The sequence below is a fragment of the Burkholderia sp. AU44665 genome (assembly GCF_030504405.1).
GTDB classification, from domain to species: Bacteria; Pseudomonadota; Gammaproteobacteria; order Burkholderiales; family Burkholderiaceae; genus Burkholderia; species Burkholderia semiarida.
Genome location: NZ_JAUJRI010000009.1, coordinates 1 through 113,464, shown reverse-complemented (window position 1 = coordinate 113,464; position 113,464 = coordinate 1). Strand labels below are relative to the sequence as shown.

Annotated in this window: 104 protein-coding genes and 3 pseudogenes (1 of these 107 cut by a window edge); 50 read left to right on the top strand and 57 right to left on the bottom strand. The window is 66.4% G+C overall.

The features are described 5' to 3' along the window. Both QZM15_RS19920 and QZM15_RS19915 read right to left on the bottom strand, forming a co-directional pair. On the bottom strand, positions 1-758 hold the 5' portion of the coding sequence (locus tag QZM15_RS19920; RefSeq protein ID WP_226224436.1) for an SDR family oxidoreductase. 208 nt of this gene lie to the left of the window's left edge; 758 of the gene's 966 nt are visible here — the first part of the coding sequence; the start codon lies at positions 756-758; its stop codon lies off the left edge, out of view. Between the two features lie 328 nt (positions 759-1,086). Further along, positions 1,087-1,500 (bottom strand): DoxX family protein, encoded by a 414-nt coding sequence (locus QZM15_RS19915; RefSeq protein WP_226224438.1) that lies wholly within the window; start codon positions 1,498-1,500, stop codon positions 1,087-1,089. 378 nt (positions 1,501-1,878) lie between these two features. On the opposite strand from QZM15_RS19915, the gene QZM15_RS19910 reads away from it, so the two are divergent. Then, positions 1,879-2,025 carry a hypothetical protein gene (locus tag QZM15_RS19910; protein WP_180278281.1) on the top strand — a complete coding sequence of 49 codons (147 nt, stop codon included), beginning with the start codon at positions 1,879-1,881 and terminating at the stop codon, positions 2,023-2,025. Between the two features lie 195 nt (positions 2,026-2,220). Here the strand turns inward: QZM15_RS19910 and QZM15_RS19905 are convergent, their stop codons facing one another. The 3 genes from QZM15_RS19905 to rbsK are packed head-to-tail and all read right to left on the bottom strand — an operon-like array spanning position 2,221 to position 5,518. Continuing rightward, a complete protein-coding gene (locus QZM15_RS19905; protein ID WP_059638963.1) occupies positions 2,221-3,168 on the bottom strand; it encodes a dihydrodipicolinate synthase family protein in 948 nt (315 codons plus the stop codon). A gap of 43 nt (positions 3,169-3,211) precedes the next feature. After that, positions 3,212-4,531, bottom strand: a complete 1,320-nt coding sequence (locus QZM15_RS19900; protein ID WP_226224440.1) for an MFS transporter — start codon at positions 4,529-4,531, stop codon at positions 3,212-3,214. A gap of 60 nt (positions 4,532-4,591) precedes the next feature. Continuing rightward, complete coding sequence (rbsK, locus tag QZM15_RS19895) at positions 4,592-5,518, bottom strand: ribokinase (protein WP_099318272.1); 927 nt, start codon at positions 5,516-5,518, stop codon at positions 4,592-4,594. 242 nt (positions 5,519-5,760) lie between these two features. Here rbsK and QZM15_RS19890 point away from each other — a divergent pair, with 242 nt between their 5' ends. Beyond that, positions 5,761-6,825: a LacI family DNA-binding transcriptional regulator gene (locus QZM15_RS19890; protein WP_060967228.1), complete on the top strand. Its 1,065-nt coding sequence runs from the start codon at positions 5,761-5,763 to the stop codon at positions 6,823-6,825. Positions 6,826-6,839: 14 nt separating this feature from the next. Here QZM15_RS19890 and QZM15_RS19885 read toward each other — a convergent pair. The 3 genes and pseudogenes from QZM15_RS19885 to QZM15_RS19875 form a co-directional block, all read right to left on the bottom strand. Beyond that, positions 6,840-7,039, bottom strand: a pseudogene (locus tag QZM15_RS19885) (hypothetical protein); the annotation flags it as partial. A 12-nt stretch (positions 7,040-7,051) separates the two neighbouring features. Further along, on the bottom strand, positions 7,052-8,176 hold the full coding sequence (locus tag QZM15_RS19880; protein WP_226224442.1) for a Fic family protein: 1,125 nt from the start codon (positions 8,174-8,176) through the stop codon (positions 7,052-7,054). A 90-nt stretch (positions 8,177-8,266) separates the two neighbouring features. After that, positions 8,267-9,184, bottom strand: coding sequence for a LysR family transcriptional regulator (locus tag QZM15_RS19875; protein ID WP_059579382.1), 918 nt, complete (start codon positions 9,182-9,184; stop codon positions 8,267-8,269). 129 nt (positions 9,185-9,313) lie between these two features. Between QZM15_RS19875 and QZM15_RS19870 the strand changes: the two genes are divergently transcribed. Together QZM15_RS19870 and wrbA are read left to right on the top strand one after the other, a co-directional pair. Further along, positions 9,314-10,039 carry a pirin family protein gene (locus tag QZM15_RS19870; RefSeq protein ID WP_059579385.1) on the top strand — a complete coding sequence of 242 codons (726 nt, stop codon included), beginning with the start codon at positions 9,314-9,316 and terminating at the stop codon, positions 10,037-10,039. A 62-nt stretch (positions 10,040-10,101) separates the two neighbouring features. Then, positions 10,102-10,704, top strand: a complete 603-nt coding sequence (wrbA, locus tag QZM15_RS19865; RefSeq protein ID WP_059579387.1) for an NAD(P)H:quinone oxidoreductase — start codon at positions 10,102-10,104, stop codon at positions 10,702-10,704. Between the two features lie 90 nt (positions 10,705-10,794). On the opposite strand, the gene QZM15_RS19860 is transcribed toward wrbA, so the two are convergent. From QZM15_RS19860 to QZM15_RS19835, 6 genes are all read right to left on the bottom strand, one after another. After that, the gene (locus QZM15_RS19860; RefSeq protein WP_059579389.1) at positions 10,795-11,091 is read right to left on the bottom strand and encodes a hypothetical protein; all 297 of its coding nucleotides are present in this window, start codon (positions 11,089-11,091) and stop codon (positions 10,795-10,797) included. Positions 11,092-11,316: 225 nt separating this feature from the next. Continuing rightward, the gene (locus QZM15_RS19855) at positions 11,317-12,051 is read right to left on the bottom strand and encodes an LrgB family protein (RefSeq protein ID WP_226224443.1); all 735 of its coding nucleotides are present in this window, start codon (positions 12,049-12,051) and stop codon (positions 11,317-11,319) included. Then, positions 12,048-12,419 carry a CidA/LrgA family protein gene (locus QZM15_RS19850; protein ID WP_089490138.1) on the bottom strand — a complete coding sequence of 124 codons (372 nt, stop codon included), beginning with the start codon at positions 12,417-12,419 and terminating at the stop codon, positions 12,048-12,050. The genes QZM15_RS19855 and QZM15_RS19850 overlap by 4 nt, the downstream gene beginning before the upstream one ends. Before the next feature lie 256 nt (positions 12,420-12,675). Next, entirely contained in the window at positions 12,676-13,710 is a 1,035-nt protein-coding gene (locus QZM15_RS19845) for an alpha/beta hydrolase (RefSeq protein ID WP_302107106.1), read from the bottom strand. A gap of 57 nt (positions 13,711-13,767) precedes the next feature. After that, positions 13,768-14,193, bottom strand: a complete 426-nt coding sequence (locus QZM15_RS19840) for an organic hydroperoxide resistance protein (protein WP_059579400.1) — start codon at positions 14,191-14,193, stop codon at positions 13,768-13,770. Positions 14,194-14,417: 224 nt separating this feature from the next. Then, a complete protein-coding gene (locus tag QZM15_RS19835; RefSeq protein WP_104013067.1) occupies positions 14,418-14,984 on the bottom strand; it encodes a TetR/AcrR family transcriptional regulator in 567 nt (188 codons plus the stop codon). A 284-nt stretch (positions 14,985-15,268) separates the two neighbouring features. Here QZM15_RS19835 and QZM15_RS19830 point away from each other — a divergent pair, with 284 nt between their 5' ends. Next, the gene (locus tag QZM15_RS19830; RefSeq protein WP_302107105.1) at positions 15,269-17,122 is read left to right on the top strand and encodes an ABC transporter ATP-binding protein; all 1,854 of its coding nucleotides are present in this window, start codon (positions 15,269-15,271) and stop codon (positions 17,120-17,122) included. 87 nt (positions 17,123-17,209) lie between these two features. On the opposite strand, the gene QZM15_RS19825 is transcribed toward QZM15_RS19830, so the two are convergent. The 10 genes and pseudogenes from QZM15_RS19825 to QZM15_RS19780 all read right to left on the bottom strand — a co-directional run bounded on the left by QZM15_RS19825 (position 17,210) and on the right by QZM15_RS19780 (position 25,124). Continuing rightward, complete coding sequence (locus tag QZM15_RS19825) at positions 17,210-18,574, bottom strand: NAD(P)/FAD-dependent oxidoreductase (RefSeq protein WP_226224444.1); 1,365 nt, start codon at positions 18,572-18,574, stop codon at positions 17,210-17,212. 59 nt (positions 18,575-18,633) lie between these two features. Next, positions 18,634-18,732, bottom strand: a pseudogene (locus QZM15_RS19820) (alpha/beta hydrolase); the annotation flags it as partial. Between the two features lie 13 nt (positions 18,733-18,745). Further along, positions 18,746-19,753, bottom strand: a complete 1,008-nt coding sequence (locus QZM15_RS19815; RefSeq protein WP_059579634.1) for a zinc-binding alcohol dehydrogenase family protein — start codon at positions 19,751-19,753, stop codon at positions 18,746-18,748. 32 nt (positions 19,754-19,785) lie between these two features. Next, positions 19,786-20,640, bottom strand: coding sequence for an alpha/beta fold hydrolase (locus QZM15_RS19810; protein WP_059579412.1), 855 nt, complete (start codon positions 20,638-20,640; stop codon positions 19,786-19,788). A gap of 45 nt (positions 20,641-20,685) precedes the next feature. Then, a complete protein-coding gene (locus tag QZM15_RS19805) occupies positions 20,686-21,405 on the bottom strand; it encodes a hypothetical protein (protein ID WP_059579415.1) in 720 nt (239 codons plus the stop codon). Beyond that, positions 21,402-22,448, bottom strand: coding sequence for an alcohol dehydrogenase catalytic domain-containing protein (locus tag QZM15_RS19800; RefSeq protein ID WP_302107104.1), 1,047 nt, complete (start codon positions 22,446-22,448; stop codon positions 21,402-21,404). The genes QZM15_RS19805 and QZM15_RS19800 overlap by 4 nt, the downstream gene beginning before the upstream one ends. 10 nt (positions 22,449-22,458) lie before the next feature. Next, positions 22,459-23,178: a hypothetical protein gene (locus QZM15_RS19795; RefSeq protein ID WP_060310004.1), complete on the bottom strand. Its 720-nt coding sequence runs from the start codon at positions 23,176-23,178 to the stop codon at positions 22,459-22,461. A gap of 54 nt (positions 23,179-23,232) precedes the next feature. After that, a complete protein-coding gene (locus QZM15_RS19790; protein WP_099318279.1) occupies positions 23,233-24,087 on the bottom strand; it encodes an alpha/beta fold hydrolase in 855 nt (284 codons plus the stop codon). A 104-nt stretch (positions 24,088-24,191) separates the two neighbouring features. Beyond that, a complete protein-coding gene (locus QZM15_RS19785) occupies positions 24,192-24,518 on the bottom strand; it encodes a response regulator transcription factor (RefSeq protein ID WP_230951164.1) in 327 nt (108 codons plus the stop codon). 180 nt (positions 24,519-24,698) lie between these two features. Further along, the gene (locus QZM15_RS19780) at positions 24,699-25,124 is read right to left on the bottom strand and encodes a DUF3331 domain-containing protein (RefSeq protein ID WP_059579427.1); all 426 of its coding nucleotides are present in this window, start codon (positions 25,122-25,124) and stop codon (positions 24,699-24,701) included. A 364-nt stretch (positions 25,125-25,488) separates the two neighbouring features. Between QZM15_RS19780 and QZM15_RS19775 the strand changes: the two genes are divergently transcribed. Then, positions 25,489-26,730 (top strand): sensor histidine kinase, encoded by a 1,242-nt coding sequence (locus QZM15_RS19775; RefSeq protein ID WP_226224446.1) that lies wholly within the window; start codon positions 25,489-25,491, stop codon positions 26,728-26,730. Positions 26,731-26,748: 18 nt separating this feature from the next. Here QZM15_RS19775 and QZM15_RS19770 read toward each other — a convergent pair whose 3' ends face one another. The 3 genes and pseudogenes from QZM15_RS19770 to QZM15_RS19760 all read right to left on the bottom strand — a co-directional run. After that, positions 26,749-27,384, bottom strand: coding sequence for a response regulator transcription factor (locus QZM15_RS19770; RefSeq protein ID WP_059579432.1), 636 nt, complete (start codon positions 27,382-27,384; stop codon positions 26,749-26,751). A gap of 481 nt (positions 27,385-27,865) precedes the next feature. Continuing rightward, the gene (locus tag QZM15_RS19765) at positions 27,866-28,819 is read right to left on the bottom strand and encodes a GlxA family transcriptional regulator (protein ID WP_059579434.1); all 954 of its coding nucleotides are present in this window, start codon (positions 28,817-28,819) and stop codon (positions 27,866-27,868) included. A 205-nt stretch (positions 28,820-29,024) separates the two neighbouring features. Next, positions 29,025-29,117, bottom strand: a pseudogene (locus QZM15_RS19760) (aldehyde dehydrogenase family protein); the annotation flags it as partial. Positions 29,118-29,131: 14 nt separating this feature from the next. Here QZM15_RS19760 and QZM15_RS19755 point away from each other — a divergent pair. Beyond that, positions 29,132-29,308: a LuxR C-terminal-related transcriptional regulator gene (locus tag QZM15_RS19755; RefSeq protein ID WP_180278283.1), complete on the top strand. Its 177-nt coding sequence runs from the start codon at positions 29,132-29,134 to the stop codon at positions 29,306-29,308. 147 nt (positions 29,309-29,455) lie between these two features. Beyond that, complete coding sequence (locus QZM15_RS19750; RefSeq protein ID WP_060310010.1) at positions 29,456-30,628, top strand: porin; 1,173 nt, start codon at positions 29,456-29,458, stop codon at positions 30,626-30,628. A gap of 290 nt (positions 30,629-30,918) precedes the next feature. Here the strand turns inward: QZM15_RS19750 and QZM15_RS19745 are convergent, their stop codons facing one another. From QZM15_RS19745 to QZM15_RS19735, 3 genes are all read right to left on the bottom strand, one after another. Then, positions 30,919-31,383 (bottom strand): hypothetical protein, encoded by a 465-nt coding sequence (locus tag QZM15_RS19745; RefSeq protein ID WP_124861522.1) that lies wholly within the window; start codon positions 31,381-31,383, stop codon positions 30,919-30,921. 226 nt (positions 31,384-31,609) lie between these two features. Further along, on the bottom strand, positions 31,610-32,077 hold the full coding sequence (locus QZM15_RS19740) for a sodium:proline symporter (protein ID WP_302107103.1): 468 nt from the start codon (positions 32,075-32,077) through the stop codon (positions 31,610-31,612). A gap of 61 nt (positions 32,078-32,138) precedes the next feature. Then, complete coding sequence (locus QZM15_RS19735) at positions 32,139-32,801, bottom strand: hypothetical protein (protein WP_059579449.1); 663 nt, start codon at positions 32,799-32,801, stop codon at positions 32,139-32,141. A 397-nt stretch (positions 32,802-33,198) separates the two neighbouring features. Here QZM15_RS19735 and QZM15_RS19730 point away from each other — a divergent pair, with 397 nt between their 5' ends. Further along, positions 33,199-33,801, top strand: a complete 603-nt coding sequence (locus tag QZM15_RS19730; RefSeq protein WP_226224448.1) for a hypothetical protein — start codon at positions 33,199-33,201, stop codon at positions 33,799-33,801. Between the two features lie 45 nt (positions 33,802-33,846). Here QZM15_RS19730 and QZM15_RS19725 read toward each other — a convergent pair whose 3' ends face one another. Beyond that, positions 33,847-34,809, bottom strand: coding sequence for a LysR substrate-binding domain-containing protein (locus QZM15_RS19725; RefSeq protein WP_226233220.1), 963 nt, complete (start codon positions 34,807-34,809; stop codon positions 33,847-33,849). Positions 34,810-34,866: 57 nt separating this feature from the next. Between QZM15_RS19725 and QZM15_RS19720 the strand changes: the two genes are divergently transcribed. The 3 genes from QZM15_RS19720 to QZM15_RS19710 all read left to right on the top strand — a co-directional run bounded on the left by QZM15_RS19720 (position 34,867) and on the right by QZM15_RS19710 (position 37,952). Further along, positions 34,867-35,766 carry a DMT family transporter gene (locus tag QZM15_RS19720; RefSeq protein ID WP_226224449.1) on the top strand — a complete coding sequence of 300 codons (900 nt, stop codon included), beginning with the start codon at positions 34,867-34,869 and terminating at the stop codon, positions 35,764-35,766. A gap of 641 nt (positions 35,767-36,407) precedes the next feature. Beyond that, entirely contained in the window at positions 36,408-37,562 is a 1,155-nt protein-coding gene (locus QZM15_RS19715; RefSeq protein ID WP_059579457.1) for a branched-chain amino acid ABC transporter substrate-binding protein, read from the top strand. 87 nt (positions 37,563-37,649) lie between these two features. Further along, entirely contained in the window at positions 37,650-37,952 is a 303-nt protein-coding gene (locus QZM15_RS19710) for a hypothetical protein (protein ID WP_059579460.1), read from the top strand. Between the two features lie 93 nt (positions 37,953-38,045). On the opposite strand, the gene QZM15_RS19705 is transcribed toward QZM15_RS19710, so the two are convergent. Continuing rightward, positions 38,046-41,093 (bottom strand): FAD-binding and (Fe-S)-binding domain-containing protein, encoded by a 3,048-nt coding sequence (locus QZM15_RS19705; RefSeq protein WP_302107102.1) that lies wholly within the window; start codon positions 41,091-41,093, stop codon positions 38,046-38,048. Positions 41,094-41,246: 153 nt separating this feature from the next. On the opposite strand from QZM15_RS19705, the gene QZM15_RS19700 reads away from it, so the two are divergent. Next, a complete protein-coding gene (locus tag QZM15_RS19700) occupies positions 41,247-42,137 on the top strand; it encodes a LysR substrate-binding domain-containing protein (RefSeq protein ID WP_060310015.1) in 891 nt (296 codons plus the stop codon). Positions 42,138-42,157: 20 nt separating this feature from the next. Here the strand turns inward: QZM15_RS19700 and QZM15_RS19695 are convergent, their stop codons facing one another. After that, on the bottom strand, positions 42,158-43,009 hold the full coding sequence (locus tag QZM15_RS19695) for a LysR substrate-binding domain-containing protein (RefSeq protein ID WP_089465986.1): 852 nt from the start codon (positions 43,007-43,009) through the stop codon (positions 42,158-42,160). 111 nt (positions 43,010-43,120) lie between these two features. Between QZM15_RS19695 and QZM15_RS19690 the strand changes: the two genes are divergently transcribed. Further along, positions 43,121-43,768 carry a LysE family translocator gene (locus tag QZM15_RS19690; protein ID WP_089466027.1) on the top strand — a complete coding sequence of 216 codons (648 nt, stop codon included), beginning with the start codon at positions 43,121-43,123 and terminating at the stop codon, positions 43,766-43,768. 60 nt (positions 43,769-43,828) lie between these two features. Here the strand turns inward: QZM15_RS19690 and sfnG are convergent, their stop codons facing one another. Both sfnG and msuE read right to left on the bottom strand, forming a co-directional pair. Beyond that, positions 43,829-44,932, bottom strand: coding sequence for a dimethylsulfone monooxygenase SfnG (gene sfnG, locus QZM15_RS19685; protein WP_302107101.1), 1,104 nt, complete (start codon positions 44,930-44,932; stop codon positions 43,829-43,831). Positions 44,933-44,969: 37 nt separating this feature from the next. Continuing rightward, positions 44,970-45,530, bottom strand: coding sequence for an FMN reductase (msuE, locus tag QZM15_RS19680; RefSeq protein WP_302107100.1), 561 nt, complete (start codon positions 45,528-45,530; stop codon positions 44,970-44,972). A gap of 453 nt (positions 45,531-45,983) precedes the next feature. Between msuE and QZM15_RS19675 the strand changes: the two genes are divergently transcribed. Both QZM15_RS19675 and dhaL read left to right on the top strand, forming a co-directional pair. Further along, positions 45,984-47,111 (top strand): sigma-54-dependent Fis family transcriptional regulator, encoded by a 1,128-nt coding sequence (locus QZM15_RS19675; RefSeq protein ID WP_302107099.1) that lies wholly within the window; start codon positions 45,984-45,986, stop codon positions 47,109-47,111. A gap of 244 nt (positions 47,112-47,355) precedes the next feature. Further along, complete coding sequence (gene dhaL / locus QZM15_RS19670; RefSeq protein WP_302107098.1) at positions 47,356-49,056, top strand: dihydroxyacetone kinase subunit DhaL; 1,701 nt, start codon at positions 47,356-47,358, stop codon at positions 49,054-49,056. A 19-nt stretch (positions 49,057-49,075) separates the two neighbouring features. Here dhaL and QZM15_RS19665 read toward each other — a convergent pair whose 3' ends face one another. Continuing rightward, on the bottom strand, positions 49,076-49,363 hold the full coding sequence (locus QZM15_RS19665; RefSeq protein ID WP_059579480.1) for a DUF1330 domain-containing protein: 288 nt from the start codon (positions 49,361-49,363) through the stop codon (positions 49,076-49,078). Positions 49,364-49,625: 262 nt separating this feature from the next. Between QZM15_RS19665 and QZM15_RS19660 the strand changes: the two genes are divergently transcribed. After that, positions 49,626-51,011 carry an MFS transporter gene (locus tag QZM15_RS19660; protein ID WP_302107097.1) on the top strand — a complete coding sequence of 462 codons (1,386 nt, stop codon included), beginning with the start codon at positions 49,626-49,628 and terminating at the stop codon, positions 51,009-51,011. A 296-nt stretch (positions 51,012-51,307) separates the two neighbouring features. Beyond that, positions 51,308-52,240 carry an MBL fold metallo-hydrolase gene (locus QZM15_RS19655; protein ID WP_302107096.1) on the top strand — a complete coding sequence of 311 codons (933 nt, stop codon included), beginning with the start codon at positions 51,308-51,310 and terminating at the stop codon, positions 52,238-52,240. 153 nt (positions 52,241-52,393) lie between these two features. Here QZM15_RS19655 and QZM15_RS19650 read toward each other — a convergent pair whose 3' ends face one another. From QZM15_RS19650 to QZM15_RS19615, 8 genes are all read right to left on the bottom strand, one after another. Next, a complete protein-coding gene (locus tag QZM15_RS19650; protein WP_302107095.1) occupies positions 52,394-53,788 on the bottom strand; it encodes an aspartate aminotransferase family protein in 1,395 nt (464 codons plus the stop codon). A 20-nt stretch (positions 53,789-53,808) separates the two neighbouring features. Then, positions 53,809-55,287 carry an NAD-dependent succinate-semialdehyde dehydrogenase gene (locus tag QZM15_RS19645; RefSeq protein WP_302107094.1) on the bottom strand — a complete coding sequence of 493 codons (1,479 nt, stop codon included), beginning with the start codon at positions 55,285-55,287 and terminating at the stop codon, positions 53,809-53,811. Between the two features lie 121 nt (positions 55,288-55,408). Beyond that, on the bottom strand, positions 55,409-55,879 hold the full coding sequence (locus tag QZM15_RS19640; protein WP_226224457.1) for an Lrp/AsnC family transcriptional regulator: 471 nt from the start codon (positions 55,877-55,879) through the stop codon (positions 55,409-55,411). A gap of 13 nt (positions 55,880-55,892) precedes the next feature. Beyond that, positions 55,893-56,918, bottom strand: a complete 1,026-nt coding sequence (gene doeB / locus QZM15_RS19635; RefSeq protein WP_059641092.1) for a N(2)-acetyl-L-2,4-diaminobutanoate deacetylase DoeB — start codon at positions 56,916-56,918, stop codon at positions 55,893-55,895. Between the two features lie 4 nt (positions 56,919-56,922). Further along, positions 56,923-58,131, bottom strand: coding sequence for an ectoine hydrolase DoeA (doeA, locus tag QZM15_RS19630; protein ID WP_302107093.1), 1,209 nt, complete (start codon positions 58,129-58,131; stop codon positions 56,923-56,925). A 10-nt stretch (positions 58,132-58,141) separates the two neighbouring features. Continuing rightward, positions 58,142-59,146 (bottom strand): cyclodeaminase, encoded by a 1,005-nt coding sequence (locus QZM15_RS19625; protein WP_226224458.1) that lies wholly within the window; start codon positions 59,144-59,146, stop codon positions 58,142-58,144. 1 nt (position 59,147) lies between these two features. After that, on the bottom strand, positions 59,148-60,119 hold the full coding sequence (gene eutB, locus QZM15_RS19620) for a hydroxyectoine utilization dehydratase EutB (RefSeq protein ID WP_302107092.1): 972 nt from the start codon (positions 60,117-60,119) through the stop codon (positions 59,148-59,150). Positions 60,120-60,226: 107 nt separating this feature from the next. Further along, a complete protein-coding gene (locus QZM15_RS19615; RefSeq protein WP_226224462.1) occupies positions 60,227-61,639 on the bottom strand; it encodes a PLP-dependent aminotransferase family protein in 1,413 nt (470 codons plus the stop codon). 422 nt (positions 61,640-62,061) lie between these two features. Between QZM15_RS19615 and QZM15_RS19610 the strand changes: the two genes are divergently transcribed. The 6 genes from QZM15_RS19610 (at position 62,062) to QZM15_RS19585 (ending at position 67,955) form a co-directional block, all read left to right on the top strand. Next, positions 62,062-62,541, top strand: coding sequence for a MarR family winged helix-turn-helix transcriptional regulator (locus QZM15_RS19610; RefSeq protein WP_059641102.1), 480 nt, complete (start codon positions 62,062-62,064; stop codon positions 62,539-62,541). Continuing rightward, positions 62,538-64,661 carry an FUSC family protein gene (locus QZM15_RS19605; protein ID WP_226224463.1) on the top strand — a complete coding sequence of 708 codons (2,124 nt, stop codon included), beginning with the start codon at positions 62,538-62,540 and terminating at the stop codon, positions 64,659-64,661. The genes QZM15_RS19610 and QZM15_RS19605 overlap by 4 nt, the downstream gene beginning before the upstream one ends. A 34-nt stretch (positions 64,662-64,695) precedes the next feature. Further along, entirely contained in the window at positions 64,696-64,908 is a 213-nt protein-coding gene (locus tag QZM15_RS19600; RefSeq protein WP_060967252.1) for a DUF1656 domain-containing protein, read from the top strand. Between the two features lies 1 nt (position 64,909). Beyond that, the gene (locus QZM15_RS19595) at positions 64,910-65,860 is read left to right on the top strand and encodes an HlyD family secretion protein (protein WP_124659390.1); all 951 of its coding nucleotides are present in this window, start codon (positions 64,910-64,912) and stop codon (positions 65,858-65,860) included. Next, positions 65,857-67,344 (top strand): efflux transporter outer membrane subunit, encoded by a 1,488-nt coding sequence (locus tag QZM15_RS19590; RefSeq protein ID WP_302107091.1) that lies wholly within the window; start codon positions 65,857-65,859, stop codon positions 67,342-67,344. Before QZM15_RS19595 ends, QZM15_RS19590 begins: the two co-directional genes overlap by 4 nt. Before the next feature lie 185 nt (positions 67,345-67,529). Continuing rightward, the gene (locus tag QZM15_RS19585; RefSeq protein WP_302107090.1) at positions 67,530-67,955 is read left to right on the top strand and encodes a molybdopterin-binding protein; all 426 of its coding nucleotides are present in this window, start codon (positions 67,530-67,532) and stop codon (positions 67,953-67,955) included. Between the two features lie 244 nt (positions 67,956-68,199). On the opposite strand, the gene QZM15_RS19580 is transcribed toward QZM15_RS19585, so the two are convergent. Next, positions 68,200-69,261, bottom strand: a complete 1,062-nt coding sequence (locus tag QZM15_RS19580) for a DMT family transporter (protein WP_302107089.1) — start codon at positions 69,259-69,261, stop codon at positions 68,200-68,202. A gap of 481 nt (positions 69,262-69,742) precedes the next feature. Continuing rightward, on the bottom strand, positions 69,743-70,420 hold the full coding sequence (locus QZM15_RS19575; protein WP_302107154.1) for a ProQ/FinO family protein: 678 nt from the start codon (positions 70,418-70,420) through the stop codon (positions 69,743-69,745). Positions 70,421-71,041: 621 nt separating this feature from the next. Here QZM15_RS19575 and QZM15_RS19570 point away from each other — a divergent pair. Continuing rightward, on the top strand, positions 71,042-71,626 hold the full coding sequence (locus QZM15_RS19570) for a DUF2889 domain-containing protein (protein ID WP_226224469.1): 585 nt from the start codon (positions 71,042-71,044) through the stop codon (positions 71,624-71,626). 107 nt (positions 71,627-71,733) lie between these two features. Here the strand turns inward: QZM15_RS19570 and QZM15_RS19565 are convergent, their stop codons facing one another. Both QZM15_RS19565 and QZM15_RS19560 read right to left on the bottom strand, forming a co-directional pair. Beyond that, positions 71,734-72,225: an NAD(P)H-dependent oxidoreductase gene (locus tag QZM15_RS19565; RefSeq protein WP_302107088.1), complete on the bottom strand. Its 492-nt coding sequence runs from the start codon at positions 72,223-72,225 to the stop codon at positions 71,734-71,736. Between the two features lie 189 nt (positions 72,226-72,414). Next, positions 72,415-73,068 (bottom strand): TetR/AcrR family transcriptional regulator, encoded by a 654-nt coding sequence (locus QZM15_RS19560; protein ID WP_302107087.1) that lies wholly within the window; start codon positions 73,066-73,068, stop codon positions 72,415-72,417. An 83-nt stretch (positions 73,069-73,151) separates the two neighbouring features. Between QZM15_RS19560 and QZM15_RS19555 the strand changes: the two genes are divergently transcribed. The 4 genes from QZM15_RS19555 (at position 73,152) to QZM15_RS19540 (ending at position 78,771) form a co-directional block, all read left to right on the top strand. Beyond that, on the top strand, positions 73,152-74,276 hold the full coding sequence (locus QZM15_RS19555; RefSeq protein WP_302107086.1) for an MBL fold metallo-hydrolase: 1,125 nt from the start codon (positions 73,152-73,154) through the stop codon (positions 74,274-74,276). Positions 74,277-74,414: 138 nt separating this feature from the next. Beyond that, a complete protein-coding gene (locus QZM15_RS19550) occupies positions 74,415-75,431 on the top strand; it encodes an AraC family transcriptional regulator (RefSeq protein WP_302107085.1) in 1,017 nt (338 codons plus the stop codon). A gap of 1,620 nt (positions 75,432-77,051) precedes the next feature. After that, entirely contained in the window at positions 77,052-77,747 is a 696-nt protein-coding gene (locus tag QZM15_RS19545) for a ParA family protein (RefSeq protein ID WP_006497839.1), read from the top strand. Further along, a complete protein-coding gene (locus QZM15_RS19540) occupies positions 77,740-78,771 on the top strand; it encodes a ParB/RepB/Spo0J family partition protein (protein ID WP_302107084.1) in 1,032 nt (343 codons plus the stop codon). The genes QZM15_RS19545 and QZM15_RS19540 overlap by 8 nt, the downstream gene beginning before the upstream one ends. Positions 78,772-78,867: 96 nt before the next feature. On the opposite strand, the gene QZM15_RS19535 is transcribed toward QZM15_RS19540, so the two are convergent. Next, positions 78,868-80,184 carry a replication initiation protein gene (locus tag QZM15_RS19535; protein ID WP_059579547.1) on the bottom strand — a complete coding sequence of 439 codons (1,317 nt, stop codon included), beginning with the start codon at positions 80,182-80,184 and terminating at the stop codon, positions 78,868-78,870. Positions 80,185-80,311: 127 nt separating this feature from the next. Continuing rightward, on the bottom strand, positions 80,312-80,545 hold the full coding sequence (locus QZM15_RS19530; RefSeq protein WP_144029779.1) for a hypothetical protein: 234 nt from the start codon (positions 80,543-80,545) through the stop codon (positions 80,312-80,314). Positions 80,546-82,614: 2,069 nt separating this feature from the next. Here QZM15_RS19530 and QZM15_RS19525 point away from each other — a divergent pair. After that, positions 82,615-82,929 (top strand): hypothetical protein, encoded by a 315-nt coding sequence (locus tag QZM15_RS19525; protein WP_059579550.1) that lies wholly within the window; start codon positions 82,615-82,617, stop codon positions 82,927-82,929. 153 nt (positions 82,930-83,082) lie between these two features. Here the strand turns inward: QZM15_RS19525 and gcvA are convergent, their stop codons facing one another. Then, complete coding sequence (gene gcvA, locus QZM15_RS19520) at positions 83,083-83,988, bottom strand: transcriptional regulator GcvA (RefSeq protein WP_302107083.1); 906 nt, start codon at positions 83,986-83,988, stop codon at positions 83,083-83,085. Between the two features lie 140 nt (positions 83,989-84,128). Between gcvA and QZM15_RS19515 the strand changes: the two genes are divergently transcribed. After that, positions 84,129-85,427, top strand: a complete 1,299-nt coding sequence (locus QZM15_RS19515) for an adenylosuccinate synthase (protein WP_302107082.1) — start codon at positions 84,129-84,131, stop codon at positions 85,425-85,427. Between the two features lie 305 nt (positions 85,428-85,732). Further along, positions 85,733-86,683 (top strand): LysR family transcriptional regulator, encoded by a 951-nt coding sequence (locus QZM15_RS19510; protein ID WP_302107081.1) that lies wholly within the window; start codon positions 85,733-85,735, stop codon positions 86,681-86,683. A 69-nt stretch (positions 86,684-86,752) separates the two neighbouring features. On the opposite strand, the gene QZM15_RS19505 is transcribed toward QZM15_RS19510, so the two are convergent. Further along, a complete protein-coding gene (locus tag QZM15_RS19505; protein ID WP_302107153.1) occupies positions 86,753-87,733 on the bottom strand; it encodes an AraC family transcriptional regulator in 981 nt (326 codons plus the stop codon). 594 nt (positions 87,734-88,327) lie between these two features. Between QZM15_RS19505 and QZM15_RS19500 the strand changes: the two genes are divergently transcribed. The 4 genes from QZM15_RS19500 (at position 88,328) to QZM15_RS19485 (ending at position 95,411) form a co-directional block, all read left to right on the top strand. Then, entirely contained in the window at positions 88,328-89,209 is an 882-nt protein-coding gene (locus QZM15_RS19500) for a LysR family transcriptional regulator (protein ID WP_059579561.1), read from the top strand. A gap of 224 nt (positions 89,210-89,433) precedes the next feature. Next, the gene (locus QZM15_RS19495) at positions 89,434-90,672 is read left to right on the top strand and encodes an efflux RND transporter periplasmic adaptor subunit (protein WP_302107080.1); all 1,239 of its coding nucleotides are present in this window, start codon (positions 89,434-89,436) and stop codon (positions 90,670-90,672) included. A 15-nt stretch (positions 90,673-90,687) separates the two neighbouring features. Further along, entirely contained in the window at positions 90,688-93,879 is a 3,192-nt protein-coding gene (locus QZM15_RS19490; RefSeq protein ID WP_059579568.1) for an efflux RND transporter permease subunit, read from the top strand. A 2-nt stretch (positions 93,880-93,881) separates the two neighbouring features. After that, positions 93,882-95,411, top strand: a complete 1,530-nt coding sequence (locus QZM15_RS19485; protein WP_302107079.1) for an efflux transporter outer membrane subunit — start codon at positions 93,882-93,884, stop codon at positions 95,409-95,411. 132 nt (positions 95,412-95,543) lie between these two features. Here the strand turns inward: QZM15_RS19485 and QZM15_RS19480 are convergent, their stop codons facing one another. Together QZM15_RS19480 and QZM15_RS19475 are read right to left on the bottom strand one after the other, a co-directional pair. Continuing rightward, positions 95,544-96,257, bottom strand: a complete 714-nt coding sequence (locus QZM15_RS19480) for a dienelactone hydrolase family protein (protein WP_302107078.1) — start codon at positions 96,255-96,257, stop codon at positions 95,544-95,546. Positions 96,258-96,542: 285 nt separating this feature from the next. Beyond that, complete coding sequence (locus QZM15_RS19475) at positions 96,543-96,854, bottom strand: DUF4148 domain-containing protein (RefSeq protein ID WP_302107077.1); 312 nt, start codon at positions 96,852-96,854, stop codon at positions 96,543-96,545. On the opposite strand from QZM15_RS19475, the gene QZM15_RS19470 reads away from it, so the two are divergent. Further along, entirely contained in the window at positions 96,841-97,107 is a 267-nt protein-coding gene (locus QZM15_RS19470; RefSeq protein ID WP_302107076.1) for a hypothetical protein, read from the top strand. The two genes, QZM15_RS19475 and QZM15_RS19470, sit on opposite strands and share 14 nt — an antisense overlap. A gap of 33 nt (positions 97,108-97,140) precedes the next feature. On the opposite strand, the gene QZM15_RS19465 is transcribed toward QZM15_RS19470, so the two are convergent. Continuing rightward, complete coding sequence (locus QZM15_RS19465; RefSeq protein WP_059638648.1) at positions 97,141-98,106, bottom strand: GlxA family transcriptional regulator; 966 nt, start codon at positions 98,104-98,106, stop codon at positions 97,141-97,143. Between the two features lie 172 nt (positions 98,107-98,278). Here QZM15_RS19465 and QZM15_RS19460 point away from each other — a divergent pair, with 172 nt between their 5' ends. The 3 genes from QZM15_RS19460 (at position 98,279) to QZM15_RS19450 (ending at position 100,195) form a co-directional block, all read left to right on the top strand. Further along, positions 98,279-98,920 carry an HD domain-containing protein gene (locus QZM15_RS19460; RefSeq protein ID WP_059579583.1) on the top strand — a complete coding sequence of 214 codons (642 nt, stop codon included), beginning with the start codon at positions 98,279-98,281 and terminating at the stop codon, positions 98,918-98,920. 343 nt (positions 98,921-99,263) lie between these two features. Continuing rightward, positions 99,264-99,719 (top strand): antitoxin Xre/MbcA/ParS toxin-binding domain-containing protein, encoded by a 456-nt coding sequence (locus QZM15_RS19455; RefSeq protein ID WP_006480981.1) that lies wholly within the window; start codon positions 99,264-99,266, stop codon positions 99,717-99,719. Continuing rightward, a complete protein-coding gene (locus tag QZM15_RS19450) occupies positions 99,716-100,195 on the top strand; it encodes an RES family NAD+ phosphorylase (protein WP_302107075.1) in 480 nt (159 codons plus the stop codon). The genes QZM15_RS19455 and QZM15_RS19450 overlap by 4 nt, the downstream gene beginning before the upstream one ends. Positions 100,196-100,234: 39 nt before the next feature. On the opposite strand, the gene QZM15_RS19445 is transcribed toward QZM15_RS19450, so the two are convergent. Both QZM15_RS19445 and QZM15_RS19440 read right to left on the bottom strand, forming a co-directional pair. Continuing rightward, positions 100,235-101,170, bottom strand: a complete 936-nt coding sequence (locus tag QZM15_RS19445; protein WP_302107074.1) for a tyrosine-type recombinase/integrase — start codon at positions 101,168-101,170, stop codon at positions 100,235-100,237. Between the two features lie 75 nt (positions 101,171-101,245). After that, entirely contained in the window at positions 101,246-101,704 is a 459-nt protein-coding gene (locus QZM15_RS19440; RefSeq protein WP_302107073.1) for a hypothetical protein, read from the bottom strand. A gap of 73 nt (positions 101,705-101,777) precedes the next feature. Between QZM15_RS19440 and QZM15_RS19435 the strand changes: the two genes are divergently transcribed. From QZM15_RS19435 to QZM15_RS19390, 10 genes are all read left to right on the top strand, one after another. Then, positions 101,778-103,763 (top strand): gamma-glutamyltransferase family protein, encoded by a 1,986-nt coding sequence (locus QZM15_RS19435; RefSeq protein ID WP_302107072.1) that lies wholly within the window; start codon positions 101,778-101,780, stop codon positions 103,761-103,763. Positions 103,764-104,135: 372 nt separating this feature from the next. Continuing rightward, positions 104,136-104,678, top strand: a complete 543-nt coding sequence (locus QZM15_RS19430) for a hypothetical protein (protein ID WP_099318304.1) — start codon at positions 104,136-104,138, stop codon at positions 104,676-104,678. Between the two features lie 321 nt (positions 104,679-104,999). Further along, entirely contained in the window at positions 105,000-105,185 is a 186-nt protein-coding gene (locus tag QZM15_RS19425; protein WP_144029781.1) for a hypothetical protein, read from the top strand. 689 nt (positions 105,186-105,874) lie between these two features. Next, positions 105,875-107,044, top strand: a complete 1,170-nt coding sequence (locus QZM15_RS19420; protein WP_302107152.1) for an ornithine cyclodeaminase family protein — start codon at positions 105,875-105,877, stop codon at positions 107,042-107,044. Next, entirely contained in the window at positions 107,038-108,420 is a 1,383-nt protein-coding gene (locus QZM15_RS19415; RefSeq protein WP_302107071.1) for an alanine racemase, read from the top strand. The genes QZM15_RS19420 and QZM15_RS19415 overlap by 7 nt, the downstream gene beginning before the upstream one ends. Positions 108,421-108,473: 53 nt before the next feature. Then, a complete protein-coding gene (locus QZM15_RS19410; protein WP_302107070.1) occupies positions 108,474-109,460 on the top strand; it encodes a cysteine synthase family protein in 987 nt (328 codons plus the stop codon). Continuing rightward, positions 109,457-110,833, top strand: coding sequence for an MATE family efflux transporter (locus QZM15_RS19405; RefSeq protein WP_302107069.1), 1,377 nt, complete (start codon positions 109,457-109,459; stop codon positions 110,831-110,833). Before QZM15_RS19410 ends, QZM15_RS19405 begins: the two co-directional genes overlap by 4 nt. Positions 110,834-111,846: 1,013 nt before the next feature. Continuing rightward, on the top strand, positions 111,847-112,623 hold the full coding sequence (locus QZM15_RS19400; RefSeq protein WP_256940240.1) for a LuxR C-terminal-related transcriptional regulator: 777 nt from the start codon (positions 111,847-111,849) through the stop codon (positions 112,621-112,623). 12 nt (positions 112,624-112,635) lie between these two features. Then, a complete protein-coding gene (locus tag QZM15_RS19395) occupies positions 112,636-112,884 on the top strand; it encodes a hypothetical protein (protein WP_060009226.1) in 249 nt (82 codons plus the stop codon). A gap of 108 nt (positions 112,885-112,992) precedes the next feature. Beyond that, on the top strand, positions 112,993-113,464 hold a 472-nt coding region (locus QZM15_RS19390), incomplete at its 3' end, for a DUF3683 domain-containing protein (protein ID WP_302107151.1).

Below are 113,464 nucleotides of genomic sequence, written 5' to 3'. Positions count from 1 at the left end.
ATCGGCTCCTCGCTCGACCAATGGCGGATGCCCGTGACGGACTTCCCCGCGAGATGGCGCAGCGTCAGGTCGCGGATGACCTGCGCGACGTCGGGCGTCCAGGTCGGATAACGGATCGCCCATGCGTCCATGCCGACCGCGTCCGCGCCCGGTCGCGCGGACGCGACGACGGCCGGCACGAGGCTCGTGACGGCCGATTCGCTCCAGTCGGCGATCGGGCCGAAGAGCAACGGCAGGCGCAGCACGCACGACAGCGGCGAGGCCGCGAGGAGCGCGGCCTCGCCCTCCAGTTTGGTGCGACCGTAGATGTTCAGCGGGTTCGGGGTGGCGTCCTCGCCGTACGGGGCGGCGTTGCCGTCGAACACGTAGTCGGTCGAGATGCCGAGCGTCCATGCGCCGAATCGCGCGGCGAGCGCGCCGATGCGGGCCGGCGCCGCGACGTTGATGGCGCGGGCCGCGGCCGGGTCGCGTTCGCAGACGTCGGGGCGGCGTTCGGCGGCGCAAATGACGACGGCAGCGGGCCGGCACGTTTCGAACAGGCGCTCGAGAGCCGGCTCGTCGAGGACGTCGAGTTCGGCGATGTTTTCCGGCGGCAATGCGAGCAGTTTTGCGCCGGCGCCTTGCGGGTGCCGGATGGTTGCGAGCAGCGTCAGCGACGGTTCGCGGAACAAGGACGCGGCCACCGCGCGGCCGAGCAGGCCGGACGCGCCGATGACGAGGATGGTGGGACGGTCGATCGGTGAAATCTGGTTTGGCATGGGTGGCGCTCGATCACGGAAACGAATGGATTATCGGGCCTATTGGACAGTATGAACGGCTCGCATCCGGTCGGAACATGATCGCCCGCTTCTTCGCCCCGCTTCTTCGCCTCTTTCTTCATCCATTTCCCGCCCGCCAACGGCTTCGTGCAATGCGTGATCCGCGATGCGGATTCCGGCCGCGAGCGCATGCGCTGCCCGCGGTGCCTGGGCACGACTCCGGTTCCGTCGTCGGCACGCGCGCCGCCCCTGCATCGCCCGCAAAAACGAAGCCCGGCACGCTTGCACGTACCGGGCTTGTGATACCGAACGGAAACTTCGTCCTGCCTTACTTCCGATCGACCGAATACCGGCCCGGCCCGCTCAACGCGAGCAACAGCAGCCCGCCAATGATGCTCACGTTCTTGTAGAAATTGATCATCGCCATGTACTGCTCCATCCCCTGCAGCGCCCAGTAGCGATGGCCGATCAGCGCGGTCGCGAGCGTATAGGCGGCGAATGCCAGCGCGAGCGGACGCGTATAGAAGCCGATCGCGATCAGCACGCCGCCCACCAGTTCGACCGCCACCGCGATCGCGGCCGCGAGTTCGGGCGCCGGATTCCCCGTCGACGCCATGTACGCGACCGTGCCCGAAAAGTCGTGCAGCTTCTGCCAGCCGAACAGCACGAACAGGATCATCATCAGCACGCGAGCCGCCAGCAGCAGCTCGTCCTTCTTCGACTCCAGTGAAACGTAACGCATGGCAATCACCCTTGAATTGACGGTTTGATGCATCCGCTGCCGCTGCGCGTCGAATCGGCGCGCGATGCCGGCAACGGACCACTCTTCGCGCAGTCGCGCGGCAAGCCAGGTGGCCCGCCGCCGAAGAATCCATCCGGTGACGCCGCGACTGACGGCGCGCCGGATCGGTTCTGGCGAAGCACGGGTGCAGTCTACTGTCCCACGAAAATTCATCAATCCGCCGAAACACGATTCGCTGTCTCGAAATAGTGGACAATCGCGGGAGAGCGGCCCATCCGGTGACGGCCGGCCAGTGCGGATGGCGGACGATTCGCTCCAGACCAGTCTTGCCAACTGATACCGGCAAGGAGAACACCTCTCGCCGAGCGATACGTTCGCTTGCTGCTTGGCCTGTTCAATCCCGAGAACGGGATGATCGACGTGCGGACGACCGCACTGGCCGACGATCTGAAGCGTGTCGCGCAGCAGCAGTCGAATCTGTCCGACTATGCCGCGCAACTGACCCGGCAGTTCGTGACGTCGTGAACGACTGCGAATGGCAGCCGCATCGCGAAGCGGCAGGCATTGCCGCCAGCGACGGGAAGGGAATCGCGATGATGGCGCCGCGACTGCGACGCCTCGCGCAAGACGGGTCGTTCGGGCACGCAGCGGATGTGCCGCATGCACGGCACGGCATGCGATGCGATCACGCGCCGCGCTGCTGGCGGCGCGCGTCCTCCGTTATGACGCCGCGATCCGCCGGCGGAAATGTTCGGTGCCGGCCACGATCTTGTCGAGTACCGCGTCGAGCGCCCAGAAGCGTTCGCGCACGTCGTAGTCGATCGCACGGCATTTGATCGACCCGAACGTGCCGATCCGCTGGTGATAGAGCTTCGCGAGCGCCGGGTAGCCCAGCGCCTCCGATACCGCCGAGACGACCAGGAACGTCGAGAGTTCGTCGGCCAGCGCCGGATTCGATTCGCCTTGCGTGCGCAGCCACTGGTAGAGATCGGGATGGAAGTTCGTGAACACGCCGTTGAAACCGGCCGACCCGGCCTTCATCGCGTCCCACGCGATCGCGGCGTTCGCGTTCAGGATCTTCAGCGGCGACCCCGCGGCCAGCGCGACGCGCCGCTTCACCGTCGCGAGATCGCAGCTCACGTCCTTGAGCATCACGAATCGGCCCGTATCGATGCACGCGCGCAACTCGTCATCCGACAGAAGCCGCCGATAAGGCGCCGGACATTCGTACAGGCCGAGCGGAAGATCCGACGGCAGCCGCGCGAGCAGCCGGCGCAGATGGTCGAGCAACGCGGCGCTGCCCTTGCGTTGCGGATCGAGCCGGTTGGTCACGAGCACGACGCCCTGCGCGCCCGATTCGGCCGCCGCGCACAGTTCGGCAACCTGAGCGTCGAGGTCGTCGCTGATGTGGCCCGACGCGACGACCGGCACGCGGCCGGCCACGCGATCGACCACGAAACGCGCGAGCGCCGCGCGTTCGGCCAGGCTCAGGAACTGCATCTCGCTCGATTGCGCGACCGCGAACAACGCATCCGAGCCGTGCGCCAGATACCATTCGATGAGCCGCTCGAGCCCGGCGTAGTCGATCGCGCCGGCGTCGTCGAACGGCGTCAGCATCACCGGCACGATCCCCTCGATCGTCACGTTCGATTGCTGCGGGTAGTGCATCTGTTTCTCCTTGCTTCAATGAATGCGGATGCAGGCTGCAAGCTCAAGCCGGCAACGGTCCGGGCGCGGCGTTCGCGGCCTGTTCGGGAATCGGCTTGCGCACGAGCAGCAGGTACGCCATCGCGCCGGCGAACGCGATCGCCGCCGCGGTGAGCAGCGCGGGCACGAACGACCACTTCTGCGCGATGACGCCGGTCAGGATCGGGGCCAGCGCGCCGCCGATGAAGCCGCCGAAATTCTGGATCGCGCCGAGCGACGCGATGCGGCTGGGCGGCGCGGCTGCCGTCGCGAGCGCCCACGAGCACGCCGACGCCGCGTTGGCGAGAAAGATCACCACCGAAATGCATGCGAGCGCAACCGTATTGCTCTGCACGAGCGCGGCCGGAATCGTGAACGCGACCATCCCGAGCATCGCGGCCACCACCGCGTTGCGCCGGCTCACGACCGGCGACCGGCTGCGGCGGGTGACGAGATCCGACAGCCAGCCGGCGACCAGCGAACCGACGAACCCGCACAGGAACGGCACCGACGCGGCAAACCCCGTGCGGATCAGGCTCATGTGCCGCTCCATCGTCAGGTAGCCCGGCAGCCAGGTCAGGTAGACCCAGTTCAGGTATACGGAGCCGAAGAAGCCGATCAGCATCCCCCACGTCGTGCCGTGCGAGAACAGGCTGCGCCATTCGGCGAAGGTCAGTTTCGGCGCGGCGACCGCGCTCTGCGCATCGGCATCGAGATAAGCGCGTTCGGCGGCGGACAGTTGCGCGCGCACCGGATCGCGATACAGCGCGAACCACACGACGGCGACGACGAGACCGAGCGCGCCGGTCACGATGAACGCCCAGCGCCAGTGAAACGACGCAACGAGCACCGACAGCAGCAACGGCGCAAGCGCGGTACCGAGCGGCGACGCGGCATTGAAAATGCCCGTCGGCGTGCCGCGCGCGCGCAGCGGAAACCAGTTGCTCACCACGCGCGCGGCCGACGGGAATTGCGGCGCCTCGCCGATGCCGAGCACGATGCGCGCGACGATGAACCAGCCGAAGGTGGATACGATGCCGCCCGCCGCCTGCGCGAACGACCAGACGATCAGCCCGATGCCGAGCAGCCGGCGCGGGCCGATGCGGTCGACCAGCCCGCCGACCGGGAACTGGCACAGCGCATAGCTCCACGAGAAGGCCGACAGCAGCAGCCCCATCTGCGCGAGCGACAGGCCGAGATCGCCGCGGATCGCGGAACTCGCTACGGCCAGCGTGCCGCGATCGAGATAGTTGACGATCCCGCTCGCCATCAACAGCGCGAGCGCGATGCGTTGACCGCGCCGAATCCGTGGCGGCGCGTGCGGAACAGCTTGATTGTCGTTCATGTCGATTGTCTCCATGTCACTGTCAGCGGCCGGGTTCGGCCATTCCGTCGGATGCGGAATTCAGGTCTCTATACGGTCGACTTCGTCGCGCGTCGGAATCGATGTCTGTGCGCCGCGGCGCGTGACGCTGATCGCGGCCGCACGCTGGGCGAAGCCGATCGCGTCGTCCATCGATGCGCCGCCGGCCCGCGCGACCGCGAACCCGCCGACGAACGTGTCGCCGGCCGCGGTCGTGTCGACGGCCGCCACCGCGAGCGCACGATGGCGGCCGCTCCCTGCGCTGCCGCGCCAGCAGACACCGCGCGCGCCGAGCGTGACCAGCACGTTGCCGACGCCCTTCGCGCGCAGCGCATCTGCGGCGCGCGCTGCCGACGCGTCGTCGCCGACCGCGATGCCGGTCAGCGACTCGGCCTCGGTTTCGTTGACGACGAGATAGTCGACCCGCGCGAGCAACGCATCGAAGAGCGGCTGCGCGGGCGCCGGATTGAGCAGCACCGGCGTGTGGCGCGCGCTTGCGCACGCAATCGCGCGCGCCACGCTGGCGACCGGCACTTCGAGCTGGCACACGAGCAACGCGGCGGCGGCGATCGCGTCGCACGCCGCGTCGATCCGGTCGGCATCGACGCACGCATTCGCGCCGGGCACGACGACGATGCTGTTCGCGCCGCCGTCGTCGACGGTGATCGTCGCCACGCCGGTCGCCGTGTCGGCGATCCGGTGCAAGTGCGTCACGTCGATGCGCTCCGCCGCCAGCGCCCCGTGCAGGCGCGCACCGAACGCGTCGTCGCCGACGCAGCCGATCATCGCGACCGATCCGCCCAAGCGCGCGGCCGCCACCGCCTGGTTCGCGCCCTTGCCGCCGTGAACGGTCTCGAACGTCGTGCCGAGCAGCGTCTCGCCCGGCACCGGCAGGCGCGGCGCGCGCGTGACGAGATCGATGTTGACGCTGCCGACGACGGCGATACGTGGTGTCCGTAAGCCGTTCATTGCTGAATGTAATCGCTTACATTTGCGGTCGACAAAATGACCGAAATGGTCATCGTCTCGGAAAATTTCGCCATACGGATCGAACAAGTGTCTGACATAATAGGGAAGCAGCAGCACGATAGCGCTTACATTCTCGCAGGGTTGGTCGGGAATGCAAGCGGGAGCATCACGAATCGAGGGTAAACAATGACGCTTTTGACGGCACACGGCAGCGGCACGGCCGCCCTCCCCGGAGACGGCCGATGAGCACGCCCCGCGCACGCCGCGGCAGCGGCCGCTCGGTGCTCGGCGACGTCGCGAAACTGGCCGGCGTATCGACCGCGACCGTCTCTCGCGTGTACAACGATCCCGGCAAGGTATCGGCCGACGTGCAGCAACGCGTGCGCGACGCGGCGCTCGCACTGAACTGGATCCCGAATGCGGCCGGCCGCGCACTGGCGTCCACGCGCACCCACATCACGGGCGCGATCATTCCGACCCTCGACGACCAGGTGTTCGCGTCGCAGGTTGCCGGCATGCAGACGGTCATGGCCGAGCACGGCATCACGCTGTTCCTCGGCTGCTCGAACTACGACCCCGCGCAGGCGCTCGAGCAGGTGCGCGCGATGCTGTCGCGCGGCGTGGAAGCCGTGTCGCTGGTCGGCGAAGCGTATCCGCCGGAACTGTTCGAACTCCTTGCGATGCATCGCGTGCCGTACGTCGTCACGTATGCGTACCGTGACGACAGCCCGCACTGCTGCATCGGCTTCGACAACCGTGCGGCATTCGCGCGGCTCACCACGCACCTGCTCGACCTCGGCCATCGCGATTTCGCGATCATCATGCAGCCGTCGACGGACAACGACCGTGTCCAGGCCCGCCTGCGCGGCATTCACGACACGCTGGCCGCGCACGGGCTCGCGGTGCGTCCCGTCCATCAGCACGAAGGCGCGGCCACGATCGCGTTCGGGCGGGCGAGCCTGCGTGCCATTGCCGGCAGCGATGCGGCGACGCGGCCGACGGCCGTGATCTGCGGCAACGACGCGCTCGCGCTCGGCGCGTTGCTCGAGGCGCAGGCGCTCGGCATCGACGTGCCTGGGCAGTTGTCGATCACGGGGTTCGACGACGTCGCGCTCGCGCGCGAAATCCAGCCGCCGCTGACGACGATGTGGGTGGATACCGACGCGATCGGGCGCCAGGCTGCGCGTGCATTGCTCGACGCGCTCGAGAACGGCGCCACGGGGCCCGGCCATGCGGTCCAGCCCGAGTTGCGCATACGGGAATCCGCGGCGGCGCCGGCGCGTGCGGCGCGCCGAAGCAAGAAATAGCGGGCAGCGCCGGCTTACTGCATCACGTCGATCGGCAGCGTCTTGTCGAGATTGTCGTGCCACGCGTTGATCGTCTTCGGCACGGTTTTCTTCCACGCCGGCACGTTCGAGTAGTAACGCATCCGGACGTTTTCTTGGCGTCGAACACCAGCAGCCCGATCCACAGATCGGTGCCGCGGCGCATCACGATCGCCGCGTTCGTCGTCGCGATGCCGCCGCGGCAACGTCAGCCGTCGAACGGCACCAGTTCGTAACTCGTGCTCCGGCCGCCGGACGCCGAGCGACGCAGCATGTGCTGCTCGACGAGCTCCGTGATATCGCGCAGCGCCGTGTCTTGCGAGCATTTCGCGATGGCGGCCCACTTGGTGGTCGTCAGCTTGCCTTCGAAGCCGTCGAGCAGGCGATTCATGACCTTGACCTGGCGTTCGTTCATCGCGACGCCCGCGCATCGCTGCCAGAAGCGCGCCTTGATCAGCACCGCATCGAGCGTCGTGTGCGCATGATCGATGGCCCGGCCCAGCGTGTTCAGAAACCACGCGAGCCACTCCGTGACGTCGAGCGAGCCGCGCTGCGTGCGCTCCAGCACGTCGTAATACGCGTTGCGCTCGCGCTGGATCTGCGCGGACAGGCTGTAGAAACGCTGCGGGCTTCGATCGGCGCGCGCCAGAACCAGATCCCCGAGCGCGCGCGCGATACGACCGTTGCCGTCGTCGAACGGGTGGAGCGTGACGAACCACAGGTGGGCCAGGCCGGCCCGGATCAGCAACGGCTCGGCCGGCGGCGCATTGAGCCACGCGAGAAAGCGCCCGATCTCGTGCGGCAGGCGTGCGGCAGGCGGCGCCTCGAAATGCACGCGCTGCCGGCCGATCGGCCCGGAGACCACCTGCATCGGCCCGCTCGCATCCGAGCGCCAGCCGCCGACCGTGATCCGCGACAGCCCGGAATAGCCGGTCGGAAACAGCGCGGCATGCCACCCGAACAGCCGCGCTTCGGTGACCGGTGCGGCCGAATGAGTCGTCGCATCCAGCACCATGTCGACGACGCCTTCGACGTGGCGATCGACCGGCGCGAGCGCGCCGATGTCGACACCGAGCCGGCGCGCAATCGACGACCGCACCGATGCGACATTCAGGTTCTCGCCCTCGATCGCGCTGGTCTTGACGACGTCCTCCGTCAGCGCGGCCAGGCTCGCCTCGTCGCGCAACGTCAGGCCGACATCCGCCAGTCGGCCGATCAGCATGCCTTGCGCACGGCTGACGTCGGCGAGCGGCGCGGCGAGGGCCGGAAGGTCGAAGCGCCATGCCGGCCAGTCGGCCGATTCCCAGATAAAGGTGTAATCTCCGCTCATCATGCGGAGATTATCCACTCATTCGCCGCACGACTCAACAATCTCCGCAAATCATGCGGAGATTAATCGCCCCATTCACCGCAAGGCGGCCGGCTACCGTACCGGGCCCGCCCCGCTCGCCCCCGTCGGCGCCGGCTCCCCGAGCCGTTCCGCAAGAAACCCGATGAACGTGCGCAGCGTGACGAACCCTTCCCGATGCTGCGGAAACACCGCATTGAGGGTGATCGGCGACGGCGCATACGCGTCGAGCACCGGCACCAGCGCACCACTGTCGAGCGCCCCGCCGACGATGAAATCCGGCAGCAGCGCGATGCCGAGCCCGGCGATCGCCGCGTCGCGCACCACTTCGCCGTTGTTCGCGACGAGCGGACCCTGCACGTCGAATGTGCGCGCCGCGCCGTCGACGCGGAATTCCCAGCCGACCCGCCGCTCGCGCCCGTACAGCACGCATGTGTGGCCCGCCAGATCGGCCGGCGTCTGCGGTGTGCCCTGCCGCTTCAGGTAGGCGGGGCTCGCGCACGCGATCATCCGCCACGCGCCGAGCGGACGCGCGATCAGCGTCGAATCCTCGAGCGAGCCGATCCGCAGCACGAGGTCGAAGCCCTCGCCGATCAGGTCGACGCGCCGGTCGGTCAGGTCGATGTTCAGCCGCACGGCCGGGTGCGCGGCCAGGAATTCGGCGATCAGCGGCGACACGTGCGTGATCCCGAACGACAGCGGCGCGCTGATCTTCAGCGAACCGTGCAGCTCGGTGCTGCGTACCGACATCGCCTGCTCGGCGTCGGCGATCTCCGCGAGGATGCGCTGCGCGCGCGCGTAGAACTCCTGCCCCGATTCGGTCACCGCGAGATTGCGGGTATTGCGATGCAGCAGCCGCACGCCGAGCGACGCCTCCAGCGCCATCGTGCGCCGGCTGACGAACTGCTTGGACAGCATCAACTGATCGGCCGCCGCCGTGAAGCTGCCTGCGTCCACCGTCGCGACGAAGATCCTCAGGTCGTTGAGTTCCATATTGTCCACTCCATAGCGACAGTCATTATCTCTACAGCGATTTATTTGTCAAATCGATTGACCTAAGATTCATCTCAACGAACAGCCGAGCCCACTTCCGAGGTCCGGCGACTTCAAGGACAAAAAATCATGATCGACATCCGTGCAGCAAACCAACGTGGCCGTGCGGAGCATGGCTGGCTCAGCTCCCGTCATACGTTTTCGTTCGCGAATTACTACGATCCGAAGCAAGTCGGCTTCTCCGATCTGCTCGTGATCAACGACGACCGCGTCGCCCCGGGCCGCGGCTTCGGCACGCACCCGCACCGCGACATGGAAATCCTGTCGTACGTGCTCGACGGCGCGCTCGAACACAAGGACTCGATGGGCACCGGCTCGGTGATCGTGCCGGGCGACGTGCAGCTGATGAGCGCGGGCACCGGCGTGCGCCACAGCGAGTTCAACCACTCGCAGGACACACCGGTCCACTTCCTGCAGATCTGGGTCGGGCCGGCCGAAAAGGGCGCCGAGCCGCGCTATCAGCAGACGAATGTCGCGGCCGACGACAAGCGCGGCAAGCTCGCCCTCGTCGTGTCGCCGAACGGCGACGCCGGTTCGCTGAAGATCCGGCAGGACACGCGGATTTACGCGGGCCTGTTCGACGGCGACGAAAGCGCGACGCTGGAACTCGATCCGAACCGCTTTGCTTACGTGCACGTGGCGCGCGGCAGCGTGACGGTCAACGGCGTGACGCTCGGCGAAGGCGACGGCGCGCGCATCCGCGGCGAACACGCGCTGACGATCGCCGACGGCAAGGACGCCGAAGTGCTCGTGTTCGACCTGCGTCCGGTCGAAGTGACGGCCGAATGGGCGTGACGCCCGTTCGGGAAACCGGGCCCCGCCGAAACGCGGGGCTCTTTTAATCGGAGATTCGCAACATGGCCAAGGTTCTCGTTCTTTACTACTCGTCCTACGGGCACGTCGAAACGATGGCGCAGCACGTCGTGGAGGGCGCGAAATCGGTGCCCGGCGTCGAGGTCACGCTCAAGCGCGTGCCGGAAACGATCCCCGCCGACCAGGCCCGCGCGATCGGCGTGAAGGTCGATCAGGCCGCGCCGGTCGCCACGGTGGACGAACTCGCCGACTACGACGCGATCATCTTCGGCACGCCGACCCGCTTCGGCAACATGGCCGGCCAGATGCGCACGTTCCTCGACCAGACGGGCGGCCTGTGGATGAAAGGCGCGCTCGTCGGCAAGATCGGCAGCGTGTTCGCGTCGACCGGCACGCAGCACGGCGGCCAGGAAACGACGATCACGTCGTTCCACACGACGCTGCTGCATCACGGGATGGTGATCGTGGGCGTGCCGTATGCGTGCAGCGGGCTCGTCAACATGAACGAAATCACCGGCGGCACACCGTACGGCGCGACGACGCTCGCCGGCGCGGACGGCAGCCGCCAGCCGAGCGCGAACGAACTCGACATCGCGCGCTACCAGGGCAAGCACGTGGCGGAACTCGCGAGCAAGCTCGCGTCGTAACGCGGCGGGCTCGCGCCTCCCGAGTCGCGCCCACGAACGAACGGCGCCGGTTCGACCGGCGCCGTTCGTGCTGTGCGACGCTGTCGACCGTTACTGGCCCGAAGCCGGCGCGGCCGGCGCCGCGGGCGCCTTCTGCACCGCGTTCTGCGGATAGTTGCTCTGGTCGCCGGTCAACCGGTAGCCGCTGCCGGTGCCGATCGCCTTCAGGTCCGACGCGTGCCGCGCGCGGGCCGCCTTGCGCGCCGCCTTCTTCTGCGCCTTGTCGAGCTGCTTCTGCGTCGGCGCGGGCGCAGCGTCCTGCGCGTATGCCGCCGGCGCGGCGGTCAACAACAGACCGAACGACGCCGCTGCTGCTACTGCCACCGAAACCACGCGAGACTGCTTCATGACCGATCTCCTTGTCGATTGTTGAGTGCGGGTCGGACACCGGCGCGCACGCGACGGCCTGCGACAACGGCACCGATGCAACGTTAGCCGATCGCCGCGCAAATGTCCGTGTGCGTTCCTGAATTCTCCTGATAACGTCAACGATACATGCGTACCGAATGCGCCGCGCGTTCGGCCTGTCGTGCGCGCCATCAGGGAAACCGATAGCCCGTGGCCCGCCGGCGCTCAGATCCAGCGCGACAGCACCGGCAACAGGATCGGCACGACGAATGCCGTCAGCACGCCGTTCAGCCCCATCCCGAGCCCGGCGAACGCGCCGGCTTCCTCGCTGACCTGGAACGCGCGCGCGGTGCCGATCCCGTGCGACGCGACGCCGAGCGCGAAACCGCGCACGGCCGGCTCGTCGACCCGCAGCAGATTGAGGATGCCGCGCGCGCACACCGCGCCGAAGATCCCGGTCGAGATCACGAGCACGGCGGTGAGCGACGGAATGCCGCCGATCTCGGCGGCAACGGCCATCGCGATCGGCGTCGTCGCCGATTTCGGCGCGAGCGACGCGATCGTCTGGTGCGACGCCCCGAACAGCGCGGCGATGCCGACCGCCGACACGATCGCGGTCAGCGAACCCGCGAGCAGGCCGACGAGCAGCGGCAGCGCGGTGCGCCGCAGCTTCGACCACTGGCGGTACAGCGGCAGTGCGAGCGCGACGGTTGCGGGGCCAAGCAGGAAATGGACGAACTGCGCGCCTTCGAAATACGTGGAATACGGCGTATGCGTGAGCGTCAGCAGCACGACGATCATCGCGACCGCGATCAGCACCGGATTTGCGAGCGGATTGAAACGCGCCCGCGCATACACGGCCTGCGCGAACAGATACGCGACCAGCGTGATGGTCAGGCCGAGCAGCGGGCTCGCGGCGAGATACACCCAGATCGCGCCGAGTTTCGGGAAGGCCGTCATTGCGCGCCCTCCGCGGTGCCGCCCGCTCGGCGCTGGCGCCGCAGCAGCGCGCGCGTGACCAGCGCCGTCACCGCGATCGCGAGCGTGGTGCTCACGGCCAGCGCGACGACGACTGCGGCCGCGTCGCCGCGCACGCGGTCGGCCGACACCATGATGCCGACGCCGGCCGGCACGAACAGCAGCGACAGGTGACGCAGCAGCTCGAGCGCGGTCGGCTCGATCGCGTCGGCCGCCTGCGGGCGCAGCATCACGAAGCCGAACAGCAGCAGCATGCCGATCACGGGGCCCGGCACCGGCAGGCCAAACAGATAGGACACGCCTTCCCCGAGACACTGGAAGATCAGCAAGACCGCGAACGCCTGCAACATGAACCGCTTCTCCCGAACGTGGCCGCGCTAGCGTACGGCTGCACGGCCGATGGGCCGGCGGCTTGCGACGCCGGCATGAACGATACGCGCGATCGTACCAACAATGCCGGCGGCCCGGCGCGGTCGTGCGATGGCGCGCTCGCCATGCAGCCGTTTCGCACGACGCGCTGCCGGTATGGGCGACACCCCCCATGCAAAAAACGGCGGGCACCTGCCCGCCGTCCTGTCGCTCAGCTTCGAACGCCTGCCGATCGCGTTACTTCAACCGCGTCGCGATTTCGTTGGCCATCGCCTTCGTCGCGGCTTTCGTCGGCGCATCGTCGGCCAGCGCGTTCAGCAAACCGAAATCGTGAATCGTGCCGTCGTAGCGCGTGGTCGTCGCGTCCACGCCGGCCGCGTCGAGCTTGCGGCCGTACGCCTCGCCTTCGTCACGCAACACGTCGAACTGCGCGACCTGGATCAGCGCGGGCGGCAGCCCCTTCAACTGCGCGACGCTCGCGCGCAGCGGCGACGCGTAGATCTCGTTGCGTTGCGCTTCGTTCTTCGTATAGGCGTCCCAGAACCACTTCATCATCGGCCGCGTCAGGAAGTGGCCCTGCTGGTACGCGTTGTACGAGCCCGTGTTGAAGTTGTGGTCCGTGACCGGCCACATCAGCCCCTGAAAGCGGATCGCGGGGCCGCCCTTGTCCTTCGCCATCAGCGCGACGACGGCCGACATGTTCCCGCCGACGCTGTTGCCGACCACCGCGAGGCGGCTGCCGTCGACGCCGATCTCCGCGCCGTGCGCGGCCACCCATTTCGTCGCCGCATACGCCTGGTTGATCGCGACCGGGTAACGCGCTTCCGGCGACGGCGTGTAGTTCACGAACACCGCGACGGCGCCCGACTGCACGACGAGATCGCGCACGAGGCGCTCGTGCGTCGGGAAATCGCCGAGCACCCAGCCGCCGCCGTGGATGAACACGAATACCGGCGGCGTGCCCGTCACGCCTTGCGGGCGCACGATCGTGACGGGCACCGACACGCCGTCCTGCTCGATCGTGCGGTTCGACACGTCGATGCCGGACAGATCGACCTTCACGCCGTTCTGCGCGTCGACCAGCACCTGGCGCGCCTTCGCGGGGCTCAGCGTTTCGAGCCCCGGGCCCTTCTGGCCGTTCAGCGCGGCGAGGAACGCGCTCGTCTTCGCATCGGGACCGACGGCATCGGCGCCCGCGGCGAACGCGGCAGGTGCGGTGGACAGTGCGGCTGCCACGGCGGCAGCGATCAACCGCGGCTTGACGATCTTCATGGTGCAACTCCTTGGTCGAATCTTCGAATGGCGATGGATGGTTGGCACTGCGATTGATCAGACGAGCGTGAGCGTGACGTCGATGTTGCCGCGCGTCGCGTTCGAGTACGGGCAGACGACGTGCGCGCGGTCGATCAGCGTTTGCGCGACATCACGATCGAGGCCCGGCAGCGAGATCTTCAGTTCGACTTCGATGCCGAAGCCGTTCGGGATCGCGCCGATGCCGACGCTGCCTTCGATCGACGCGTCCGCGGGGATCGCGATCTTGTCGCGCGCCGCGACGAACTTCATCGCGCCGATGAAACACGCGCTGTAGCCGGCGGCGAACAGTTGCTCGGGGTTCGCGCCCGCACCGCCCGCGCCGCCGAGCTCGCGCGGCGTTGTCAGCTTCAGGTCGAGGCCGCTTTCGGGCACCGTCGCACGGCCGTCGCGGCCGCCGGTGGCTTTTGCATGGGCGCGGTACAGCACTTTTTCGATCGACATGACAGACTCCTTTTCCATAAATGAATGAAACAGCCTTCGAACCGGGGGTCCGCGTGCCGGCGGCTTCTCCGCCGGCATCGCGCTTATTTATCTACTCATAGATAGATAAACATCCCCAAAAAATGCAGGCGGAAGATCCACCTGCGCCAATCATCTATCTACTACATGATAGATAACGTGATCCAATAAAAGGCGGCGAACCGCCCGACTGCTTGCGCCGTCCGTCAGGACCGCGTTTTCCAGACGGCCTCGACGTCCTCGAGACGCGCCCGCGTGTGAAACAGCCGGCTGGCCAGCACGCTGCCCTGGAACGCCGCGTACAGCGTGCGCGCCGCGGTTTCTGGCTCGCCGCTGAACTGCAGCGTGCCTTCCTTCGCGCCTTGGGCCAACAATGCCGTGAGCCAGCGCTCGTTGGCAGTGAAGAACGCCTGCACGGCCTGCCGCACGTTCTCCGGCAACGTTTCGATGTCGGACGCGAGCATCCCGCACAGGCAGATCAGGTTGCCGTCGCCGAGCGTGCGACCAAACATCTTCGTGTACAAGCTCAGCTTCACGTCGGCCGGCAATGCCGGATCGATCGCCCGCACGGCCGCGAGGACTTCGTCGCTGTAGGCCGCCACCGCTTCCAGCACCAGATCGTCCTTCGACGGGAAGTAGTAGTGGATGCTCGACGTCTTCACGCCCACCAGGTCGGACAGGTCTCGATAGCTGAAGCCGTTGTAACCGCGCTGCATCATCAGCGTGATCGCGTGGTCGAGAATCTGTTCGCGGACGGTCGGCTTCGTTTCCATGGGTCGAACTTTATCTACTCATAGATAGATAGTCAAGCATTTTTTTAAGGGCGTGATGGCCCCTCCTTCGAGCCCGACGCGCAAGTCCGGCGCCGTTCGCCTGGCCGGCGCGGCTTACAACCGGCCTGCAGCACGGTCGAATCGATGCGACACTTGAAACCGGGCCACGCGATCGCAACGTCCATCCCCGGGACGGACGTGTCGGCGCACGATGACCGCATCGCATCCGGCCCCGCCATCATCGGCCCACCCGCTGCGTCGGGCCGCACAAGGAGAACAAGTCGATGTATTCGTGGTTCGAAAGGCGCCTGCCGACTTTCCCGCTCGAGGATCCCGTCACGCCGCCGAAGGGATTTTTCTCGTTCGTCTGGGCGTGCACGAAAGGCGCGCGCGGCTGGATCCTGCTGATCGCGCTGACGTCGGCCGCATTGGCCGCGTACGAAGCCGCGCTGTTCGCGATGATGGGGCACGTCGTCGACTGGCTGTCGTCGTCGACACCGGCCGACTTCGGCGGCCGCCACTTCGGCACGCTCGCCGGTTTCGCGGCGATCCTCGCCGGCAGCGCGCTGCTGATCGCGCTGCATACGATGGTCAAGCACCAGATGCTCGCGATCAACTTCCCGATGCGGCTGCGCTGGCTGTTTCACCGGCTGATGCTCGACCAGAGCCTGTCGTTCTACGCGAACGAATTCGCAGGCCGCGTGACGACCAAGATCATGCAGACCGCGCTCGCGGTGCGCGACGCGCTGTTCATGTCGGTCGACGTCGTGATCGGCGTCACCGCGTACCTGATCGGCATCCTCGTGCTCGCCGCGAGCTTCGACTGGCGGCTGATGATTCCGCTCGCGCTGTGGGCGCTCGGCTACGGCGCGGCGTGCGCGTATTTCGTGCCGCGCCTCGGTGCGGTCGGCAGCCGGCAGGCCGACGCGCGCGCGCTGATGACGGGCCGCATCACCGACGCGTATTCGAACATCACGACCGTGAAGCTGTTCTCGCATACGCGGCGCGAAGCCGACCATGCGCGGCGCGCGATGGAAGCGTTCAAGGCGACCGGCGATGCGCAGATGCGGCTCGTCAGCGCATTCGAGATCGTCAACCACCTGCTGTCGACGCTGCTGCTGATCGGCTCGGCCGGGCTCGCGCTGTATCTGTGGCTGCACGGCGAGGCGAGCGCGGGCGTCGTCGCGGCCGTGATCGCGATGGCGCTGCGCCTGTCGAGCTATTCGCACTGGATCATGTGGGAAATGACCGAGCTGTTCGAGAACGTCGGCACGATCCAGGACGGCATCAACACGCTGACGAAGGTGCGCAGCGTGGTCGACGCGCCCGATGCGAAGCCGCTTACGGTACAGCGCGGCGAGATCGTGTTCGACAACGTGCAGTTCGCGCACGAGGACAACGATCGCCCGGTATTCGACGGGCTGAACCTGACGATTCGGCCGGGTGAGCGGATCGGCCTGATCGGCCGCTCGGGCGCCGGCAAGTCGACGCTCGTGAACCTGCTGCTGCGCTTTTACGACGTGAACGGCGGCACGATCCGGATCGACGGGCAGGACATCGCGCATGTGACGCAGGACAGCCTGCGCGGCGCGATCGGCATGGTCACGCAGGATACGTCGCTGCTGCACCGGACGATGCGCGAGAACCTGCTGTACGGCCGGCCCGACGCGACCGAGCAGGAGATGCACGACGCGGCCGTGCGGGCCGAAGCGTCCGAGTTCATCGAGCGGCTGCGCGATCGGCACGGACGCAGCGGCTACGACGTCGAAGTCGGCGAGCGCGGCGTGAAGCTGTCGGGGGGCCAGCGGCAGCGCGTCGCGATCGCGCGCGTGATGCTCAAGGACGCGCCGATTCTCGTACTTGACGAAGCGACCAGCGCGCTCGATTCCGAGGTCGAAGTCGCGATCCAGCGCAGCCTCGACAGCCTGATGAGCGGCAAGACGGTGATCGCGATCGCGCACCGGCTGTCGACGATCGCCGCGATGGACCGGCTGATCGTGCTCGACGAAGGGCGCATCGTCGAGGAAGGCACGCACCAGCAATTGCTGCAGGCGGGCGGCATCTATGCGGCGCTGTGGGCGCACCAGAGCGGCGGGTTTCTCGGGGAGACGGCGGACGCGGAAAGCGTCGCGCAGTAGGTCGGCCGCCCTGGCGACATGGCGGCGCTTCGATCATCGCTCGTCGGACGAACCGAGGGCACAATGCGTACCCCCGTCGCTCCAGGGTCAATGCAACGTCGCGAACAGCAGGTTCAGCCCTTCCGAAATAATCGGATGACCGATGATCGCATCGCGCACCGCCGTGTACGGCAGGCCGCCGAGCATCGCCATCTGGACTGCGGTCGTCACATCGCCGGCGCCCGTGCCGACCATCGTGAACCCGAGAATCGCGCCGGTGCCCGGATGCACGAGCGCCTTCATGAACCCGCGCGTGTTGCCGTCGGTGCGCGCCCGCGGCACGGAAGCCATCGGCAGCTTCGCGACCCGGACGTCGATCTTTCGGGCATTCGCGTCCGCTTCGTTCAAGCCGATTCGGCCGAGTTCCGGGTCGATGAACAATGCATAAGGGATGAGACGTTCCGCGGTGCTCGCCGGCCGGCCTTCGATACCGGCTTTCAGCACACGGTAGTCGTCGAACGACGCATGCGTGAACATCGGCGTGCCGGCGACTTCGCCGATCGCCCACGTGCGCTCCGCCGTCGTCGCGAGCCGATGGTCGACCTTGATGAACCCGCGCTCGTTCGTCTCGACGCCGGCCAGCTCGAGCCCGATGCCGGCCGTCTGCGGCGTGCGCCCGGTCGCCACGAGCACGTGCGTACCTTCGATGGCACGGCCGTCGGCCAGCCGCACCGTGACGCGCTCGCCGCTTTTGCCCTCGACGCCGACGAGCCGCGCGGCGAGTTCGAGGCGAATGCCATCGTCGGTCAGCGCCCGCTGAATGACCGTGCTGACGTCCTCGTCTTCGCGCATCGCAACGCGCGGCGTATCGCTGACGAGCGTGACCGCGCTGCCGAGCCGCCGAAACGCTTGCGCCATCTCGAGCCCGATATAACCGCCGCCGATGACGACCAGATGCCCGGGAAGCGTCGTCAACCGCAATGCCTCCACGTGCGTGAGCGGCCGCGCATCGCGCAGCCCCGGCACGTCCGGGCTCGACGCGACCGTACCCGTGTTGATGTAGACGTTCTCGCCCTCGTAGATCGTTTCGGCCCCGTCAGCGCCGCGCACCGCGATGGTTCGCGGCGCGACGAACCGCCCCGTCCCGATCACGAGTTCGAGACCCGACTGCTCGAATGCGCGGCGATTGACGTCGACCATCCCGTTCACGACCGAGGCGACATACGCGGAAACGCCCGCCATGTCGGCCGTCACGTCTTCCTGTTGCGCCGCATCCCGCCACGCATGCATCGCGCGTGCACGGTGTATCAGTGCCTTGCTCGGGATGCACGCGACGTTGATGCACGAGCCGCCGATCATCCCGCGCTCGATCACCGCGACGCGCTTGCCTTGCCGGGCCATCTCCATCGCAAGCGATTTTCCGCCCTTGCCGCCGCCCAGAAACAGGTATTCGACCCGTTTGACCTCTGCCATGCTGCTCTCCAGGTTCCGTTTGTCCCGCTCGAAGTGTGTGAGTCGCGCGCGTTTCCGCGTCACGACTGCAGAAAGGCGAGCAGATCCGCATTGACGCGATCGGCATCGACGACGCACATGCCATGCGATGCGCGTTCATACACCTTCTGCGTCGCATGTAGCGGTGCTCGCTCAGAAGCCTTCGAGCACGATCTTGCCCTTCGCGCGCCCGCCTTCCAGCAGCGCGTGCGCGCGCCGCAGGTTCGCCGCGTCGATCCTGCCGAGGTGCTCACCGACGGTGCTCTTGAGCACGCCGTCGTCGATCAGCGTCGCCACGCGGGCGAGCAGCGCGTGCTGACGGTCCATGTCGGGCGTGCGGAACATCGAGCGCGTGAACATGAATTCCCAATGCAGTGAGATGGCCTTGCGCTTGAGCGGCATCGCATCGAGCGTGTCCGGATCGTCGATCAGCGCGAGCTGGCCCTGCGGCTTCAGGACATCGACGATCTGCGCGTAGTACGTGTCGGTATGCGTGAGGCTGATCACGTGGTCCACGTGGTCGATGCCAAGCGACTTCAGTTGCGGTTGCAACGGCTGGCCGTGATCGATCACGTGGTGTGCGCCAAGCTCGGCGACCCACGCGTGCGTGGCCGGCCGCGATGCCGTGCCGATCACCGTCAGCGCGGTCAACCGGCGCGCGAGTTGCACGAGAATGGATCCGACGCCGCCGCCCGCGCCGATCACCAGCACGCTCTGCCCGGCGCCGCCGCGCTCGGCGATCTTCAGCCGGTCGAACAGCAGTTCCCACGCGGTAATCGCAGTCAACGGCAGGGCCGCAGCGTCGGCAGCGCCCAGTGTCGTCGGGCGGCGGCTTGCAATCCGCTCGTCGACGAGACCATATTCCGCGTAGCTGCCGGGCCGCGTGATGTCGCCCGCATACCAGACCTTGTCGCCCGGCGCGAACAGCTCGACGTCGCTGCCGACCGCCTCGACCGTTCCCGCCGCGTCCCAGCCGAGAACGCGCGGGCCGCTCGGCTGCACGCCGAGCCGCAGCTTCGAATCGACCGGGTTGACGGCGATCGCGTCGATCCGCACGAGCAGATCGCGCGCGCCGGGTGTCGGCACCGGCAGCTCCGCGTCGTACAGCGACGCCGGATCGTCGATCGGTACGCCGGCCTTTGCATAAACGATGGCTTTCATCATTGGCTCCTTGAAGAGGGTGAGCGACGCGGTCACGCGCCGCGCAGGAATTCCGCGACGTGCGCGACATACGCGCTCGCATGCTGGAACAGCGCGCCGTGGCCTGAATTCGGATAGACGATCAGCGTCGCATCCGGCAGCCCCTGCGCGAGCACGAAGCTGTTCGCGGTGGGGATCATGCGGTCGTCGTTGCCGTTGGTCACGAGGGCCGGCTGCTTGATCCGGCCCAGCTTGCCTGCCACGTCCCCGCTCCAGTTCGCCCACGCGATCATCGCCTGCAGCTGGGCGGACGCGACTTCGGGGCCCGCCGGCAAATCCGGCTCGGCGGTGCGCGCGGCGAGGCGGTCGACGAATGCGGCGGCGGCCGTCTGGCCGGCGGGCGTTGCCGGGAAAAACAGCCGCTTGAGCTTTTCGCTCATCGGCATCTCGCCGTCCGTGTAGATCGCGAGCAGTTCGGGCCGATCCATCCCCGCCCCTTCGCCGCCTTCGGGCGCGGTGCCGGACAGGATCATCCGCTCGACCTGCTCCGGTCGCGCGATCGCGATGTCCTGCGCGAGAAAGCCGCCGAGCGAAAATCCGAGGATATGCAGCCGGTCGATCGACAGGGCGTCGACGAAGTGCAGCACGTGCTGCGCCATGTGCGCGATCGACGTCGGAACCTGTCCGCCGGAGCGGCCGACGCCGGCGTTGTCGAACAGGATGATTTCGCGATCGCGCGCCAGCACGTCGACGATCGCCGGATCCCAGTTGTCCAGCGTGCCGGTGAAATGCTGAAGACACAGCAGCGGCCGCCCGCCCTTTTCGTTGCCGAAGCGGCGATACGCGTAGCGCACGCCGGCTGCATCGATGTAGCGGGTCGTAGCGGCGGATGATGCAAATTGCGTCATGATGGGTTCCCTCGATGGGCGCGCGACGCGCGCCGTGGTTCACGCTCAGCTCAGCGCGATGTCATGCAGGTCGATCGATACGACGAGCGGTTCCGGCACGGCCTGCCCGTCGGCTGCACGCGGGTAGATGCGCCGCTTCGTCGGGAAGCGGATCCCCGAAACGGTCACATAGTCGCTGACGTAATGCGCGCCCGGTGTGTTGCCCGCGATTTCGACGTCGTAGTCGAGGCGGCGCACGAGGCCGTCCGGCCCGACGTAGATCGTCTGCGCCTTGCTGAACACTTCGAGCGTGTCCGGGTAGTGCACGCGAATCCGGCGCCACGCTTGCCCGTGTTCGTTCCAGATGCCGTCTTCTTCGCAGCGCACACCGTCCCATGCAAGCACGAACGGCGCGTTCAGGTACGTCCACATCGCGCATCCGGCGAAAAACGCCAGTTGAAGCTCGTCCCACGGCGTCTCGAGCGTATGCCCGTCGAACGACCGGCGCGGCTCTTCGCGCGCCGCGAGCACATGGCCGGCCGAATCGAGCAGCGCAATGCGCTCGCCGGTGAATTCGCTGCGCGCGGCTGACGCACCGAACGGCGCGTGCGACGCCCATTGGCGATCCGTCGCGACGGTGACCGTGGTGTCGTCGAGCACGCCGGCGTGACCTTTGAGGCCCCACAGCGCACCGCCTTGTACGAGGCGCGCGCGCACCTGCCGAAACTTGCGCCACTGCACAAGCCCGCCGTGGGCGTCGATGATGGATTGGGCGATCGCGTTCATGCGGAAGCTCCCGTGGGTGCGGAATTCATGGTCAGTACCGCGCGGAACCGGACGTCCGCGCGCATCATGCGGTCGTACGCCGCTTGCGCGTGCTCGAGCGGGAACGTTTCGATCATCGGCCGCACGTTCTGCAGCCGCGCGAACGCGAGCGTCTCTTCGTTGTCCGCCACCGTTCGCGTCAACGCGCCGACGACGGAGCGGCCACCGAACACGAGGTCGACCGCATTCACGGCGATCGGCTCGCCCGGCACGGCAACGACGATCAGCTTGCCGCGTGCGGACAGCCCCGCGACGGTGTCGGCCATGCCCGAGCCGGTCGGCGCCGTGCCGAGCACGACCTTCGCCCCGCCGAGCGCGCGCAGCGCGGCGGCGACGTCCTCGGTCCGCGCATCGATGTAGCGATGCGCGCCGAGCTGCGCAGCAAGCACGGCCTTGTCGGCTCCGCGCGCAATCGCGACGGTGTGAAAACCCATCTTGTTCGCGAATTGCACGGCGAGATGGCCGAGCCCGCCGAGGCCATGGATGGCGACCACGTCGCCGGCCCGCGCGCCGGCATTGCGCAGCGCGTTGAACGTCGTCAGCCCCGCGCACAACAGCGGCGCGGCCTCGGCCGCATCGAGATCGTCCGGCACGCGCACGAGCCCGCGGGCTTCGGCCAGCATGATTTCCGCGTAGCCGCCGTCCGTCGTCATCCCGGTGATGACCGGGTTCTCGCAGTTCACGATGTCGCCGTGCCGGCACGACGGGCACGTGCGGTCTTCGCCGGCGAGAAAGCCGACACCGACGCGCTCGCCGAGCCGCCAGCCGGACACCCCTTCGCCCAGCGCGTCGATTCGGCCGACGACTTCATGCCCCGGTACGCGCGGCGGCGCGCCATCCGGCGCTTCGCGCTCCACGGTTGCACTGTCGGAATGGCATACCCCGCAGGCTTCGACGCGAATGCGCACCTGCCCCTGTGCCGGCGCGGGAATCGGGCGCTCGACCAGTTCCAGTCGCCCGGGCGCCTTGACTACCGCCGCGCGGTAAGTCGCTTGATTCGTCATGATTGCCTCGTTATTCGAAACGGAAGTTCGACAGATCGACACCCACGATCAACGGAGCGGGCAGCGCTACGTTCGCGTCGGTACGCGGATAAATCCGGAAGCGCGTCGGCATCCGGATGCCTTGCACGTCGACGTAGTCGCTGATGTACCGCGCAGCCGCGTTGCGCCCCTGGATGTCGACCTCGTAGTCGTGCCGGCGCAGCAGCCCGTCCGCGTCGAAGTAGAACGTCTGCACGGCGCTATGCGTCGCGATCTCCGGCGCGAACTCGACACGCAGCCGCCGCCACGGCAGCCCGTCGACGGTCCACGGCGCGATTTCGCGGCTGCGAACGCCGTCGTGGCGCAGCAGGAACGGCGACGTCAGATACGTCCACATCGTGTAGCCGGCGAAGTACGCCAGCTGTGCGTTGGACCACGGCGTCTCCATTTCGTAGCCGTCGAACGATGCGCGAGGAGCGTCGAGCGTATCGACGACGGTCCCGTCGTCGCGCCGGATCTCGACGCGCGAAGGCGTGTAGACCGAGTGGTCCGTCGTCGGAGCGAACGGGGCATGCGATACACGCTGCTCGTGCAACTGCACGGTCACGCGCGAATCGGTGAGCACGCCGTCGCGCTGCTTCAGCGCCCAGATCGCGCCCGTGTGATGCAACTGCGCCGATACGCTGCGAAAGCGCTTGAAGCGCTCCATTCCACCTGCCGCGCGAATCGCCAAATCAACCAGATCTTCCATTTGTCATCCTAAACAATAAAAAACGACTTCTTCATTCCTTCATTGCGTGCGCGATCAGCCTGCGTGCACGCCGACGAACGCCGCGATGTGTCTGGCGCAAGCCACTGGATACTCGAGTTGCGGCCCGTGCCCGGTCCGCGGCAGCGTCACGAGATGCAGCGTCGGAAGCTGGCCGTTGAGCGCATACCAGTTCTCCACCGGGAACACGATGTCGTGATCGCCGCCAACATGAAGCACCGGAATCGACGTCGAGCGCAGCGCATCGAGCACGGCATCGACCGGGAAGGCCGGGTTTCGCGGGCCGTCGCCGACCTGCTCGCCGGCCCACGCAACCGGCACCGCCGGGCCCAGGTCGACCTTGCGCCGCGCGACGCGCGCGGCCGCTTGTTCGGCCGCCGTGCGGCTCGCGGCGGAGGCCGGCTCGAAGAACAGCGTGACGAAATCCTCGAAGTCGTTTTCGCGCTTCGCCATCGTGTAGAACAACGGTTCGCCGGCCTTGACCAATTGGCCCGGCGGTGTGGTCGCGATCAGCACCGCGTGCGTGACGAGCTGCGGCGCTTTCGCGAGCACGATCTGCGCGGCCATCCCGCCGACCGACCAGCCGCCGATCACCGCCTTGCCGAGCTGGAGCGCGACGATCAGGTCGATCGCGTCCTTGGCGAGCGACGCGGGATGATAGGTTCGCTCGCCGCCCGACTGCCCGAGGCCGCTGTAGTCGAAGATCGTGACCTGGAAGCCCTGCTCGGCGAGACTGTCGAGGAACAGCGGATCCCACGTGTCCATGGTTCCGCGAAAGCGCACGCACAGCACGAGCGGCGTGCCACTGCCGAACGTGCGATACGCGAGGCGTCGACCATCGACGTCGACGAACTGCGTTCTGGCGCCGAGGCTCGGACTATCGTTTTCCATCAGTTCTCCCGTCGTTCGAAACAAACCACGTAATGGACATGCCGGTCGCGATGACGCGGCCCGAACGCACCGCTGCCGCGCCCGTATGCCGCACTGCCGCCCATTCAGCCCCCTGCGAGCGCGCGCATCACCCACTGCACGAGTTCGCGCGGATCGAACGGCTTCTCCAGCACGCACAATGCGCCGAGCCGTCTCGCTTCGAGCGCCCGGCGCGCGCTCGGGTGCGCGGTCACGAAGATGATCGGCACGTCGCAACACCCTGCGCGCAGCACGGCGAGCAACTCGATGCCCGACATCCCGGCCATCTGGATATCGCACACGATGCAGTGCGACGTCCCGTTCGCGCCGTGTTCGAGAAACGCCTCGGCCGACGCGTACAGCCTCACGCGCACGCCCATCGAGCGCACGAGCGATTCCAGCGACTGTCTCATCGCCAATTCATCGTCGATGATGCAAACCGTCTTGTCGTGCACAGAGTGTCTCGCGTGACGCCACGCTCGCTGGCAGGGCCGGGAACGCAACCGGATTTCGGACAGCGTACCGACCGCCCCCTGTGCCGGCAATCATGCCGAGGTATGGTGCGGTCGATACCGACCGTACCCGCTCGCGCGTCACCAGCCGTCCGCGCTAGCGGACGACGCGGGTGCGACTGCCGCGGCATGGATCATCCTGTCCCAGTTGCACGGAACGGTGCGGCCGCGCCCCCTCGGCCGATACACGCGATCGCCCGGCTTGATCGGCGCACCGGTCAGCACGCAGCGTGACGCGGTTCTCGCGGTCACGCAATGCCACAGCTGTTCGCCGAAATGCCCGTACCTCGGGTCGCTCCAGCGCACGCTGACAGCGGTATCCGACAGAATCTCGACGATCCTGATCCGCGACGCCGCCGGCGCGGCGGCCTCGCGCGCGCCGTCATTGCGCTTGCCGCGCACGCGCCGCCGATGCGAGCCCGGCGCGCCCGCCGTTCTCGACGGATCCAGCAGGCCCATCAGCGCGCGTTCGAATACATCGTCGTATGCACACGTTGGCTGCGTCATCTCTACCGTTCCCCTCGCATTGAACGCGCATGCGCGGCTTGCGCAATCGGCCCGTCGCATCGACGCATCGCGAACATCGCCTCTTCGCTATCTCCGCGCCGCGCGCTTCACTCACGTTGGAATCGAGTCTAGAGGAACGGTTTTCTGCGATCCATCAGACCGTGGTCGATGCCCTCCCATACCAAAGTCTGACCGTCGCGCCGGCCTGCATGCGCCCGCGGTCACGGTCAGCAACACGCAGCGATCTGCTTTATAGTTGCAAGTACATCGAAGTCGGACGCGCACGTCGTTCGTCGTCCCGATGCTTCACTTCCGGTCATCCGGTTTCGCGCCGCGCGCGAGCCTCAGCGAGCACCACGTCCCCATGTCCACGTCCGCAGCCCCGACGATCGCCCCGCCTGCCGACCCTCATCCCGCGGAAAGCGAGCTCTTCCTGTCGGCGCCGATACCGATCCTGATCGAAGACTGGTCGCGCGTTTATCGCGCGGTGAAGGAACTCAAGATGGCCGGGGTCTCCGATATCGACCGCTATTTCGACGAGCATCCGCAGGCCGTCGCCCGGTTGCGCGCGCTGCATGCGTTCGTGGCGGCCAACGACGCGGTGGTGCAACTCTTCGACGCGGAGTCGAAGGAACATTTCCTGCAGCACGCGGAGATCCTGTTGCCGGCCGACCGGCTCAGCAACAGCGCGGTGCTGCGCGCGATCTACGAAAATCGGATCGCCTGCCAGGGCGAGCGCACGCTGGTGACGTTCAAGGGGCGCCGCGTACCGATCGTATGGCGCTGCTCGCTGCCGAAGCACGAGGACGGCTACCGGCGCCTGCATTTCTATGCGTTCGACGTGACCGAACAGAAGGAGAACAGCGACCGGCTCGCGGTATTGCGCGCGGAAGCCGCACGCGCGGCCCGCGTGTCGCTATTTGCGGAGATGTCGGCCTCGATCCTGCATGAGGTCAGCCAGCCGCTGTCGGCCGTCGGTTCGTCGGCCGAAGCGGCGTTGCGCTGGCTCGAGCGCGACGAGCCCGACGTCGCCGAAGCCGCTGCCGCGATCACGCAGGCCGCCCGGTGGGCACGCGACGCGACGGAGATCTGCCGCAAGATTCGCGGCTTCATCGGCAAGGCGCCGGCGAAGTGCGTCGACTTCGCGGCCGCCGACGCCGTGCACGCTGCCCTGTTCCTGATCGGGCCGGAAGCCGCTGCACGCAACGTTCGTGTCGACAGCGACATCGATGCCGACGCACACCTGTTCGCCGATCCCGTGCAGGTCCAGCAGGTGCTCGCGAACCTGATGATGAACGGCATCCAGGCGATCGAAAGCGGCCCGTCGCACGCGCGCACGCTGACGGTCTCGGCCAGGCTGAGCGGCGCCGAAGTCGTGTTCGACGTATGCGACACGGGGCCGGGTATCGAACAGCAGTCGATCGATCAGCTTTTCGAGCCGTTTTTCACGAGCAAATCCGACGGCATGGGAATGGGCCTCACGGTCGCACGCTCGATCGTCGACGCCCACCACGGGCGCATCTGGGCACGCGGCGAACCGGGCGCCGGCTGCTGCTTCTCGTTCGCGCTGCCGGCCCGCCCGCGCACGACCGACCCGGCCGCATGACGCTCGCCGCGCGCGGCGTCATGTCGCCAGTTGCACGCCGATCGCCTCGGACTTGCGCACGAGATCCGCAAGCGACGATGCATTCATCTTGCGCATCACCGATGCGCGATGCTGCTTGATAGTGATCAGGCTCAATCCGAGATGCGACGCGATCTGCTTGTTCAGCGCGCCGCTGACGACGTACGCAAGCACTTCGCGCTCGCGGCGCGTGAGCAGCTCGAACGACTGCCGCAACTCGTCGTGCGTGTCGTTGCGGACTCGCCGTGCCGCATCCAGCGACAGTGCGAGGTTCACGGCGTCGATCAACTCGTGGTCGGTGAACGGCTTCACGAGAAAATCGACCGCACCGCCCTTCAGCGCCTTGCGACACACTTCGACGTCCGCGAACCCGGTTATGACGACGATCGGGATCGATGGCCGGTCCGACGCCTGCTGAAACATCAGCCCGCTCTCCCCGCGCAGCCGCACATCGAGCAACAGGCAGCTCGCGACATTCTCCCTGTGCGTCGCGCGCAGCTCGGCGGTACTCGCGAAGGTCACGACGCGCAGGCCCAGCGATCGCAACAACGTATCGAGCGATGCGCGTATGGCCGGATCGTCGTCGACGACGTATACAACAGCCGTCGAATCGTCTTTCATCGCTGCATCTGACATATCCTGCGCCCCAACCGTCCGTTCAGTTTCATCATCGCGAACCACGTGTCGCCCGATACGGTGCCGACGACGAGCGCCGACCCGGCCACCCGCTAGGCCGGTCGCGCCCCGCACAGCGCTTCGCTGATCCGCGCCACTTCGGCGGTTGCGACGTACGCGTCATGCGGCGCATCGGCACGGCGTGCCTACCCATGCCGGGCACGCTTCGCGCGTGCGGCAACGCAATCGGCGACCGGGCGCGTCCGTGCGGCACACACGGCCGGTTCCAGCCTGGCGACATGACGCGGGCTACCGAGGACGGTTCACAAAACCGTGGGCGGACGAGCGTGCGGTCCGCTGTTGACGAGTCGTCGGTTCGGCTTGCCCGAGCAGGTACCGCCCGAAGAACATTCTATTGACGATGGGCGCGCGTGGAGGGACGCAGTTCCCTCCTTTCGTGCCATGATGTTGCAGCGCGGGATCCGGTATCGGCCAGCCGCGCTCAGTCGGTGTCCGTGTGTTCCGGCTTGCGCTGCCGCCGCAAGGCCTGCGGCGGATGGCCGAACGCGCGCACGAACGACCGCCTCATCCGCTCGGTATCCGCATAACCGGTTTCCCGTGCGATCGTGTCGATGGTCCACGACGAACTCGTCACGAAATCCCGGGCCGTTTCGAGCCGAATGCGCTCGACTGCCTTTGCAGGCGTCAGGCCGGTTTCGTCCTTGAAGCGGCGCGTAAACTGCCGCTTGCTCATCCTCGCCACGTCGGCCAGCTTGTCGACCGTCAGTTCGGTGCCGAGATTCGCCCGGATGTGCGTGATGACGTCGTGGATCCGATTGCTGCGTGCCGGATGGTCGATCAGCACGGACGATTGCGGCTGCGACCCCGAGCGCCTCCAGCGCTCGAGCACCAGGTCTTTCGCAACCTGCAACGCGGCGTCCGGGCCGAGATCCTCTTCGAGCATCGCGAGCGCCATGTCCATGGCCGTGCTCATTCCGGCCGAACTCCACAGCGCGCCGTCGCGCACGAAGATGCAATCGCTCTCCACCGATACCGCAGGGTAGCGATCCCTGAACCGGTCGAGAAACGCCCAATGCGTCGTTGCACGGCGCCCGTCCAGCAGGCCCGCCTCGGCCAGCAGAAACGCACCGAGGCAAATCGACGCCATGCGTTCGACCTTGCCGGACAGATCGACCAGCAGTTCGCGCATGCGGTCCGTGAGCGGCGGCGTCGACAGCGAAGCGCCGACGAATACCGTGTGCAGCTCCGACAGCCGCGCTGGTCGAGTCGATGCGCACATCCCGAACGACGCCTCCACGGGGCCGCCATCCTCCGAGATCACGCTCACTTCATAGAGCGAGCGGCCGGCGCGGAGATTGGCGATGTCGAACACGGACAACGCGAGCAGGCTCATCACCTGAAACTGAGGGACGACGACAAGCCCAATGCGACGCATACTGACCTCACGCGAATCGACCCCGCCGGCGCATACCGGCGGGGCCACAACAAACAGAAAATCGGGCATGCTGCGGGGATCGCGGCATGCCAACCGGCACTCCGGCGATGCTACAAGATTTTCGGGACAGAAAAGAATGGCCATGCAGCGCACATGGCCGAGCGTTCGGCCCGTCCCGTCGCACGACGACTGCCAGCAGGCGCGAGCCGGCCGCGAACGCGAGCCGCGCAACGCGCGGCGCGGTCAGCGGCGATTTCTCCGACGGCTCGAGCACCACGCTGTTGCCGGCCGCGAGCGCCACGCGAGATGCACGTGTGCGCGTCGTTCGTCCAGGGCACGACGTCGGCCGCGATCGCGCAGTCGATGGGGCGCAAGACGTCCACCGTCGATACGTACGCGAAGCGCGCGTTCGCCAAGCTCGGCGTCGATTCGCGCCGGCAACTGATGACGCTCGTCCTGAGAAACGCGTCGCGGCGCCACGACACGTAGGCCCCGCGCGAGACGCCAACCCGTTGCGCACGCATCCATCGCCGCGCGCCTCATAACGATCCGACAATTTATTGGTTCCCTCGACGATGCGCGGTCCGTATCGTTCACCGATTCGTCAGACCAATTGACCAACGGGGGAATCCAATCATGAAACAGATCCGGTCATTCGCGCTGCTCGCACTGCCGGCCGCGCTCGCCACCGCCGGCGCCCACGCACAAAGCAGCGTCACGCTGTACGGCATCGCCGACGCGGGCATCGCGTACGTCCACAACGCGCAGAACGCGAACGGCAGCAACGCGTCGAGCCTCGTGAAGTTCAGCAGCGGCAACCTGTCGGGCAGCCGCTGGGGGCTGCGCGGCATCGAGGATCTCGGCAGCGGCCTGTCCGCGCTGTTCCAGCTCGAAAACGGCTTCAACATCGGCACCGGCGCGCTCGGCCAGGGCCAGCGCGAATTCGGCCGCAAGGCCGTCGTCGGCCTCGCAAGCAGCACGTACGGCACCGTGACGCTCGGCCGCCAGTACGATCCGGTCGTCGATCTCGTGCAGGGCCTCACGCAGGACAACTACTTCGGCGGCGTGTTCGCGACGCCGGGCGATCTCGACAACTACGACAACAGCCTGCGCGTCAGCAACTCGGTGAAATACACGAGCCCGCTGATCTCCGGCTTCCAGTTCGCGGCGCTGTACGGCTTCGGCGGCGTCGCGGGCGCGACCGGCAGCGGCCGCACGTACAGCTTCGGCGCGAGCTACGCGAACGGGCCGCTGTCGCTCGGCGCCGGCTACTTCTACGCGAACGGCGGCACGACGGTCGCGAACGGCGTCCGCACGTGGTCGAGCAGCTCGGACACGCTGTTCAACACCGTGATCAACCAGGGCTTCTCGAGCGCGAAGTCGATCCAGATCGTGCGCGTGGCCGGCCAGTACGTGGCCGGGCCGGCGACCTTCGGCCTCGCGTATTCGAACACGCAATACGGCGCGGACACGCTGTCGGCGTTCAGCCAGAACGCGAAGTTCAACAACGGCTCGGCGTTCTTCAACTGGCAGTTCTCGCCGGCGCTGCGCGCGGGCGTCGGCTACAACTACACGTCGCTGACGGGCCCGGCTTCCGCGCACTACAACCAGGTCAACCTCGGCGCGGATTACGCACTGTCGAAGCGCACCGACCTGTATGCGCTGTTCGGCTATCAGAAGGCGAGCGGCAACACGCTCAACGCGAGCGGGGCGACCGTGAAAGCAGCCGCGTCGGTCGGCTCGTACGGCGTGAACTCGGGCACCGATACGCAGGAACTCGCGATCGTCGGCATTCGCCACAAGTTCTGATCGTCCCGTCGCACGACGATCGTTACGGCAGGCGCGCACCGCGGTGCGCGCCTGCCGCGTTTACACTGGCCGTCTTCACGTTCGTCACGACTTCGAGCGGCGGCAGCGCCTCGAAAAATTGTCTCCGCCGACGCCCACCTTCGAAATTTTCGTCAGACGGAGAATACTGTGGCAATCGTACGGCCTCGGTTCATGGGACCGCAGCACGTTTCCGGCACTGAAGGCTCTGGACAGTCGCCGCACGCCTTCCAGGGTCGAACAGGCGTCGCAACACCGGTCCAATCATCGGTCTAATGTCGCCGCATGCCGCCGAACCCGTGACCCGCACCCACCGGGAACGCGCCATGGCGGAACCCCGCGCCCATCGGCACGCCGAAGCGGCGATGTCCGATCGGATTGAAATGATCGACGTGATCGAAATGGTGAAAACGCCGGAAGCGATCGACGAAGATGAAGCTCACACCCGCGCCGATGAACAGCGGCGGCCCCCAGTACCACGGATCGGCATACGGATAGGCTGCCACCGGGTACCAAAGCACGCTGCCGTCGCCGTCTTGCACGATCTGCCAGGTCCCGTCGTCTTGCAGACACGCGCGCCCCACGATCTGCTGCTCCGTGCCGTCGATGTTCGCCTGCGCGACGACCGCACGGCAGTTCGTGCCGTTCTCCGCTGGATCGTCGGTCATTTGCGCGAAGACGGACGCGGCAAAGCCGAGACAGACGATACCTGTCACGGATCGAAACGAGTTGCACATGATCGGCTCCTGCGTCGTTGCCCCCGACCCATTGATCCCGAGCGTCGCCAACGACGCCCGCGCACCGTTTTGCTTGCGCACGATTCGTCGCGCGGCGATCGCCTCTCGCCGCTGCTTCGCTTCGTACAGGGGTCTCCTGACGGCTAAACGACACAGCGCGGCAGGTTATTCCAGGGGTCGGGATACGGATGTCCGTCGCAGACATCCTTGGCAATCGATGCCGGGATCACCGCGTAGCGTGACGTCGGGCGACATGGTAGACAGCCGCTGCCGTGATCCCGAAGCTCAGATGAGCGACCAGCGTGATCGCGCCGCGAACCGGGATGAACCACGGAAAGATCGCCGTGAACCCGTACAGGTTCACGCCATACAGGAGGAACCCGAACGCGCCGCCCGCGAACAGCGCGGCCACGAGCGGCAAACTGCGGATCAGCCGTGCCAGCACGGCCGCATAGACGAGCGAAAGCATCGCATGCACGAGCGTCGCCACACCCATGACCAGCGGATCGAAGCCGCCGGACGCGCCGAGCACGCTTGGCCCCATCACGATCGCGGCCGTGAGCCGCGCATCGCGCAACAGGTTCCGGACGGCGTCTTCGCCGACGATGGCCCAAAGCAGCAACTCGATGACGGTCGATCCGACCGCCGCGCCGAACGCTGCCCAGAGAACCGGCACCACGCGCGCTTGTTTCAATGCTCGTCCTTATGGCGGGGAAATCGATGCATCGAGCGAAGCCGCCGTGCAAACCGGTCCGCTACGCCCCTTCGCAGTCCGACCAGTACGCAAACGGATCGCGATGTTTCGGATAGTGCTCGTCCAGCCATTTCAGCAGCGTCGCCCGCGCATTGTCCATGTCGGCCTTCAACGACGACGTCGTCAGTTCGTGCAATTCGACGGATTTTTCCCGATCGATCACGAAGCAGTTCCAGTCGGGGCCGTCGAGATCCGGATCGTCGGACGCCTTCGACGACTTGCTCCAGCCGAAACGCTTGCGCGCATCGATGTAGTAGCGCGGATGCACCTTCAAATACGACATTTCGCCGCCCTGCAGGCTGCTCTCGGCGCGCAGCACGTCGCGCTCGTCGACGATCTGCGTGACTTCCGGAAGCCGGCGCGAACGCCATCCGGCAGGCAGCGTCGCCACCGCGCGGACGCTATCGTACGTGCCCCACTCGAGGCCCCACGCTTCGGCCATGCGCTTCATGAACGCGTCGGCGCTCGGATAACCGCGCAACTGGATGCGGGTCGACAACGTGACTTCGACGCCGCGACCGCCGGATGCGCTCGACACCTCGTCGTCCGTTGCGAACGGATTGCCCGGACGCGGCGATTCGCGCTTCGCGTCCGTGGGCGCCAGGCCGGAAAAAAGTTGATCCAGCGCCGCACGCGCTTTCGACGATTTGTCTGGTCTATTCATCGGTTCCCTTTTGTGCAAATTTGAACCCGTATTGCAATAATTGGTGATCGCCCTGCCATCGGGCAAAGGCTCGATTCCGCTTCACTGTTCCGCTTCACCGCGGCGATCTCGCCGTTTTCCGCGGCTGCATTGTAACGATTCGGCGGCTGCGGCCGCGACCGAACCCCGCCGCATTCCATTCGTCCCGAAACGGTCGCCGACATAAAGCGGCATGACCACGCGAGTTTCCATGGCAAGCCGGCCGCCCGTGCCGTATACACTCGCCCCTTTCGTGGCGTCGGAAGTCCGAAGGTACGCTCGACGACATCGACACAGGGCTTCATCCGAAAACCGGCTTCCCTGCCGGCCGTGATCGCACGCGTTGGTGGCCGCGAAACGAGGCAATGCTGGAGAAACCATGATCCGATTTTTCACGCGCTGGTTTGGCAACAAGACAAGCGACCGGAACGACACACCGGACGCGCCCGAGCCGGTTTCCGATGCCGATATCCTGCGCGATCACTTCTCGCCATCGCCAGACGCGTTGGCGGCGCTTGCGAAGCTGGTCGAGCTCATCGTAAAGCCGCTCGACACCGCGACCCGTCACCGTCTCGTCGCCTACGTCGTCGATGCCGAACCCGGAGAAGACACGTCGTCGATACTCGACTGGGTACTGACACGCGACATGAGCGCCCCGGAAACGCTCGACCCTTCCAACTGGTGCCTGTGCATTTCGGTCGACTGGCGCGCATCCGACCAAATCGAATGGCAGGCAAACCAGATGCTCGATACGCTGGGCATCGCCGAGCGCTGGACCTGGGACGGCGAAGGCGACGTACCGGCCGGGCTGCTCGTGCTGGGCGCCTGGCTGGCCGATAAAGGGTACGCGTTGCTTCATCTCGACACCGGACACGACGCCTATACGGCGTTCGCCGTCAGCCAAGACGACCTCGCCGAAGCACTCGCGCTTGCCCATGCCGCGGGTGCGGAAATCTCGATGTACGACGACCTTCGGCCGTGAAAGGCATGCGTCCCGCTCGCCATTCTACGCAATCCGCCGCGCCCCCTACCCCAGCGCCCTGACCATCCGCTCCATCAACGCGAGCACCTCCGGTCGATTCTCGCCCTTCGCATGCACGAAGTGATAGCTGAGCAGCGAATCGACTTCGTGGCGGCTCACGCGCACGAGTGCGCTGCGCCGCAGATACGCATCCGCAAGCGGTGTTCGCGCAAGCGCCACGCCCAGCCCCGCTTCGGCCGCCGCCAGCACGAGGTTGTAATCCTCGAACCGGCGATCCTGCGCACGCGGCTTGAATCGAATGCCGAGCGCATCGAACCACGTGCGCCAGCCGGTCACGTCGGAATCGTGCAGCAACGGCATGTCGAGCAGCGCGGCATCGCCCGTTGCGCGGCGCATCCTGGCCAGTTGCGCGGCAAGCCGCGGATGGGCGACCGGATACAGCCGTTCCGGCATGAACGGCCGGGTTTCAAGCTGACGCCAGTTGCCGCGCCCGTACCGGATCGACAGATCGGCTTCGCCGCCGGCGATATCCACGTTGCGCAGCTCGATGCCGAGCTCGATGCGCAACGCGGGCGCTTCACGCTCGAGCGCAGGCTGCCGCTCCAGCAGCCACAGCTGCGCGAACGCGGGCACCACGCTCATCCGGACCAGCCGCGGCGTGCGCGGCGAGCGCCACTGATCGGCCGCGCCGTCGATGATCGCGAACGCCTGCTCGATCCGGCCGACGAAGCGCTGCCCGTCCGGCGTCAGGCGCACGCCGCGCGCATGCCGCTCGAACAGCGCCATCCCGAGCCAGTTTTCCACGGCGGCCACCCGCCGGCTGATCGCGCCGTGCGTGACGCCGGAGACGTCGGCGGCCGCGAGAAACGAACCCTCGCGCGCGACCGTGCAGACCGTCTCCAGGCTCGCGAGCGGCGGCCGCGGGCCCGGCATCGGGGTGGCGGCCACCGGGCGCGCATGCGCCGGACCGTCTGCCCGCCGCGCCGCCGAGCTGTGAGCCATATTCATATCCGGGTGTTGATCTGTGCGCTAGCTTAGCATCTCGCCATGCCGCACCATTACCGCATGAATACGCTTTCGTCACCGACGTCGCGCGGCGCGCGACAACCGCTCGTCGCGGCAGCGGCCGTCGCGTTCACGATCGTCTCGTGGGCGTCCGCCTTCCCGTTCATCCGGATCGGCCTGCACGGCCTCGCACCGCTGCAGCTCGCGGCCGCGCGCTTCGCGACCGCCGCGTTGCTCGTGATCGCGTGGCTCGCGTGGCGACGGCCGCCGCTGCCGGCAATAGGCGATGCGTGGCGCTTTCTCGCGTGCGGCCTGCTCGGCATCGCACTCTACAACGCGCTGCTCAATACCGGCGAACAGACCGTGTCGGCCGGCGCGGCGAGTTTCATCGTGAACACGCTGCCGATCTTCACCGCGTTGCTGGCCGCCGTGTTTCTGCGCGAGCGCTTCAACCGCTGGGGCTGGCTCGGGTCGCTGGTCAGCCTGGCCGGCATCGCGGTGATCGCGCAAGGGCAGCCGGGCGGCCTCGTCCTCGGCTCGGGAAGCACGCTGATTCTCGGCGCGGCGCTGTGTTCGGCCAGCTATTTCGTGTTGCAGCGGCGGCTGATTCCCGTGTACGGCGCGCTGCCGTGCACCGCATACACGCTGCTGGCGGGCGCGGCGCTGCTCGCGCCGTGGCTGCCAGGCGCGCTCGTGTCGCTGGGCGGCGGGTCGCGCGATACGGCGCTGGCTGTCGTGGTGCTCGGCGTCTTTCCCGCCGCGCTCGGTTACGCGACATGGACCTTCGCGCTCGGCTACTTCGGCGCCGCGCGCGCGGCCAACTTTCTCTACCTGACGCCGGCGGTTGCGACACTGCTGTCGATGGCGCTGACGGGCGAGCGGCCCGGCATCGCGACGGCGTGCGGCGGCCTGCTGGCGATTGCAGGCGTGACCGTCGTCGCATGGCGCGGACGGTCGTAGGTCGAGATGGCGGCGATTGCGTGGCCAACGCGACGATCCGAAAGCCGAAGCGGGCCGGTCGGGAAAAGCCCCGGTTTCTGCCGAACTGGACGAATGGCGCGGTCAATGCAATCGGCACGCATTCGTTGATGCTGGCGAACCAGACCGTTAGTTGCATAACGACGGCTGTCGCTGCCGATGAAGCATGACCATGCAACCGGATACGCGATTCGCAATTGACCAAACTGTGCAGACAAATCGACCAAACAGTTCCGGATTGACCGCACGTCAGTGTCCATGGCTTCGCCGCGACGACCGGCCGAATAATGGATACGGCCGTAAGGCCGACGACAGCGAATCGCAATCCGCAGGCCACCGCGGCGCCCGATTTCCGGTATCCGGAACCTTCGACATTCGCGCGCCGGCAAGCGCCGCAACAGCCCGCCACTCGGGGCACGGCGGCACGCGGAAGCGGGTTCCGATATATTCATACGAATTGCATCGCGTCAGGCGCCGGTCCGCCCGCTCGCCCGGGCGGCAGGTCACCCGGCCGCACGCCATGCAAGCGAGCCCGTGACGGGTAGTGAAAATCGTCCGATCGCGCCGGCTGCGGCCGGCCGGTCGAGACGTCAATAGAAAGACATTCAATTCGGAGATGACAGATGGAACGAAGCACTGTCGGCATGCGCTGCAAACCCCTGATCACCGTTGCATTGGCTGCCGCCGCGTTCGCGGCCGCCTCGGGCGCGATGGCCGATCAAGTGGTGAAGATCGGCAGCGTCGAACCGACGACGGGTGGCATCTCGCACCTCGGCAAGGACAACGAGAACGGCGCGCGCCTCGCGGTCGAGGAAATCAACGCGAAGGGCCTGACGATCGGCGGCAAGAAGATCACACTGCAGCTCGACGCGCAGGATGACGCGGCCGACCCGCGCCAGGCGACGCAGGTGGCGCAGAAGCTCGTCGACGACAAGGTCGTCGCCGTCATCGGCCACCTGAACTCGGGCACGTCGATCCCGGCGTCGAAGATCTACAGCGACGCGGGCATCGTGCAGATCTCGCCGTCTGCCACGAACCCGACCTACACGCAGCAAGGCTTCAAGACCACCTACCGCGTGGTCGCGACCGATGCGCAGCAGGGCCCGGCGCTCGCGAGCTATGCACAGTCGAAGGGCGTGAAGAGCGTCGCGGTGATCGACGATTCGACCGCGTACGGCCAGGGCCTCGCGAACGAGTTCGAAAAGAAGGCGAAGGCGCTCGGCCTGAAGGTGCTGTCGCACGACGCGACCAACGACAAGGCGGTGGACTTCCGCGCGATCCTGACCAAGATCAAGGGCGAGAATCCCGACGCGATCATGTACGGCGGCATGGACGCCACCGGCGGCCCGCTCGCGAAGCAGGCGAAGCAGCTCGGCCTGCGCGCGAAGATCCTGTCCGGCGACGGCGTGTGCACGGACTCGCTCGCGCAGCTGGCCGGCCCGGCGGCCGACAACGTGCTGTGCTCGCAGGCAGGCGCTGCGCTCGAGAAGATGCCGGGCGGCGCGGACTTCCTCGCGAAGTACCAGAAACGCTTCAACCAGGGCATCAAGTTCGACGCACCGTTCGCGTATGACGCGGTCTACATCGCGGTCGACGCGATGAAGCGCGCGAACTCGACCGATCCGGCGAAGATCCTCGCGGCGATGCCGGCGACGAAGTACGACGGCGTGATCGGCACGACGACGTTCGACTCGAAGGGCGACCTGACGCACGGGATCATCTCGATCTACGGCTACAAGAGCGGCAAGAAGACCTTCCTCGACCAGGTGAAGATGTAACCCCACGCGGCGCCGGCACGACGGGAACGCCACCCGTCGACGCCGGCGCCGCGCGGGCCGAATGCCGATTCACGGAGACGAAGCATCATGTGTGCAATGGCGTATGCGGAATTCCAGCAGGAGTTGAAGAAGGCGCAGTTGACGGCGCGCGAGTTCGCCCGCCTGATCCGGATGAACGAAAGTTCGATCACCAACTATTCGAGCAAGGGCACCGTCCCTTCCCACCTCGCGGTCATCGCGAAACTGATCGGCACGCTGGCCGCGCACGAGATCGACTTCCGGCGCGTGATCCGGCAAATGCGGATCGAGCCGAAACGGCCGCGCGGCGTCGGCGTGCTTCCCGCGGCGGAAAAACCGCGGGCGCGGAAAGCGGCGAAAGCCGACGCCTGACCCGCGCCGGCGGCAGTCGACAGCGGCACGGGGTTGCCGCTCGACGCGCGATCGACGCCGCCTAGGCGGCGCGCGCCCCGCACCGCCCTGTTGTCACCCCACGGCCCGCACATGGTCGAGCAGCGCCTGCAACGGATGGCGCACCTGCTTCGACGATAGGCGTTTCACCTGGCTGCGGCACGAATACCCGGTCGCCAGCGCCTCGCCTTCCTGCTCCGGCCCGTCGACGTGCGCGGCCCAAGACTGCGCATAGATCGTCTTCGACGTCGCGAGATTGCGCGCCTCGTGCCCGTACGTGCCCGACATCCCGCAACACCCGGCCGCCTGAACCTGCAAGCGCAGCCCGCGACGCGCGAACACCTGCACCCATTGCTTGCCGCTGTCCGGCGCATTGGTCTTCTCGGTGCAGTGCGGCAGCAGCCGATATGAAACCGTCGCCCCGCCCGCACCGGCTTCCGGCAGCACATCGAGCAGCCATTCCTGCGGCAGCGCGACCTTCGGCACGTCGGTGAGCGCCGTCACCTTCCGGTACTCCTGCCGATACGTCAGCGTCATCGCCGGATCGAGGCCGACCAGCGCGACGCCCGAGCGCGCGAGCGCGGCCAGTTGCGTCGCGTTGCGGACCGCCGCCTTTTCGAATGCGTGAAGAAACCCCTGCACGTGCAGCGCCTTGCCATTCGGCGCGAGTGGCGCGAGCCACACCTGGAAGCCCAGGCGCGCCGCCAGCTCGATCAGCGTCGCCAGTTGCTCGGTATCGAAGTAGCGCGTGAACGTGTCCTGCACGATGACGACGCTGCGCGCGCGCTGCGCGTCGCTCAGCGCGGCGAGCGCATGCGGATCGGCCGGCTTCACGCGCCATGCGCGGATCACGGCCGCGAGATCGAAACGGCTCAGCAGCGGGCTGTCGACCATGCCGATCCGACGCTCGAGCAGCGTCCGCACCCAGCCGGCGCCCATCAGCCAGTTGTACAGCGCCGGCACGCGCGCCATCCACGGCATCGTGAATTCGAGCGAGCCGATCAGGTAGTCGCGCAGCGGCCGCAGGTACCGCTGGTGATACAGCTCGAGAAAGCGCGAGCGGAACTCGGGCACGTTCACCTTGACCGGACACTGTCCCGCGCACGACTTGCACGCGAGGCAACCGGCCATCGCGTCGTACACCTCGTGCGAGAAATCCGCGTCGCCATCGCGGGCGTTGCGGCCGTTGCGCCAGCGCGCGGCCAGACCGCGCAGGAACGGCTGCCGCGTGCGCGCCGCCGCGACGACGTCGACGCCCGCCTGCCCTTGCAGGCGCAACCATTCGCGCATCAGCGACGCGCGCCCCTTCGGCGACTGCACGCGTTCGCGCGTCGCCTTCCACGACGGGCACATCGCGTCGTCCGGATCGAAGTTGTAGCACGCGCCATTGCCGTTGCAATGCATCGCGGTGCCGTAGCTTTGCCACACGCGCTCGTCGATCTGCCGGTCGTGGTCGCCGCGCGTCGGCACCTCGTCGATCTTCAGCAGCCGCAGCGCGGAGTCCGGCGGCGTCGCGATCTTGCCCGGGTTGAACTGATTGTGCGGATCGAACGCGGCCTTCAGTTGCTGCAACGACGGATACAGCTCCCCGAAAAACGCCGGCGCATATTCGGAGCGCACGCCCTTGCCGTGCTCGCCCCATAAAAGGCCACCATGGCGCTGCGTGAGCTCGGCCACCGCGTCCGACACGGGCCGCACCAGCGCCGCCTGCTTCGGGTCCTTCATGTCGAGCGCCGGGCGCACGTGCAGCACGCCGGCATCGACGTGGCCGAACATCCCGTACTGCAGCCCGTGCCCGTCGAGCAGCGCGCGGAACTCGGCGATGTACGCGGCGAGGTTCTCGGGCGGCACCGCGGTGTCCTCGACGAACGGCTGCGGACGCGCCTCGCCCTGCACGTTGCCGAGCAGGCCGACCGCGCGCTTGCGCATCGCGTACACGCGCTTCACCGCATCGTCGCCGACCGCCAGCGTGTGGCCGAGCCGCACCACGCTCGTATCGGTGCGCAGATGCTCGACGAATGCACGCACGCGCGCATCGACGTCGTGTTCATCGTCGCCGCTGAATTCGATCAGGTTGATGCCGAGCGTCGGACGCGCGTCGTCCTGCGGGAAATACTCGGCCACGCTGCTCCACACGAAGTCCTTCATCGCGAGCATCAGCACTTTCGAATCGACCGTCTCGATCGACAGCGGCCGGTGTTCGAGCAGCGCGCGCGCGTCGCGCAACGCGTCCATGAAGCCCGCATAACGCACGTTGACCAGCACCGAAAACTTCGGGATCGGCAGCACGTTGAGCTTCGCCTCGACGACGAAGCCGAGCGAGCCTTCCGCGCCGCACAGCACGCTGTTCAGGTTGAAGCGGCCGTCCGCCTCGCGCAGGTGCGCGAGGTCGTAGCCGGTCAGGCAGCGGTTGAGTTTCGGAAATTTCGCGTCGATCAGCGCGGCCTTGTCGTCGCGGATGCGCCGCGCGGTGCGATACACCTTGCCGACACGGTCCTGCCGCGCGCAGCGGCGCTCCAGTTCTTCATTGTCGAGCGCGTCGCTGTGCAGCCGCTCGCCGCCCATCAGCACGAAATCGAGTTCGAGCACGTGATCGCGCGTCTTGCCGTACGTGCAGCTGCCCTGGCCGCTCGCGTCGGTGTTGATCATCCCGCCGACGGTCGCGCGGTTCGACGTCGACAGTTCCGGCGCGAAGAAGAGGCCGTGCGGCTTCAGCGCCGCATTGAGCTGATCCTTGACGACGCCGGCCTCCACGCGCACCCAGCGTTCTTCCGCGTTGATCTCGAGGATGCGGTTCATGTTCCGCGACAGATCGACGACGATGCCGTCGGTCAGCGACTGCCCGTTGGTGCCGGTGCCGCCGCCGCGCGCGGCCACCGCGACGTCGCGATGCGCGGGCTCGGCCAGCAGCCGGGCCAGCAACTGGACGTCGTCCGCATGCGCGGGGCAGACCACCGCCTGCGGCAGGCGCTGGTAGATCGAGTTGTCGGTGGCCTGCACGGTCCGGTTCGCGTGGTCCGCGCGGATTTCCCCGGCGAAGCCGGTCGCCCGCAACGCGACGAGAAAATCGCGGTAAACGTTCGCGGACGGATTGGCAGGACGGGGCAACGGGACGATCGACATGGGGCAAAAACGCAATGTGGGTGGAGCCGGCCGGCTCGCGCGCGCCAAAACATGATTTTTTGGCAAGTTTCCGCATAACCGGGAATTCCAGTATCTTTGGATATCCCGCCAGAAACAAACGAATTCTCGACCGGCGAAACTTGCATAAAACTCATGAATTACCGTCGCCTCACCCCGTCGATGTCGCTGCTGCTCGCATTCGAGGCCGCCGCGCGGCATGAAAGCTACACGCGCGCGGCCGACGAGCTGTCGCTGAGCCAGAGCGCGATCAGCCGGCAGGTGCAGACGCTCGAGGATCAGCTCGGCGTGCCGCTGTTCCGGCGCGAGGGCCGCTCGGTCAAGCTGACCGAAGTCGGCCGCCGCTATTTCGCCGAGCTGAGCGGCGCGCTCGGGCGCATTCGCGGCGCGACGCTGCAAGCGATGTCGCATCAGGCCGGCGCCGGCTCGCTGCGGCTGGCCACCCTGCCGACGTTCGGCTCGAAATGGCTGCTGCCGCACCTGCACGGCTTCTACGCCGCGCATCCGGGTGTGACCGTGCACCTTCATTCACGAATCGGCGCGATCGATTTTCTCAACGACGACCTCGACGCGGCGATCACCGTCGGCGCGGACGACTGGCCGGGCCTGCACGCGCACCGGCTGTACAACGAGTTCCTGATCGCGATCGCGCCGCCCGATACGGGGCGCGGCCGCAAGACCGACACGCGCACGCCGGCCTGGGCCGCGAAGCAGACGCTGCTGGGCGTGACGAGCAATCAGCAGGCCTGGGCCGAGTGGTTCTCGCACTATCGACTCGACCATCGCCAGATGCGCGTCGGCCCGAGCTTCGAGCTGACGTCGCACCTGATTCAGGCCGTGCGCGCGGGAATGGGGATCGGGCTGGTGCCGAAGGTGCTCGTCGAGGATGAATTGAGCCGCGGCGAACTCGTGTCGATCGGCGACGCGATTACCAGCCAGCGCAGCTATTACCTCGTCTACCCGCCGGGCAACGAAACGCTGCCGTCGCTCGTCGCCTTCCGCGAATGGCTGCTGGCGTCGTGCTGACACACGGCGCGTAGCGGCCCTCAGACGCGCCATTCGCCGAGAATCTGCTCGGCGAGGTAGTCGCACGGCGGGCGCGCGGACTGCGCGCTGCGCGCGAGCACGACTTCCATTTCGCCGAGCGGCGGCAACCCGTGGCTTTCCGACAGTTGCACGAGATGATCGGGAATACAGCAGCGCGCGAGCGGCGCGACCGCGAGCCCGGCCTCCACCATGCTCAGCAGCCCGAGGTGGCTCGGGCTTTCGTACGACATCCGGTATGGGATCTTCCGTCGATTCAGCGCTCTCACCGCGTGATCGCGCGCCATGCTGCCGCCGTGCGGGAAAAACGCCACCGGCAGCGGCCGCTCTTCCCACACGTTGCGCTTCGGCGAGCCGACCCAGACGAGCGGCTCCATCCGGATCAGCTCGCCCGTCACGCCCTTGATCCGCGTGAGGCACGCGAGATCGACCGTGTTGTCCTTCAGCATCGGCACGAGCGCGCGGCTCGGCTGGCCGATCACGCGCACCTCCACGCGCGGATGCATCGCGGCGAACTTGCCGAGCACCTGCGGCAGCAGCGACGAGATGTAATCGTCGGGCACGCCGATCGTCACGCGGCCGCGAATCTCCGGACGCACGACCGACGCCCACGCCTCGTCGCGCATCGCGAGCATCCGCCGGCCGTAGTCGGCGAGCATCCTGCCGTCGTCGGTCGCCGTGACGTTGCGCGTGTCGCGGATGAACAGCGGCTTGCCGAGCGCGTCCTCCAGCGTCCTGATCTGCATGCTCACCGCCGACGGCGACCGATGCACGGCCTGCGCGCCCTGCGCGAACGATCCGGAATCCGCGACGGCGACCACCATCGCGAGCACATCGAGGTCGAGCTTTTTCATGTCGATTCAGAAAAACTGATCAATCGATTCAGTTTATCCCGTTTTACTGTTCGCCTCCATCGCCGGAGAATGACCTGCGTCGGCACTCACTCGATGCAGGAAGCGGAAAACATGCACACGTCCGGATCGCTCTACGGGTTCCTCGTCATCGGCGGCATGCTCGCGGTCACGCCGGGGCCGAACATGGTCTACGTGATGTCGCGCTCGATCGCGCAAGGGCGCGCGGCCGGCCTCGTTTCGCTCGCCGGCGTGATGATCGGCTACCTGTTCTACATGTTCGCCGCGGCGTTCGGCATCACGACGCTGTTCATGAGCGTGCCCTATGCGGGCAGCGTGCTGGGCGCGGTCGGGGCGGCCTATCTGCTGTATCTCGCATGGCAGGCGGTGCGGCCGGGCGGCCGCTCGCCGTTCGAGGTGAAAACGCTGCCGAACGAGCAGCCGTTGCGGCTGCTCGCGATGGGCGCGACGACCAGCGTGCTGAACCCGAAGCTCGCGATGCTGTTCGTGTCGCTGCTGCCGCAGTTCATCGACTACGGGCGAGGCAGCGTGTTCGGCCAGTCGTTGTTTCTCGGCTCGCTGCTGATTGCCGCGTTCGCGTCGGCCAACGGGCTGGTGGCGATCTGCTCGAGCAGCCTCGCGAGGTTCCTGCACGGCCGTCCCGCGCTGCTGCTCGCGCAGCGCTGGGCGATGGGCGCGGTGCTCGGCGGCCTCGGCGCGGAGATGGTGATCGAGGCATCGAAGATGGCGGGCATCACGTAAGCGTCGTGCCGCCGCGCGGGCCCACACGATCGCGGGCCGCGCGCAGGCGACCGGTCGGCGTCACGCGGCCACTGCCTGCCGCTGCGCCTCCAGCTCGCGCACGAGCGGCAGCACGCGCTTGCCGAAGTACTCCACTTCCTCGATGAAATGCAGGAACCCGGCCAGCACGAGATCGACGCCGATCGCCTTCAGCGCGACGATCCGCTCGGCGATCTGCCGCGGCGTGCCGATCAGGTTCGTGCGAAAGCCGTCGTTGTACTGCACGAGATCCTCGAACGTCGATTTCGCCCAGTTGCCCTCGCCCTCGGGCGACGCCTTGCCGGCCTGCTTCACCGCATCGCCGAACGCGTGCACGGCCTCGACGTGCGCATGCCGGATGATGTCGTCGAGCACGGCCTTCGCTTCTTCCTCGGTGTCGCGCGCGATCACGAACGCATTGACGCCGATCCGCACGCGATGGTTGTTCGCGGCCGCCTTCGCGCGGATGTCGTCGATCTGCGCCTTCAGGTTCTCCGGCGTATTGCCGTTCGTGAAATACCAGTCCGACACGCTCGCCGCGTTGTCGCGCGCCGCGCGCGAACTGCCACCCTGGAAGATTTCCGGATGCGGCTTCTGCAAAGGCTTCGGGCTCAGCGTGTAATCGTTGAAGCGGTAGAAGTCGCCCTTGAACGTGAAATTGTCCTGGGTCCAGATGCCCTTGAGCGCCTGGATGAATTCCTTCGAGCGCCGATAGCGTTCGTCGTGCTCGAGCCACGGCTCGCCGATCGCGGTGAATTCGCCCTTGAACCAGCCGCTCACGACGTTGATCGCGATGCGCCCGTTCGAGATGTGGTCGATCGTCGCGAGCTGCTTCGCGACCACGGCCGGATGCCACGGCCCCGGCAGGATCGCGGCGAGCACCTTGAGCTTCGTCGTCGCATGCAGCAACGCCTGGCTGAACGACACCGACTCGTGCTGGTATTCGGCGCCGTAGCCGGCCGTGAAGCGGATCTGGCTCAGCGCGTAGTCGAAGCCGGCCGCTTCGGCCGTGCGCGCGAGCTTCTGGTTGTATTCGAGGCTCCAGTCGGTGCGCTGCTCGATCGTGCTGACGACGAGGCCGCCGCTGACGTTCGGCACCCAGTACGCGAATTTGACGCCGTCGGCGGAAGGGTCGGGAAGGCTCATGAAGGTGTCCTGGTCGAAGGGGAAACGAAAAAGCGGCTTACGCGGCCGCGGCGGAAAGTGCGTGCGGGCGCAGTTGCGGCACCGCGCGGCTCACGGCGAGCGCGATGCGCTCGCGCAACGCCGGGCTGGCGATCTGGTATTCGTCGAAATCGCTTTCGGACGCATACACGCCGATCGGCAGCGTGCGCGCCTGGAAGAAGCTGAACAGCGGGCGCAGCTGATGATCGATCACGAGCGCATGCCGCTCGCTGCCGCCGGTCGCCGCGAGCAGCACGGGCACGTCGACGAGCGCGTCGTGGCGCACGAGGTCGAACAGGTGCTTGAAGAGGCCCGTGTACGACGCGCGATACACCGGGCTCGCGACGACGAGCGCATCGGCGGTCTCGATCGCGCGGATCAGCTCATCGAGATCGGCCGGCACCTGCGCGCGCGTCAGCGCGCCGGCCAGCCGGCTGCCGATCTCGCCGAGTTCGATCAGCCGCGTATCGATCGGCAGCGCGGCGCCGAGCGCCGTGACGATCGCGTCGGTCAGCGCCAGCGTGCGCGACGGCCGCTGCAGGCTGCCCGATATCGCGACGACGTTGAGGGTGTGACTCATGCCATGCGTTCCCGTGGTGGAGCCGCGTGCAGTGCGGCGATACCGGTTCGGGTCAGCAAGGAGCGTGCCATCGGTGTGGGTGCATGGCGTAAAGGTCGTCTGCATCACGAAGTTTTTTACCATCGCCCGCCGGAACTGGCGCTCGGCCAAATGCGCGACGGTGGCAAGCGTTCCGGTTCGTGCGTCACATCGATATTCCGCAACGAGATGAATCCGGTGCAGCGGGCCTGCTGATGCGCTGCTGATCAGGCAGCAGCGCATCACGCGCGATAGCACCCGATTCGACGTTCGAGCGTCTCGGCGCCGCCGCGCTTCCGCGCCATTGCAGGTTCCGCAGCAATCGCGCTTTGGTTATCAGAAATCGATGCTTTTCGCGCGCGGCGAAACGTTCAACACTCTGCTGATCACGCAGCAGCCGCCCCGCATCGCCTCGTCATCCAACGGTTCATCGCCATGACTTCCATTTCCCCATCGCCGCGCCCGCTCAATCTTCGTGTCGTCACCGCGCCCCGCGACCTCGCCGAACATCAGGCCGAGGCGCCCGTGCTCACGCGGCCCGAACGTCACGCGCAGCCCTGTGCGCAAACGCAGGTGTTCGCCGATCCGCGTTCGCTCGCGCTGCTCGAACAGGTTCGCCGCGTCGCGCCGAGCGACGCGAACGTGCTGATCGTCGGCGAGACGGGCACCGGCAAGGAACTGATCGCGCGCCGCGTGCACGATCTCGGCGCCCGTCGCGACGGGCCGTTCGTCGCGGTGAACTGCGGCGCATTCTCCGAAACGCTCGTCGACAGCGAACTGTTCGGCCACGAGAAAGGCGCGTTTACGGGTGCGATCAACGCGAAGCCCGGCTGGTTCGAAGCCGCGCACGGCGGCACGCTGTTTCTCGACGAAATCGGCGACCTGCCGCTCGCGATGCAGGTCAAGCTGCTGCGCGTGCTGCAGGAACGCGAGGTCGTGCGGCTCGGTTCGCGCACGGGGATTCCAGTCGACGTGCGCGTGGTCGCGGCGACCAACGTCGACTTGCAGCAGGCCATCGCGGCCGGACATTTTCGCGGCGACCTGTTCTACCGGCTCAACGTCGTGCAGCTCGCGGTCCCGCCGCTGCGCGAGCGCCCGGGCGACATCCTGCCGCTCGCGCGGCACTTCTTCGACATGTACCGCGACCGGCTCGGCAGCGGCCCGCGCCGCCTCGATCCGCGCGCTGAGCGTCGGCTCGAGGCGCACGGCTGGCCGGGCAATATCCGCGAACTGGAGAACGTGATCCATCACGCGCTGCTCGTGAGCCGCCACGACGCGCTGCAGGACACCGACCTGCACATCGCGCCGCCATGCCGGCCGACCGTTGCCGCGCCAGCAGCCGATTCGCCCGCCGACGCACAGGCGGCGCTCGAACACGCGCTGCGCGACCTGTTCGACGAAGGGCACGGCAATCTCTTCGAACACATCGAGGACACGGTCATGCGTGTCGCGTTCGAATTCAGCCACCGCAACCAGATCCGGGCCGCGCAGTTGCTCGGCATCAGCCGCAACGTGCTGCGTACGCGGCTGATTCGCGCGAAGGCGATCGCCGCGCTGAAATAGCGGCATACGGCGCGCGCCGCCGTTCCGCCCCGGCGCGATCGCGTCGCGATCCGTGTCGCGACGTCCGAACCTGATGTATCGTGGCGCCAGGCGTACGCTTCGTTGCCCGCCCCGCATCCGGTCGTCGGTTATGCGATCGCCTGCGACCGGCAACCGCTCACGCACGATCCTCCGCAACACGAAAGCCGTCCGGCGCCCGTGCGCGTCCGGCCGAGCCCTGTTCACCCGTCCGGAACCCGTCGCCATGAAAAAGCTAGTAAACCGCCCGTCCGACGTCGTGCGAGAGATGCTGGAAGGCATCGCGCGGCAATCGCCGCATCTCGCGATCCTCGGCGACGAGCACGTGCTCGTCCGCCAGCCGCTGCCCGAGCCGTCGCAGCGGCCGGTCGCGATCCTGTCCGGCGGCGGCAGCGGCCACGAGCCCGCGCACGGCGGCTATGTCGGCGAAGGGATGCTGAGCGCGGCCGTGTGCGGCGAAGTGTTCACGTCGCCGTCGACCGACGCCGTGCTCGCCGCGATCCGCGCGAGCGCCGGCCCGAACGGCGCGCTGCTGATCGTGAAGAACTACACCGGCGACCGCCTCAATTTCGGGCTCGCCGCCGAGCTCGCACGCGCGGAAGGCATTCCGGTCGAAACCGTGATCGTCGCCGACGACGTCGCGCTGCGCGGCCGCGTCGAGCGCGGCCAGCGGCGCGGGATCGCCGGCACCGTGCTGATCCACAAGCTCGCGGGCGCCGCCGCCGCGCGCGGGCTGCCGCTTGCCCGCGTCGCGAGCATCGCGCGCGACGCGGCAGCCGAGCTCGGCACGATGGGCGTCGCGCTCGACGGCTGCACGATCCCGGGCGCCGACAAATCGGGCTTCAGCCTCGCCGATCACGAGATCGAGCTGGGCCTCGGCATCCACGGCGAGAAAGGCGTCGAGCGCCGTGCGCCGCTGCCGGCCGACGCGCTGGCCGACACGCTGCTGTCGAGCATCGTCGCCGATCTCGTGCTCGAGCGCGACGAGCGCGTCGCGCTGTTCGTCAACGGCCTCGGCGCGACGCCGGACATGGAACTCGCGATCGTGCTGCGCGCCGCGTTCGACAACCTGAGCCGGCGCGGCATCGTCGTCGCGCGCGCATGGGCCGGCACGTTCCTGTCCGCGCTGAACATGCCGGGCTGCTCAATCTCGGTGCTGCGGCTGAACGACGAGCGCGCGGCGCTGCTCGATGCGCCGACGCAGGCGCGTGCATGGCCGGGCGGCGGCATCGTGAACACACGGATTCGCGTGGCCGCGGCCGCGTCGCAGGACGCGCCGCTGCCGCCGCTCGACGCAGCCGGCCGCGCGTGGGCCGCGCGCCTGCAACCGGCGCTGCACGCGGTGGCGCAAACATTGATCGACCACGAGCAGACGTTGACGGATCTCGATGCGGCAGCCGGCGACGGCGATCTCGGCGCGAGCATGCGGCGCGCCGCGCAGGCGATCCTCGAACTACCCGACACCGCGTACGGCACGCCGTCCGGTGCGCTCGCGGCGCTCGGCGCCGCGTTGCGTCGCGCGATCGCCGGCAGCTCCGGCCCGTTCTATGCGACCGCGCTGCTGCGCGCGTCGCGCCGGCTGGCCGATATCGCCGAGCCGTCGCCGCGCGACTGGGCCGCGGCATTGCGCGCGGCGGTGGATTCGATCAGTGAACTCGGCGGCGCGCAGGCCGGCGACCGGACGATGCTCGATGCGCTGGTGCCGGCCGTCGACGCATTCGGCCGCGCGCTCGACGGCGATCGCGATCCCGCGAGCGCATGGGCGGCGGCCGTCGACGCGGCCGAGCGAGGCGCGCGGGAAACGGCACGCATGACGCCGCGCGCGGGACGGGCCAGCTATCTCGGCGAACGCGCGATCGGTACGCCGGATGGCGGCGCGGTGGCCGTCGCGTACTGGCTGCGCGCGCTGCTGCCGCACGTGCGGTAACGGGCGCGCGCGGCCGCGCTCAGACGCCCTCGACCAGCACCGCGCGATAGCGCGCGCCCTTGAACCGGTGCTGGACGACCTTCTGGTATTCGGGGCCGTGATACCACGCGTGCGCGGCCTCCTTCGACGGGAACTCGACGATCACGACGCCTTCCGGGCCTTCACCCTCGAGGGTTTCCTGCGGCCCATAAGCGGCGAGCACCTTCACCGGATGGCCGGCGAGGGTCGCTCCGACCTGGCTCGAGTAGAGGTCGAGCTCATGCTGGTCCTGCGTGCTTTCCCGTGTAAAGACGATGTAGGTCGCCACGATATGCGCTCCTGATGAAGGGTGAAAAAAGGGACGCCACGCGCCGCACACTCCGACGAATCCCGCATGGCTGCGCGCAGCTTACCGCCATTCGCCGGCCGGCGCTGCGGCGAGCCGGCCCTGGCCTCCGCCGGCCCCCCGCCACGGCGCGGGAAAACCCCGATCTCCACATCGTCCTATGACATCGGGCATCGCTAATTGGCGGGATTACTTTGATCCTCGTCGGCGCCCGCCCGGGCGCATGCTGATAGCGAGGACCCTCATGCGATACGTGCCATCGTGGACTTCCGTTTCCGCCGCGTCGTCGATTCCCGACGATACAACCACCCAGCGCGGCGACGAGCCGCACAGCCTGCCGCGGGTCGCGATCACGGCCGCCGCCCTCGGCAACGCGACCGAATGGTTCGATTACGGTATTTACGCGTACGGCCTCGCGTACATTTCCGCCGCGCTGTTTCCCGGCAACACGGCCAGCGCGACGCTGTTCGCGCTCGGCACGTTCGCGATCTCGTTCCTGATCCGCCCGCTCGGCGGCCTGTTCTGGGGGCCGCTCGGCGACCGGCTCGGCCGCAAGCGCGTGCTCGCGCTGACGGTCCTGACGATGTCGGGCGCAACCTTGCTCGTCGGCTTGCTGCCGAGCTACGCGACGGCCGGCTGGCTGGCGCCGGCCGCGCTGATCGTGCTGCGCATGGTGCAGGGCTTCTCGACCGGCGGCGAATACGGCGGTGCGGCGACTTTCATCGCCGAATACGCGCCCGATTCGCGGCGCGGCCTGTGCGGCAGCTTCCTCGAATTCGCGACGCTCGCCGGCTTCTCGCTCGGCGCGTTCCTGATGCTCGGCTTCGCGCTGCTGCTCGGCGATTCGGCGATGCATGCGTGGGGTTGGCGCCTGCCCTTCCTCGTCGCGGCGCCGCTCGGCCTGATCGGCTTCTACCTGCGCTCGCGCCTCGAGGAGACGCCGGTGTTCCGCGAACTCGAGGAGCAGGCGCACCGCCGCGAGAAAAGCGTCGCCGCCGCGCTGCCGATCCGGCTGCTGCTGGTGCGCTATGCGAAGCCGCTGCTGCTGCTCGGCGGGCTCGTCATCGCATTGAACGTCGTCAACTACGTGCTGCTCGCGTACATGCCGACCTACATGCACAAGGAGCTCGGCGTCAGCGAAAACATGTCGCTGCTGATTCCGCTGATCGGCATGCTCGCGATGATGGTGCTGCTGCCGTTCGCCGGCTGGCTGTCGGATCGCGTCGGCCGCAAGACGATGTGGTGGATCTCGCTCGTCGGGCTGTTCGTCGCGGTCGTGCCGATGTTCACGCTGATGACGCACGGCCCGCTCGGCGCGTTCGTCGGCTTCGCGGTGCTCGGCGTGCTCTACGTGCCGCAGCTCGCCACCATTTCCGCGATGTTCCCGGCGATGTTCCCGACCCACGTCCGGTATGCGGGCATGGCGATCGCCTACAACGTGTCGACGTCGCTGTTCGGCGGCACCGCGCCGATCGTCAACGACTGGCTGATCGGCAAGACCGGCAACGCACTGATTCCCGCGTACTACATGATGGCCGCCTGCGCGGTCGGGCTGATAGCGCTGCTGGCGGTGATCGAGACGCGCGGATGTTCGCTGCGCGGCGACACGCTCCCCGGCCAGCCGGGCTGACCCGCGCGCCGGCCGCGCCCGGCTTCCCATAAACGGCAACCATTGCATCGCCCGCCGTCCGGCAACGGACGGCGGGCGACGTGCATTTCGGGCCACCGAAGCCGCGGCCCGATTGTTGTCGTCCGGACAACACGATGTGCCCCCGCGCGGCGCTGTCGGCGTGTGTCGGCCGTCACTACAATCGTTGACACGCTCGACCGGAATCCGGGCGAACCGAAGCGCGGCCTTCACGATCGCGCCAGCGAGCCGCGCCGTGCCGCGCGGCTTCCCTCACTCGACGAACAGGACTACTGAACATGAACGCACCCATCCGCAACGTCCGACCGGTTACCGCCCGCCTGGGCAACGAATCTTCGGGCGAGCTCGTTTCGTCCCGCTACGCGGTGCGCATCGGCGACGTCGATGTCGTGCTGATCAGCGACGGCGTGCTGCCGCTGCCGACTTCCACCATGTCCACCAACGTGAGCGAAGCGGACCGCAACGCGTGGTTCGACGGCCGTTTCCTGCAACGCGACATGTTCGACTGGGCGCTCAACATCGCGCTCGTGCGCAGCGGCGATCGCCTGATCCTGATCGATTCGGGCGTGGGCGACGGTTTCGAATACTTCACGCGCGCCGGGCGCTCGGTGATGCGTCTGGAATCGGCCGGCATCGATCTGGCCGCGATCACCGATATCGTGATCACGCACATGCACATGGATCACGTCGGCGGGCTGAACGTCGACGGCGTCAAGGCGAAGCTGCGCCCCGACGTACGCATTCACGTGTCGGCCGCGGAAGTGGCGTTCTGGAAGAATCCGGACTTCAGCAAGACGGTGATGCCGGAAACCGTTCCGCCCGCGCTGCGCAAGGCGGCAGCGAGGTTCATGGAGCTCTACGGCGAACACGTCGTGCAGTTCGATCGCACCGTGGAAGTCGCCGCGGGCGTGTCGGCGCGGGTGACGGGCGGGCATACGCCGGGGCACTGCGTGGTCGACATCGCATCGAACGGAGAAAAGCTGACGTTCGCGGGCGATGCGATTTTCGAAGTCAACTTCGACAATCCCGACTGGCAAAACGGCTTCGAACACGATCCCGAAGCGGCGGTCGACGTGCGTCTCGCGCTGTTCAACGAAGCCGCGGACACCGGCTCGATGCTGGCTGCCGCGCACGTCGCGTTCCCGTCCATCGGCCATGTTGCCCGGGACGGCGACGGTTTCCGGTTCGTCCCGGTCGTGTGGGATTATTGAGTGACGGGCAATAGCCGACGCGCACCGTAGGCGATGCGACGACGGTTTTCCTGAACCGTACCTGCACCCGGACCGGCAAGAAAACACGCCGCCGCACTTGCATGCGGCGGCGTCGCCTCGCGCGCCGGAACGCGCATCAGGATCGCTGACAACTCACGCGACGGCCGAAATATTCCGCTCCGCTACCTCGTCCACCGCATCCTTCACGATCGCGACGATCTCGTCGGCTTCCGCACGCGTCATCACGAGCGGCGGCGCAAAGCCGAGAATGTCGCCGTGCGGCATCGCCCGCGCGATCACGCCGCGCTGCAACGCCGCAGCCGACACCTGCGCGCCGATCTTCAGCGCGGGATCGAACGGCGTACGTGCGTCCTTGTCGGCCATGAACTGGAGCGCGGCCAGCATCCCGACGCTGCGCACCTCGCCGACGAGCGCATGCGCGCCGAATGCGTCGCGCAGCTTCGCGCCGAAATACGCGCCGACCTCGGCCGCGTTGCCAACGAGGTTCTCGCGCTCCAGAATCGCGAGGTTCGCGAGCGCCGCGGCCGCGCATACCGGATGGCCCGAATACGTCCAGCCGTGCCCCATCGGCCCGTGTTCCTGCGAGCCGCGCGCGATCACGTCCCACACCTTCTCGCCGACGATCACGCCCGACAGCGGCGCATACGCGCTCGTCAGCCCCTTCGCGACGGTAATCAGGTCGGGCTCGATCCCGAAGTGCTGCGCGCCCATCTTCGAGCCGAGACGCCCGAACCCGCACACGACTTCATCGGAAATCAGCAGGATGTCGTGCTTGCGCAGCACGGCCTGGATCGCGGGCCAGTAGCCGGCCGGCGGTTCGATGATGCCGCCCGTGCCCATCACCGGCTCCGCGATGAACGCGGCGACCGTGTCGGCGCCTTCGCGCGCGATCAGCTTCTCGAGTTCGTCGACGCAGTACGCGACGAACTGCGCTTCGTCCATGCCGGCCGGCGCCTTGCGGTACCAGTGCGGACACACCGTATGCTTCACGCGGTCGATCGGCAGGTCGAAATGCTGGTGGAAGCTCGGCAGGCCCGTGAGGCTGCCCGTCACGATGCCCGAGCCGTGATAGCCGCGCTCGCGCGAGATGATCTTCTTCTTGTTCGGGCGGCCGAGCACGTTGTTGTAATACCAGACGATCTTGACCTGCGTCTCGTTCGCGTCGGAACCCGACATCCCGTAGTAGACCTTCTTCATCCCCGCCGGCGACCAGTCGATGATGCGCGACGACAGCTCGATGATCGCGTCCGACGCGTGGCCGACGTACGTGTGGTAATAGGCGAGCTGCTTCGCCTGTTCGTGCATCGCGTCGGCCACTTCGGTGCGGCCGTAGCCGATGTTCACGCAGTAGAGGCCGGCGAACGCGTCGATATAGCGCTTGCCCTGGTGATCCTCGATGCGGATGCCTTCGCCGCCGCGCACGATCTTGCTCGGCAGCGCGCCGGTCTCGTGGTCGTACGCGTGCGTCGACGGGTGCATGAAGTGGGCGCGGTCCTCGCGCAGCAGTGCGTCGATCGATTTTTGCATGATGTGCTCCTTTGTATGGGTCAGGCCGTCGCCGCGACGGGCAGGCCGAGATTGCCGAGGCAGAAGTACTTGGTTTCGGTGAATGGCTCAAAGCCTTCGGCGCCGCCTTCGCGCCCGAGGCCCGACGCCTTCATCCCGCCGAACGGGATCGGCGCGCCGGTGAATTTCACGCCGTTGATCGACACCATCGCGAAATCGAGCCGCCGCACGAGCTGGAAGATCGTGTCGACGCGCGTCGCGCACACGTAGGCGGCGAGGCCGTATTCGGTGTCGTTGGCCGTTTCGATTGCCTCGTCGAGCGTGTCGAACGCGCCGACGGCCGAGATCGGCGCGAAGTTTTCCTCATCGACCACGCGCATGCCGGGTGCGGCATCCGCGATCACGGTCGGCTCGTAGAACCAGCCGCCGAGCGCATGCGGCCGGCCGCCCGCGACGATGCGCGCACCGCGCGCCCGCGCATCCTCGACGCGCGCCACGGTCGCGTCGAACGCGGCCTGATGCATCAGCGGGCCGACGTCGACGCCCTGCTCGAACGCGGGCCCCGTCTTCAGCGCGCGCACCGCGTTCGCATACCGTTCGACGAACGCGTCGTACAGCGGGCGCGCGACGAGAATCCGGTTCGCCGCGCAGCAGTCCTGGCCGGACGTCTGGAACTTCGCGCCGACGGCGATCGGCACCGCCTGGTCGAGATCCGCGTCCTCGGTCACGATGAACGGCGCGTTGCCGCCCAGTTCGAGCGCGATCTTGCGAATGCCGGCCTTCGCGGCGGCTTCGGTCACGAGCCGCCCGACGCGCGTCGAGCCGGTGAAGCTCACCGCACGCACGCGCGCGTCGCCGACCAGCGTTTCCATCGCCATCTGCGGCTCGCCGAGCACGACGTTGAACACGCCGGCCGGGAAGCCGGCCTCGTCGGCGAGCTGCGCGAGCGCGAGCGCCGAGAACGGCGTTTCGTGCGCGGGCTTCACAACCACGGTGCAACCGACCGCGATCGCGGCCGCCGCCTTGCGCGTGATCATCGCGGCCGGGAAATTCCACGGCGTGATCAGCGCCGCGACGCCGACCGGCTCCATCACGGTGCCGAGATGCGCACCGTCGATATGCGTCGGAATCGTGCGGCCCGCGACGCGTTTGGCCTCGTTCGCGAACCATTCGACGAAGCTCGCCGCATAGCGGATCTCGCCGCGCGCTTCGGCCAGCGGCTTGCCCTGTTCCAGCGACAGCAGCGCGGCCAGATCGTCGACGTGACGCAGGATCAACGCATGCCAGCGCAGCAATGCCGCGCTGCGCGCCGCTTGCGATGTCCAGCGCCAGGTGCCGTACGCGCGCTGCGCGGCATCGACGGCCGCGACGATCTGCGCGCGATCGAGCATCGGCACGTGACCGATCACGGCCTGATCGGCCGGGTTCACGACGGCGACCGTCGCGGCACTGTCGCTGTGGATCCAGCGACCGTCGACGTAGCAGGTCGACTTGAACAGAACGGGGTGTCCGGGCAGCATGCTGCGTCTCCTCGTTGGTGGGCACGGACTTCATTGTGTCGCGCCGGCGCATGCGGAAATTTCGGTTTGCACGGCTGGAAATGCCGGTTTTTTCCGTATTGCCGCGCACCGGCGCGAACTTTCACAACCAGTCCGGCACGCCGCCGGAGGTGCACTTCACGACCTTCGTCACGATGTACGTGAAGTAGCGCTCGATGCCGAGGTCTTCCATCAGCAACGCATCGATGAAGCGCTGGTAATGGTCGATGTCGCGCGCGACCACGTGCAGCACGTAATCGACGCCGCCGCCCGTCGCGTAGCACTGCGCGACCTCGGGCGCCGCGGCCACGCGATCCTCGAAGCGCCGCATGTCGGGCGCGGTATGCCGCGACAGCGTGACCTCGACGACGATGCGGCTGCCGGCGCACGCGCCGATCCAGTCGACGTCCGCGCGATAGCCGCGGATCACGCCGCTTTCCTCGAGCTTGCGCACGCGCTCCCATGCCGGCGAAATCGACAGGTTCACGGCTTCCGCGAGTTTCGACTTCGTGATGCGCCCGTCGCGCTCGAGCAGGCGCAGGATCGCGAGGTCGTATCGATCGAGCTTGATCACGTCGTGCGCGTCCTCATACGGCCACCGGAATGTTGCGCTCGACGATGTCGGCCACCACCGCGATCGTGTCGCCGGGCTGCACGATGCCCGGGAAGTGCCGGGCCGCGAGCAGCCCGCGCCGCCGCGCGACGTATTCGATCGGCGTGACGCCCGTGCGATCGATGTCGTGCACGCGCGCGAGCACGTCGCCGGCGTCGACCTCGGTGCCGAGATCGCGGCACATCTCGAGCAGCCCGTGATGCTCGCTCGTCGTGAAGCACGAACCGTCCGGCATGTCGAGCAGCGTCGTCGTACGCGGCGCGTTGCCGTCGATCACGTCCTTCGCGATCACGCCCGCATGCGCGAGGAATCCATACACGCCGCGCTCGGCGATCGCGACGCTCGCGGCCGTCGACGTGCCGCCGCCGCCCAGCTCGGTCGACACGAATACCTTGCCGGCCTCCTCGGCCGCGCTGTCGTAAAGGCCGACGCTGTCGAGCTCCAGCATGCGCATCGAATACGGCGCGCCGAACGCGCGCATCGCGCGCTCGCAGCGCGCTTCCTGATCGCGGTCCGCCAGCACGTGAATCGCCGCGAACGGCACGAAGTCGAGCGTGCGGCCGCCCGCGTGAATGTCGAGCACGTGCGTCGCGAGCGGCAGCAGGTGACGCTGAAAGTAATCGGCGATCTTCTCGGTCACGGTGCCGTCCGGCCGGCCCGGGAAGCTGCGGTTCAGGTTGCCCGCGTCGATCGGCGACGTGCGGCAACCGGCGCGAAACGCCGGATAGTTCATGAACGGCACGACGATCACGCGGCCGGTCACGTCGGCCGCCTTCAGCGAACCGGCCAGCTTCGACAGCGCGACCGGCCCTTCGTACTCGTCGCCGTGATTGCCGCCGGTCAGCAACACTGTCGGCCCGTCGCCGCGCTTCACGACGGTCACCGGAATCATGATCGCGCCCCACGCGGAATCGTCGCGCGAGTAAGGCAGCTTCAGGAAGCCGTGCTGTTCGCCGTCCGCGTCGAAATCGACGGTCGGCGTAATCGGGGAAGCACGCATCGCCCTACTCCTTCACGAACAGCTTGCGCGGCACGTTGCAGAACGTCTCGACGCCGGTCTCGGTGATCAGGATGCTTTCCGTGATCTCCAGCCCCCAGTCGTCGAGCCACAGCCCCGGCATGAAATGGAACGTCATGCCGGGTTCGAGCACCGTCCGGTCCCCCGGACGCAGGCTCATCGTGCGCTCGCCCCAGTCGGGCGGATAGCTCGCGCCGATCGGGTAGCCGCAGCGGCTGTCCTTCTCGATGCCCGCACGGCGCAGCACCGCGAAGAACGCATTCGCGACGTCCTCGCACACGTTGCCCGGCTTCGCGGCCGCGAGCCCGGCCTCGATCCCTTCGACCACCGCGCGCTCGCCTTCGATGAAGTGCGCGGGCGGCTTGCCGAGGTAGACCGTGCGCGACAGCGGGCAGTGATAGCGGCGGTAGCAACCGGCGATCTCGAAGAACGTGCCGGCACCGCGCGCGAACGTCGAATCGTCCCACGTCAGGTGCGGCGCGGCGGCATCCGCGCCGGTCGGCAGCAGCGGCACGATCGCCGGATAGTCGCCGCCAAAGCCCTCCGCGCCGCCGATGCCGGTCGCATAGATCTGCGCGACCAGGTCGCTTTTCTTCATGCCGGGCTCGATCGTCTCGACGATGTGCGCATGCATCCGCTCGACGATGCGCGCGGCCACGCGCATGTACTCGATCTCGCGCGGCGACTTCACCGCGCGCTGCCAGTTCACGAGCGCGGTCGCATCGACCCAGCGCGCGGCCGGCAGATGCCGCTGCAGCGACGCGTACGCCGCCGCGCTGAAGTAGTAGTTGTCGAGCTCGACGCCGATGCGCAGCGTGCTCCAGCCGCGCGCCGCGATCACTTCGGCGGACAGGTAGTCCATCGGATGACGGGCCGTCGACTGCACGTAATGATCTGGATACCCGACGATGTTTTCGTGCGCCATGAACGCGGTGCGCTTCGCGCCGTTCGCGTCCTGGCCGCGGCCGAACCACACGGGTTCGCGGTCCAGCGCCAATAGCACGCACTGGTGCACGTAGAACGACCAGCCGTCATAGCCGGTGAGCCAGCCCATGTTGGTCGGGTCGGTGACGATCAGCAGGTCGATGCCGGCCCGCTCCATCGCCGCGCGCGTCTTCGCGATCCGCGCAGCATATTCGCTGCGATCGAACGCGAGACGCGGCGCGGCTTCGTAGGTTTCGATGACTGCGGCCATCTGTCTCCTCTCAGGTCGTGAGGTCGTTGTGGAAAATCGTGCCGACTTCCGCCGCGCGGGCGCGCTGCAGCGCAAGCACGGCAATGGCGGTGTCCTGCGCGCCGGTGCCGGTCAGATCGCAGATCGTGATGTCGTCGCGATGCGTGCGGCCGTCGCGGCGGCCGGCGATCACTTCGCCGAGTTCGGGGAACACGGCATCGGCCGGCACCACGCCGGCCGCGATCGCATGCGCGAGTTCGCCGGCCACGCGGGTCTGCTGCAACCGGTCGCAGAAGTAGTGCGCGGCGCCGAACACCGACGGCGCGAGTTCGGTCTTGTAGTCGGCGTCCGAACCCATCGCCGTCACGTGCAGCCCGGGATGCAGATCCTCCGCCTGCACGAGCGGCGCGCGGCTCGGCGTGGTCGTCACCGCGATGTCGGCGTCGGCGAGCGCCGCGTGCACCGAGCGCGCGACGATCGCGTCGATCCCGTATGCGGCACGCACGTCGGCCGCGAATCGCGTGGCACGCTCGGCATCGCGCGCCCACACCGTCACGTGCGTGATGTCGCGCACGAGCATCAGCGCGTCGAGCTGCAACCGGGCCTGCTCGCCCGCGCCGACGATCGCCGCGCGGCGCGCATCGGCGCGCGCGAGCCGGCGCGCGGCCACGGCGCCGGCCGCCGCGGTGCGCACGGCCGTCAGGTAGCCGTTGTCGAGCAGCACGGCCTCGGTCAGACCGGTGCGCGCGGACAGCACGAGCATCAGCCCGTTCAGGCTCGGCAGCCCGATCGACGGGTTGTCGAAGAAGCCGGGGCTGACCTTGATCGCGAAGCTGTCGAAGCGTGGCAGGTAAGCGGTCTTGACGTCCACTTCGGCGTGGCGCTCCGGCAGCGGGAGATTCAGGATCGGCGGCATCACGATGGCGTCGGTCGCCAGCGACGCGAACGCGGCCTCGATCTGGTCGATCGCGGCGAGATCGAGCGGCACCAGCGCGCGCAGTTGCGCCTGGCCGAGCAACGTGACGGGACGGGTCATGTCAGTTCTCCGAAACGAGCCGGCGATGGGCGGCCATGTCGATGTTCGCGCCGCTCACGACGACCACGATCGGGCCGCCGCGATCGCGGCGCGCGATCCGTTCATCCAGCAACGCGGCGAGGCCGACCGCGCCGGCGCCTTCGACGACGAGCCGTTCTTCCCGATACGCATGCGCGATGCCGCGCGCGATCGACGGCTCGTCGAGCAGCACGACGTCGTCGGCCAGCGCGCGCGTCAGGTCGAACGTGTAGCGGTTGTCGAGGCCGATGCCGCCGCCGAGCGAATCGGCCAGCGTCGGCTGCTCGGCGACGTCGACCGGGCGGCCGGCCGCGAGGCTCGCATGCATCGCGGCGCCGCGCGCCATCGATACGCCGATTGCCTCGACCGCCGGCCGGATCGCCTTCGCGGCAAACGCGACCCCGCTGAACAGGCCTCCGCCCGACAGCGGCACGACGAGCGTCGCCGTATCGGGCAGCGCCTCGAGAATCTCGACGCCGATCGTCGCCTGGCCCGCGATGATGCGCGGATCGTCGAACGGCGGCACGTACGCATAGCCTTCGTCGCATACCAGGCGCCTTGCTTCGGCCTGCGCGTCGTCCTGGCTGTCGCCGACGATCACCACGCGCGCGCCGAGCGCCGCGACCGCATCGACCTTGTTGGCCGGCACGAGCGACGACATGCAGACGGCCGCGTCGATGCCGAGCGCGCGCGCCGCGTACGCGAGCGCGCGACCGTGATTGCCCGTCGACGCGGTGACCACGCGCGTCACGCGCTGCGCCGCGAGTTCCGCGAGCGCGTTGGTCGCGCCGCGCAGCTTGAAGCTGCCGGTCGGCTGCAGCGTTTCGAGCTTCAGGTAGACCGGCGCGCCAACGCGCGCGGACAGCGCGGCGGATGCAACGAGCGGCGTACCGTCGGCGCGCCCGGCGAGGCGGCGGCGCGCGCGGTAGACGTCGGACAACGACAGGAAGGACATGGAACGCACGCCTCGCGACGAATGTGATGCGATCCAGTCTAATGTTCCAAATCGCGCTTTCGAATGTCCTGATACATTGCGCGCGACGTTGCGGCGCCGCCGCCGGTTCAGTGGAAATCGTTCAGGTGCGGATACTGTTCGAACACGCCCGCGATCGTCTCGAGCGCGGCGTTGCACGCGGCATCGGTGGTTTCGGCGCCGATGCACACGCGCACCGCGTTCGGCCGCTCCGTGCCGCCAACCAGAAACGGATCGGGCGACGTCACCGCGATCTTGCGCGTGCGCAATTCGCGCACGATCCGCTCGGCCTGCCAGTAGTCGGGCACGCGCAGCCATGCCGAAAGCGCATTGGGATGCGCGCCGAGCACATACGGCCCCAGCGCGGCCCTCACCATCGCCTGACGCACGGCGAGCCGCTGGCGCTGCAGTTCGACGAGCCGCCGCGCGGTGCCGTCGGCGATCCAGCGCGTCGCGATTTCCGCGATCGGCGACGTCGCCATCCAGCTGCTCACGCGCAGCACGCTTTCGACGCGCAACGCGAGCCGCCGCGGCATCGCGAGATAGCCGGTGCGCAAGCCCGTCAGCACCGATTTCGTCATGCTCGTGCAGTAGAAGCCGAGCTCCGGAATCAGGCTGGCGATCGGCGTGGCCGTCTTCTCGGGCAGCGGACCATACACGTCGTCCTCGATCACGTACACGCCGTAGCGCGTCGCGATACGCGCGATCGACCGCCGCCGCGACTCGGTCATCATCGACACGGTCGGGTTATTGAGGGTCGGCGTGCAGACGAGCGCGCTGATCCGCTCGCCGTCGCACATCTCCTCGAAATGTTCGGGACGGATGCCGTGCTCGTCCATCTCGAGCCCTTTCAGCGTAAAGCCGAGCACGTTCGCGGAGCCGATCACGCCGTGATCGGTCAGGCTCTCGCACAACACGGTATCGCCCGGCCCGACGATCGACGCGAGCGCGAGAAAGATCCCGTGCGCCGCGCCGTTGGTGACCAGCAGCGATTCGCGGTGCACGGGCATGTTCAGCGACGCGAGCCACGCGGCGCCGGCGTCGCGATGCGCATCGAGGCCGGCGATCGGCCGGAACGAGCGGATCCATGGCTGATCGTCGGCGCCCGCCAGCGCCGCGCACACGCTGCGCCACGCGGCATCGTGCTCCGGCGTGTGGACGATGCGGGCGATCGAGAAGTCGACCAGTTCGCGCTCGGTCGTATCGAGGATGTAGTTCGACATCGATTCGGTCACGCGCGCGGCCACGAAGCTGCCGCGGCCGACCTCGCAGCGGATCAGCCCCTGGCGCTCCAGTTCCTTGTACGCGTTGGTGACGGTCTGCACGCTGACGCCGAGGCTCGACGCGACGTCGCGCTGCGGCGCGAGCCGTGCGCCCGGCGCGAGCGCGCCGGTCTCGATGTCGCTGGCGATCGCCTTCACGAGCCGCTTGTATTTCGACTCGATGCCGTGCACGGCGCCGATCGCGTCGCGCCAGCCTGCCGATACCTCGGTCCGTCCCATCTCGATGTCTCCGTCATGGCTTCCGCATGGTCGCTCAGAAAGACACCCTGAAAATATTGTCCTAGTGCAATCGCGCGCGAAAGCAGGACGTTGCGGGTCGAAGCGGGCCGCGCAAGCGGCGTGCCCGGCATGCGCACGAGCCCGGCTCTCTTTATTGATCGGACGAATGTCGGGGGTCGGCTTCGCGGAATGCGGCACGTGCGGGCGTACTTCGCGTTGCCGGACAGTTCTCGTCCCGACTATTCAATATGGTCGCCGCGCCGGACATGCGCGGTTCGCGGGCGCCAGCCTTGCAGCTTGACCACGGCCGGCACGCCGCCTGGATTGCTTCACAGGGGCCGGCCGTGCCGCCTGTGATGTGTCATCCGGCCGGCAAAAACGATAGTTTGCTATCGAATGTTTTTGCCCCTATCATCTCGCCCATGACCAATCTGCACGACCTCCGCCTCGCCGTCAGCAGCCTGCTCGTGCTCACCGCGCGCAAGTGGCGCCGCACCAGCGACGGCGTGCTGACCGCGTACAACGTGTCCGAGGCCTGCGCGACGCCGCTCCTGATCGCCGGGCGCCTCGGCGAAGGCGTGCGGCAAGGTACGCTCGCCGAACACGTCGGCATCGAAGGGCCGTCGCTCGTGCGCCTGCTCGACCAGCTGTGCGCGGCCGGCCTCGCGCGCCGCGACGAGGATCCGCACGACCGCCGCGCGAAGACGATCTCGCTGACGGCCGCCGGCCGCGCAGTCACCGCGAAGATGGAGGAAGACCTGCGCGCGCTGCGTGCACAGGTGCTCAAAGGCGTGTCGCGCGCCGATCTCGAAGCCACGCTGCGCGTACTGAACGCATTCAACGCAGCCGACGCACCCCCTCCGGCTTCGCCCCCGTCCCACTCCGCCGATTCCGCGTCATGACCTATCCGAGCCTCCGCGACTGGCTGTTCTCGGGCAAAACATTTGCCGCATCGATGCTGGCGCTGTACCTCGGCCTGTATTTCCAGTTGCCGCGCCCGTACTGGGCGATGGCGAGCGTGTACATCGTGTCGAACCCATTCGTCGGCGCGACGCGCTCGAAAGCGCTGTACCGCGCGCTCGGCACCGCGCTCGGCGCGGCCGCCGCGATCTTCTTCGTGCCGCCGTTCGTCGAGACGCCGCTCCTGTTCAGCATCATCGTCGCGACCTGGTGCGGCACGCTGCTGTACCTCGCGATCTCCGATCGCACCGCGCGCAGCTACGTCTTCATGCTCGCCGGCTATACGATGCCGCTGGTCGCGCTGCCGACCGTCACCGACCCGTCCACGATATTCGACGTCGCGATCGCGCGCACCGAGGAAATCGTGCTCGGCATCGTCTGCGCGAGCGTGGTCGGCAGCACCGTGTTTCCGAACCGGCTCGCGCCGACGCTGATCGAGCGCACCGACGCGTGGTTCAAGGACGCCGCGTTCTACGGCCGCGAAACGCTGTCCGGGCATCTGGCCGGCAAGGCGCTGTCCGCGTGCCGGCAGCGGCTCGCCGCGACCATCACCGGCCTCGAGTTCCTGCTGAGCCAGCTGGGCTACGACCATGCGCATCCGCGCCTGCTCGCGCGGGCGCAGGCGCTCGCGGGCCGGATGCAGCTGTTCCTGCCGCTGATGTCGTCGCTCGCCGATCCGCTGGTCGCGCTGATGCGCGACCTGCACGTGCGCCCGCCCGCGCTCGACGCGCTGCTGGCCGACGCCGCGAAGTGGTTCGACGCGCCGCTGCCGGCCGTGAAGACCGGCACCGACGGCGACATGGCGCACGATCCGGTCGCGGACGACCTGCGCGCGCGCATCGCCGCGCTGCAGCCGCCCGCCAGCGCGCTGGCGAGCTGGGACGGCGCGCTGCTGTCGAATGCGCTGTGGCGGCTGCGCCAGGTCATCGACATCTGGCAGGATTGCCGCTCGCTGCGCGCGCTGATCGCGAACGAGTCGGGCGTGTGGCAGCCGCGCTACCGGCACTGGCGGCTCGGCGGCACCGAGCGCTTCTTCGATCGCGGGATGATGCTGTTCTCGACGCTGACCGTCGTGTTCGCGATCGTGTTCGCGTGCTGGCTGTGGATCTCGTCCGGCTGGCACGACGGCGCGGCCGCCGTCACGCTCGTGGCCGTGTCGTGCAGTTTCTTCGCCGCGCTCGACGAGCCAGCGCCGCTGGTGTTCAAGTTCTTCCTGTCGACCGCCGCGAGCGTCGTGTTCGCCGGCCTGTACCTGTTCGTCGTGCTGCCGCACGTGCACGATTTCGCGATGCTCGTGCTGATGTTCGCGGGCCCGTTCATCCTGATCGGCACGCTGCTGCCGCGCCCGCAGTTCAACATGGTGACGATGCTCGTCGCCGTGAACACGGCTACCTTCATCAGCATCCAGAGCGCGTACGAAGCCGATTTCTTCGTGTTCCTGAACAGCAACCTCGCGGGCGTCGCCGGGCTGCTGTTCGCGTACGTGTGGACGCGCGCGACGCGCCCGTTCGGCGCGGAACTCGCGGTGCGGCGCCTGCTGCGCTCGGGCTGGGAGGACGTCGCGCGCTCCGCGTCGACGCAGCCGCTCGACGACCAGCGCAACCACGCGTCGCGGATGCTCGATCGCGTCACGCAACTGCTGCCGCGCCTCGGCGCGTCCGACGATCACCGCCACCCGTCGATCGAAAGCTTCCGCGACCTGCGCATCGCGCTGAACGCGCTCGACCTGCGCCGCTCGCGCCGCCGGCTGTCGGGCGACGTACCCGACGCGATCGATCGCGTGCTGGCCGGCGTCACCGATCACTACGCGCGCTGCGCGGCCGCGAACGCGCGCCAGCCCGTGCCGCCCGCGCTGCTCGCGACGATCGACGACGCGCTGCGGCGTGTGGCCGGCAGCACCCTGCCGGGCGCCGCGCCGGCCGACGGCGCCGCCGCACCCGCGGTGCCGGCCGCGCACCGCCGGCTGCGCGACACGCTGCACGCGCTCGTCGGGCTGCGCCTGTCGCTGTATCCGGCCGCGGCCGCACAACCGCCGCAGGCGCCGGACGGAGCGCGCGCATGAACCGGCTTTCCACCTTGTCCTTCCGAGCGCGATCATGATCGGCGAAATCGATATCTTCGGCGTGTTCGTGCCGGCCCCGCTCGTGCTGATGCTGATCGCCTACCTGATCAACATCGTCGTGCGCGCGGCGCTCGAGCGCGTCGGCTTCTACCGCCTCGTCTGGCACCGTTCGATCTTCGACCTCGGCATCTACGTGTTCGTACTGGCCGCCGTCGTGATCGTGTCCCACCAACTCGTGGCTACCTAACGTGAAAAAATCCTGGCTCTCGGCAGGGCAAGTCCTGCTCACCCTGATCGTCGTCGTCGTGGCCGGCCTCGTGCTGTGGCGCATCATCAACTACTACATGTTCTCGCCGTGGACGCGCGACGGGCACGTGCGCGCCGACGTGATCCAGGTCGCGCCGGACGTGTCCGGCCTCATCACGTCGGTGCAGGTTGCCGACAACCAGGAGGTCAAGCGCGGCCAGGTGCTGTTCGTGATCGACCAGGCGCGCTACGCGCTCGCGGAGCGGCTCGCCGAAGCGACGCTCGCGCAGCGCCGCGCGACGCTGGCGCAGGCGAAGCGCGAATACGCGCGCAACCTGCAGCTCGGCAACCTGGTCGCGAGCGAACAGGTCGAGGAAAGCCGCACGCGCGTCGAGCAGGGCGAAGCCGGCGTCGCCGATGCGCAGGTGTCGCTCGACACCGCGAAGCTGAACCTGCAGCGCACGACGATCGTCAGTCCCGTGGCCGGCTACCTGAACGACCGCGCGCCGCGCGTCGGCGAATACGTGCCGGCCGGCCGCGCGGTGCTGTCGGTCGTCGATCGCCATTCGTTCCGCGTCGACGGCTACTTCGAGGAAACCAAGCTGCGCGGCATCCATATCGGCCAGCCGGTCGATATCATCGTGATGGGCGAGCCGCATGCGCTGCGCGGCCACGTGCAGAGCATCGTCGCCGCGATCGAGGATCGCGACCGCACGCAGGGCGCGAACCTGCTGCCGAACGTGAACCCGGCATTCAGCTGGGTGCGGCTCGCGCAGCGCGTGCCGGTGCGCGTCGTGCTCGACGAGGTGCCGGACGATTTCCGGATGATCGCGGGCCGCACTGCGACCGTGTCGATGCGCGGTGCCGACGCGCGCCGCAACGCCGACGCGAAGCCGGTGGTCGGTGCCGGCACGGCGCCGGCGGCATCCGGCGCGGCGGGAGCATCGCAATGAAGCGGCATGCCCTGCGCGTCGCGGCGACGCTCGCGCCCCTGGCGCTTGCACTCGGTGCATGCAAATCGGTCGGCCCCGACTACACGCTGCCGCAGCAGGCGTACGTCAATGCGCCGCTCGCGAATCACGCGCTCGACGACGCGAACGGCGCGCTGGTGTCGCGCGACGCGGTGCCTGGCAACTGGTGGCAACTGTACGACGACCCGGTGCTCGACGGGCTCGTGCGCGATGCGCTGAAGTCGAACACCGACCTGCGCGTCGCCGCCGCGAACCTCGCGCGCTCGCGCGCGGCCCTGGTGGCCGCGAATGAACAGGGCGGATTCTCGGGCGGGGCGGAAGCGGCCGTGCAGCGCGCGCAGGAATCGGCCGAGCAGTACCTGCTCGAAAACAAGCTGCCGGTCGTCAACGAAGGTATGGTCGGCATCAACGTGTCGTACGAGCTCGACCTGTTCGGCAAGCTGCGGCGCGGTGTCGAAGCCGCGCGCGCGGACAGCGAGGCCGTCAAGGCGGCCGGCGACCTCGCGCGCATCACGGTCGTGGCCGACGTCGTGCGCGCCTACGTCGAAGCATGCTCGGCCGGCGACGAACTGGCGATCGCGAAGCGGTCGCTCGCGCTGCAGCAGCAACGCGTCGCGCTGTCGCAGCGGCTGCGAGATGCAGGACGCGGCAACCAGACCGACGTGACGCGCGGCGTGACGCAGGTACGCACGCTCGCCGCCGACATCCCGCGCTTCGAAGGCCGCCGCAAGATCGCGCAGTACCAGCTCGCCGCGCTGCTCGCGCGCGCGCCGGCCGACCTGCCGAAAGCCGTCACCGAATGCGAGCGCCTGCCGAAGCTGCGTCAGCCGATTCCGATCGGCGACGGCGCCGCGTTGCTGCGCCGCCGCCCCGACGTACGCGAAGCCGAGCGGCAACTCGCCGCCGCGACCGCGCGGATCGGCGTGGCGACCGCCGCGCTGTACCCGTCGGTCAGCATCGGTGCATCGGCCGGCTCGGTCGGCGTCGCCGCCGACCTGTTTTCGTCCACCACGAATCGCTGGTCGTTCGGACCGCTGATCAGCTGGTCGTTCCCCGTCAACGGCCAGCGTGCGCGCGTGCGCGAAGCCGAAGCCGCGACGGGCGGCGCGCTCGCGCACTTCGACGGCGTCGTGCTGAATGCGCTGCGCGAAACGCAGTCGAGCCTCGCGACCTACGCGGCCGACGTGCAGCGCACGGACGCGCTGCGCACCGCCTACGAGTCGGCCCGCAATTCCGCCGCCGAAACGCATCGTCTCTATGCGGCCGGCCGCGAATCGTTCCTCTCCGATCTCGATGCGACGCGCACGTTGACGAGCGTGCGGGCGCAGGTCGCGGCAGCCGAAGGCCAGGTCGCGGCCGACCAGGTGCGGCTCTTCCTCGCGCTCGGCGGAGGTTGGGAGAGCGACGGCGCGACAGGCACCGGCTCCCGCGCCGCGACACCCGCGAGCGGCCCGTCAGCGCCGTAGCGCCAGCGCCGTCGGCCCCATCACGCAGGTATGACGGAACACGCGGTGGCGGCGAATTTTCGCCGGTTCGCGCCGTGGTATCCACAGCGCGCCGCGCACCGGCGTTGACGGTACACTCGCCGATGCACTTCCATTCATCTGCCGCCGCTGCCGGCCCGGCCGCGGCACCCACCCGGAGAGTCATCATGCGAACCAGCGCCCGCAACCAATTCGCCGGCCAGATCGGCGCCGTCAAACCCGGCGCCGTCAACGACGAAATCACGCTGCGCACGCAGGACGGGCTCGAGATCGTCGCCGTGATCACCCACGGCAGCGCGGCGTCGCTGGGCCTCGCGGTCGGCACGAACGCGTTCGCACTCGTCAAGGCGTCGTCGGTCATCGTGATGGTCGGCGTCGACAGCAGCAAGGTGTCGGCCCGCAATTGCGTCGCGGGCACCGTCGCGTCGGTCGCGAAGGGCGCGGTCAATTCGGAGGTCGTGATCAAGGCCACGAGCGGCGCGGAGATCATCGCGATCGTCACCAACGACAGCGTCGATCGTCTCGGCCTCGCGAGCGGCGCCGCCGCATCCGCGATCTTCAAGGCATCGAGCGTGATCGTCGGCGTCGAGTGATCGCGTGGCGATCGCGATGGCGATTCATTGTGCGCCGCGCATGCCCGTCAAACCGCGGGCGGGTTGCCGGCGCGCGTACCGCGCTTCCAACCTGATCCGGCCGCGCGCGGCTCGCGGCACGCGCATGCCGGCGCATGCTTCTGCAACATACCGGCAACCGCCATGGCCGGACCAATGACCGGCTTTCCGCGTCTCCCATAAACGGTCACCTTACGACACCCGGCGCGCGTCGCTCACGACACGGTCAATGCCGATGCCGGTGATGAATGTCCGGAAAATGCGCGTGGCTGTGCGTGATCGGCAGATGCACGTGCGGATGCGTGTGCGGTTCGTCGCCGTCATACGGAAAGTCGTGCGCGTGTTGGTGATGGTCGTCGTGCCGATGCCGATGCGTATGCTCGAGCCGCTCGTGCGCATGCGTGTGTTCGTGCCGTTCGCGCATATGCAGCCAGATGCCCAGCGCCATCAGCGCGGCCGCGATCCAGAACGTCGCGGGCGGCAGTGCCGGCCAGATCAGCAGCGACAGCACGACCCCGAACAGCGGCGCGATCGAAAAGTAAGCGCCGGTGCGCGCGCTGCCGAGATGACGCAGCGCGACGACGAACAGCACGAGGCTGATCCCGTAGCCGCCGAGCCCCGTCACCATCGCCGCCGCCGTGACCGGTATCGCGGGCAGCGTCGCGCCGGTCGCCAGCGCGATGCCGATGTTCACCGGCCCCGCGATCAGCCCTTTCAGGCACGCGATTACCATCGCGTCGTTCGCGGCCACCTTGCGGGTCAGGTTGTTGTCGATCGCCCAGCACAGGCATGCGCCGACGATCAGCAGCGCACCGACCGGCACACCGGCGCGGCCCGGTGTCCACGACAACAGCGCGCCGCCGGCGACGATCGCCACCATGCCGACGAACACCTGCGTATCCACGTTCTCGCGGAACACGACCCACGCGATCACAGCCGTCAGCACGCCTTCGAGATTGAGCAGCAACGCGCTCGTCGCCGCCGGCGTGGTCGACAGCCCGAGCATCAGCAAAGCCGGGCCGGCCACGCCGCCCGCCGCGATCGCGCCGGCCAGCCAACGCAGGTCCGCGCGCTGCAGCGGTGCGGCATCCGCGGTTGGCGCGCGACGGCCGTACCAGCCGTGCAACAGGATTCCGATGCCGAGCCCGACGCCACTGCCCAGATAGAAAAGGCCTGCGACCATGAACGGCGACATCGCGCCGATCAGCGCCTTGGCGAGCGGTGTCGCGGCGCCGAACAGCGTGGCGGCGGCGAGCGCGACGAAAATCGCGGAATGTCTCGGGTTCATGATCCGGTTTGAATTGACGTTGAAGAGCCCGGCTTGGCATCCGCCGGCATCGGTTATCTTTCGGGATGCAAGCCGCATGCACGCGCCGAGCGGCCGTAAGCGGACGATTCAATCGCAATTATGGCGCGCCATCATGTCACGACGGCCGGATGGGATCGCACGCACGGAAATCGACGTTTCCCGTCTATCAATTCGGAAACCGAAATATATGACTGAAGCTGCAATTTGCTCGGCGATGCAAACCGTCTACGCGGGGATATGAAAAAAGCGGAGCATCGCGCATGCGGCGACGTTCGACGGACGTTCGTTGTCCGGTCGTGTGGCTCGTTCAACGTGAGAGGGAATGCGTACCGGCAGATTGGACGCCGGTGGAGGGAGTCCCGGCCTGCCTCGGTCGAGGCAGGCCGGTCTGTCGTGTCATGCGCCGCATGCGGCGGGCATGTTGGCATGTGCGGTGCAACGAGCCGCGGCGCGATGCCGATTAGTCGTTGCTGGCCGTTTGCTGTTCGACCTGCGGCGCGGCGTCGTTCTGTACCTTCGCTTCCGCTTCCACTTCGGCTTGCGCCGGCTGCGGCGCGGCAGCGCCCTCGGCCTGCTGCTCGGCCTTCGGCTGCTGCGGCGCACCCTTGGCCGATTGTGCCGCGCCCTTGCCCGGACGGCGAGCCTTCAGCCGGCGCGCGCGCGCCGCGTCGTCGCGCGTCACGCGCCCGGCTTCGTTGCCCTGCAGGTCGACGCGCACCGCGTCCTCGACAAGGCACGACCAGTAGCGGTTGCCGCGGCACCACGTCGACATCGCTTCGCGCAGTTCGGCTTCGTTGAGACCGATGGCCTGCGCCTCGCGTGCGAGATCGTCCCAGATGCCGACCTTGAGCGGTACTTTGGGGGCAGGATTCTTCGGGAATGCGCGCGGAAACTTCCGCTGCAGTTTGCCGATTGCGACGATGACCGGATCGACCGGGGCCGACGGCTTCGCCGAAGCAGGCTTCGCCCGATGCTGCGCCTGGGCGGCGGCGCCCGGCTTGGCGCCGCGAGACGGCCGGTCGCCGGACTTCGGCTTCGCGCCGGCGTCCGTCGGCGCTGCCGGCCGCTTCGCGTTGCGCTCCTGCTTGGCCTTCGCTGCGAGCTGCGCCCGCAATTCGGCAAGTTGTTCAAAACCCATAAATTCAATCCACCAGGAATATAAGGTGTGGTTCGTGCGGCCCTGCCGCGCGGCTTGCAAGCTTCGCCGCCATGCGTGCGGCCGGTCTGCCGCCGGTGCGGAACACTACGGGGCCGCATCGCGCACGTCACTCTGCTTTCAGGCACCCGGCCTCGATGCCGGACAGGGCAGGAGTGGAAGTATACCGGTACGCGGGACAGCCGGCTGACTCGCCGGTCCGCATTTGCCCGATCCGGGGTGCCGGAAATGCGTCCGCGCGGTCGTGTTGCGCATTATATGGATACGTTTCCGGATGTCACGCCATTAGAGGCCACTACCGGAAATCGGGGCCGGGGCGACATGCGATGAACGGTGTTCCGCGTGACGGATGTCGAACCGCGGCGCGTTGCGTCGCCTTCGGACATCGCGCCGCACGCCGCGCCTCGTTTGCGCCGGCATCGCTGTACGACTCGTTGCGTCCGCATCGATCGTGGCGCGGACGAAGATATCGGAAAGTGCGTAGTATGGCCAAGGCAACTTCGTTGGCGGCAGGGCGCGCGTGCTTTTCACCGCGCGCCCGATCGGCCGGGCGCGATCCCGTCGCCTGCGAAAAGGCCCGGCGACACGAGATGGAGCGAATGCATGGTTTCCCAAGACGACACGCCGCACGACGGCATCACGCGCGAGGAGATTCACCATCGGCAGATCGACATGCGCGGATATCGGCGCAGCGATGGCCTGTTCGAAGTGACGGCGTGCCTCGCGGACCGCAAGACCAGCGATTTCACGCCGCCTGGCGGCACACGGACGGTCGCGGCGCTGACGCCGCTCCATGATCTGGGCGTGACACTGGTCTTCGACATCGACATGGTCGTGCGCGCCGTATCGACGTTCATCCGTTCGCATCCGTATGCGCAGTGTCCGGGCGGCGGCGACTCGCTGCAGGCGCTCATCGGGTTGAACATTGGCGCCGGCTGGAACAGCGAGGTGCGCAAGCGCCTGCCGTCCTGCGACACGTGCACGCACCTGAAGGAATTGCTCGGGCCGATCGCCACGACCGCCTATCAGACGATGGTCAGCATGCGGCGCTCGTCGCTCGATTACCGTGACAGCGAAGGAAAGCCGCTCAAGATCGACAGTTGCTACGCATACGGCGCGTCGCGCGATCTCGTGAAACGTCTTTGGCCCGAATACCATCGATCCGCGGCAACCGCAAAGGACAGTTGAAGCCTTGGCATTCGGCCGATTCGGCGTTGTTTGCGGAATCGGTATTGCGCGAATGGAGCCGATCCGACCTGTGCCGATACGGCAGATCTGCACCGTCGCATCCGTCATCAGAAAACACCCAGCACGAGCCCCGCGGCAAGACCCGCACCCAGTTCGGCGCAGCGCGCAAGCTCGTCGCCGCCGATCGTCTTCGTCGCGAGAATACGCTCCGGCGTCTGCGCATGCGTGCAGACGATCAGGCCGGGCGCGACGCTCTTCAGCCGCCACCCGGTCGCGATCCGGTCGATCTGGCGCAATGCGTTCTGCCCATCGCTTCCGGCGCAGATCATCGCCGCATACGGACGGCCATTCACGCGATCGAGCGCCGCGTAATAGCAGCGATCGAAAAAGTCCTTCATCAGCCCGGACATCGCCGCAAGATTCTCCGGCGTCGCGAACAGGTACGCGTCGGCGGCCAGCACGTCGTCTGCGCTCGTCACGTCCGCGCGCTGCAACCTGACGTCGACGCCAGGCTGCGCGCGAGCCGCATCGGCAGCCGCTTCGGCCATCTGCTGCGTGCCCCCGGTCATCGTGTGATAGACGATCAACAGCGTCTTCATGGATAGATGCTCACGTTCGGCTTCGGATGTGTCGACGATATCGCTGTTTTGGCCGGCCGCGCGGCCGTCACATGCGGGCGCCATGTTGCGTCGGTTGCCCGGATCGGCGGGTCGGCCGACGCCCCGTCGGCGCGTGCATCGACCACGATGTCGATTTGACCGCGCCTGCGGATGCTTTCGGATGCGCGTTCAGTCTTGCGTGCGACGCGACACGGCGCCGTCGTCCGGTCGCGCGTAGTACGCGAGGAACATGTCGGCAGCCGACTCCGCGACTTTCTGTTGCTCGTGCGCCGTCAGCGGCGGCTGCCCCATCGTGATCTGCGGCCAGAACGCGAACGCCTTCACGGCGCCATGCAACTGATGCGCGGCGAACACCGGATCGGTCACCGCCAGACGGCCGGCCGCAGCCGCCGCCCGCACCCACACCGTGACGTCTTCCTCACGCTCGCCGAGGCGTTCGACCATGTCGCGCGCCCGTTCCGGCGAATGGATGGCCGCGCCGATCGCGACGCGCGCGAGGGCGAGAAAGGCCTCGTCGTTCATCAATCGCAATTTGCGTTCGAGGAGTGCGAGCAGTTGCGCGCGCAACGGCACGTCGGCGCGATAGGTCGGCGAATTGCCGGTCCGGGTCGCATCCCATAGCTTGTTCAGGATCGCAGCGAACAGCGTCTCCTTGCCCGGAAAGTGGTTGTAGACGGTGCGTTTCGACACGCCCGCGCGTGCAGCGATGCGATCCATGCTCGTCGCATCGTAGCCCGCCGCAAGAAATTCCTCGATTGCCGCATCGACGATCGCCGCGCGCTTGCGGTCGGTCAGACGCTGAGGAGGAGTACTGGTATCCATACGGAAATTTTACACCGGGCAGTTTACTTATCTCGAAAATAAACTACACTGCTCAGTGTACTTTATTCTCCGGATGAACCGACATGGCATCGCCTCTCGTTTTGATTCACCGCGTGCTGGGTTTCGCGGCCGCCCGGCGTGGCCGGACGCTGTCCGGCGGTTCGCCGCAGCACAATGGCGAGCGCTTTGCCAACGTCGCGCCGCGCCCTGCTGAAGGATTGGGCAAGACGCTGGGGATCGCGTGGAACATGCTGGTCAACAAGCCGCGCCACACCGTGCCCGCCGGCGCGCTGCCCGTCGATTCGCTGACCCGCGCCGAACTCGACGCGGCGCCCGATCGCAGCCTGTACCGCCTCGGCCATTCGACGCTGTTGCTGAAGCTGCGCGGCGGATTCTGGTTGACCGATCCGGTGTTTGCGGAGCGCGCATCGCCGTTCCGGCGCATCGGTCCGAAGCGCTTTCATGCACCGCCGATCGCGCTGGAAGATCTTCCGCCGCTGCGCGGCGTGATCCTGTCGCACGATCACTACGATCACCTCGACCGCGACACGGTGCTCGCGCTGGCCGCAACCACCGGCGTGTTCGTGACGACGCTCGGTGTCGGCGATCGGCTGATCGAATGGGGTATCGACGCGACAAAGGTCCGCCAGCTCGACTGGTGGCAAAGCATCGACGTAGCAGGCCTGACGCTGACGGCGGCCCCCGCCCAGCACTTCTCCGGGCGCAGCCTGTTCGACGGCAACAGTACGCTGTGGGCGTCGTGGGTGATGGTCGACGACGATCTGCGCCTGTTCTTCAGCGGCGATACCGGCTATTTCGACGGCTTCCGCGAGATCGGCGAGCGCCTGGGGCCGTTCGACGTCACGCTGATCGAAACGGGCGCCTATGATGCGCAATGGCCGTACGTGCACATGCAACCGGAAGAAACCGTGCAGGCGCACATCGATTTGCGCGGACGCTGGCTGATCCCGGTCCACAACGGCACGTTCGACCTCGCGATGCATCGCTGGCAGGAACCGTTCGAGCGTGTCACGGCGCTGGCGCTCGTGCGCGGCATCGAGCTGTCGACACCGAGGATGGGCGAACGCGTCGATCTCGATGCCCCGCATCGTGGCGAACGCTGGTGGCGCACGGTCGACGAGCGCGCGGCAGCGCCGGCGGCGAAATCTCGACGCTGGCAGCTTTGCGCGTCGGAGGCGACGAAGTAGTTCGCCAGGCCAGTCGCGGCACGTACCTTCCGGAAGCGGGCCGTCGGACCTATCCGCGATTCCGGGCGGTGCACTCGTTGCCAGCCGCCCCTGCACGTCGACTGCCAGCCCGTCGACCCGATTACCTCAATAGAGAAGATGCATCCGGTACCCCTCCGATACCTGCCCGCCCAACGAGACGACGCCGCCACCATCGCGGCGCTCGACCAGGCAAGCCACCGTTCAACCGGCCGCAGCCGCGAGAACGAACTGCGACAGATGCTCGCGGAGCGCGTCGCGAGATGGACCGATGGTGTCGATCATCTCAACACGGCCATTCCCAATCTGAGCTTTCATCGACGGGAAGCGCCGACGCAGCCGATGGAGTGCATGGTCGAGCCGAGCTTCGGCCTCGTCGTTCAGGGCGCGAAGCGGGTCATGCAGTGCGGGGATGCGTACCTTTACGACGCCGATCGCTTTCTGATTACATCTCTCGATCTGCCCGGTTCGACACAAATCATCGAGGCCAGCCCCGACAAACCGTTTCTGGGGCTCGGCCTGAAGCTGGATTTCCGCGTGATGGCCGAGCTGATGATGCAAGTCGCGCCGGTTCACGACGATGTATCAGCAGGCCGCGGACTCGTCGTCGGCGACATGACTGAACCGCTGTACGACGCGCTCAACCGGTTAGTCGCGCTGCTGGACGACCCGAACGCCATTGCCGTTCTCGCACCGTACATCGAGCGGGAAATCTACTATCGGCTGCTGACGAGTGACCAAGGCGCCCGCCTGCGCCAGATCGCCTCCACCGGCAGCCAGTGCAACCGCGTGTCACGCGCGATCCGGTGGTTGCGTGCTCACTATGACGAGTCGTTGCGCGTCGATGATCTCGCGGCACAGGTTCAGATGAGCAGTTCGACCTTCCACCACCACTTCCGTCAACTCACCGGCATGAGTCCGCTGCAGTATCAGAAATGGATACGGCTCAACGAGGCTCGCCGGCTGATGCTGGCGGAGCGGCTCGATGCTGCGTCGGCAGCATTCAGGGTCGGGTATGCGAGCCCGACTCAATTCAACCGCGAATACAGTCGGCTGTTCGGTAATTCTCCCCGAAGGGATATCGACAGCCTGCGAGGTAGAACGGATGTCGCTTTGTCTATCGTCGCGAGTTATTGAGCGCGAGGGGTGGCGGTCGATATGTGCCGACTTTGATGGCATCCACAACGTGCGGGATTAGATTCTCGCATACGACGTCGATTGGGCTCACGCTGTTCCGAAGACTACGTTGCACCGACCATGCTCGGGACTCCTCCCGCACATTTCCGACGCCGGCTTCTTCTCGTAATGCTCCTTGACTCCGTAAATCGGGGGCCCGCACATGCGTTGTCACGTGACAACTGACGCAAAATATCGGTGCACCTTGCGCCGAATGGGCGGCACGTGACTCAGCGGGCGGGACTCGCCCGCATAGCGAGGACCTACGGTGCATAGCTCATGCCGGATCGTATCAAACACTACAAATTACGTATAAACAATGACGAATTTGACGGCGATCTTTCCTGCGTCCGAGATGGGTGCTCGAAAAAGGTATGCGCCCCTATTTCCGAGGATCAACGCACTCATTTTCCGTGAAACAACGTGAAGAAGGTAGCGCAAGTCGTTGCCACATAAGGGTTTCCAGCCAGCGTCGATTTTCGCAGAATGTTTCACGGCCTGACCCGTTTGGACTCGTCCCAGGCATTCGACGCACGAATTCGGCATGAATTGCGGTGCATACGTCCGGTGATTCCAGATGGGTTGAGCCCTTCAGTGGGGGCGCATGCCTCGAAGCACGCCCCGCCCTATCGGCGACTACCAGAGGCCATGCAAAGCTGCATGTCTCTTGATAAATGGGGACACATCAAGCTCGCTATGATATCTGGGTACGCCTCAGCAGTCGCTCGCCGGTATTGCGCTAGTACGTGCGTATACGTGCGACATAAGGAGCCGGGGGGCCAGCCGATCAAGTCGGGGTCGCCACCTCCGACTGTCCCGTTGAAATGGCAACGGGACTCTTTACTTCCCACGGTTTCCTGTGGCTCGAACTTCCGGGCTCTGCTTCCGGTTGTCACGTGACAACTCACCTTCCGCTTCACGGTTTCGTTGACGCACCGAAATCTATGGTCCACGCCTGTCTTCCCGAGCAATATGTCTCTTAGGCCGCGTAGCATCGTCCAATGTCAACTGTCCCTTGACGATGCCAAGGTATCTTCGAGGCCGTTTTGCGCTGTTTGTCACGTGACAACTCACCCCGCTACCGCATAAGCATGCGTAACCACAGGCTGCGCATCAGTAGATGTATTGAAGTGATTTCGTCGCGGCCAACGTCGTAATCGCATCGAAGGCCTCCGCGCACCGTACATGCCGAGAAGGTCGATATCCGGCAACTTGTCACGTGACAACCGGCTGTTTTCACGATCCCAACGACGACGCCCGCGCGACCGCGCCGATCAGCGTCTATCAACGGCACGAAGTCGTATCAAGTTTCGAGTGAAACCAAAGCACGATGAGGCACCCGGCCTTCGCCCAACCGGGTTCGTTATGGGGCCAAAGAAACCCCGTTTTCACTTCGGCGTTCTTTTTTGCAACGTCAATGGCGTGCTTTTTACGAACCGCTGTTTTGGCAACGCCTGGCCGTTCGGCCTATTTGTCACGTAACAACCACAGCGATCAATAAAACGTTCATGACATTGAACGCATTTCTGGACATTCTGCAAATAACTGCATATATTACGCAAAACTCCTTGGAGGAATTTAATGGCTTTCAAGATCGCCGTCAGTAATCAAAAAGGTGGGACGGGAAAGACGACCATCTCCGTCAACATCGCGGCTGCGTTCGAAGCCGGTGGCAACAAGGTTGCGTTGATCGATGCCGACCCTCAGGGCACTTCCGTCCGGTGGGTCACGAGCGGCGAAAACACGCTGCCGATGACTGTGCTTTCGCTGGCTCCCGCCGGCCGCGGCATCGGCGGCGAGATCAAGAAGCAGGACGCGAACTTCGACGTGATCGTCGTCGACTGTCCCGGCAACCTCGAAGACCCTCGTATCGCCTCCGTCCTCGAAGTGGCGGATTTCTGCCTGGTGCCGCTTTCGCCGTCACCGGCCGATCTGTACAGCACTGTCGCGATGATCCGCATGATCGAGTCGATGCGCGCCGTTCGAAATCCTCAACTTTCTTCCGCATTAATGCTGAATAGCGTTAATGGAAAAACTAAAATGCGTGAAGAAATTTTAAAAATTTTAAGAGCAGAAGAAATAGGGGAGCATCTGCTCGACAGCCAGATCGCGCAACGCGAGGTCTATCGTCAGACGTTCGCGCTCGGCACCACGATCCATCACCACAATCGATACCTGAAGGGCCTGAAGGAAGCCCGCGCGGAAATCGAAAAGCTGGTCACGGAAATGGCCCAATACATCGCGTCGACGCGCGCTACCGGAGCCGCCCATGGCTAAGGACACCTCGAAAGACAAGAAGCCGACCGGCAACCTGCATCTGGCGGCCGGCCTGTTGCGCGGACTCGCGCAGGAAAATGCGGCGCTCGAAACGCGGCTGCCCGAGCCGGCGGCCGCACCGGTTGCCGTCGCCGAAGCCGCGCCCGCCGGTAGCCCGGCCGCGACCACCCCCGCCGGTACGACCGATCTGGGCGCGCCGCAGAAGGTGCTGGTGAAGGACTGCATCCCGAACCCGTTCAACCCGCGCGTGTTCTACTCGGAATCGAGCCTGCACGAGCTTGCCTTGACCTTGAAACGGGAAGGGCAGATCGAGCCGATCAAGGTCACACGGCTCCCCGAGTTTCCCGGCAAGCTCGTCGTGATCGACGGGCAACGCCGGCTGCGCGCGACGAGCATCAACGGCGACGAGACGATCAATGCGACGTTCCGCACGGATCACACGCCCGAGCAGCTCTATACGATCGCGTATCGGGCGAACCACGACCACGAACGCCAGACGATCTTCGACGATGCGGTCGCGTGGAAACGTCTCCTCGACGAGAAGGTCTTTGCCGACCAGAACACGCTGGCGGAGAAAATCGGCAAGGACAAGGCGTCGATCAGCAAGACGCTGTCGCTGAACGCGCTGCCGAACACGCTGCTGGAGCGGATGGCCAGTGCCAACGACGTGGTCGGCCTGCAGGCGGCGTACTTCCTGAAGCTGATCTTCGAACGCCTGGGCGAGGCGACGGCCGACCGGCTGCTGACGGCCGTGATCGAGCGGAAGAAATCCGTCCGCGATCTCGAGAATTTCCTGCGTGCGCAGAGCGACGGCGCCAAGAAGGCCGGCCGCACGCGCTACAGCGTTCGTCATGACTTTGCGCTCGAATCGCGCGCGATCGGCCAGTTGAAGACTTATCCGGACGGGCGCCTGGATCTGCAGCTCAAGGGCGTCGACGCATCCCACCAGGAAGCGCTCGCCGACAAGCTCAAGACCGTCATCGACGCGTACGTCGCCGATCTGGCGGCGGCCACGCCAAAGTAACGCGCCCCCGGCAAAAGGCCTCGCTCCGCGCGCTGCGTCGCGAAGCCGGACCGCAACACGGTCCGGTGCACGGCGCGCACGACGGCGGGGCCTCGTTCAGTTGCCCGCGAGGCTGCTTTTCAGCAGGAATTCCAGCAGGTCGTCCGAGGTAGGCTCGCCCCACGTATCGAGCGCCAGCCATCGGAAGAAGCTCGTCTGCGCAAGCTTGCTCGCCTTCTTCTTCGGCGACAGCGTCAGGTCCTTCGAACCCGCCACCGTCTCGTTGTAACGCTCGATCAGCTTGGTCTGGTCGTCGATCTCCAGCTCGCGGAAATACGCGCCGGCTTCCTCGACCTTCGCCGCCAGATACTTGTCGCGAATCTGTTCCTGCTTGCTCTGCGCGGATTCCTTCGCCGGTGCGGCCGCTTCGGTTCCCTGCCCGTCGGCCAGCGTGTAACCGTGCGTCAGCGCCTTGCGGAAATACGCGGCGACGTTGTCGACCGGCGCCGCATTCTTCTTCGTGGTTCGATTGAGCGTATAGGCGATCGCCGCCTTGATGCGCTGCACGCCGTATTGCGTGATCAGCCGGCGCGCTTCCGAGCGCGGAATGCCGAACTTCGCGACTTCCTCGACCAGCGCTTCATTCTTGACGTCGCCTTCTTCGACAGTATCGGTGCTCTGCTTGCGCGTTACCTTGAACTGCACGGCTTCCACGCTGCGGCCGGATTTGTGTTCGATCAGCTCGAGCGTGTGATCCGATACTTCGTTCACCTCCTGAATGCACGGCACCAGCACCTTGCTCTTGAACAGCTTGTACTCCTTGTACGACTGAGACGCCTTGTCCTGGCCGAGAATCAGGTCACGGAATTTCGGCAGAGGGATCTTCGCGGTGATGCCGATCCCTTCGTAGCGCACCGTGTTTTCCCATAGCGCAAGCGAGTGCGACCGCCGGAACTCGCGAGCGATCCGCATATCGATCAGCGCGTAGATCTCGGGGTTGAGCAGTTCGCTGCGAATCTGGTCGGAGAAGCTGTACTTCAGCACCGATTGCTCGAGTTCGGCGCCGGCGAGCAGGCCTGACGCTTTCCAGACCGTCGAACGGTCCGCGGCCAGGTAGTCCCAGTTGACGACGGTGCTGATCAGCGAGTTGACCGTGTCCTTCACGTACTTCGTGTTGTTGCTGTTCAGCCCGCTCTCGTGCGACAGCGACGCGATCGAGATCGAGAAACTGGTCCGACCCGGCTCGAACGCCTCCTGCCGAAGCGCGTTCTTGATCAGCGAGCTGAACATCTTGCGCTGCTGCAGGCCGATCTTTCCCGACTTCGGCGCGATATGAATCGCCTGGACCGCCTTGCGCAGCAAGTCGGGTGGCTCGGGTGTCTGAAACAGCGAAACCTGTTTGTCTGAGCCTTTGCTTGCGGGCTTGCGCGGCATCGTGGTGTCCGGGTAAGGTTGCCTTATTGAGAGCGGACTTTATACCTTTTCGCGCGGCGGAGCAACGCCCTTGCTCCAGCATCACTTTCACTATCCTTCTTAAGCATCAGATAACAAAGGAAAAATTTTAATTGATAGACTTGTGCAGAGCCCCATATCCGTCTACCTTTTGATCAAAATTCCTCCCAAAAGCCGCTACCTTTCCTGTCGGCACCGGCAAACCCGGCACAAGATTTGCCACGACGAAGGTAGCCATCCATGGGGGCAAATGAGCGGAATCGAGATCGTCGGGACGATTCGTGGTGCCCCGCAGCACCGCCGCTGTTTTCTCCCATAACTTGCTACCTTCATCGATTCCCATAGGAGGGTACCTGTCAGCATCCTCGATAGTCTTGCTGTTTGTCCCGAAGGTGGAAAACGCTCCCATAAATGGCAACCACTCCGTTTCCCCATAAAAGGTAACCTGTGTACGGTATCGGCCCTGTCTATGGGAAGGCTTCGTGGAACCTGCGGGCGCTAGACAGAGAATTGACTCCGAAGGGCTCCCATAAACGGGTACCTTCGCGATTCCCCATAACCGGCTACCCGAAGGAAATCGCCGTGCACATATCCGACTACCGGCCGAGAAAAGAACCCCATAAAAAGCTACCTTCATGTGTTCCCATAGACGGCTACCCAACGAGATGGACGGTCGATTTCCCATAACCGGATACGTTCGCCCCATATCCACAACCCTGATTCCCCACAACGCGGTACCCCAAACCCCAAATCCACAGACCTGAAACCCCAAACCCTTCCACCTGTGCTCCCATAAATGGGTACCGAACACGGCTCAAACCCTTGCCAGATAAGGCTGTGAGCCCTCTAAAAGTAGTTAAAGAAGTAAACGTGGTTTACCAAAGATGTAAACACACGTGTGCTTGCACAAAAAAACGAACCCCATAAACCGCTACCAATGGGAGCCGTCTGTGGGACGCGAGGCCCTTCAACCACTCGGTCCACGCCGCTCGGTCCCGTTCAAGGCGCCGTTTCTGGGAGGCTCCAGGCCTGACAATGCATTCCGAGGAGGTAAGCGCCCACTCACAAACCTCGAAACGTAGAAACTTATGGGAAGAAATCCCCGGATTCGGCAGAGAGGTTCCCGTTTATGGGACCCCGAAACCTGTCCCCTGGCAGCCCGCCATCTACGCTGGAGCGGCGGAACGGATGCCGTCACTTTTCCCCACAGCAGTTCGAAATCATCCTGCACCGCCACGCGAGTGGTTTTTTGTCCTCGTGCTGCCTCGTCCATGGACAAGTTTTTTGTCGCGCGCATGGGACGCCACTCGCCAAATTTAGCCCGTGGACTGTGCGGGAGGGACCGGCGCCGGACCGCTTTTCTTCCGTGCGCCCCGTCCGTTTTTCTACCTTTGGAGCCGGGCACCGTGCGGGACCCGTCACAGGCAGGGAAAGACTCGTGCCACGGCATGAACTCGGGCCCGGCGCCAAAATGCCGCGCACGGATTCCCCGTGCCTGGGACGATCTCGGCGGAATTCATCGAGAGCGCCCGGCGAATGTGAACACTTCATCGATGCCGAAGCTCACCGCAATCGAATTGGCCCACTGCTCCCGAACCTGCTCACCTTCCAAAGAACCTGGAATCCCGTAAAAGCTCACCGATCGGGCGGAGCACAGGTATAAGCAGGCTGTGCGGATCGCTGCTCCGTGCAGATAAGGAACCATTGATGGGAGCAATCAGAAACGATCGGCATCCATGCGCTGCGCCCGACGCGTCGACACGCACGGTCGCCCGAACGGACAAGTCTCCACCGCCATGCGCGCATTTACCCGACAAGCGCTGCTCGTTCATATCGGGTTCCCGTGCATTCCTGCAATCAGTCGGACCGACGTCTTCGCCGTTCACGCAACCCCACCTTTCCCGTCAGACCTGCCGATCGACGAAGCGTCTTACCTCCACAGGTACTTTCTGCATCACGATGCCGCGAAGCGTGCGGCACCCATTACCGCCCGCCACAACGACGCAATGTAGTCGTCTCGATCGCCCACGAACCGAATCGTGGTCGTTTATGGGAGAAACCGCCGCTCGAGCCGCATCACCCGCTGATGCGACGTACGGATCGACTGCTGTTGCGGTGATCGAGCAAGCACGACGATCTTCACGTCGCGCATGCGCGCATCGATATCACCACCGGTGAAACGGCCGTCGGCGCGTCGCGCCGTATCGCATACGACTTCTCCCGTCACCGACCGCGGAAACCGTGTTGTCTCCCATACGTGTATCCCGATTCCGTCGTCACGTTCGCGCCACATTTTTTGCGACACGGTTATGATGCACAGGTCCTGATCGCGACATGACGATCGATCAGGGCGGGGGCGGTATCTCGATGGTCTTTCAAACCGTGATAGTTATCAAAAAAGAGAGTTCAGCGATGCGAATCCAGATCAGAAAACTCACGTTGGCTGCTACTGCAGCCGCTTTCCTGTTCGGCTCGGCGGTTCCTGCGTTTGCGCAGACCGATGCCGCCAGCGCGCCGGCTGCACAGGACGCGAAGGCAGCGAAGAGCGAAGCGCGCAAGGCAGCCAGGGCCAAACGCAAAGCCGAGCGCAAGGCCGCGCGTGCGAAGAACAACGCCGAACTGAAGAAACTCGAAGACGCCGGCTACAAGCCGGCGGCCAATGATCCGAACTATCCGCAGAACCTGCAGAACGCGGAGAAGAAGGCCGCAGGTGCGGCAAGCCAGTAAGCGTCGTTCGGCGGCAAGCCGCGGTTCGATCCGCGGCTTGCCGCGTGCATCGCGATCACGCGATGCGTGAAGGCAAGAACGTTCGGCAGGTTTATTCCATTTAATTCGGAATCCTGTATGTCGTGACGATGCACGCCCCGCGGGCGGGTGCGATCAATCCTGCCCGTCCGACGCAGTCGCGCTTCCCGCCACCTTCAGCCAGTCCTTGAACGCGCGTACGGCGTCGTCATCCGATCGCGCGGACGCCACATACGTGAAGTAGCGCCACGGCGGCAGCGCAGGTTCGCTGAACGGCTGCACGAGCCGGCCTTCGGCGATGTCGTCGGCGACGAGCGCGATCGGTCCCATCGCGACGCCGAGCCCGTCGAGCGCGCCTTGCAACGTCAGGTAGAAATGCTCGAGCGTGAGCGAGTGCCGCGGGACGAGATTCGGATGCCCGGCGGCCGCGAACCATTCCGGCCACATGCCCGGATAGGTCGCCGCGTGCAGCAGCGTGAAGCCGGCGAGATCGGCGGGCGTATCCAGCGACCGGCCCTCCAGCAGCTTCGGTGCACACACCGGCAGCCGGACTTCGGACAGGAATTCCTCCGCGACGTATCCGTCGACGGCCTGCGGGCCGCCGCGAACGATCAGGTCGACCTTGTCGCGCAACTTTTCGATCGGCTCGTTCGACGTCGACAGCCGCACCTCGATGGCCGGATGCGCGACCTGGAACGACGACAGCTTCGGGACGAGCCAGCGCAGCGAGAACGTCGCAGGCGCGCTGACGCGCAACACGCGCTGCTGCGCGTGGCCGAAATGCTGCGCGGTGGCGAGCGCGATCCGGTCGAACGATGCACCGACCTCGGCGAGGTACGCGCGTCCGGACGCAGTCAGTTCGACGCGCCGGTTGTGGCGTTCGAACAGCGGCCGCCCGAGCCACGCTTCAAGTTGCTGCACGTGCCGGCTGATCGCGCCGTGCGTCACGCACAGCTCGTCGGCAGCCTGGGTGAAGCTGCCGAGCCGCGCGGCGGCCTCGAACGCGCGCAGCGAATTCAACGGAGGGAGTCGTCGGGCCATTGCATCGTTTCGTGTGAGATTTACTCACACGATGGTTCAGGTTTAATCGTTTGATCGTGTGATCCTGCTCCGTCAATATGGCACACAAACGGCCGATTCGGCCGAACGAGTGTCTGAATTTCTCACATGGAGTGCGGAGCATGCCGAACGTGGTGGTCGTGGGCGCCCAATGGGGTGACGAAGGCAAGGGGCGCGTCGTGGACTGGCTGGCGGCACAGGCCGATCTCGTCGCGCGCTACAACGGCGGCCACAACGCGGGGCACACGCTCGTCGTCGACGGCAACACGTACAAGCTCGCGCTGCTGCCGAGCGGTATCGTGCGCGGCAAGCGCGGCGTGATCGGCAACGGCGTGGCGCTCGACCCCGAAGCGCTGCTCGCGGAAATCGGGCGGATGGCCGCGCTCGGGCTGCCGGTGACGCCGGAGAACCTGTCGATCGCGGAGAACGCGACGCTGGTGCTGCCGATTCACCGTGCGATCGACCAGGCGCAGGAGCGGCTGCGCCGCGAACCCATCGGCACCACGCTGCGCGGAATCGGGCCGGCCTACGAGGACAAGGTCGGGCGTCGCGGGCTGCGCGTCGGCGATCTCGCGGAACCGCACGGGCTCGCCGCCAGGCTCGACGTGCTGGTCGATCATCACAACGCGTGGTTCCGCGGCCTGGGGCTCGACGAGTACGATCGCGACGCGATGCTGGCGACACTCGTTGCGCTCGCACCGAAGATCTTGCCGTTCGTGCGTCCGGTCTGGGCCGACCTCAACGACGCGACTGACCGCGGCGAGCGCATTCTGTTCGAGGGTTCGCAGGCCGTGATGCTGGACATCGACTGGGGCACGTATCCGTTCGTGACGTCGTCGGGCACCGTGGCGTCGGCCGCGGCGGCCGGCACCGGGCTCGGTGCGGCGAAGCTGGGCCACGTGGTGGGTGTCACGAAGGCGTACGCGACGCGGGTCGGCGGCGGCCCGTTCCTCACCGAGCTGACCGACGCCACCGGCGAAACGCTGCGCGCGCGTGGACAGGAGTTCGGCGTCAACACGGGCCGGCCGCGCCGCTGCGGATGGCTCGACGCCGCGCAACTGCGCCAGGCCGTCAGGATTTCGGGCGTCGATTCGCTGGCGCTCACCAAGCTCGACGTGCTCGACGGTTTCGAATCGATCGAGCTGTGCGTCGGTTACGAATTCGACGGCGCGCGCGTCGACCATCTGCCCGCGAGCCTCGATGCGCAGTCGCGCGCGAAGCCGCTCTACGAACGGTTCGAAGGCTGGCAAGGCTCCGTGAAGGGTGTGCGCGAGCGTGCGGCGCTGCCGCGGGCCGCGCGGGATTTCATCGCGCGCATCGAGGCCGTGGCGGGTGCGCCGGTGTCGATGATCACGACCGGCGCGGAGCGCGACGACACGATCGTGTTGCGCAATCCGTTCGATGCGGCGGGCGCTGCGTAACGCGCGAGATGCGAACGGCGCGAATCGAGCGGCTGGCGGCATGACGGTTTGCAGGTCGTTCTTGCCGGTCGATGCCGTTGGCCCGTCGGTACGTCCGATACGCGTGTATGCACGGTCCCGATGCCGCCCGGCGAGCCGCCCGGCAGCACGATTCGGCAGCCGGATCACGCCGCCTACGACGAACTGGACACGCCTGCAACGCTGCTGTACTGTTCCGCACAATTCGCGCCTGACCGGCGTGTGCCGGCGCCGTCGGCACCGTGGCTGCACGGCGGTGCGACGTGACAATCCCCGGGAACAGGTCGATGGACACGTTACAGATGATGCGCATTTTCGTCCGGGTCGCGGAGGAGGGCAGCTTCACGAGCGCGGCCCAGCGTCTGGACATCACGACGGCCTACGCGTCGCGCTCGGTCGCGCAACTCGAAACGCATCTACGCACGCGCCTGCTCAACCGCAGCACGCGCCGCATCGCGCTGACCGACGCCGGGCAGCGCTATCTCGACCGCTGCCAGCGCATCCTCGGCTATATCGACGAAGCGGAAGCCGAGGCGGCCGATGCACAGGCGAAGCCGTCCGGACGACTGCGCGTTCATGCGACGACGAGTTTCGGCCAGTCCTACGTGGTGCCTGCGGTCGTGCGCTACCGCGAGCGCTATCCGTCCGTCGCGGTCGAGCTGACGCTGTCGCAGCACGTGCCCGACATCATCGACGAAGGCTACGACGTGTCGCTGCAGTTGAGCACGACGGAGCTACCCGATTCCGGGCTGGTATCGCAGCGGCTCGGCGACGTGGGCAGCGTGCTGTGCGCGTCGCCTGCCTACCTGAAGGCGCGCGGCACGCCGCGCACGGTCAGCGATCTCGCCGGGCATGCGTGCCTGCGGCTCGTCACGCCGCTCTTTCCGCGCGACCGCTGGCATCTCGACGGCCCGAACGGCCGCGAAACGTTCGAGCTGCCGGTGCCGGATTTCGAAGTGAATATCGCCGATGCGCTCGGCGCCGCGCTGCGCGCGGGGCTCGGGATCGGCTCGCTGCCGATGTCCGCGGCGCTGCCCGCGCTCGCGAGCGGCGCACTGGTGCGCGTGCTGCCCCACTACCGGCTGCAGAAGCTGACGGTCTACACGCTGTATGCGTCGCGTCAGTATCTCGATGCGAAGATCCGCACGTTCGTCGATTTCCTGCGGGAATGCGTGCCGGAGATGCTGGCCGCCGACGAGGCTGCATCGAATGCGTGCTGCGCATCCCGTCATGCCTGATTCGCGTGAGGGCGCAGCCGCCCGACGATCGAGCAGGTGACGAAGCGCCGCCTCGCACGCGATATCCATTCACGGTATGACGCGCGACAGCGGCACCGCTTCGCCGCGGAGCCTCGCGACGTCGCGGCCTGGCGCGTCGCCGAACAGCCGTGCGTATTCGCGACTGAACTGCGACGCGCTCACGTAGCCGACACTTCGGCACGCCTGCCGCGCGTCCATTGCCGCGAGGCACATCAGATGGCGCGCTTCCTGCAGCCGCAGCACCTTCTGGCATTGCAACGGGCTCATCGACGTGACCGCACGAAAGTGATGGTGGAAGGTCGACGGGCTCATCCCCACCTGCCGCGCGAGCGAGTCGACCGCCATCGGGTCGAGGTAATGGTCGCGAATCCAGGCGACGGCGCGCGAGATGCGCTGGGTGGTCGAACTGGCGTCGCCGATCTGCGCGACGCGCGCGCCCGACGGGCCGCGCAGCAGCCGGATCAGGATTTCGTCGACGATCAGCGGCGCGAGCAGATCGACGTCGTCCGGTTGCGCGATCAGGTGCATCAGCCGGGCGACGGCGTCGACGATTTCCGGCGTCGCGTCGTGCGTCGCGAGTGCCCGGCAGTCGACGGCTTTCGGCAGCCCGCGCGGAAACACGCGCGGCGTGAGCGCCGCGATGCGATGCGGATCGAGTGCGAGCTGCACGTAAAGGAACGGCTCGGCCGGATTCGCGCGCGTCACGCGTCCGGTCACGGGCAGGTCGGCGGTTGCGACCAGCATCCGCGATGCGTCGATCGTGTAGATATCGTCGCCGACCCGCATCGACTTCGCGCCTTGCCCGACGATGCTCAGGCACGCGTGGTGCACGCCGTGGCTCCACTGCGCCGGCGGCGCGCAAGCACGCGCGATGCGCATGCCGCGCAGCGGGAGGTCGAACATGCCGTCGTGCGGCGCGTACGCGGCGATCAGCGCCGCCAGCCGGGCCGCAGGCGACCGGGCTGGCGACCAACCATCATGATCCGGCGGCGTGCGCGGTTGCGGTGGCGTTCGGGCGTCGATTTCCATGTTGCATGAGCGGTTGACGGAGTGGGCGATGCGATGCGCGGCTGCCGTCCCCTGTCGAGGTGCTGGCACGGCGATCAATCGTACTGTGAAGTTGCGTGCGCGGGATTGCCTAAACCTGTCCGAAATTAGCCCGATCATCCGGACCTGCATGCTCGACGGATGCGTCACGCGCCGTTGCACGGTGTGCGGCGCACAAATTCGGAAATTAAGGCAAAACAATCGCAGGATCGGGCAAGCCATTTCCCGGCGGTTTCCCTACCATTGCACCTGCTGAAGAAATGCGATTCAGCGTGCCCGGATGGCGCGGGCAATACCGTGCGCGTGATGCGCGGTCGCCGCCGGCCTTGTCGCGTGCGTCGCCGCGGCGAATCGCCGGGAAAGGCTCAGGACTGCTATTGAATGATCGTGCATCGGGCTTGCCGAGGCCGGTTTGCGTCCGTTGCAAGCCGGACCGCGTCTGTCGCGCACGGGCCGACCGATCCGGATGAGCCGGCGTCGGGGCCGCCGCATTGGCCGGTTCGATGCGGGCCGGCGCGCGGCGCGGCATCGGGTGCAGGGATACGGGCAGTCGTGCGCGCAGGGGAATCCGGAGAAATGGACCAACTTCAATCGATTCGGGCATTCGTGACGGTGGCAAGGGAAGGCGGGTTTCGCCGGGCGGCGACGCGCTTGCGCGTGTCGACGGCGATGGCGAGCCGGCTCGTCGAAGCGCTCGAGACGCGCCTCGGCGCGCGCTTGCTTCAACGCAGCACGAGCCATCAGTCGCTGACCGAAATCGGCGAGCTGTATCTCGCGCGCGTCGAGCGGATCCTCGGTGCGATCGACGAGATCGACGGCCGTTTCGTCGCGATGGGCAGCAAGCCGGAAGGCGTATTGCGCGTGGCCGCACCGGTTGCGTTCGGGCTCAGCCAGTTGAGCGCGTTGCTCGATCGTTTCGTGCACCGGTTTCCGGACGTGCGGCCGACCGTGACGCTGACCGATGCCCATGTCGACCTGACTGCCGAGGACATCGACGTCGCGTTCCTGACGGATGGCATGCCGGTGTCCGGCGCGCATGCGTTGCATACGCTGGCTGCGTACGAATCCGTGCGCGTCGCGGCGCCGGCTTACGTCGCCGCGCACGGCGGCGCGGCTGCGTCGGGCGACTGGCCGGACATCGCGGCCGTGCGGCTGGAGCGGGCGGCGGCCGACGACGACCGCGCGGCCGGGATTCGATCCGGCGTAGCACCCGGCAATACGGGCGTCGGCCATCTCGAGATGGTGCGACGACTCGCCGTCGCCGGCATGGGCGCGGCGGTGCTGCCCGCGTATCTCGTCGATGCCGATCTGGCGGCCGGCACGCTGGTGCGCGTGGCCCCGGTCCACCCGCTCGCGCCCGTCACGCTGAAGCTCGCGCATGCGCGTGCCGCGCGTCTGCCGGCTGCCGCGCGCGCGTTCATCGAATTCGCCGGCGCCGCATTTCGACCCGCGCGCTAGCGGTCTGGCCGAATCCATGGCAACGCGATCCCGCCGGAGGCGCGGGCTCGCCGTTCTTTTTCGGAAGCAGTTCGGCACACGAACGCTCCGCAGGGTGCAACGCACACCCGCAACACGCGTCCGCATCCGCGGCGGGCAGGAAGCTACAGGTCCGCCGCGCGTCAGGGCCATGAGGAGATCTGATGATTCCCATTGAAGGTCGTCTAATTGTGAGAGGTCGCTCCATGCGCGTCGAACGGGTTCCATACCGCTTAATCACTGTCGCGGCAGCCGCGGTTTTCCTGGCTGCCTGCGGAAAAAAAGAATCGGCACCGCCGCCGCAAACGCCGGAAGTCGGCGTCGTCACCGTCCAGCCGCAAGCCGTACCGGTCTTCACCGACCTGCCGGGCCGCACCAGCGCATTCCTCGTCGCGCAAGTGCGGGCGCGGGTCGACGGCATCGTGCTGCGCCGTGAATTCACCGAAGGCACCGACGTCAAGGCCGGTCAGCGCCTCTACAAGATCGATCCGGCGCCGTACATCGCGGCGCTGAACAGCGCGAAGGCGACGCTCGCGAAGGCGCAGGCGAACCTCGTCACGCAGAACGCGCTGGTCGCGCGCTACAAGGTGCTGGTCGCCGCGAACGCGGTCAGCAAGCAGGACTACGACAACGCGGTGGCCACGCAAGGCCAGGCGGCGGCGGACGTCGCGGCCGGCAAGGCGGCGGTCGACACCGCGCAGATCAACCTCGGCTATACGGATGTCGTGTCGCCGATCAGCGGCCGCGTCGGCATCTCGCAGGTCACGCCGGGCGCCTACGTGCAGGCGAGCCAGGCGACGCTGATGTCGACGGTGCAGCAGCTCGATCCGGTGTACGTCGACCTCACGCAGTCGAGCCTCGAAGGGCTGAAGCTGCGCCAGGACGTGCAGAGCGGCCGCCTGAAGACGAGCGGCCCGGGCGCGGCGAAGGTGTCGCTGATCCTGGAGGACGGCAAGACCTACTCGGAGCCGGGCAAGCTGCAGTTCTCGGACGTGACGGTCGACCAGACCACCGGCTCGGTGACGATCCGCGCGGTGTTCCCGAACCCGGGCCGCGTGCTGCTGCCGGGGATGTTCGTGCGCGCACGCATCGAGGAAGGCGTGAACGAGAACGCGTTCCTGGTGCCGCAGATCGGCGTCACGCATGACCAGAAGGGGCAGGCGATCGCACTCGTCGTGACCGCGGCCAACAAGGTGGAGCCGCGTCCGTTGACGACGACCGGCACGTACGGCCAGAACTGGATCGTGGAAGGCGGTCTGCAGGCGGGCGATCACGTGATCGTGCAGGGCGTCGACAAGGTGCGCCCGGGCGCGACCGTGAAGACCGTCGCCGCGCAGCTCGCCCCGGCGCCGGACGCCGCATCCGCCACATCGGCAGGCGCCGCGCCGGCGACTACCGCGGCCAGCGCCGCAGCGAGCTCGACCGCCGCGTCGAGCGCGCAATAACAGGGAGTCCGTTTCATGGCCAAGTTCTTTATCGATCGCCCGATCTTCGCGTGGGTGATCGCGATCGTGCTGATGCTGGCCGGCGTCGCATCGATCTTCAAGATGCCGATTGCGCAGTATCCGACGATCGCACCGCCGACGATCCAGATCCAGGCGAACTACCCGGGCGCTTCCGCGAAGACGGTGGAAGACACGGTGACGCAGGTGATCGAGCAGCAGATGAGCGGGCTCGACAACTTCCTGTACATGTCGTCGACGAGCGACGATTCGGGCAACGCGACGATCACGCTGACCTTCTCGCCGGGCACGAACCCGGACGTCGCGCAGGTTCAGGTGCAGAACAAGCTGTCGCTCGCGACGCCGAACCTGCCCCAGGTCGTGCAGCAGCTCGGCATGCAGGTCACGAAATCCAGCAGCAACTGGCTGATGTGGTTCGCGTTCAACTCCGAGGACGGCCGGATGTCGAAGGAGGATCTGACGAACTACGTGGCGTCGCACGTGCTCGACCCGCTGAGCCGCGTGAACGGCGTCGGCCAGACGCTGCTGCTCGGTTCGCAGTTCTCGATGCGGATCTGGCTCGACCCCGTCAAGCTGACCAACTACAGCCTCACGCCGACCGACGTGACGGCCGCGATCACGCAGCAGAACGTGCAGATCGCGGGCGGCCAGATCGGCGGCACGCCGGCGAAGCCGGGCACCGTGCTGCAGGCGACGATCACCGAATCGACGCTGCTGCGCACGCCCGAGCAGTTCGGCAACATCCTGCTGAAGGTCAACCAGGACGGCTCGCAGGTTCGCCTGAAGGACGTCGGCCGCGCGGCGCTGGGTTCGGAAAACTACACGTTCGACACGAAGTACATGGGACAGCCGACGGCCGGCCTCGGTATCCAGCTCGCGACCGGCGCGAATGCGCTGGCGACCGCGAACGCGCTGCGGGCCAAGATCGACGAGCTGTCGAAGTACTTCCCGCATGGTCTCGTCGTGCACTACCCGTACGACACGACGCCGTTCGTGCGCCTGTCGATCGAGGAAGTGGTCAAGACGCTGATCGAGGGCATCGTGCTCGTGTTCCTCGTGATGTACCTGTTCCTGCAGAACCTGCGGGCGACGATCATCCCGACGATCGCGGTGCCCGTCGTGCTGCTCGGCACGTTCGCGATCATGGGTATCGTCGGCTTTTCGATCAACACGCTGTCGATGTTCGGCCTCGTGCTCGCGATCGGCCTGCTGGTCGACGATGCGATCGTGGTGGTCGAGAACGTCGAGCGGGTGATGGCCGAGGAGGGGCTGTCGCCGAAGGAGGCGACCCGCAAGGCGATGGGGCAGATCACCGGCGCACTCGTCGGCGTGGCGCTCGTGCTGTCGGCGGTGTTCGTGCCGGTCGCTTTCTCCGGGGGCTCGGTCGGCGCGATCTATCGTCAGTTCTCGCTGACGATCGTGTCGGCGATGGTGCTGTCGGTGCTGGTCGCGTTGATTCTCACGCCGGCGCTGTGCGCGACGATCCTGAAGCCGATCGAGAAGGGGCATCACGAAGAGAAGAAGGGTTTCTTCGGCTGGTTCAACCGGACTTTCGATCGCAGCCGGGATCGCTACACGAGCGGCGTGAACCACGTGATTCGGCGCTCGGGCCGCTGGCTCGTGATCTACCTCGCCGTGTTCCTCGCGGTCGGCGTGATGTTCGCGCGCCTGCCGAAGTCGTTCCTGCCCGATGAAGACCAGGGCTACATGTTCATGATCGTGCAGACGCCGTCCGGCTCCACGCAGGAAACGACCGGCAGGACGCTCGACAACATCAACACGTACCTGACCACCGCGGAGAAGGATGTGGTCGACTCGGTGTTCACGGTCAACGGCTTCAGCTTCGCGGGCCGCGGCCAGAACGCCGGCCTCGTGTTCGTGAAGCTGAAACCGTACGAGCAGCGCCAGCGTTCGGACCGGAAGGTGCAGGCGCTGATCGGCCGGACCTTCGCGCACTATTCGACGTACAAGGACGCAATGGTGATTCCGTTCAACCCGCCGTCGATTCCCGAACTCGGTACCGCTGCCGGTTTCGACTTCGAGCTGACGGACAACGCCGGCCTCGGTCACGAAGCGTTGATGGCCGCGCGCGGCCAGTTGCTCGGGATGGCCGCGAAGGATCCGGCGTTGGCGCTGGTGCGCCCGAACGGCCTGAACGATACGCCGCAGTACAAGGTTGACATCGATCGCGAGAAGGCGAACGCGCTCGGCGTGACGGCCGCGGCGATCGACCAGACGTTCTCGATCGCATGGGCGTCGCAGTACGTGAACAACTTCCTCGATACCGACGGCCGGATCAAGAAGGTGTACGTACAATCGGACGCGCCGTTCCGGATGACGCCGGAGGACATGAACATCTGGTACGTGCGCAACAGCTCGGGCGGGATGGTGCCGTTCAGCGCGTTCTCGAGCGGCCACTGGATCTACGGGTCGCCGAAGCTCGAGCGTTACAACGGCGTGTCGTCGATCGAGATCCAGGGGCAGGCCGCGCAAGGCAAGTCGACCGGCCAGGCGATGGCCGCGATGGAAGCGCTCGCGAGCAAGCTGCCGGAAGGCATCGGCTATTCGTGGACGGGGCTGTCGTTCCAGGAAATCCAGTCGGGCTCGCAGGCGCCGATCCTGTATGCGATCTCGATCCTCGTCGTGTTCCTGTGTCTCGCGGCGCTGTATGAAAGCTGGTCGATTCCGTTCTCGGTGATCATGGTCGTGCCGCTCGGCGTGGTCGGCGCGCTGCTCGCGACGATGCTGCGCGGCCTCGAGAACGACGTGTTCTTCCAGGTCGGCCTGCTGACGACGGTAGGCCTGTCCGCGAAGAACGCGATCCTGATCGTCGAGTTCGCGCGCGAGCTGCAGGCGGGCGGGAACATGGGGCCGGTGCGCGCGGCGATCGAGGCGGCGCGCCTGCGGCTGCGTCCGATCCTGATGACGTCGCTCGCGTTCATGCTGGGCGTGCTGCCGCTCGCGATCAGCAACGGCGCGGGTTCGGCGAGCCAGCACGCGATCGGCACGGGCGTGATCGGCGGGATGATCACGGCGACGTTCCTCGCCATTTTCATGATCCCGATGTTCTTCGTGCGGGTTCGCGCGATCTTCAGCGGCGAGACGGAGAATGTCGACGACGCATGGCGTCTCGTACAGGGCGACCTGCAGCACGGTCACGACGACGCACACGAATCGAAGGGGCAGTAACGATGCGAAAACATGCTTTGACCGCAACCGCGGTCGCACTGGCTGTCGCGCTGTTTGCCGCCGGCTGCACGATGGCGCCACATTACAAGCGGCCCGACGCACCCGTCGCGCAGGCGTACCCGGCCGGCGGCGTCTACGCGACGCAGCCGGGCGCGGCCGGCGCGCGCAGCGCGAACGGCCAGGCGGCGACCGCCATCGGCTGGCGCGAGTTCTTCGTCGATCCGCGCCTGCAGCGGCTGATCGAGATCGCGCTGAACAACAACCGCGACCTGCGCGTGTCGGTGCTGAACATCGAGGCGGCGCGCGCGCAGTACCAGATCACGCGCGCGGGGCTGTTCCCGACGCTCGACGGTACGGGCACGGGCAGCATCCAGCGCGTGCCGCAGGGTCTTTCGCAGACCGGTGCGCCGTACATCTCGCGCGCCTACAACGTCGGGCTCTCGGCGTCGTGGGAGCTCGACCTGTTCGGCCGCGTGCAGAGCCTGAAGGACCAGGCGCTCGCGCAGTACCTGTCGACGTCGTATGCCCGGCAGGCGTCGGAAATCTCGCTGGTGTCGCAGGTGGCTGACCAGTACCTGACGCTGCTGTCGACCGACGATCTGCTGAAGGTCACGGAAAACACGCTGAAGACCGCGCAGGCATCGTACGACCTGACGAAGCTGCAGTTCGACAACGGCACGGGCTCCGAGCTCGAGCTGCGTCAGGCGCAGACGGTGGTCGAGACGGCGCTTGCGAACCAGCAGGCGCAGGCGCGAGCGCGTGCGCAGGCACTGAACGCGCTGGTGCTGCTGATCGGCGAGCCGCTGCCGGACGACCTGCCGGCGGGCATGCCGCTCGACGCACAGAATCTGCTGACGGACGTGCCGGCAGGCCTGCCTTCGGATCTGCTCACGCGGCGTCCGGACGTGATGCAGGCCGAGCAGACGCTGCTGGCCGCGAACGCGAACATCGGCGCGGCGCGCGCGGCATTCTTCCCGCGTATCTCGCTGACGGGCGCGTTCGGTACCGGCAGCCCGACGCTCGGCGGTCTGTTCAAGGCCGGCACGGCCGCATGGTCGTTCGCGCCGCAGATCACGATGCCGATCTTCGAAGGCGGGCAGAACATCGCGAACCTGAATCTCGCGAACGTGCAGAAGCGCATCGAGATCGCGAACTACGAGAAGGCGATCCAGTCGGCGTTCCGCGAAGTGGCGGACGGCCTCGCCGCACGCGGCACGTACGACCAGCAGATCGCGGCGCTCGAGCGCAACGAGCACGCGCAGCAGCGGCGCTTCGACCTGTCGGACCTGCGGTACAAGAACGGCGTCGACAGCTACCTGTCGGTGCTGACCGCGCAGACGGATCTGTACTCGGCGCAGCAGTCGCTGATCAGCGCGCGTCTGGCCCGCTGGACGAACCTGGTCGACCTGTACCGCGCACTCGGTGGCGGGTGGATCCAGCGTGCCGGCGAAGCGCCGCGCGCGCCGGATGCGCCGGTCGACTACGACAAGGCGGCCGCGCCGGCGCCTGCGTCGGCAGCAGCGAACGGGTAAGCATGGAGAAGGGCGAGCGCGGTTTGCCGCGCTTGCGTGTCGAACCGGCCGTATGCGGAAACGAGAACGCCACGGACGAAAGTCCGTGGCGTTGTCTTGTGTACCGTCGCCCGTGCGAGGCGCGGCATGACGTTACGCTTGCTTCGTCCAGAGTGTCCGGCCGAAGAACGTGAGCGTGCGATCCCACGCCATCTGCGACCACACCGGATCGAACTGCGTGCCGGCGATTCGGCCGGGGCCGACGGCCGTCTCGTTCGCGAACGCATGGTGCGCGAGATAGCGGTGGAATTCGAAACCGACGTTCGCATCGGTCAGCTTCTTTTCCAGTGCGTCGACCTGGTCGATCGTGAAGAACGCATCCTGCGTCGCCCAGTGACCCATCAGCGGCACCTTGAGCTTGGCCGGGTCGAGGTAGTCGAGCGGCGGCAGGCCGTACCACGTGACGCCGGCGTTGGCTTCGGCGTACTGCAGCGACAGCAGCGTGAGGGCGCCGCCCATGCAGTAGCCCGTCACCGCGACACGCGGCGCGAGCGTCTTCAGGTACGCGACCGCGCCGGGAATGTCCTGCGACGCGGCGTCGCCGAAATCGAGGCCGGTCATCAAGTGGTGCGCTTCTTCCTCCTCGACGGTCGACTTGCCGCGATACAGGTCGGGCACGAGCGCGAAGTAGCCGCAGCGCGCGAGACGATCCGCGACGCCGCGGATCTGGTCGTTCAACCCCCACCATTCCTGGATGACGACGACCGCGGGCGCGCCTTCGGTCCGTGCCGGCGTGGCGAGATAGCCCTGCAGCTCCTGACCGTCCGGGCGGCGAAACGTGATCGTGGAACCGGATGTTTGAGACATGAAACCGCTCCTTTTCGAAAAATGCGCCGAGTGCGACATCGGGCCGGCCAGCGGGCGTCGTGATACCGCTCGCGTTCGTTCCGGCCGGCGCCGACCACGGGCCATTCTATGCGCAAACACCGGACGCCTGCGTGAACGGTACCGCGTCGCGCGACCGGGGGACGGAAGCGGACGACCGGAAAGCAAACACCCCGCCCCGGTGAACGGAAGCGGGGTGTCGCGTGTACGACGTGCGTATCGGAATACGGCGGGAGTACGCCGCGAATACGCGGGCGCGTATCCGGCTTACTGGCCGAAATAGATCGAGTCGCGGCCTTCCTGCTTGACCGCGATCGCGCGGCCGGCACGCGCGCCGGCGGCTGCTTGCGCGCCGTAGCCGGTTTGATCGGCGTTCGCCACGCGGGCCTGGGCGGCTTGCAGCGCACGCGGGTAATACGGATCGGAGATTTCGGGCTTGTAGCCGGCCTGCTCGAGCTGGACGAGTTCCGCTCGCACCCCGGCACGCGTGAGCTGCCCCGACGGGTTCGATTGCGCGAATGCGCCGTACGACGCGGACAGGGCAGTTGCGGCGACGACAGCGGTAATGAACGACTTCATGGTGACCTCCGGTTCTGTTGATTTCGCGCTTCGCTCGTTGCGTTCAGCGGTTGATTGCATCGTAACGATCGCGTTACCGGTCGGAAATACGCGTTGCAGCGAATCATTATTGCAACTGGGTAAACGATTCGCGCGGCATGGCGTTTCGTCTGAATATTGCCGGCGTGCGGGAGCACGAGCGGTGCCTTCGGGGGCGATTGAGTCGATCGGCGCGACAGACGCGAGAGGGGCAGTTGAATCGCATTCCGAATGATTTTGCGAGGCCGTCGGCATTGCCCGTTTCGCATCACGCCGCCAGGGTCGCCTGCCGTTTCCGGTATTCGGCCGGCGTGATGCCGACATGCCGGGTGAACGCTCGCCTGAGCGTATCGACGTTCGCGAAACCGCATTTCGCGGCGACCTGCTTCGGCGTGTCGTGGCCGTTCTCGAGCAACCGGCGGGCGGCCGAGATGCGCGTCACCTCGACCCACGCGGCCGGCGTCATGCCAACCTCCGCGCGGAACAACCGCGCGAAATGGCGCGCGCTCATGCCCGCGTGCTTCGCCATCTCGGCCACCGAATGCTCGAGCTCGGGATGCGCCGCGATCCAGCGCTGGACCTCCTGCAACACCGAACGCCCGGCGGGGCGCGCTTCGCCCTTGCGGCTGAACTGGAGCTGCCCGCCCGGGCGCTTGAAGAACATCACCAGTTGCGCGGCGACCCGCCGCGCGATCTCGCGGCCGAGATCCTCCTCGACCAGTGCGAGCGCCAGATCCAGCCCGGCCGTGACGCCGGCGCCGGTGCGCAGCTTGCCGTCGCGCACGTACAGCGCGTCGGCGTCGACCGCGAGTGACGGATACGCCTGCGCGAGCGCGTCGGCAGCGGCCCAGTGCGTGGTCAGGTGACGCCCTTTCAGCAGGCCGGTGGCCGCGAGGAGGAACGCGCCGGTGCAGATCGAGCCGTAGCGCCTGCTTTGCACGGCCGCCGCGCGCAGCCACGCGAGGAGGTCGGTGCGCAGCGCGATCTGGCCGGCGTTCGGCGCGCCGGCGACCAGCAGCGTGTCGATGCGCTCGGGGATGTCGGGCGCGATCCAGTCGGGCAGCAATCGCGCACCGGACGAACTGCGGATCGGGCCTGGCCCGGCCGCGATGATCCGCAACGCATAGAACGGTTTCCCGCATTCGGCGTTCGCCTGCGCGAACACGTCGAGCGGCGCGGAGACGTCGAGCAGCTGAACGCCCGGAACGGCGAAAATACCCACGACCTTCGGCATGATCGTTGCGTGTTGTATCGAACGTGATGCGCAGCAGTATAGGGCCGCCGCTTTCGCCGTGCAGGCATCGTGTCCGTCGATCGCGCAAAATGGCAGAATTTGTCGTGACATGTCTATTTAAGACATATGTCGGACTCCGGAGAATCGAGGGTATCTTCCACGGAGGTCGACCATGACTGTGAGTGTTGCCGGCATTACCCTTCCCGCTACGCGACTGACGCGCGAGATTACCGAACTCGTGCGCGATACCGAGTCCGAGCTGTTGTTCCATCACTCGAGCCGCGTGTTTTATTTCGCGGCGCTGGCGGGCCGGCGCCGCGGGCTCGACTACGATCCCGAGCTGCTCTATTGCGGCTGCATGTTCCATGACATGGGGCTCACGCACCGGCACAGCAGCGCATGCGAGCGCTTTGAAGTGGACGGTGCCAATGCCGCCCGCGATTTTCTGAAGGGCCACGGGATATCGCAACAGGACATCGACGTCGTGTGGACGTCGATCGCACTGCATACCACGCCCGGCATTCCGCAACACATGCATCCTGTCGTCGCGCTGGTCACGGCGGGCGTCGAGATGGACGTACTGGGCCTCGCTTACCCGGAATACAGCGACGTCGAGCGGGAAGCGGTCGTGCGCGCGCATCCGCGGACGCCGCATTTCAAGGAAGACATCATTCAGGCGTTCTACGACGGCATCAAGCACAAGCCCGGCACGACGTTCGGCAACGTAAAGGCCGACGTGCTCGCGGACAAGGATCCGCATTTCCGTGCGGGCAACTTCTGCAGCGTGATTCGGGCGTCCGCATGGGCCGGCTGAGCGGGGGAGGGTGGCCGCGCCTCGGCCGACGTTGATCGACTGCCGGGCGTACGGCGCATTCGGCGCCGACGCCACCCTCGCGGCCTTGGCCGAACCCGGGGGACAAGGGGCATTCGTTCGACTCGCGTATTACCGTCGGAAAATTGTTACGTGACAACTTCGGGCAATCACGGGCGTGAATTTTATATACTGAATTTGTGTGCCCGCTCCCCGAGGCGAATCTCCGATTCGCGTGTCCCCGAATACCGGCCTGCCAGCCCGACGGGCAAACCCCGATGCTCGGCCGTCCGCAAGCATCCGGCAAAACGCCTATAATGATGGGGCAAATTGCCGGAGACAGGTCATGAGCACCATCGCTTTTCATCCTTCGGGCGTCGCCCATCCGCGTCAGGCCGAATTCACGATTCTCGAACAGTTGCTGGCGATCCGCGTTCGCTCGGGCGCGGATCTGGCCGAACTGGCGAGCGCGCGCGTCGACGTGTCGGTGATCGATCGCCTGTCCGAGCGCGGGCTGAAATCGGACGAGCTGGCCTTCATCATCCCGCGCCGCACGCTGAGCCATCGTCGCCAGGCGCACGAACGCCTGTCGCCGGAAGAGTCGGACAAGGCGATTCGTCTCGCACGCATCGTCGCGCAGGCGACAGCTACCTTCGGCGACCAGGACAAGGCGATGGCGTGGCTGCGCAACGGGCTCCAGCGCTTCGGCGGCCGCACGTCGCTCGACATGGCGAGCACCGAGCATGGCGCGCGGCTCGTCGAAGAGGCCCTCACGCAGATCGACGAGGGGTATTTCGCTTGACGACGCTGTGGCGGATCAGCAATTACGCCGACCTGAAAGGCGTCGGCGGGTTGCGGGCCGGTGGGCGCTGGCATTTCGCCGGGCAGCCGGTCGTGTATCTCGCCGAGCATCCGGCGCTCGCGTTGCTCGAGACGCTGGTTCATTTCGAAATCGCGACCGTCGCGCAATTGCCGAGCGGCTACCAGTTGCTGCGTATCGAGGTGCCCGATTCGGTGGACGTGGCCGAAATCGCCGAAGGCGATGCGCCAGCGGACTGGCGAACGAACGTCGACTGGACCCGCAGCGCCGGCACCGAGTGGCTGCACACGCAGCCGAGCGCGCTGCTGCGCGTGCCGAGCGTCGTCGTGCCGCACGCCCATAACTTCCTGTTGAATCCGCTGCATCCGGCCGCGTCCAGTATCCGTATCGCGGAAGTGATGCAAGCGCCGTACGACACGCGGATTCTGCGGCTGGTCCAGTCGAGGCCGGGCGAATAGCGAACCGGGAGGAACACGGTCCGCGCCGACGGCACGCGCTCAGCGCTCGCGAGCGGCGCGATCCGCGGCCGCATCGGGCGGCAGCGTCTGCCGGATGCGCGTGACCGTTCGCATGCTGGCGAGGCCGAGCATCGCCGTGACATCGGCATGCGCGTGGCCGGCGAGCAACTGGCGGCGCGCATAGGTATTGCGGAGTATGCGCGGGCTCATGTCCGCTGCGCGAAAGCCGATCGCGTTCAGCGCGTCACGTACGACCAGCAGCAGGAACATGTCGTTCATCGCTCCCCCGCGCGGCGCGGGAAACAGCCGCGCCGACGGCGGCACGTCGGTCGAGTGCGCGCGCCATGCGGCGAGCGGCGCCACCGCGAACGCGGCGAGCGCGATCCGGCGCGCCGGCCGCGCGCGATCGCGCGGCACCGACAATGCCGCTGGCCGCGCGTCGAGATCGAGTGCATCGCCTGTCGCCGCGCGGATCTCGGCCGACGTGATGCCGCTCGCGAGCAGCAGCGCGACGATCGCGCGATTCCGGCAGTCGGCCGGCGTGTCGTTCGCTCGAGGCTGCACATGACGCTGCAGCGCCGCGTCGGCATCGGGCGGCAGGTAGCAGGGCTCGGGCTCGCCGTCCGGCCATGCGAGATCGCGCGTCGATCGGCCGGCCGGATGGATCGTCCGCACACCGGTGTCGACCAGATGCCGGCCGAGCCGGTCGATCAGCTTCGCATAGCGCACGCGCGTCGACGTGCCGGGCGCGCAGGTGCGGTCGAGTTCGGCGAGGAAGGCTGCGACGTGGTCGGGCCCGAATGTCGCGAGCGACACGCGATGTGCGCTCAGGTGGCGCAGGAATCGCTCGAACATCGCGACGTGCTGCACGACCGAGCGCGGCGCGAACGGCCGGCGGCCGGCGCCGGCCGCAGTGGTTTCCTGCCAGGCGCGAAACGCGCCGACGGGGTCGTGAATCCAGCGAGTCGTGTCCATCCCCGCTTTATAGCCGGACGCGGTGACGCCGGCAATCGTCCGGATGCCAGGGCGGAGCGCGGCGATGCCGACCCGTCAGGCCGCGGTACGCGTGCCGTCGATGTCGTCATCGTTCATCGTCAGGCAAACGAGCACGCGCAACAGCGTGATGAAGACGCGGAACGTATCCGGTACGCGGTTCCATTGCTTCGATATCGGGATTCCTGACCATTTGCCGCCGGCCGGCTCGAGCGCGACCTGCCGGGCGGGGAAGCCGAGCTTCAGGCAAGACCGCAGGCGTCGTCGAGCGCGGGCAGCGTGCGCAATGGCGCTGCTGCCGCGCGTCGGGCGAAGGCGCCGCAGCCGCGCCGGCGTGGGCTTGCCTGCCCGGCCGCGCGAGCACGGCGAACGCCATTTGCGTCGCGATGTAAGCCGCATTGCGATGCAGCAGGCAAACCCGCATGCCGGTTCGGTGACGTTGCGTACACAACTTTCGGCTGCGTGACGTGATTTCCCTATTGCCGGAAAAATTTTGTCCGTGCGAGTATCGAACACGTTGCCCGGGCACCGAGGCGGTTGCCGGCAACAGGATGCCCATCGCAACGATCGACAGGAACATCGGCAGACAATGCACAGAACAGCGATTTTTCCGTATGCGTCCGCGTTGCTCGCGGCAGCCTTGCTGGCCGCCTGTGGCGGCGACGTCGAGAACGAGGCGGCCCGCACGACCGCGCCTTCCGCCGATGCGAGCTGCCTCGCGGTCGACAACAGCGGCGCGACGGTCGTGGTGGGCTCGAACCAGCCGGGCGACCCGTCGCTGCCGGAAGCGTCGTCGGGCTATCGCACCGGGATGAAGCCCGTCTATGCGAAAACGTACCTCGTAGCCACGTCGAACGCGTACGCGAGCGCGGCCGGTTGCGCGGTGTTGAAGAAGGGCGGCACGGCCGCCGACGCGGCGGTCGCCGTGCAGGCCGTGCTCGGCCTGACGGTGCCCGAGGCGACGGGCCTCGGCTCGGGCGGCGTGCTGCTCTACTACGATGCGCGCGGCAAGACGCTGCAGGCATACGACGGCCGCGAAACCGCGCCGGCCGCCGCGACCGAGAACTACCTGCGCTACGTCGATGACGCCACCGATCATTCGGCGCCGCTGCCGAGCGCGCGCGCGAGCGGCCGCTCGATCGGCACGATCGGCGTGCCGCGGCTCATCGAGGCGCTGCAACAGGATCACGGCCGCTTGCCGTGGCAGAGCCTGTTCGGCGATGCGATTACGCTCGCGACCAACGGTTTCCCGATCGGCGGCCGGCTGGCCGACGCGATCGCCGCGAATGCCGCGAACCTGAAGCGCGACCCCGAAGCCGCCGCGTATTTCCTGAACGCCGATGGTTCGCCGAAGACGCTCGGCACCGTTCTGAAGAATCCGGCCTACGCGCGCACGCTGTCGCTGATGGCGCAGTCGGGCGCGAATGCGCTGTATACGGGGCAGATCGCGCAGGACATCGTCGCGAAGATCGCCGCGACGAAGGGCGCGGACGGCTCGACGCTCACGCCGGGCAAGACGACCGTCGCCGACCTTGCCGCGTATCAGGCGAAGCGCCGCGACCCGGTGTGCACGACCTATCGCAGTTACTGGGTTTGCGGGATGCCGCCGCCGTCGTCGGGCGGCATCGCGGTCGCATCGGCGCTCGGCATCCTCGAGAACTATGACCTGAAGTCGCTGAAACCGACGGCGATCGATCTCGAAGGCGGCAAGCCGACCGTCGCGGGCGTTCACCTCGTTACCGAAGCCGAACGGCTCGCGTATGCCGACCGCGACAAGTACGTGGCCGATACCGACTTCGTGCCGCTGCCGGGCGGCACGTGGAACACGTTGCTGAACAAGCCGTACCTGAAATCGCGCGCGGCGCTGATCGACCCGGCCAAGAGCATGGGCACCGCGCAGCCCGGCAATCTCGGTGCCGTGCCGCTCGGCGTCGACACGACGCTGATCGAGCACGGCACGAACCAGTTCACGATCGTGGATGGCGACGGCAACGTGCTGAGCGCGACGACGACGGTCGAATCGAGCATGGGCTCGTTTCACATGACCAACGGCTTCCTGCTGAACAACCAGTTGACCGACTTCTCCGCGAACCCGCTCGACACGTCCGGCAATCCGGTCGCGAACCGCCTGCAGCCGGGCAAGCGGCCGCGCAGCTCGATGGCGCCGACGATCGTGTTCGGGCAGGCTGCCGACGGCTCGCGCGGCGACTTCGTGATGGCGACCGGTTCGCCGGGCGGCGGCACGATTCCGCAATACGTGGTCAAGACGCTGGTTGGCGCGCTCGACTGGGGGCTCGATGCGCAGCAGTCGGCGGGGCTCGTCGATTTCGGCGCGAGCAACAGCCCGACGACCACGATCGGCGGCGAGCATCCGAACGTCAACCCGGCGAACAACGGCGCGAACGATCCGCTGATCACGGGGCTGCTCGCGCTCGGGCACAAGGTATCGACGTCCGCTCAGGCGAGCGGCGTCAACACGGTGATGCGCGTGACGGTCGGCCAGTCGCCCGCGTTGCAGGGCGGCACCGATCCGCGTCGCGAAGGCATCGTGCTCGGCGATACGTTCCGGCCGTAGCCGGGCAGCGTACGCACGGCCCCGGTCCGCTCGTTAGCGGCCGGGGCCGTGCATCGTGACGCGGCCGCATCGACGGCCACGCGATCCTCATCCTTCGGAATGCAGATGAGGCGGCCGGCATGAAGCACGTCTGCCGGCCCGGACTGCGCCCGTCCATCGTCGAATAGGGCGGCCGCCCCGCCGCAACCCTCCGATTGTCAAACAGTGTGAGTCAATCGTCAGCATTTGCAACGGAAGTAACAGTCCCCGCAATTCGATCGTTTTGCACGCCGCCGCCGCTACATTAGCCCCACCTGCCGCATGTCGCGGCGAGGCATGCGACAAGCCGCACGAAGGCGGCCCGCAGCAACAACGTCTTTGGGGAGAATGACCATGAACACGATTCGCACGATTCTGCTGGGTGCCGCTCTGACGGCGATGGCGACTTCGGCTGCATTCGCACAGACGGCCCAGACCGGTGCGCAGGGTTCCGCAGGCGTCGGCGCCCAGGTCCAGACGCCGCTGCTCGGCGGCGGCGTGGGTGTGCAGGCCGGCGGCGGCGCGAATGCGGCAGGTTCGGGTTCGGGCGCGGGCGATGTCGTCGGCGGCGCGCTGAACGGCGTCGGCAAGACGGTCGGCGGCGTGGGCTCGGCCGCCGGCGCGGCGGTCGGCGGCGCGACGCAGGCGGTCGGTTCCGCGGCCGGCGCGACGAAGGATGCGGCGGCATCGGCCGTCCACGCGACGAAGTCGCACGTGAAGCGCGTCGCGGGCTCGGCGAAGAGCCATGCACAAGGCGCGGTGTCGACCGCGGGCGACGTCGCCGGCGGCGCGAAGGCGAAGGCCGGCGAGGCGCTCGAAGGCGCGACGAACTCGGTGCAGGGCGGCGCGTCGGTTGGCGTGAAGGGCTCGGCGTCGGCGCAAGGCGGCGCGCTGTAACAAGTAGCACGCATCGCGTCACGGCCCGGCCCGCTTCGATGCGGGCCGGGCTTTTCTATTGGGGAAACGCGATGTGTCGTGCGCGGTGTCTCATGTCGAAACACGGCAGCATGAGTGCATCGATATTGATTAGGATGGCAGAAATAAAAAAGTGGGCGCTCGACTGAACTCGACGCCGAAAGGAGACGGCCATCGGGCCGGGGACACCGGAACGGCGTATCCACCCCGAACATTTCGGCGGCCCCCGATGCGGGGCGCTTTGGCGACTTCAAGGGGCCTATCGTCCAGGCGGCATGTTGAGTGACATCGGAGCGCCGTGGAATGGATGAGCCCGCCTTGTCCGGTGTTTCCGTATCTCTTCACGCCTGGATGCCCGGGCGGCACATTGACAGGCGCAGCAACCTGATGTCGGCGCGCAAGCCGAGCCTTTCGATGCTGCTATCAAGCAGCTATCGCTCGCAATTTTCACTTTCATGGCTCAATGACGATCGCCGTAAAGGTATTTGAAATGATTGAATAAAGTGTTTGCAAGAAAAGTGGGGGTTGGTTTATAAATACGAGCGATTTGTATTCTCTGTCGATCGCCACCATCGACGTTGATGGGGTTTCAGATGGATGTGACTTTGAGGGCCGCCTGCAAAGCAGGCTATGCCGACGTTGGGAGAATCCCGCCGAATTTTCTGAACTCGTCAGCCCGTGCCTGATGAATCGCAGGGGTAGCACGTTATTTTCGTGATCGAAGCGATGATTATCTGATCGGTGTCAATTGCGTGTCATCTTGTGATTCGCATTGGTGCTAATGAGGTATTTCATAATTAAATTGATTCGGATTACGAAATTATAAGAAGGCGTTCGATGAAAAATGAAATGGTTGCAAATTACTTTTTTTATTATCTGTAATCCGACCGTTGAAAAACGAGATCGCATCATGAATACGCTGCTAAGGATAAAGCACCCGCAGTGATCGAACGTGTCGCCAGTCGACCGACACATCCGATTCATCTCCACCGAACAATATCGAGAGAAGACGACCGCGAAATGCACCACGCGGTGCATCGGTCGTCGACACCGAAAGCGGCGTATTCGCCTGATGTCAGACAGGTGAGTGCCGGATTTCACACGAGGGAAACAAATGACTCTTTTCGACGGGATCGATCCGTCCGATTCATGGCCGATGTCGAAACCCATTGCACACGATGAATGGCGCGGCGACGAGGCGATCCGGTCCACCGGCGTCGCCCCGTTACATCCATGTTCAAGTCAACCTGCACGATGCATGCGGCAGGCCCCTTCGATACGTGAAATCCGGTGAGACACGAGTGAATACGATGATATCCACGATGGCAGATGACGCCAAACCCGACGCGGACATTCGGCCGCGGCTCGCGACGCAACCCTCGAAACTCCTGGTGCTTGGCAAGCGCACGATCGACGAACTCGACTACGACCCATCGATGGTGCTCGAAGCCGTCGAACGGGCATACCTTGGCCTCGGCACCGGCGAATCCGACAATCCGCGCAAGCTGATGAGCCAGCCGGCGGACAAGCATTCCGTCGCGTACTCGATGCTGGGTCGAGACGGTGGACGCAGAACGGTCGGTTTCAAGACGTCGTATAAGTTCGATCCGGAACATAACCGCAAACTTCAGAAGTACTACACGACGTTGTTGCTGTTCGACGACGAAACGGGCCTGCCTGTCGCGCTGATGGACGGCAGCCTTGTCGGGTCGCTGCGCACGCCGGCGGTGTCGGCCCTGATCGCGCGCGCAGCGGCGCCGCGGGCGCGAACGGCCCTCGTCGTCGGCACGGGCACGCAGGGGCGGATGGCGGCGCCGTTCCTGCTCACCGCATTGCCGGACATCGAGCGCGTGATCGTGCACGGTCACTACGAGTCAGGAATCGACGCCGTGCGCAATACGCTGAAGCGCTTTCACCCGGATCGTGACATCGAAGTGTCGAAGGATCTCGTCGCCTCCGCGAACGAGGCCGACATCGTGCTGGGCGTGGCTGGCGCCGGTGTATCGGAGGCCGTGCGGCACGCGGCGCTGAAGCCGGGCGCGCTGGCGCTGCTGGTCGGATACGGAATTCATGCTGACGCGCTGCATTGCGCCGATTACCGCATCGCGACGAGCGAGGCGCAAATGCAGGTGACCGGCGCTGATCTCGTGGACGAAGCCGGAAAACTGCCTGCTGTCGACGCCGAGTTGCCGGACATACTGCTGGGCCGCAAGCCTGCACGGCGCAACGACACCGATATCGTTTACGCGTTCAACAGCGGAATGATCGTGACGGACATCGCGCTCGGGCGCGTGTTGGCCGATGCCGCGCTGGCGAAAAGGCTCGGTCGGGAAGTCGAACTATGGTGACGGATATTCCCCGATTGCCCGCGTTGTGGGATCCGCTACTGCGCGATTTCGTGGACGGACATCAGGCGATGATCCACGATCTTGTCGATGGCTTCGACGCACCCCTTCATTTCCTGTTTCCCGGGCGCTTCGCGCGCAATGTCGCCGAATTTCAGCGCGTACTGGACGATCGCCAGGTGTCGGGGCGCATTTACTATGCGAAGAAGGCGAACAAGGCGCGATGCTTCGCGCATGCGGCCGCGGCATCCGGGATCGGCGTCGACGTCGCGAGCACGGGCGAATTCTCGGAAGCGTTGGCCGCCGGGGTGTGCGGGACCGATATCGGCGTATCCGGGCCGTCGAAGTCGGAGGCGCTGCTGCGGCTCGCGGTTTCGCACGATGCGTTGATCGCGATCGACAGCGAGGAGGAACTCGATCGGCTGATCGCGATCTCGGGACAGGCCAGGCGGACCGCGCGCATTCTGTTGCGCATGGCGCCCACGGCACGAGGCGATAGTCGATTCGGATTGAGTGCCGAGGCGCTGCGCGTTGCGCTGTCGACCTGTGCCGCGACGCAGGCGTCGGTCGCCCTTGAAGGGTTCTCGTTTCATCTGTCCGGTTACAGCGCGATGGAGCGCTGCAATCAGGCCGCGATGGCGATGCGTGCGTGCATGGCTGCTCGTGAACTCGGCCTTGCGCCGAACACGATCAATATCGGCGGCGGCTTCGCGATGTCGTACGCCAGCGAGAGCGACTGGCGCGCATTCCAGCACGCACACCGGCCGGACGATTACCACGCGAACAAGGTATTCGGCGGCTTCTATCCGTATCACTCTGCCTGCAGCGGCGCGCGGATGCTCGATGCAATCCTGGCGGGCACTCCCGACACGGAGTCCGCAACACTCGCCGAACTGGCCCGCGAGTATGGCCTGAAAATCATGCTGGAACCGGGGCGTGCACTGCTGGATCAGGCAGGATTCACGGTCTTTGCCGTGCAGGGCGTGAAGGACTGCGGCGACTATGGCATCGCGACCGTCAATGGCACGAGCTTCAGCGTCTCGGAGCAATGGTTCGCCAGCGAATTCCTGCCCGATCCGGAACTGCTGAGCGTGACGCGCGAGCCCTCGCGATCTCCGCGCACGGGCGCGCCTTATCGCGCCTGTGTCGGCGGGGCGAGCTGCCTCGATTCGGACATGCTGACCTGGCGCAAGATCGCATTCGGGCAGCGCCCGGAACCCGGCGATCTGCTGATCTACCCAAACACGGCCGGCTACCAGATGGATTCGAACGAATCTTCATTTCACGAGTTGCCGCTTCCCCCCAAGCTTGTCTTGACACTTGACGGCGCACGGCCGCGTTGGCGCGTCGATCGCCTCTTCCAGTTTCCGGGAGCCTGACCATGAATGTACGCTTTCTCGGTGAGCAAGCCACGATCACCGTACCTGCGATCGTGTCGAAGGTATCGGATCTTGTCGGCCACACGCCGTTGTTCGAATTGATTCGCGGCGCCAACGGCGCGCGCATCCTGCTTAAACTCGAGTCGACGAATCCGACCGGCAGCGCCAAGATCCGCATGGCAAGGCAGATGCTCGACGAAGCCGAACAGGACGGAAGTCTCCGGCCGGCCGGGCATGTGATCGAATCGACCTCCGGCAATACGGGCATGGGGCTCGCGCTGTTGTCGGCCGAGCGCGGCTATCGGTTCACCGCGGTCGTGGATCGTCACGCATCGAAAGACAAGTTGCGCGCGATGCAGGCCTTCGGCGCGGCGCTCGTCTACGTGAGCGACGGCGACGAGATCGCGACGGCGGACCGGGACGCACTTGCCAAACGCATGGCGGCCGACGATCCGGACGGCATCTGGACGGAGCAGCACAACAATCCCGCGAACGGTAACGGTTATCGCGGGCTGGCACATGAGCTGCGCGACATTCTTGGCGACCGGATCGACTTTCTGGTCGGTGCGGTCGGCACCGGCGGGTCGCTGTTCGGCACTGCGCGGGAACTGCTCGCGACCGGCCCGGCGCCGCGAGTCGTCGGCGTCGAGCCCGTCGGCTCGATCGTTTTCGGCGGCGAAGGCGGGCCGTATTATCAGTCCGGCACCGGGACACCGCCCGGCGCCGAGATCGGCGCGTTGGTCGACTATGCGTTGCTCGACGAAGGCTTCAAAGTGACGGACGCGGCCGCATTCAATACAGCACGCTATATCGCACGCAAGAAGTCGCTGCTCGTCGGCGGCTCGGCAGGCGGTGTCGTCTGGCACGCGTTGAAGATGTTCGATTCGCTGCCCGCGGGTGCGACACTCGTGGCCCTGGTCTGTGACGGCGGGGAGAAATATCTGGACACGGTGTTCAACGACGACTGGATGCGAGAGCGGAATCTGCTCGACGAGTCGGTTGCTCACGAACTTGAATCGATATTTTCCCGCGCCGTATGAAACTTCATCGGCAAGTCTGGCTCGATGCCAGACAAATCGGCGTGCTTGCCGCTCCGCTCGTTCTCACGCAGCTCGCACAGGTGGCGCTGACGACCACCGACATCGTCATGATGGGGATGCTTGGCCCGCGCGAGATCGCCGCTGGCGGTCTCGCGCTGACGATCTTCAACCAGTTCCGGACGATGGGAACCGGGCTGGTGACGGGAACCGGCAACCTCGTCGCGTTCGCGAACGGCCAGCACGCGCATGCGGAAATCATGCGGCTGGTGCGGTCCGGCTTTGCGTTGTCGACGCTTGCGGCACTGGTGTTTGCATTGATGATGCTGTGCATCGAAAAGCCGCTTGTCTGGCTCGGTCAGGACCCCGACGTCGCGCGGCAAGCATCGTTCTATCTGGCGGCGGCCGCGCCCGGCATGTTGCCGTGTCTCTGGTTTCAGGTGCTTCGACAATATACCGTCGGATTGCGCAGGCCTGGGCCGCTATTGGCGATCACGATCGTATCGATCGTCGTCAACGCCGCGCTCGACTATGCATTGATGTTCGGCCGGTTCGGATTTCCGAAGCTCGGCCTGATCGGCATTGCGTGCGCAACCAGTTGCGTGTACCTGCTTTCCTTCATCGCGTTCCTGACGATCGCTAGGCGCCGGCCGGAACTGTCCGAACACTTGTCGCTCGCCGTCTGGCGTGCCGATGCCGATACGTTGGCGCGGACGTGGCGGATGGGTTTGCCGATTGCGGCAACCTATGGATCGGAGGCAGCGTTCTTTACCGTCCTCACGCTCGTGATCGGGACGCTCGGCGCCGATGCGCTCGCCGCCCAGACAATCGTGAATCAGGTGATCTACATCGTGTTCATGATTTCCGTCGGCTTGTCTCATGCGTCGTCGATCAGCATCAGCCATGCGTGTGCACGGCACGACTATCGCGGGGCGCGTCGACTCGGTTATACGGGGCTCGCGCTGGGCGTCGTGACCATGCTGGTCGTTGCGCTTCCGTATCTCATTGCGCCCACCCGCGTGCTCGCGCCATTTCTCGATAACGGTGTGGCCGCGAGTGCCGAAGTGCTGCGCCTCGCTGGCGGGCTGCTGACGATCGCGGCACTGCTGCAGATCTTCGATTGCAGCCAGAACATCGGCGTTGGCATCTTGCGAGGGCTCGGTGACGTAACGAGTTCGTTCCGAATATCGATCGTCGGATACTGGGTCATCGGTCTGCCGGTCGCCTGGGTGGCCGGTGTGCTGCTGGGATACGGCATCTATGGCATATGGAGCGGACTCGCCATCGGCCTTGCGGCCACGGCGTCGATGTTGCTGCACAAGTTCGAGGGCCGCCTTCGCGCGATGGCGAAACGCCCGTCGGGCGGGCATTCGTGAACTGGCTAGCGGTACCGACGAGCACACGGATACAGATGCGGTGCCAGCATGCCCGGCCATACTGGCCGGCGCCGGATGCAGCGCCGTTCGCATACTGTCGACCGATGGCAGTACGCGGTTTGTCGCTGTCGCCACGCCGGCGATGTGCCGCCGTTCGATCGATCAGGAGCGGGTGTCGCGAGATGCGTCGACCGGCTGGTTGCGTGAATCAGGATTTTTTGCCGATTCAGTCAGGGAATATTCGAACGGACGGGGAAGATTTGACTGCGTTCAGGCAGCAGGATCGGATCAATCGATTTTCCTGAATTATCGGCGTGGCAATTGACTGTCGCAAATTCAAACGATGTAAATAATCGACGGAACTATACGAGCATGCGAAATTGAAATCACGGCGATTTGTAAAGTTTTCTAGCTCGATCGGGCCGTGGCTTCTGCAAAATCGCGCTTGATGTCGAGATATTGAAACGACGTGCGTCAGTTTGTCGCAGGCATGAAACAAAATTCGAATTTTTGCTGTAACTAGATAGAAAGCTTCATTACATATTTTTTTCGAAAGGTAATGTTTCTGTCTTCTGTCCTCCGATATACTTGCGCAGCGCCAGGTTTAGAGAATGAAGTCTAGGCGTGAAGTTCAGCCGCCGGCTCTTCAATTGGCCATTGTCTGGCTTGCGGCTGGTGAATGAATACATTTCGACATCGCGCGCGTGGATGAAATCGTTCTGTCATTAGGGCATGTGAAGTCCGGTTTCAATAATTGGCATGTTAATAATTCAGATGTTAATCATTCGGCGTCGTTGATCCGTACTCCTTGACAAATGTTTGTTCTGGAAGCATGGCATCGCGAGCGATGCTTGACTTGATGTTGTCATCGAATATTGGCCAGTGCCGATGTACAGGGAGTAAGCGCCAGGTGCCGGCAATCCGTTACGGTCTTGAAGCTTGGGTAAATAAACCGGGTTGCCACGGCGCGTCGACGATCAAGAACCTTGTCTTTTCAATAAGGGCCCGGAAAATTGGAGACCTTTTCTCGCATCATCGGCGAGATTCTTCGTCCCAACGGTTTGACCGAGGGGATCGATCAGCTCGCGGAAAAAATTGGACGAGTGATTCCGTTCGACAAGTGTTTGATTTTGCATGGAGGAAGCGGCGATGCAGCTTCTCACGGACTGATATATCGCTATGGTGCCGCGAACGACGCCGGAACCCGACGAGGCCTGACGCTGTTTGGAGCCGGGATCGACATTGATCGATATTTGAGTTGCTTCGCCTTGTCGGATCGTCAGGATCATACCTTTCGCTGGCGCGATCTCGACGGGGAATTGCCGCAACGCGATGCGCAGGTCAACGATGTCGCGTCATACATGCGCGGGCAGGGGGTGGTCGCTTGTATTGGCGCGCCGCCCGGCGATTCGACGGCCATTCGGACCGTCTTGCAGTTGAAGTGCGAAGACACGACGTTGCATTCGGCGTTGCTCGTCAGTCTCATTGCCATGCATTTGCATGCAGCACTGACCCAGAAGATTGCGAGACAGAGCCGGGAAGCCGCGGAATCACCTGCGGCAGGCTTCGAGCCGGATGCTTGCGCGGACCCGAACAGGATTCAGTTCACGAGAAAGGAATCCGATGTAATCAAATGGGTAGTCGAAGGCAAGACTGCGTGGGAAATTGGCCGAATACTTTCGATGTCGGAAAGAACGGTCAAGTTTCATCTGACGAATGTGTATGAAAAACTGCGTGTTTCGAACAGGGCGCAGGCGGTGGCGAAGGTTAGCCGTCTGGGATTGATCTAGGAGAGTTCGGGAATGTCTTTCAAGGAAAAGGTCAAGGCATTTGTCGCGCGTCATGGGTTTACGTACAAAGCCTATATTTTGTCGATTCTCTTTCTGCCGCCTGCCGCGCTTTATATCGCATGGAAGCGGCCGGGCTTGCCGGTCCCGGGCCGTGTCCTGCTGTGCGTGACCGGGGTGCTTGCGCCTCCATTGGTCGGCATAGCCACGGCGATGATCCTGAAAAGCGCGTTCGATCTGGTCCGGACCGCCATTTCCGTTTAGTTTGCCTGCTGCCTGCCGAATACGATTCCGCTTTCCCGAGCGTGGTTCTCGATCGCATCATCATTCATTTCATAGACGCCAATGAATGCCCGACTGCCAAGCGTACATTTGCTAGATCGTGTTCGGGCAATAGCAGGATTACATGAACCGTCGCGCAATATTCCGTATAACTACACGTCGTTTTCCGATCGCGAGATCGTGATCCGCCTGCTCGGCGAAGAGGCGTGGTCGGTGCTCGACGAACTGCGCGCCGAGCGCCGCACGGGCCGCTCGGCGCGGCTGCTCTGCGAAGTGCTCGGCGACATCTGGGTCGTGCGCCGCAACCCGTATCTGCAGGACGACTTGCTCGATAACCGAACGCGTCGCGCGTTCCTGATCGCCACGCTGCATGACCGGCTGTCCGAAATTGCAAGACGTCGTCGGGTGAGTGTGAGCGGATGGTACGACGCCGCTGGCCGCGAGCGCGCATCGCGCGTCGAGATGCTGGAAGCGGCGGCGCAGCGCGCGGTCGACGAGTTCGCCGACGAATTCGACAAGATGGCCGAGCTGCGCCGCCGCGCGACCAAGGCGCTTGGCCGCT

What these genes read in the sequence shown, in the direction of transcription:
- QZM15_RS19915 (WP_226224438.1), bottom strand. Translation starts at nt 1,500, where the DNA reads ATGCGTTACGTTTCACTGGAGTCGAAGAAGGACGAGCTGCTGCTGGCG.
- QZM15_RS19905 (WP_059638963.1), bottom strand. Translation starts at nt 3,168, where the DNA reads ATGCACTACCCGCAGCAATCGAACGTGACGATCGAGGGGATCGTGCCG.
- QZM15_RS19900 (WP_226224440.1), bottom strand. Translation starts at nt 4,531, where the DNA reads ATGAACGACAATCAAGCTGTTCCGCACGCGCCGCCACGGATTCGGCGC.
- rbsK (WP_099318272.1), bottom strand. Translation starts at nt 5,518, where the DNA reads ATGAACGGCTTACGGACACCACGTATCGCCGTCGTCGGCAGCGTCAAC.
- QZM15_RS19890 (WP_060967228.1), top strand. Translation starts at nt 5,761, where the DNA reads ATGAGCACGCCCCGCGCACGCCGCGGCAGCGGCCGCTCGGTGCTCGGC.
- QZM15_RS19880 (WP_226224442.1), bottom strand. Translation starts at nt 8,176, where the DNA reads ATGATGAGCGGAGATTACACCTTTATCTGGGAATCGGCCGACTGGCCG.
- QZM15_RS19875 (WP_059579382.1), bottom strand. Translation starts at nt 9,184, where the DNA reads ATGGAACTCAACGACCTGAGGATCTTCGTCGCGACGGTGGACGCAGGC.
- QZM15_RS19870 (WP_059579385.1), top strand. Translation starts at nt 9,314, where the DNA reads ATGATCGACATCCGTGCAGCAAACCAACGTGGCCGTGCGGAGCATGGC.
- wrbA (WP_059579387.1), top strand. Translation starts at nt 10,102, where the DNA reads ATGGCCAAGGTTCTCGTTCTTTACTACTCGTCCTACGGGCACGTCGAA.
- QZM15_RS19860 (WP_059579389.1), bottom strand. Translation starts at nt 11,091, where the DNA reads ATGAAGCAGTCTCGCGTGGTTTCGGTGGCAGTAGCAGCAGCGGCGTCG.
- QZM15_RS19855 (WP_226224443.1), bottom strand. Translation starts at nt 12,051, where the DNA reads ATGACGGCCTTCCCGAAACTCGGCGCGATCTGGGTGTATCTCGCCGCG.
- QZM15_RS19850 (WP_089490138.1), bottom strand. Translation starts at nt 12,419, where the DNA reads ATGTTGCAGGCGTTCGCGGTCTTGCTGATCTTCCAGTGTCTCGGGGAA.
- QZM15_RS19845 (WP_302107106.1), bottom strand. Translation starts at nt 13,710, where the DNA reads ATGAAGATCGTCAAGCCGCGGTTGATCGCTGCCGCCGTGGCAGCCGCA.
- QZM15_RS19840 (WP_059579400.1), bottom strand. Translation starts at nt 14,193, where the DNA reads ATGTCGATCGAAAAAGTGCTGTACCGCGCCCATGCAAAAGCCACCGGC.
- QZM15_RS19835 (WP_104013067.1), bottom strand. Translation starts at nt 14,984, where the DNA reads ATGGAAACGAAGCCGACCGTCCGCGAACAGATTCTCGACCACGCGATC.
- QZM15_RS19830 (WP_302107105.1), top strand. Translation starts at nt 15,269, where the DNA reads ATGTATTCGTGGTTCGAAAGGCGCCTGCCGACTTTCCCGCTCGAGGAT.
- QZM15_RS19825 (WP_226224444.1), bottom strand. Translation starts at nt 18,574, where the DNA reads ATGGCAGAGGTCAAACGGGTCGAATACCTGTTTCTGGGCGGCGGCAAG.
- QZM15_RS19815 (WP_059579634.1), bottom strand. Translation starts at nt 19,753, where the DNA reads ATGAAAGCCATCGTTTATGCAAAGGCCGGCGTACCGATCGACGATCCG.
- QZM15_RS19810 (WP_059579412.1), bottom strand. Translation starts at nt 20,640, where the DNA reads ATGACGCAATTTGCATCATCCGCCGCTACGACCCGCTACATCGATGCA.
- QZM15_RS19805 (WP_059579415.1), bottom strand. Translation starts at nt 21,405, where the DNA reads ATGAACGCGATCGCCCAATCCATCATCGACGCCCACGGCGGGCTTGTG.
- QZM15_RS19800 (WP_302107104.1), bottom strand. Translation starts at nt 22,448, where the DNA reads ATGACGAATCAAGCGACTTACCGCGCGGCGGTAGTCAAGGCGCCCGGG.
- QZM15_RS19795 (WP_060310004.1), bottom strand. Translation starts at nt 23,178, where the DNA reads ATGGAAGATCTGGTTGATTTGGCGATTCGCGCGGCAGGTGGAATGGAG.
- QZM15_RS19790 (WP_099318279.1), bottom strand. Translation starts at nt 24,087, where the DNA reads ATGGAAAACGATAGTCCGAGCCTCGGCGCCAGAACGCAGTTCGTCGAC.
- QZM15_RS19785 (WP_230951164.1), bottom strand. Translation starts at nt 24,518, where the DNA reads ATGAGACAGTCGCTGGAATCGCTCGTGCGCTCGATGGGCGTGCGCGTG.
- QZM15_RS19780 (WP_059579427.1), bottom strand. Translation starts at nt 25,124, where the DNA reads ATGACGCAGCCAACGTGTGCATACGACGATGTATTCGAACGCGCGCTG.
- QZM15_RS19775 (WP_226224446.1), top strand. Translation starts at nt 25,489, where the DNA reads ATGTCCACGTCCGCAGCCCCGACGATCGCCCCGCCTGCCGACCCTCAT.
- QZM15_RS19770 (WP_059579432.1), bottom strand. Translation starts at nt 27,384, where the DNA reads ATGTCAGATGCAGCGATGAAAGACGATTCGACGGCTGTTGTATACGTC.
- QZM15_RS19765 (WP_059579434.1), bottom strand. Translation starts at nt 28,819, where the DNA reads ATGCGTCGCATTGGGCTTGTCGTCGTCCCTCAGTTTCAGGTGATGAGC.
- QZM15_RS19750 (WP_060310010.1), top strand. Translation starts at nt 29,456, where the DNA reads ATGAAACAGATCCGGTCATTCGCGCTGCTCGCACTGCCGGCCGCGCTC.
- QZM15_RS19745 (WP_124861522.1), bottom strand. Translation starts at nt 31,383, where the DNA reads ATGTGCAACTCGTTTCGATCCGTGACAGGTATCGTCTGTCTCGGCTTT.
- QZM15_RS19735 (WP_059579449.1), bottom strand. Translation starts at nt 32,801, where the DNA reads ATGAATAGACCAGACAAATCGTCGAAAGCGCGTGCGGCGCTGGATCAA.
- QZM15_RS19730 (WP_226224448.1), top strand. Translation starts at nt 33,199, where the DNA reads ATGATCCGATTTTTCACGCGCTGGTTTGGCAACAAGACAAGCGACCGG.
- QZM15_RS19725 (WP_226233220.1), bottom strand. Translation starts at nt 34,809, where the DNA reads ATGAATATGGCTCACAGCTCGGCGGCGCGGCGGGCAGACGGTCCGGCG.
- QZM15_RS19720 (WP_226224449.1), top strand. Translation starts at nt 34,867, where the DNA reads ATGAATACGCTTTCGTCACCGACGTCGCGCGGCGCGCGACAACCGCTC.
- QZM15_RS19715 (WP_059579457.1), top strand. Translation starts at nt 36,408, where the DNA reads ATGGAACGAAGCACTGTCGGCATGCGCTGCAAACCCCTGATCACCGTT.
- QZM15_RS19710 (WP_059579460.1), top strand. Translation starts at nt 37,650, where the DNA reads ATGTGTGCAATGGCGTATGCGGAATTCCAGCAGGAGTTGAAGAAGGCG.
- QZM15_RS19705 (WP_302107102.1), bottom strand. Translation starts at nt 41,093, where the DNA reads ATGTCGATCGTCCCGTTGCCCCGTCCTGCCAATCCGTCCGCGAACGTT.
- QZM15_RS19700 (WP_060310015.1), top strand. Translation starts at nt 41,247, where the DNA reads ATGAATTACCGTCGCCTCACCCCGTCGATGTCGCTGCTGCTCGCATTC.
- QZM15_RS19695 (WP_089465986.1), bottom strand. Translation starts at nt 43,009, where the DNA reads ATGAAAAAGCTCGACCTCGATGTGCTCGCGATGGTGGTCGCCGTCGCG.
- QZM15_RS19690 (WP_089466027.1), top strand. Translation starts at nt 43,121, where the DNA reads ATGCACACGTCCGGATCGCTCTACGGGTTCCTCGTCATCGGCGGCATG.
- sfnG (WP_302107101.1), bottom strand. Translation starts at nt 44,932, where the DNA reads ATGAGCCTTCCCGACCCTTCCGCCGACGGCGTCAAATTCGCGTACTGG.
- msuE (WP_302107100.1), bottom strand. Translation starts at nt 45,530, where the DNA reads ATGAGTCACACCCTCAACGTCGTCGCGATATCGGGCAGCCTGCAGCGG.
- QZM15_RS19675 (WP_302107099.1), top strand. Translation starts at nt 45,984, where the DNA reads ATGACTTCCATTTCCCCATCGCCGCGCCCGCTCAATCTTCGTGTCGTC.
- dhaL (WP_302107098.1), top strand. Translation starts at nt 47,356, where the DNA reads ATGAAAAAGCTAGTAAACCGCCCGTCCGACGTCGTGCGAGAGATGCTG.
- QZM15_RS19660 (WP_302107097.1), top strand. Translation starts at nt 49,626, where the DNA reads ATGCGATACGTGCCATCGTGGACTTCCGTTTCCGCCGCGTCGTCGATT.
- QZM15_RS19655 (WP_302107096.1), top strand. Translation starts at nt 51,308, where the DNA reads ATGAACGCACCCATCCGCAACGTCCGACCGGTTACCGCCCGCCTGGGC.
- QZM15_RS19650 (WP_302107095.1), bottom strand. Translation starts at nt 53,788, where the DNA reads ATGCAAAAATCGATCGACGCACTGCTGCGCGAGGACCGCGCCCACTTC.
- QZM15_RS19645 (WP_302107094.1), bottom strand. Translation starts at nt 55,287, where the DNA reads ATGCTGCCCGGACACCCCGTTCTGTTCAAGTCGACCTGCTACGTCGAC.
- doeB (WP_059641092.1), bottom strand. Translation starts at nt 56,918, where the DNA reads ATGCGTGCTTCCCCGATTACGCCGACCGTCGATTTCGACGCGGACGGC.
- doeA (WP_302107093.1), bottom strand. Translation starts at nt 58,131, where the DNA reads ATGGCCGCAGTCATCGAAACCTACGAAGCCGCGCCGCGTCTCGCGTTC.
- QZM15_RS19625 (WP_226224458.1), bottom strand. Translation starts at nt 59,146, where the DNA reads ATGACCCGTCCCGTCACGTTGCTCGGCCAGGCGCAACTGCGCGCGCTG.
- eutB (WP_302107092.1), bottom strand. Translation starts at nt 60,119, where the DNA reads ATGTCCTTCCTGTCGTTGTCCGACGTCTACCGCGCGCGCCGCCGCCTC.
- QZM15_RS19615 (WP_226224462.1), bottom strand. Translation starts at nt 61,639, where the DNA reads ATGGGACGGACCGAGGTATCGGCAGGCTGGCGCGACGCGATCGGCGCC.
- QZM15_RS19610 (WP_059641102.1), top strand. Translation starts at nt 62,062, where the DNA reads ATGACCAATCTGCACGACCTCCGCCTCGCCGTCAGCAGCCTGCTCGTG.
- QZM15_RS19605 (WP_226224463.1), top strand. Translation starts at nt 62,538, where the DNA reads ATGACCTATCCGAGCCTCCGCGACTGGCTGTTCTCGGGCAAAACATTT.
- QZM15_RS19600 (WP_060967252.1), top strand. Translation starts at nt 64,696, where the DNA reads ATGATCGGCGAAATCGATATCTTCGGCGTGTTCGTGCCGGCCCCGCTC.
- QZM15_RS19590 (WP_302107091.1), top strand. Translation starts at nt 65,857, where the DNA reads ATGAAGCGGCATGCCCTGCGCGTCGCGGCGACGCTCGCGCCCCTGGCG.
- QZM15_RS19585 (WP_302107090.1), top strand. Translation starts at nt 67,530, where the DNA reads ATGCGAACCAGCGCCCGCAACCAATTCGCCGGCCAGATCGGCGCCGTC.
- QZM15_RS19580 (WP_302107089.1), bottom strand. Translation starts at nt 69,261, where the DNA reads ATGAACCCGAGACATTCCGCGATTTTCGTCGCGCTCGCCGCCGCCACG.
- QZM15_RS19575 (WP_302107154.1), bottom strand. Translation starts at nt 70,420, where the DNA reads ATGGGTTTTGAACAACTTGCCGAATTGCGGGCGCAGCTCGCAGCGAAG.
- QZM15_RS19570 (WP_226224469.1), top strand. Translation starts at nt 71,042, where the DNA reads ATGGTTTCCCAAGACGACACGCCGCACGACGGCATCACGCGCGAGGAG.
- QZM15_RS19565 (WP_302107088.1), bottom strand. Translation starts at nt 72,225, where the DNA reads ATGAAGACGCTGTTGATCGTCTATCACACGATGACCGGGGGCACGCAG.
- QZM15_RS19560 (WP_302107087.1), bottom strand. Translation starts at nt 73,068, where the DNA reads ATGGATACCAGTACTCCTCCTCAGCGTCTGACCGACCGCAAGCGCGCG.
- QZM15_RS19555 (WP_302107086.1), top strand. Translation starts at nt 73,152, where the DNA reads ATGGCATCGCCTCTCGTTTTGATTCACCGCGTGCTGGGTTTCGCGGCC.
- QZM15_RS19550 (WP_302107085.1), top strand. Translation starts at nt 74,415, where the DNA reads ATGCATCCGGTACCCCTCCGATACCTGCCCGCCCAACGAGACGACGCC.
- QZM15_RS19545 (WP_006497839.1), top strand. Translation starts at nt 77,052, where the DNA reads ATGGCTTTCAAGATCGCCGTCAGTAATCAAAAAGGTGGGACGGGAAAG.
- QZM15_RS19540 (WP_302107084.1), top strand. Translation starts at nt 77,740, where the DNA reads ATGGCTAAGGACACCTCGAAAGACAAGAAGCCGACCGGCAACCTGCAT.
- QZM15_RS19535 (WP_059579547.1), bottom strand. Translation starts at nt 80,184, where the DNA reads ATGCCGCGCAAGCCCGCAAGCAAAGGCTCAGACAAACAGGTTTCGCTG.
- QZM15_RS19530 (WP_144029779.1), bottom strand. Translation starts at nt 80,545, where the DNA reads ATGGGAATCGATGAAGGTAGCAAGTTATGGGAGAAAACAGCGGCGGTG.
- QZM15_RS19525 (WP_059579550.1), top strand. Translation starts at nt 82,615, where the DNA reads ATGCGAATCCAGATCAGAAAACTCACGTTGGCTGCTACTGCAGCCGCT.
- gcvA (WP_302107083.1), bottom strand. Translation starts at nt 83,988, where the DNA reads ATGGCCCGACGACTCCCTCCGTTGAATTCGCTGCGCGCGTTCGAGGCC.
- QZM15_RS19515 (WP_302107082.1), top strand. Translation starts at nt 84,129, where the DNA reads ATGCCGAACGTGGTGGTCGTGGGCGCCCAATGGGGTGACGAAGGCAAG.
- QZM15_RS19510 (WP_302107081.1), top strand. Translation starts at nt 85,733, where the DNA reads ATGGACACGTTACAGATGATGCGCATTTTCGTCCGGGTCGCGGAGGAG.
- QZM15_RS19505 (WP_302107153.1), bottom strand. Translation starts at nt 87,733, where the DNA reads ATGGAAATCGACGCCCGAACGCCACCGCAACCGCGCACGCCGCCGGAT.
- QZM15_RS19500 (WP_059579561.1), top strand. Translation starts at nt 88,328, where the DNA reads ATGGACCAACTTCAATCGATTCGGGCATTCGTGACGGTGGCAAGGGAA.
- QZM15_RS19495 (WP_302107080.1), top strand. Translation starts at nt 89,434, where the DNA reads ATGCGCGTCGAACGGGTTCCATACCGCTTAATCACTGTCGCGGCAGCC.
- QZM15_RS19490 (WP_059579568.1), top strand. Translation starts at nt 90,688, where the DNA reads ATGGCCAAGTTCTTTATCGATCGCCCGATCTTCGCGTGGGTGATCGCG.
- QZM15_RS19485 (WP_302107079.1), top strand. Translation starts at nt 93,882, where the DNA reads ATGCGAAAACATGCTTTGACCGCAACCGCGGTCGCACTGGCTGTCGCG.
- QZM15_RS19480 (WP_302107078.1), bottom strand. Translation starts at nt 96,257, where the DNA reads ATGTCTCAAACATCCGGTTCCACGATCACGTTTCGCCGCCCGGACGGT.
- QZM15_RS19470 (WP_302107076.1), top strand. Translation starts at nt 96,841, where the DNA reads ATGAACGACTTCATGGTGACCTCCGGTTCTGTTGATTTCGCGCTTCGC.
- QZM15_RS19475 (WP_302107077.1), bottom strand. Translation starts at nt 96,854, where the DNA reads ATGAAGTCGTTCATTACCGCTGTCGTCGCCGCAACTGCCCTGTCCGCG.
- QZM15_RS19465 (WP_059638648.1), bottom strand. Translation starts at nt 98,106, where the DNA reads ATGCCGAAGGTCGTGGGTATTTTCGCCGTTCCGGGCGTTCAGCTGCTC.
- QZM15_RS19460 (WP_059579583.1), top strand. Translation starts at nt 98,279, where the DNA reads ATGACTGTGAGTGTTGCCGGCATTACCCTTCCCGCTACGCGACTGACG.
- QZM15_RS19455 (WP_006480981.1), top strand. Translation starts at nt 99,264, where the DNA reads ATGAGCACCATCGCTTTTCATCCTTCGGGCGTCGCCCATCCGCGTCAG.
- QZM15_RS19445 (WP_302107074.1), bottom strand. Translation starts at nt 101,170, where the DNA reads ATGGACACGACTCGCTGGATTCACGACCCCGTCGGCGCGTTTCGCGCC.
- QZM15_RS19435 (WP_302107072.1), top strand. Translation starts at nt 101,778, where the DNA reads ATGCACAGAACAGCGATTTTTCCGTATGCGTCCGCGTTGCTCGCGGCA.
- QZM15_RS19430 (WP_099318304.1), top strand. Translation starts at nt 104,136, where the DNA reads ATGAACACGATTCGCACGATTCTGCTGGGTGCCGCTCTGACGGCGATG.
- QZM15_RS19425 (WP_144029781.1), top strand. Translation starts at nt 105,000, where the DNA reads ATGGATGAGCCCGCCTTGTCCGGTGTTTCCGTATCTCTTCACGCCTGG.
- QZM15_RS19420 (WP_302107152.1), top strand. Translation starts at nt 105,875, where the DNA reads ATGAATGGCGCGGCGACGAGGCGATCCGGTCCACCGGCGTCGCCCCGT.
- QZM15_RS19415 (WP_302107071.1), top strand. Translation starts at nt 107,038, where the DNA reads ATGGTGACGGATATTCCCCGATTGCCCGCGTTGTGGGATCCGCTACTG.
- QZM15_RS19405 (WP_302107069.1), top strand. Translation starts at nt 109,457, where the DNA reads ATGAAACTTCATCGGCAAGTCTGGCTCGATGCCAGACAAATCGGCGTG.
- QZM15_RS19395 (WP_060009226.1), top strand. Translation starts at nt 112,636, where the DNA reads ATGTCTTTCAAGGAAAAGGTCAAGGCATTTGTCGCGCGTCATGGGTTT.